The organism is Streptomyces sp. S465, assembly GCF_026898115.1.
GTDB classification, from domain to species: domain Bacteria; phylum Actinomycetota; class Actinomycetes; order Streptomycetales; family Streptomycetaceae; genus Streptomyces; species Streptomyces luomodiensis.
Map to the genome: position 1 here is coordinate 5,397,480 of NZ_CP114036.1, position 115,343 is coordinate 5,512,822.

Sequence of the window (115,343 nt, forward strand, 5' to 3'; positions counted from 1 at the left end):
GGTGGGCCTTGTCCACGCCCAGGAGGTCGCGGATGGACTTGGGGCGTTCGCCCAGCGCGTCGGCGCCCTTCTTCAGGGTCACATCGGCGACCACACCGGAGAACGCGGTCTTGGTGCCGGGGAAGGCCACGCCCAGCCGTTTGCGTACGGCGCTGCGGCCGCCGTCGCAGCCGACCAGATAGCGGGAGCGCAGCCGGACGGCACCGTCCGGGGTGGCCACCGTGGCGGTGACCCCGTCGGCGTCCTGTACGAGGTCGACCAGTTCGTGGGAGCGGCGCACCTCGATGCCGTAACGGGCGGCCAGCGCCTCCTCCAGCACGCCTTCCACCCGGTCCTGCGGGATGATCACGCCGTAGGGGTGGCGGCTGCCCCAGCCGCGGTAGTTCATCACCACCGGCAGCCCGGCGAAGTGGGCGTCGGGCACCTGGGCCAGCGAGCGCTCCAGCACGGCGTCGAGCAGCCCGCGCATGGCGAGCACCTCGACCGTGCGCGGCTGAAGACCCAGGGCCTTGGAGTGCTCGTTGGGGTCGGCCAGTTTGTCGATCACGATGACGCGCACACCGGCGAGGGCGAGTTCATGGGCCAGTGTGAGCCCGGTGGGGCCGCTGCCGACCACCACGACGTCCGTGGACTGTGCTGTGCTCATCATCGGCTCCTCGACGCGTTCGCTGCGAATAACGCCAATACTGCCGAGCACTATATTTCTCCACCGGTGCGAAACGGCAAGCCAATGTCCTGCAACTCGCCCCGGTGATCGGATAGTTAGGGGTGATAAGGGCAACGGTAGGGGGTTGAACGCGGCACCGCCGGGTCCATAGCGTAAGGGCCGCTCGAAGCGTCTCTCATTCCCCCGTGAATTGTCTGACCTGGGCAGTGGAATTCACGTTGCGCGATTGATTCACCGGGGCGCCGATTCGCGGACATGCCGACTCACGAGCAGCAAGGAAGCGTATGGACACCGATGTGATCGTGGTGGGGGCGGGTGCCACCGGGCTGATGCTGGCGGCGGAACTCGCGCTGGCCGGCGTCCGCCCCGTGATCCTGGAGACCCTCGGCGCTCGCAGCACCCAGTCCCGGGCCCTCAACCTCCACCCCCGCACCTCGGAGATCCTTCAGGCCCGCGGACTCCTGGACGACCTGCTGGCACACCAGATCGTGCTCGGCACCCCGGCCCACAGCTTCTTCGGGGCGCTGCCCGTACCGCTGGACTGCCATCCGTGGCGCACCCGGCACCCGTACCAGATCGGGGTCCTCCAGACCCGGGTCGAGGAGCGGCTGGAGCGGCGCCTGGCCGAGCTGGGCGTCACGGTCTCCCGCGGCCACGAGGTGACCGCCGTGGCGCAGGACCCCGACGGCGTCACCGCCACCGTGCGGACGGCCACGGGCGAGCACCGCCTGCGCGCCCGCTACCTGGTGGGCTGCGACGGCGGCCGGAGCCGGGTGCGGAAGGCGCTGGGCGCGGCGTTCCCCGGCACGGACGGCAGCCAGCTGTTCGTCGCCGCCGATGTGGTGCTGGCCCGTCCGCCCGAGCGGTGGCACGCCGAGCTGGACCCCGAACGGCAGCGGTATCTGAGGCTGCTGCCGGGCAACAGCATGGCCGGGGTGGTGCCGGTGCCCGGCGGCCGGCTGATGTTCTCCCTGCGGGCGCTGGAGGACGGCGTCCACCGGCTGAGCTTCTCCGGCCCTGCCGTGCAGCGGGTGCCCCGTACGGAGCCGGTCGCCGAGGCGGAGATCCGGGAGGCGATCCGTACCGCCTGCGGACTGGACAGTGAGCTGAAGGAGGTCCGCTGGGCGTCCCGGTTCAGCGACGCCTGCCGTCAGGTGGAGCAGTACCGGCACGGCCGGGTGCTGCTGGCCGGCGACGCGGCGCACATCATCGTGCCGCTGGGCGGCCAGGGGCTGAACCTCGGCCTCCAGGACGCGTTCAACCTGGGCTGGAAGCTGGCCGCCGAGGTGGCCGGGTGGGCCCCGCCCGGACTGCTGGACACCTACCACACCGAACGGCACCCCGCCGCGGCCGTCCTGCTCAGGGAGGCGCGGGCCCAGTTCTCGCTGCTGGACGGCGGGCCGGAGCTGACGCCGCTGCGGGAGGTGCTGATCGAACTGCTGGGCCTGCCCGAGACCAACCGGCACCTGGCCGGTGTCGTCTCCGGCCTCGGGCTGCGCCACCCCGCGCCCGCCGGCGCGCACCCCCTCGTCGGCCGCCGGCTGCCGGACCTGGATCTGCGCACCGCGGACGGGCCGCTCCCCGTCCACCGGCTGCTGGGCGGCGGCCGCGGGGTCTTCCTCGACCTCTCGGGCGGCGCGGCGGACGAGGAGGTCGTCGGCGCGTGGGCGCACCGGGTGGACATCCGGGCGGCGACGACGGACGACGACCTCGGCGTCCGGCAGGTGCTGGTGCGGCCGGACGGCCATGTGTGCTGGGCCGACGACCGCGACCGGCTGGCCGACGCGCTGGGCGAGTGGTTCGGCGCACCGCGGTGAGCCGGTGGTTCGGCGCACCGCGGTGAGTCATGGCCAGTGGTCGGCAGGCGACGGAATTCCCGACTGCGATTCCCGTTCCTCGTTCCCGTTCTTCGACCCCCGTCCCCGTTCCGTTCCCGATTCCCCATACCCGACCACGATTCCACCGTATCCGATCACCGTATTCCATCAGCAATTCCCGACTTCCGAAGGGACATGGAAAATGACGTCCACGGTTTCCACCGAAGGGCCGGTCTACCGCGAGTACAAGGGTTTCCGGGTCAACGACAACATCGTCGCGGATTTCATCGGCGTACCGGCGGTGATCACGCCGGGTGAGACGATCGAATTCTCGGTCTTCTATACGAACCGGGGCCGTTACCACTACCCGGACACCGGGCTCAACCTGGTCATCTGGTTCTCGGACCGGGACGATCTGCGCCGGGAGGACTTCAAGCTCTTCTACAAGGTCAGCCGGGCCGAGTGGCAGGAGCAGGACCCCGAGAAGTGCTGGGACCCGCAGTTCCCCGCCGAGGGCGGCGTCCACATCGCCTGCCAGCTGAGCGGGCCCGACGGCGGCATCCTCAGCAAGCCCGACGGCACGGTCCCGCTGCCCGAGGTCGAGTCGGTCACCGCGCATGTGCGGCTGGCCTTCCGCGAAGGGATCACCTCCGAGCACGCGGGCATCTTCGCCCTGCCGGGCATGCTGGACTCCCCCGGCGACAAGTCGATCATCCCCGGTCTGTTCGGCAATGTCTTCGGCCGGCTCCAGCAGGCCAGCTTCCGGCTGGGCGAGGGCCCGACCTCCCTCTACTGATCCGGTCCGCTGGTCCGGCTCTGCTGATCCGGTCCGCTGATCCGGTCCGCGCCTTCCACTGACCTTCGGCTCGGGAGTGCCTCATGGCGGCAATCAACACCTGGCGAACGCTCAAGGAGGGGGCCGACGGCCTCGTCCTGGCCATCGACTACCCCTTCACCGGCCGTCCGGAGGCCGGTTTCCCGGAGCTGGCCCCGCAGCTCGACATCGACTACGCCCTCTGGGAGTCCGTGCCCCCGAGCATGGGGAGCGAGACGGGGATGACCGCGGACGGCTATCTGGACCGGTGGCACGCGGACGTCCGCACGGGCGGCCTGCCCGTGCGGGCCGTGCTCGGCTTCTGTGCGGGCAGCGTCTACGCGGCCGCCCTCGCCGACCGGATCGCCGCCGAACAGCCACAGGCCCCGCGGGTCGTCCTGTTCGACCCCGAGGCGCCGAACGCGGTCACCGTCTACTGGCAGTTCCACAAGGTCATCGAGGGGCTGGGGGTGGTGCTGCGGCCTGAGGAGGTGACCGAGGCGCAGCAGGCCGGCCAGCGCGTCAGCGACGGCGCCACCGACCTGGACCGGCTCCGGGACCAGCTGTTGGGCGTGTTCGGCGAGTGGGCCCAGGTCGCCTTCGACCGGGCGGGGCTCGACGAGGTCCGCCGGGCGGAGTTCACCGCGACGGTCACCGCGTTCATGACCTATCTGGTGGCCGCCGCCGGGATCGACACCCGGGACGGCTGGCCCGGTGCCACGGCGATCAGCTCGGTCACCACCACCAACGGGCTGAACCTGCTGCCCGAGGCCGAGCGGCCGGCGAAGGTGGCGCGCGAGATCCGCTTCGACCTGGCCCACGCCGATCTGCTGCGGTCCGCCGACGTGGCGAAGACCGTGGCGGATCTGCTCCGTTGAGAGGACACACCTGATGCGCACACGGACGGACCCCGGCCCCAGCGGCACCGGAAGGGTGCCGCGGCCGGAACCGGTCGGCCGGAAGGAGGAGGCGCTGTGGCTGCTGGAACGGCTGGTCCCCGGCGCCGCCGTGAACAACCTGTCCTTCACCTTCCGGGTGCGCGGCAGCGTGGACCGGTCCCTCCTGCGGGAGTCCGTGACGCTGCTCGTACGACGCCACGAGACGCTGCGCACCGTGTTCCACGCCGACGACGCCGGGCTGGCCAAGGCCGTCCTGGACGCCGACGAGGCCGGTGTGGAGGTGCTGACCGTACCGGCCGCGCACCCCACCGGGCAGGCGCTGACCTCGTTCGTGGCCACGCCGTTCACCTTCGACGGCCGGTCGCTGCTGCGCGTCGGGCACCTGCCGGGCGACGGCGAGGACATCGTCTGCCTGGTCCTGCACCACCTCGTCTTCGACACCATCTCCGCGGGCATCCTCCTGGGCGAGCTGGTCGAGGTGTACACCGCGCTCGCCGCGAACCGGCCGCCGGACCCCCATCTGCTGGAACCCGTGCCGGCGTTGCGGGAGGAGGAGCCGAGCGCCGACAGCCTCGCCTACTGGCACCAGCAGCTCCAGGGCTTCGACCCCGGAGGGCTCGAGCTGGCCTACGGCAGGCAGGAGGCCGCCGGCGCGACCCTGGGCGGTGACCAGCTGACCGTCACCGTGCCCCGGGAGGTCCGGGCCGCGGTGGACCGGCTGCGCACCGGACTGAACACCTCCGAGGCCGTCGTCCTGCTCGCCGCCTACGGCCTGCTGCTCGCCCAGCACGGGGCAGGCCCGGACCTGGCCGTGGGCACCATGGTGAACGTACGGGGCCGCTCCGCACCCAGCGCGATCGGCTACCACGTCAACGTGGTGCCCCTGCGGCTCACAGTGGACCCCGGCGACAGCTTCCGGGAGCTGGCCCTGCGGGCCGGGAGGGTCTTCCTCGACGGCATCGCGCACGCCGATGTGCCGGTGGACAGCCTCTACAACGAGGTGACCCGGGAGGGCGGCGCCTGGCGCAACAGCCTCTTCCGGCACGTCTTCAACTACGTACCGGGCCTGGGCCTGCCCGACTTCTCCATCGGCGGCCTCGCCGCGAGCCCCCTGGTCGTCGAGGTTCCGTACAGCAAGTTCGACCTGGAGTTCTTCGTCATGTCGACGGACGAGGAACTGCGGCTGCGCATCGTCTACAGCGACGACGTGTTCACCCGCGACGAGGTCGCCGCGCTGCTGCGCCGCTACGAGGTGCTGCTGTCGTCCCTGGCCGAGGACCCCGGACTGCCCCTCGGCGGGGCCGTGGCCTGGAGCGAGCACGACCACGCCGTGATTGACGCCGCCGGCCGGCCCGCGCCGGACAAGCCCCCGCTCTCCGTGCTCGCCGAAGTGCGGCGGACGGTGGCGAGGACCCCGGACGCGGTGGCCGTCGAGGACGCGGAGGGCCCGCGGACCTACCGGCAGCTGTGGGACTCGGCCCGCGCCATCGCGGGCGCGCTGCGCGACCACGGCATCGGCGACGGCGATGTGGTCGCGCTGCTCGCACCGCGCTCGGCCGCACTGGCCGCGGCCGTGCTCGGCGTATGGCTCACCGGTGCGGTGTACCTCCCCCTGGACCCCGACCACCCCGCGCACCGCCTCGCGTACCAGCTTGCGGACTCCGGGGCCAAGGCGGTGCTGGCCGGGGACGGGGCCGTGCCCGCGCGGGAGGGGGTGCCGGTGCTGCGCCTGGCCGACGTGGCCGACGTGGCCGGCCTGGCCGACGTGGCCGACGTGGCCGACGTGGCCGCACGGTCGGTTGCGGACGCACGGTCGGTTCCGGTGGTTCCCGACGCGGGTACCGGTGACGCTTCCGATCCCGGTGCCGCCCCCGGTGCCGGTCCCGACCCCGATCCGGCCGGGGCCGCCTACCTGATCTACACCTCCGGGTCGACCGGGCGGCCGAAGGGGACCCTGGTCTCCCACGGCAACCTCGCCAATGTGGTGGGGCACTTCGCCGATGAACTCCGGGCCCGGCCGGGGGAGACCACGCTGTGGCTGACCACCTTCAGCTTCGACATCTCCGCCCTGGAACTGTTCCTGCCGCTGGTCACCGGCGGACGTCTGGTGGCCGCGCCGGACGCCGCGCGGTCCGACGGCCGTGTCCTGGCCGCTCTGCTGAGGGACCACCGGGTCGACATCGTCCAGGCCACCCCGACCACCTGGCGGCTGGTGACCGACGACTGCCGGGAGCAGCTGAACGGGCGGCGCGTGCTGTGCGGCGGCGAACCGCTCCCGTCGGCGCTGGCCGGGGAACTGGCCGCGGCCGGCTGTGAGCTGCGCAATGTCTACGGGCCGACGGAGACCACCATCTGGTCGACGTCCGGCCTGGTCGAGCCGGGTTCCGGGGGCCCGGTGCACGTCGGCCGGCCGATCCGCGACACCCGGGTGTTCATCGCCGCCCCCGACGGTGCCGAACTGCCGGTGGGGGTGCGGGGCGAGTTGTGCATCGCCGGTGGCGGAGTGGCCATCGGCTACCACGGCCGCCCGGAGCTGACCGCCGACCGGTTCCGGGACCACCCCCGCCACGGGCGCCACTACCGCACCGGCGACCTCGCCCGGTGGCGGGGAGACGGCACGCTGGAGGTGCTCGGCCGCGTCGACCGGCAGGTGAAGCTGCGGGGCAACCGGATCGAGCTGGGCGAGGTGGAGAGCGTCCTCCTGGGCCATCCCGCCGTCCGGGCGGCGGCCGCACTGGTCGTCACGGGCGAGGCGGACGACGCCCGGCTGGTGGCGTTCCTCGTCGCCGAGGACGCCCCCGGCCTGGTCAACCAGGTCTGGGAGCATGCCCGCGGCAGCCTCCCGGCCCCCGCGGTCCCCGGGGAGTTCCTCGTCGTCGACGCCCTGCCCACCACCGGAAACCACAAGGTCGACTATCTGGCGCTGGCCCGTCGGATACGGGACCGCGACCACGAACGGGCCGCGCCCTCCACGGCCGGGCCCGAGGACGAACTCGTAGGAAAACTCATCGCGCTGTGGCAGGACGTGCTCGGCCGCACCGATCTGCACGCCCATTCCAATTTCTTCACCAGTGGCGGCCATTCCCTGCTGGCGGCGAAGCTCGCCCAGTCCGTCGAGGAACGGCTCGGCGTACGCCTTCAGCTCGCCGAAATCTTCACCAGGCCCAGCCCGGCCCAATTGGCGGAATTCCTCCGATCCGGCGGCGAATGATCCGGCCGGACGTCTCAGCCGGACGTCTCAGCCGCGGTCCGGAATTCGCCCGCACGACGCGCCGATTCTTCTCCCCGACGTCAGGACACCATGATGAGCGAGACCGCAACGGCAGCCACCGAAGAGGAAACCTTCTCCTTTCCCCAGCCCCGCACCTGTCCCCACCGGCCGCCCGCCGGCTACGCGGCGCTGCACGCCCACGGGCCCCTGGCCGAGGTGACCCTGTACGACGGCAGCACCGCCTTGCTGGTCACCCGGCACGCGGACGCCCGCCGCCTGCTCACCGATCCCCGGGTGTCCTCGGAACGGGCCAGCGACGGATTCCCGATCATCACACCCCGGCTGCTGGGCGCCCGGTGGTTCCGCACCCTGGTCACCATGGACGGCGAGGAACACAGCATGTACCGCCGCATGCTGATCCCCGACTTCACGGCCAAACGGACCAAGGCCATGCAACCCGACGTCGAACGGATCGTCGACGACTGCGTCGACCGGCTGCTGGCGGCCACCCCGCCCGTCGACCTCATCAAGGACTTCGCCTCCGAGCTGTCCTCCCGGGTGATCTTCCATCTGCTCGGCGTCCCCACCGAGGACCAGGCCACCTTCCAGGAGCGCAGCGTCCGGCTGCTGACCGCCGCCGACTCCGACGAGGCCGAGGGCCCGCTGGCCGAACTCGTCGCTTATATGGACCGGCTGGTCTCCTCCAGGGACTCCGGAACCGGCACCTGGCTGCTGGACCGGCTCTCCGGTGAGGAGGTAGCCAAGGGCGAACTGGACCGCGGCGACCTCATCCGGATGGCCGTACAGCTCCTGGTCACCGGGCAGGGCACCACCGCGCAGATGATCGCCCTCGGCATGGCGACCCTGCTGGAACACCCCGACCAGCTCGCCTCGGTGCGCGCCGACCCGGACCGGATTCCCGCCGCGGTCGACGAACTGCTGCGCTATCTGACCATCGCGGACATGGCGGGCCTGCGCGTCGTCACCGAGGACATCGAGCTCCACGGGCAGGTCATCCCGGCCGGCAGCGGACTGATCATGCCCTACGCCCTGCTCAACCACGACCCCGAGACCTATCCCGAACCCGACCGCTTCGATGTGCACCGCGCGCCCCGCCAGCACTTCGCCTTCGGCTTCGGACCGCACAACTGCCTGGCGCAGGGCCTGGCCCGTATGGAGCTGGAAGTGACCTTCCGGGCCCTGCTGCGCCGGATTCCGTCCCTGCGCCTGGAGAAGCCGCTGAAGGAGCTGCGGCCGCGCGAGGCGGCCGATATGCAGGGGGTCTACGAGCTGCCGGTCACCTGGTGACGCTGTCGGTCATTTGGTGACGCTGTCGGTCACCTGGTGACCTCGACGCTGCTACGGGGGCTCCCGCCGGGGTTTTGGCGGGGGCTCCCACGAGGTGGCCCCTGCCGGTCGTCGCCGGCAGGGGCCATCCGCGTACCCAGGCGCTCATTCCCCGCTGAGCGCCTCGATCACCGGGGCGAAGGTCTCCAGCCACGGCTCGTGCACGGTGAGGTAGCGGAAACCGAACCGGTCACGCCAGGAGCACACCTGGGCGGCGATCTCGTCCACGCTGCCCAGCAGCACGGCCGGCGCGGTGAGGAACTCCTCCAGGGACAGATCCGGCGTCTGTTCATGCCAGCGGCGGGCCTCGCCGTCCCGGTCGTCGGTGATCACGACATCCCGGACCAGGATGTTCAGCTCCACCTCGGCCGCCCGCGCACCGGCCGCCGAACGGAAGAAGGCGACCCGCTCGTCCATGACCTCGGCGCTGAGAATCCGGAACCCCTGCGGCGCGGGGCCCTTCGTCAGCGCGGAGAACCCCACGATGTCCGCGTGGCGCGCGGCCAGCCCGAGCAGCCGGTCGCTGTTGCCGCCGAGGAACAGCGGCGGACCGGGGCGCTGGATCAGCGTGTCGGCCCGTATCGCCTCCTCGTACGCGCCGGACAGGTGGTCGATCGTCCGCTCGAGGTGGTCGATCCGCTCGGCCAGCGGCCGCCAGGGGAAGCCCGTCGCCTCGAACTCCTCCTTCCGGTGGCCCGCGCCGAGCCCGACCTCCAGCCGCCCGTCGGTGAGCTGATCAGCGGTCACGACGTCCCGCGCCAGCAGCGTCGGATTCCAGAACGAGGTGTTGAGGACGAACGAGCCGATCCGCGGCCGCTCCGTCACCCCGGCCGCCGCGACCATCGCGGAGAACGGCGCGGGCAATCCGAGGTGATCCGGCACGAGAATCACGTCGTACCCGAAGCGCTCCGCCTGGCGGCATTTCTTGTTCCATTCCTCCCGTCCGCCCACCGAGTGCATCGCGACACCGAAACGAAAAGATCCCATGCATTCCTCCCAGGGCGGCCAACGGGCAATCGTTTTAACGGTCAGCGTGGAGGAAAGCGGCCCGCCCAGGAAGCGCACGAAAAAGATCTAGGGGTGAATAGGGGGCGACCTTGGGGTTGGAGCGTTTCCCGCGGCTCACTAATTTCCGATGAGGTGGCGAAGAAGGCAAGTGGCCCGGCAGGAGTGGCCCGGCAGTGATGAGTGGGGCCACACGCGTCGGCATTCGGCATCAGCCACGAAGGCAGCCGTGGACGAAAGGGGCCGTGAGGCGTGAACAGCGAGCACGCGTCGGTTGAGGACGCCGTACCCGACGCCATAGCCGTGGTCGGCCTCTCCTGCCGCCTGCCGCAGGCCCCGAATCCCTCGGCCTTCTGGCGGCTGTTGTGCGAGGGAACCGACGCGATCACCGAGACGCCCCCGGAACGCCGCTCCCCGACGGCGCCGGCCGGCTCCGTACCGCGCGGAGGCTTCCTCGACCACCCCGACCGGTTCGACGCGGGCTTCTTCCGGATCTCCCCCCGCGAGGCCACCGCGATGGACCCCCAGCAGCGGCTGATGCTGGAGCTGGGCTGGGAGGCGCTGGAGGACGCCGGAATCGTGCCGGACCTGGCCGCCGCGGGCCGGACCGGCGTCTACCTCGGCGCCTTCGCGGACGACTACGCGACCCTGTTCCACCGGAGCCCCGTCGAGGCCGGGGAACACACCCTCACCGGACTCAGCCGGGGGATCGTCGCCAACCGGATCTCCTACGCCCTCGGCCTCAGCGGCCCCAGTCTGGTGGTCGACACCGGGCAGTCCTCGTCGCTGGTCGCCGTCCATCTGGCCTGCCAGAGCCTGCGCCGAGGCGAATCGGACCTGGCCCTGGCGGGCGGGGTCAACCTCATCCTCGCCCCGGAAAACACGGACGCCACCGAGAAGTTCGGGGCCCTGTCGCCGGACGGCCGGTGCTTCACCTTCGACCACCGGGCCAATGGCTATGTGCGCGGCGAGGGCGGCGGCCTGGTGGTGCTCAAGCCGTTCGCGGCCGCCCGAGCCGACGGCGACCACATCTACTGCCTCATCCGCGGCAGCGCGGTGAACAACGACGGCCCCGGCGCCGGACTGACCACCCCCACCACGCGCGGTCAGCAGGACGCCCTGCGCCGGGCCTGCGCCGAGGCCGGTGTGCACCCCTCGGACCTGAGCTACGTCGAACTGCACGGCACCGGCACCAAGGTCGGCGATCCGATCGAGGCCCGTTCCCTGGGCGCGGTCCTCGGCGCCGCCCGCCCGGCCACCTCCCCGCTGGCCGTCGGCTCGGCGAAGACGAACGTGGGACACCTGGAGGCGGCGGCGGGGATCGTCGGCCTGATCAAGACCACCCTGGCCATCGAACACGGTGTGCTGCCCCCCACCCTCAACTTCGAACGCCCGCACCCCGACATCCCGCTGGACGCCCTGAACCTCCGCGTCCAGACCGCCCTGGGCCCCTGGCCGGACGGGGGCCGGCCGCGGGTCGCGGGGGTCAACTCCTTCGGCATGGGCGGCACCAACTGCCATGTCGTCCTGGCCGAGCCCCCCGGCGGACCGACCGCCGAGCAGCCGGCCCAGTTGGCGGAGGAGCCGAGGGACATATCGGTCCCCGTCCTGCCCTGGCTCCTGTCCGGCCGCACCGCACCCGCCTTGCGCGCCCAGGCCGAGCGGCTGCGCACCCACCTGGCCGAGCACCCGGCACTGCGGCCGGTGGACGTGGCCTATTCGCTGGCCACATCGCGGGCCGCGCTGGAGCACCGCGCGGTGGTGGTCACCCCGGGGGCAGCCGAGGCTGGGGCAGCCGCTGCCCACGGGCTGGGGGCGCTCGCGGCGGACGAGCCCGCCGCGGAGGTCGTCCGGGGTGTGGTGGCGGAGGGCACGTGTGCGTTCTTGTTCGCGGGTCAGGGGTCGCAGCGGGTGGGGATGGGGCGTGAGCTGTATGAGTCCTATCCGGTGTTCGCGGAGGCGTTCGACGCGGTGTGTGAGGGGTTCGCGCCGTTGCTGGTGAGGGATGTGGTGTTCGGAGCTGACCAGGGGGTTTTGGATCGTACGGAGTTTGCTCAGCCTGCGTTGTTCGCGGTTGAGGTGGCGTTGTTCCGGTTGGTGGAGTCGTGGGGTGTGGTCCCGAATTTTGTGCTGGGGCATTCGGTGGGTGAGTTGGCTGCCGCGCATGTGGCGGGGGTGTTCTCGCTGGGGGATGCGTGTCGGTTGGTGGGGGCGCGGGGTCGGTTGATGCAGGGGTTGCCGTCGGGTGGGGCGATGGTGGCGGTGGAGGCGTCCGAGGCTGAGGTGTTGGAGGGCCTGGCGGGGCGCGAGGGTGTGGATGTTGCTGCGGTGAATGGTCCGTCGTCGACGGTGGTGTCGGGTGTGGCGTCGGTGGTGGAGGTGGTTGCGGCGGAGTGGGAGGCGCGGGGTCGTCGGGTGCGTCGGCTGCGGGTCTCGCATGCGTTCCATTCGTCCCTGATGGAGGGGATGCTGGAGGAGTTCCGGCGGGTGGCGGAGTCGGTGGAGTACCAGACGCCGAGGATTCCGCTGGTGCTGAATGTCTCCGGCCAGGTGGGTGTGCCGGATGGTGCGGAGTACTGGGTGCGTCACGTGCGGGAGGCGGTCCGTTTCCACGATGGTGTCCGTGTCCTGGAGGCCGAGGGCGTGGCCACGTTCGTGGAGCTGGGCCCGGACGGGACGTTGTCGGGGATGGCTCAGGACAGCGTGGCCGGGGTGAGTGTTCCGGTCCTGCGTCGTGATCGTCCGGAGGCCGAGTCGTTGTGGCGGGCGGTGGCGACCGTCCATGTGCGTGGTGTGGGCGTGGACTGGCACGCGGTCTTCGCCGGTAGCGGGGCGCGTCGTGTTCCCCTGCCCACCTACGCCTTCCAGCGGAAGCGCTACTGGCTGGGCGATCCCACCGAGGGCCCCACCGAGGGCCCCACCGAGGGCGAGGCCCCCGCCGAGGCATCCGTCGAGCCCGCCTCACTCGCCCGGCGGCTCCACGGCCGGCCCGAGGACGAGCAGGAACGGATCGTCCTGGACGTGGTGCGCGCCCATGCCGCCGCGGTGCTCGGGCACAGCACACCCCAGGACATCGACCCGGGACTGTCCTTCAAGGACCACGGCTTCACCTCGGGGACCTCCGTCGAGCTGCGCAACGCCCTCAACGAGGCCACCGCTCTCACCCTGCCGAGCAGCCTGCTCTTCGACCAGCCCACCCCGCTCGTCCTGGCCCGGCACATCCGTGACCAGCTCCTCGGTTCGCGGGAGGGTGCGCAGTCTCCCCGACCGACCGTGGCCCCGGCGGACCGGGACCCTGTGGTGATCACCGCGATGGGCTGCCGGTTCCCGGGCGGGGTCACCTCTCCGGAACGGCTGTGGCGACTGGTCGCCGACGAGGTCGACGCCATCACCGGCCTTCCGGCCGATCGCGGGTGGAGTCCCGATGAGCTGTACGACCCCGAGGGCGCCGGGCTGGGCACGTCGTATGTGCGGGAAGGCGGTTTTCTGACCGGCCTCGGCGACTTCGACGCGGAGTTCTTCGGCATCAGCCCGCGTGAGGCGCTGGCGATGGATCCACAGCAGCGGTTGCTGCTGGAGGTGACCTGGGAGACGTTCGAACGGGCCGGGATCGACCCGGCCACGCTCCGGGGCAGCCGCACGGGCGTGTTCATGGGCGCCACCGCCCAGGAGTACGGCCCGCGTCTGTACGAGTCCGACGAGGACGCCGCCGGGTATCTGCTGACCGGGACCACCGCCAGCGTGGTGTCCGGGCGGGTGGCGTACACCTTCGGCCTGGAGGGTCCGGCGCTGACGGTGGACACGGCGTGCTCGTCGTCGCTGGTGGCCCTGCATCTGGCCACCCGGGCACTGGCGAGCGGCGAATGCGATCTGGCGCTGGCCGGCGGAGTCACCGCCATGGCGGCGCCGGGCATGTTCGTGGAGTTCAGCAGGCAGCGGGGGCTGGCGCCGGACGGTCGGTGCAAGGCGTTCGCGGCGTCCGCTGACGGTACGGGGTGGGCGGAAGGCGTGGGCGTGCTGCTGGTGGCCCGGCTGTCGGAGGCGCGGCGGCGTGGGCTTCCGGTGCTGGCGGTGGTGCGGGGCAGTGCGGTCAACCAGGACGGTGCGAGCAATGGGCTGACGGCGCCGAACGGCCCGTCCCAGCAGCGGGTGATCCGCGACGCCCTGGCGGGGGCCCGGTTGGGGCCGGGCGATGTCGATGCGGTGGAGGCGCACGGTACGGGGACGAAGCTGGGCGATCCGATCGAGGCGCAGGCGCTGCTGGCGACGTACGGGCGGGGGCGTGCGGTGGACCGGCCCCTGTGGCTGGGGTCGTTGAAGTCGAACATCGGGCATGCGCAGGCGGCGGCCGGTGTGGGTGGCGTCATCAAGATGGTGATGGCGATGCGGCATGGTGTGCTGCCGAGGACGTTGCATGTGGATGAGCCGTCGCCGCATGTGGACTGGTCGTCGGGTGGGGTGTCGCTGCTGACGGAGGCGCGGGAGTGGCCGGAGACGGACGGCCGGCCGAGGCGCGCGGGTGTCTCGTCGTTCGGGGTCAGCGGCACCAACGCGCATGTGGTTCTCGAACACGTTCACGTTCCGGCCGACGACATCGGGGCCGTGGACGCCGTGGAGGGGGCGGTTGAGGGCGGCCCGGTGGTCTGGGCCCTCTCGGCGAGGAGCGCTGAGGCGCTGCGTGCCCAGGCCGCGCGGCTGGCCGCCTTCGTGGACGGTGCGCCGGAGCTTCGTCCCCTCGACGTGGGATGGTCGCTGGCCACCACGCGAGCGGCGCTGGACCGCCGCGCCGTGGTGGTCGGACGGAGCCGGGCGGATTTCCTCGATCAGCTGCGTGACCTTTCGCCGTCCGCGGCTCCGGGCGGGGTACTGCGGACCGCCGGGCGAACGGTGTTGGTGTTTCCGGGGCAGGGGTCGCAGTGGGTGGGGATGGCGGTGGATCTGCTGGGGGCTTCGCCGGTGTTCGCGGGGCGGATGGCGGAGTGTGAGCGGGCGTTGTCGGCTTATGTGGATTGGTCGTTGACGGGGGTGTTGGGTGATGGGTCTGCGTTGGGGCGGGTGGATGTGGTGCAGCCGGTGTTGTGGGCGGTGATGGTGTCGTTGGCGGCGTTGTGGGAGTCCTTCGGTGTGGTGCCGGGTGCGGTGGTGGGGCATTCGCAGGGTGAGATTGCGGCGGCGTGTGTGGCGGGTGGGTTGTCGTTGGAGGACGGGGCGCGGGTGGTGGCGCTGCGCAGCCGGGCGCTGACCGCACTCGCTGGTGGCGGCGGGATGGTGTCGGTGGCGGTCTCGGCGGACGACGCGGTTGCGCTGCTGGAGCCGTGGGACGGCCGGGTCGGAGTGGCAGCGGTGAACGGTCCGTCGTCGGTGGTGGTGTCCGGGGACGCGGCGGCGCTGGACGAGTTCGTCGCGGCCTGTGAGGCGGACGGTGTGCGGGCGCGTCGGGTCGAGGTGGATTACGCCTCGCATTCGGCGCATGTGGAGGTGTTGCGGGAGCGGTTGCTGGAGGAGCTGAGCGGGATCGCTCCAGCGCGCTCGCGGGTGCCGTTCTTCTCCACGGTGACGGGTGAGTGGCTGGATACCGAGCAGTTGGATGCCGGGTATTGGTATCGGAATCTGCGGGAGACGGTGCGGTTCGGCGCGGCGACCGAGGCGTTGCTGGCGCGGGGTTTCGGGGTGTTCATCGAGGCCAGCGCCCATCCGGTGCTGACCTACGGCGTGCAGGAGAGCATCGAGGCGGCGGGTGCGGAGGCGGTGGCGTTGGGTTCGCTGCGCCGGGACGAGGGTGGCCTGGATCGGTTCCTGCGGTCCGTGGGCGAGGCGTACGTCCATGGTGTGGACGTGGACTGGTCGTCGTTGTTCGAGGGCGCGCGGCGCGTCGATCTGCCGACGTACGCCTTCCAGCGGCAGCGCTACTGGCTCGACGCGCAGGGCGGCCGCCAGGACGTCGGCAGCCTGGGGCTCGCGCGGGCGGACCATCCGCTCCTGGGGGCCGCCGTCGAGCTGCCCGGTGACGGTGGTCTCGTCCTGACCGGGCGGCTGTCGCTGTCGTCCCATCCGTGGCTGGCCGACCATACGGTGCTCGGCAGCGCGCTGTTCCCGGGCACCGCCTTCCTGGAGCTCGCCGCGCACGCCGGGCGGGAAGCCGGATGCGCCCTGCTGGAGGAGCTGACGCTCCAGGCGCCCCTCGTGCTCTCCGCGACCGGCGGTGTGTCGCTGCACGTACGGGTGTCGGCGCCGGACGACGAGGGCCGCCGGTCGCTGGAGATCCACAGCAGGTCGCAGGACGCCCCGGCCGAGGCGCCCTGGACCCGGCACGCGGCCGGTGCGCTGGCGGTCTCCGCTGACCCGGCGGCCACCACGGCCCGGTCGGCGGCCGCCTGGCCGTCGCCCGCCGACCGCGCGTCGGTGGACGTGGCGGGCCTGTACGACACCCTCAGCGAGACCGGCTACCACTACGGGCCCGCCTTCCAGGGGCTGAGCGCGGTGTGGCAGGCCGACGGCGAGGTGTTCGCCGAGACACGGCTGCCCCAGGGCCTGGAGCCCGCCTCCTTCGGCCTCCACCCCGCGCTTCTGGACGCCGCGCTGCACGCGGTCCTCCTCGATCCCGCGGACCGGACACCGGATGTCCGGCTGCCCTTCGCCTGGACCGGTGTGCTGCTGCGGCCCACGGCCGCGACCGCCCTGCGGGTACGGATGTCACCGGCCGGCCCGGAAGCGGTCAAGCTGGTCGTCACCGACGAGGCGGGCGAGCACATCGCCACCGTCGACTCGCTGGCGCTGCGCCCGGTCTCGTCCGAGGAGCTGCGCGCCGACCGGAGGAATCCGGCCGAGTCGCTGTACGGGGTGGAGTGGTCGGCGGCGCCCCTGCCCACCGGGCCGTTCGACGACGCCCCGTACCGGGTGCCCGACGGCGGCGAGCTGCCCGCCGCGGCGCGGACGCCGTCCGTGGTGACCGTCGCGCTGGGCCCGGCCGGCGCCGGCCAGGGTGGCCCGCACGCCGCGCACGACGTGGCCGAGCGGGCGTTGACGCTGATACGGCAGTGGCTCGAGGACGAGGAACGGCCCGCCGCCGCGCGGCTGGTGATCGTCACCCGCCGGGTGGTGGGCGTCCGCGCGGACGAGGAGATCGCGGACCTGGCCGGGGCCGTCGTATGGGGGCTGGTCCGCTCGGCGCAGTCCGAGCACCCCGGCCGCTTCGTCCTGATCGATGTGGACGGCACCGAGGAGTCCGAGTCCGCCTTGGCCGCCGCCGTCGCCTCCGGCGAGCCGCAGCTGGCCCTGCGCTCGGGCGTGGCGTACGTACCCCGGCTGACCAGGGTCGCATCGGCGGGCGCGGGCGCGGGCGCGGGCGCGGGCGCGGGCGCGGGTGCGGGCGCGGGTGCGGGTGTTGGTGTGGATGCCGGTGCTGCTGCCGGTGTCGGTGCGGCCGAACCGTTGGACCCGGACGGCACGGTCCTGGTCACCGGCGGCACCGGCGCCCTCGGCGCGCTGATCGCCCGCCATCTGGTCACCCGCCACGGGGTGCGCCGACTGCTGCTGACCGGCCGCCGCGGCGCCCAGGCCCCCGGCGCGGCGGAGCTGGTGGCCGAGCTCGCCGAACTGGGCGCCGACGCACGAGCCGTGGCCTGCGATGTGGCCGAGCGGGACGCCTTGGCCGCCGTGCTGGCCGATGTTCCGCGGTCCCATCCGCTGACCGCAGTCGTGCACGCCGCGGGCGTACTCGACGACGGACTCGTCACCGCGCTCACCCCCGAACGGCTGCACGCCGTGCTGCGCCCCAAGGTGGACGCGGCCTGGCATCTGCACGAGCTGACGGCCAGGCAGAACCTCGCCGCCTTCGTCCTGTTCTCCTCCGTCGTCGGCACGCTCGGCGGCGCCGGGCAGGGCAACTACGCGGCGGCCAACACCTTCCTGGACGCGCTCGCGCACCATCGGCGCGCCACCGGGCTGGCCGGACAGTCCCTGGCCTGGGGGCTGTGGGAGGAGGTCGGCGGGATGACCGGACACCTGGACGAGGCCGACCGGCGTCGGATCGAACGCCACGGCATGACCCCGTTGTCCCGCCGCGACGGCCTGGAGCTGTTCGACCTGGCACGGGCGTCCGGCCGTGCCCTGGCCGTACCGGCGCACCTGGTGGTCGGGGCCCTGCGCACCCATCCGTCGCCGCTGGTGGCGGGGCTGGTGCCGGGCGCGACGGGGGCCGCCCGGCCCGGACCGGCCGAGTCGCCGGCCCAGTCGCTCGCCGGGCGGGTGGCCGGTCTGGCGCCGGAGGAGCGGGAGCGCGCGGTCCTGGAGTTCGTACGCGCCCAGACCGCCGCCGTGCTGGGGCATGACACGCCGGAGGCGGTCGACGAGGAGCAGGCGTTCAAGAAGCTGGGGTTCGACTCGCTGACCGCGGTCGACCTGCGGAACCGCGTCACCGCGGCGAGCGGTCTCGCGCTGCCGGTCACCGTGGTCTTCAACCATCCCACGCCCGCGGCGCTCGCCCGCCACCTGCTCGAGGAACTGGGCGCGGGGGAGCGGACCGGGACCGACCTGGTGCTGGCCGAACTCGACCGGGCGGAGGAGGCGTTCGCCGGGGTGCCGTCCGACGACGGCCGGCGCGGAGCGGTCACCGCGCGGCTGCGGGCGATGCTGCGGAAGTGGGACGAAGCCGTCGGCCGCCGCATCGACGGGCCGGGCCCGTCCCCGGCCCCGTCCTCGCCCCTGCCCTCGGACCGGGCCGGGGACGGGGGCCTCGACGAGGACGTGGACCTCGGCACGGCCACCGACGAGGCCATGTTCGAGCTGATCGACAAGGAACTGGGACGCCCGTGATCCGCGAGCTGGGACCTCCATGATCCGCGAGCTGGGGTTTCCCGTGATCCGCGAGTTGGGACTCCCGTGATCCGCCACGTGCCCGCCGCCCGGCCACTTCAGGGGTGAGGTCAGATGTCCAACGAAGAGAAACTGCGCGACTATCTCCGGCGGGTGACCGCCGATCTGAAGAAGGCCAACCGCCGCCTGCGCCAGTACGAGGCGCGGGAGCACGAGCCCGTCGCGGTCATCGGGATCGGCTGCCGGTTCCCCGGCGGGGTGCGGTCGCCGGAGGCCCTGTGGGCGCTGGTGCGCGATGGCGTGGACGCCGTATCGGACTTCCCGTCGGACCGGGGCTGGGACGTGGCGGCGCTGTACGACCCGGACCCGGACCACCCGGGGACGTCGTACGTCCGCCACGGCGGTTTCCTGTACGACGCCGCCGACTTCGACCCGGCCTTCTTCGGGATCTCGCCCCGGGAGGCCCTGGCGATCGATCCGCAGCAGCGGCTGCTGCTGGAAACCTCCTGGGAGGCGTTCGAACGCGCGGGGATCGACCCTGCGCGGCTGCGGGGCAGCGACACCGGAGTGTTCACCGGGGTCATGTACAACGACTACGCGTCCCGCCTGCGGGTGATTCCGGAGGGGTTCGAGGCGTATCTGGGCAACGGCAGCGCGGCGAGTGTCGCCTCCGGCCGGCTGGCCTACACCTTCGGACTCGTGGGCCCGGCCATCACGGTGGACACGGCGTGCTCGTCCTCACTGGTGGCCCTGCACCTGGCCTGCCAGGCGCTGCGGCGCGGGGAGTGCTCGATGGCGCTGGCCGGCGGGGTGACGGTGATGTCCACACCGGCCGGTTTCGTGGAGTTCAGCCGCCAGCGGGCGCTGTCCCCGGACGGCCGGTGCCGGGCGTTCGCGGCCGGTGCCAACGGCACCGGCTGGGCCGAGGGGGCCGGGGTACTCCTCGTCGAGCGGCTGTCGGACGCCCGTCGGCTCGGGCACCCCGTGCTGGCGGTGGTGCGGGGCAGCGCGGTCAACCAGGACGGTGCCAGCAACGGACTCACGGCGCCCAACGCCCCCTCCCAGGAGCGGGTGATCCTACGGGCCCTGGAAGGCGCCGGGCTGTCGCCGGATGAGGTGGACGCGGTGGAGGCGCACGGCACGGGGACGGTGCTGGGCGATCCGATCGAGGCGCAGGCGCTGCTGGCGACGTACGGGCGGGGGCGTGCGGTGGACCGGCCCTTGTGGCTGGGGTCGTTGAAGTCGAACATCGGGCATGCGCAGGCGGCGGCCGGTGTGGGTGGCGTCATCAAGATGGTGATGGCGATGCGGCACGGTGTGTTGCCGAGGACGTTGCATGTGGATGAGCCGTCGCCGCATGTGGACTGGTCGTCGGGTGGGGTGTCGCTGCTGACGGAGGCGCGGGAGTGGGCCGTGGAGGATGGCCGGCCGCGCCGGGCCGCCGTGTCGTCCTTCGGCATCAGCGGCACGAACGCCCACGTCATCGTGGAGGCCCCCGACCCCCCGGCCGACCCCTCGTCCGGCCTCCCGGCCGACCCGGCCGACCTGTCGATCGCCGTGGCCGGAGAACCGTCGGCCGCTCTCGCGGTGGTGCCCTGGGTGCTCTCCGGTGACACTCCCGACGCCCTGCGGGCACAGGCCCGGAGCCTGCTGACCGCGACCGCCGGGGATGCCGTGCCGACTGCCGGGGACGTTGCGTCCACTGCCGGGGATGCCGCGCCCACCGTCGAGGGCCGCGCGTCCACCGCCGGGGACGTTGCGTCCACTGCCGGGGATGCCGTGCCGGCCGTCGAGAACCCCGTGCCGGTCGCCGGGGGCTCTGTGCCGGCCGTCGAGAACCCTGTGTCGAGCGCCGGGGATGCCGCGCCCACCATCGAGGGCCGTGCGTCCACCGCCGGGGACGCCGCGTCTACCGGCGGGGGTGCCGCGTCTACCGCTGGGGGTGCCGCGTCTACGGCCGGGGACGCCGCGTCCACCGCCGGGGGCCCTGTGCTCCGTCCGCTCGACGTGGCGTTCTCGTTGGCCACCACGCGCGCCGTCCGGGAACACCGGGCCGTCGTCACGGGCACGACCGCCGACGAGTTGCGCGAGGGGCTCGCCGCCCTGGCCGACGACCGGCCCGCGCCTCAGCTCGTCCAGGGCACGAAGGCCCCCGGCGACCTCGCCTTCCTCCTGCCCGGCCAGGGGTCCCAGCGGCTGGGGATGGGCCGGGGGCTGTACCGGGACGACCCGGCCTTCGCCGCCGCCTTCGACGAGGTGAGCGGGCACTTCGCCGGGCATCTCGAACGCCCCCTCGCGGAGGTGGTGTTCGGGGACGACCCGGAGCCGCTGAACCACACCGCGTACACCCAGGCGGCGCTGTTCGCGCTGGAAGTGGCGTTGTTCCGGGGCCTGGAACGGCGCGGGGTGCGCCCCACCCGGCTGCTCGGGCACTCGGTGGGCGAGCTGGCGGCGGCGCATCTGGCCGGGGTGTTCTCGCTGGCGGACGCGTGCCGCCTGGTGGCCGCCCGTGGCCGGCTGATGGGGGAGTTGCCCCCCGGCGGGGCCATGGTCGCGTTGCGGGCCGGGGAAGCCGAGGTGCGTGCTTCGCTGAACGGACTGGCCGGGCGGGTGGACATCGCCGCCGTCAACAGCCCGTCGTCCACGGTGGTCTCCGGGGACGAGGACGCGGTCGAGGAACTCGCCCAGTCCTGGGCCGCCGAAGGCCGGAAGGCGACGCGGCTGCGGGTGGACCGGGCCTTCCACTCGCCGCATATGGACGCCGTGCTGGACCGGTTCCGGGCGGTGGCGGAGGAGGTGGCCTTCCACCCGCCGCGCATCCCCGTCGTCTCCAACCTCACCGGCACGGCCGCCGACGCCGAGGAGATCGCCTCTCCCGACTACTGGGTGCGGCACGTCCGGGGGACCGTACGGTTCGCCGACGGCGTCCGGTGGCTGGTGGACCAGGGTGTCCGGACCTTCCTGGAGCTGGGCCCGGACGGCACCCTGGGCGCCCTGGGAGACCAGTGCCTGACCGGTGGCGCGGACATCGCGTTCATACCGGCGCTCCGCACGAACCGGCCGGACGCCGAGGCGCTGACGACGGCGCTCGGCCGGCTGCACATCAGGGGCGCCGGCCCCGACTGGGAAGCGGTGTTCCACGGCACCGGGGCCCGGCGGGTGGACCTGCCGACCTACGCCTTCCAGCGCACCCGCTACTGGCTGGACGCCGAGACGACCATGCCCGAGGTGGTGCCCGCCGCCCAGCCCGCAGCCCTCGCGCCGGGCGCCGCCACGGGGGAGTCACCGCTGCGGGAGCGGCTCGCGGGGCGGCCGGCGGCCGACCAGGAGCGTGAGCTGCTGGACCTGGTGCGGCTCCAGGTGGCCACCGTGCTGGGGCACGGGTCCCCGGCCGCCGTCGGCGCCGAACGCGCCTTCAGGGACCTGGGCTTCGACTCCGTCACGGCCGTCGAGCTGCGGAACCGGCTGAACGCGGCGACCGGCCTGGAGCTGTCGTCCACCCTCGCGTTCGACCACCCCACCCCGTCCGCGCTCGCCCGGCACCTGAGGACCGAGGCCCTGGGCGGGGCGGACGAGGCTTTCGATGGCACGGGGGTCGGGGTGCGGTCGGACGAGCCCCTCGCCATCGTCGGCATGGCGTGCCGGCTGCCCGGCGGGGTGCGGTCGCCGGAGGACCTGTGGGAGCTGGTGGAGCGCGGCGGCGACGCCGTCGCCCCGTTCCCCGCCGACCGGGGGTGGGACCTGGAGAGGCTGTACGACCCCGATCCGGACCAGCCGGGGACGTCGTACGTCCGGCACGGCGGATTCCTGGACGACGCCACCCGGTTCGACGCGGACTTCTTCGGGATCTCGCCCCGCGAGGCGCTGGCCATGGACCCGCAGCAGCGGCAGTTGCTGGAGGTCTCCTGGGAAGCCGTCGAACGGGCCGGTGTGGACCCCACCTCCCTGCGGGACCGGGCGACGGGCGTGTTCATCGGCACCAGCGGACAGGACTACCTCTCCCTGGGCGGGCCCGCTGTGCGGCAGCTGGAAGGGCATCTGCTCACCGGCAACGCGGCGGGCGTGCTCGCCGGACGCATCGCCTACACCCTGGGCCTGGAGGGCCCGGCGCTGACGGTGGACACCGCCTGCTCGTCGTCGCTGGTGGCCCTGCACCTGGCGGCGAAGGCCCTCGCCACGGGCGAATGCGCCCAGGCGCTGGTCGGCGGCGTCGCCGTGATGTCCACGCCCGGCGGCTTCGTGGAGTTCAGCAGGCAGCGAGGGCTGGCGCCGGACGGTCGGTGCAAGGCGTTCGCGGCGTCCGCGGACGGTACGGGGTGGGCGGAGGGGGTGGGCGTGCTGCTGCTGACCCGGTTGTCGGAGGCGCGTCGGCGTGGGCTTCCGGTGCTGGCGGTGGTGCGGGGCAGTGCGGTCAACCAGGACGGTGCGAGCAATGGGCTGACGGCGCCCAACGGTCCGTCGCAGCAGCGGGTGATCCGGCAGGCGCTGGCGGGTGCCGGGCTGTCGCCGGATGAGGTGGACACGGTGGAGGGGCACGGCACGGGGACGAAGCTGGGCGATCCGATCGAGGCGCAGGCGCTGCTGGCGACGTACGGGCGGGGGCGTGCGGTGGACCGTCCGTTGTGGCTGGGGTCGTTGAAGTCGAACATCGGGCATGCGCAGGCGGCGGCCGGTGTGGCCGGTGTGATCAAGATGGTGATGGCGATGCGGCACGGCGTCCTGCCGCGGACGCTGCACGTGGATCAGCCGTCGCCGCATGTGGATTGGTCGTCGGGTGGGGTGTCGCTGCTGACGGAGGCGCGGGAGTGGCCGGAGACGGACGGCCGGCCGAGGCGCGCGGGTGTCTCGTCGTTCGGCATGAGCGGCACCAACGCCCATGTGATCCTCGAACACGCCCCGGATCCCGCCCCGGCCGCCCCGGCCGCCGCCGTCCCTGGGACCCCCGGGACCCCCGGGGCCCTCGGGGCCGCCGGGGCCCCCGCCACCCCTGAGGCCGCCGGGACTCCCGCCACCCCCGAGGTCCCCGCCGTCCCCGGGACCCCCAGGACCCCCGGGACCCCCGCCACCCCCGAGGCCGCCGGGACTCCCGCCGCCCCCGAGGCCGCCGGGACTCCCGCCGCCCCCGAGGTCCCTGGGGCCTCCGGGACTTCCGACGTCCCTGGGACCCCCGGGGCCGCCGGGGTCCCCGCCGTCCCCGAGGCCCCTGGCGCCTCCGGGACCCGCTCCCGGGGGGTGGTTCCCTGGCTTCTCTCCGCTCCTGGGCGGGATGCGCTGCGCGCTCAGGTCCGTACGCTCCGGGCTCACCTCCAGGGGGCGGGGCGGCACGACCACCCCCGCGACGTGGCGTTCTCGCTGGCCACCTCGCGTGCCGCGCTCGCCCACCGGGCCGTCATCGTCGGGGCCGACCGTACGGAACTGCTGCGTGGCCTGGAGACGTTGCTGGACGGGACCCCCTCTCCGGGCGTTGTCGAGGGCGCGGCCAAGGACGGGAAGGTGGCCTTCCTGTTCACCGGACAAGGTGCGCAGCGCACCGGGATGGGACGGGAACTCTACGAGGCGCACCCGGTGTTCGCGGAGGCGTTCGACGCGGTGTGCGCGCGGATCGACCTGCCCTTGCGGGCCGCGGTGTTCGGCGACGACGCGGCTGCGCTGGACCGGACCGAGGTCGCCCAGCCCGCCCTGTTCGCGGTGGAGGTGGCGCTGTTCCGGCTGCTGGAGCGGTGGGGCGTACGGCCCGACGCACTGCTGGGGCATTCGCTGGGCGAGCTGGCCGCCGCGCATGTGGCGGGCGTGTTCTCCCTGGAGGACGCGTGCCGGCTGGTGGCGGCGCGCGGCCGGCTGATGCAGGCGCTCCCCGCCGGTGGGTCGATGGTGGCGGTGCGGGCCTCGGAGGCCGAGGTCCTGGAGTCGGCGTATCTGCCGGATGGTGTCGGCCTGCCGGACGGTGTCGGCATCGCGGCCGTGAACGGGCCGTCGGCCGTGGTGCTCTCCGGCGCGGAGGAGGACATCGCACGGCTCGCCGCCCACTGGGAGGACCGGGGCCGGAAGGTGAAGCGGCTGCGGACCGGGCACGCCTTCCACTCACCGCTCATGGACCCCGTGCTCGACGACTTCCGGCGGGTGGCGGAGACCGTGAGGTACGAAACCCCCGCGATACCCGTGGTGTCCGACCTCACCGGCCGCCCCGCCGACCCGGAGGAGATCGGCACCCCGGAGTACTGGGTGCGGCATGTCCGCCATACCGTGCGCTTCCTGGACGGTATGCGGTACCTGGCCGACCAGGGCGTCCGTACCTTCCTCGAACTCGGCCCGGACGGCGTGCTCAGCGCCATGGGCCAGGACTGCCTGCCCGAGGGTTCCGACGTGGCGCTGGTGCCCGCCCTGCGCGCCGGCCGCCCCGAGGCCGAGAGCCTGTGCGCGGCGCTCGGTACCGCCCACGTCAGAGGGGCCCAGGTCGCCTGGCCGGCGGTGTTCGAGGACACCGGCGCCCGGCGGGTGGACCTCCCGGCGTACGCCTTCCAGGGCCGCCGCTACTGGCTGGACCCGGAACCGGACGCGGACGCGGAGGCGGACTCGGGCCCGGCCGCGAACACGGGCCCGTCCGCGGGCTCGGAACGGGCGCCCGACGACACCGTGGACGCGCCCTTCTGGGACGCCGTGGAGCGCGCCGACCACCAGGCGCTGAGCACCATGCTGGAGGTGGGCGACGAACAGCCGTGGAGCGCCGTGCTGCCCGCCCTCTCGGCCTGGCGGCGCGGCCGGCGGGAACGGTCCGCGGCGGACCGCCGCCGCTACCGCGTCACCTGGAAGCCCCTCGACCTCCCGCCCGCCGCCGCGCCCGCCGGCACCTGGCTGGTCCTCGTGCCCGCCGCGCTCGCGTCCCACCCGTCGGCCGAAGGAGCCGAGCGGGCGCTGAGCGACCACGGCGCCCGCACCCGGACCGTCCTGGTGACCGATGAGGCGAGCCTCGCCGAGGGGCTGGCCGCCGCGCCGCCCGGGGTGACCGGTGTGCTGTCGCTGCTCGCCCTGGACGACACCCCGGGCGAGGAGGAACCGGCGGTACCCAGAGGTCTCCGGCACACCCTCGCCCTGCTGGGGACGGTGGACGGCCGGAACATCACCGCACCCCTGTGGTGTGCGACCCGCGGCGCGGTGTCGACCGGCCCCGGCGATCCGCTCACCAGCGCCTCGCAGGGCCAACTGTGGGGCCTGGGCCGGGCGATGGCCCTGGAACACCCCGACGCCTGGGGTGGGCTCGTCGACCTGCCCGAAACCTGGGACCCCCGCGCCCGGGAGCGGTTCGCCACGGCGCTGACGGGCGGACGACAGGGCGAGGACCAGCTGGCGGTGCGGGCCGCCGGGGTGTTCGGCCGCAGGCTGGTCCGGGGCGGAAGGGTCCATGGCGGCGGAAAGGTCCATGGCGGCGGGAAGGTCCATGGCGGCGGGAAGGTCGATGACTGCGGGGAGATCCGTGGCGGCGGGAAGGACCGTGGCGGGAAGGACCGTGCCGGAAAGGGCCGTGCCGGGAAGGACCCCCGGACCCCTCGGTGGCGGCCGCGAGGCACCGTACTGATCACCGGTGGCACGGGCGTCCTGGGCGCACACGTCGCCCGTGCCCTGGCCCGTGAGGGCGCCGAACACCTGGTGCTCCTCAGCCGCCGGGGCCCGTCGGCGCCGGGCGCCGCCGCCCTGGAGGCCGAACTGACCGGCCTGGGCGCCGCCGTCACCGTGGTCGCCTGCGATGTCGCCGACCGGGACGCCCTGGCCGCCCTCGTCGACCGGGTGCGCGCGGCCGGCCCACCGGTCACCGCCGTCGTCCACGCCGCCGGAGCGGCCGAGATGCCGGACGTCCGCACGGACCTCGGCGACTACGCCGCGGTGGTGTCCGCCAAGGTCACCGGTGCGCTGCACCTGGACGAGCTGTTCGCCGACGACCCCCTCGACGCGTTCGTCCTGTTCTCCTCCATCGCCGCCGTCTGGGGCAGCGGCGGCCAGGGCGCCTACGCGGCCGCCAACGCCTTCCTAGACGCTCTGGCCGAACAGCGCCGGGCCCGCGGCCGGTCCGCCACCTCGGTGGCCTGGGGGCCCTGGGCCGAGGGCGGAATGGCCACCGACGCCGAGGACCACCTGCGCCGGCGCGGCCTGCGGCCCCTTGAGCCCCGGCAGGCGGTCGAGGCCCTGTGGGAGCTGCCGGGCGGCCCGGCCTGCGCGGTGGTGGCCGACGTGGACTGGGAGCGGTTCGCCCCGGGCTTCACCGCACTGCGGCCGAGCCCGCTGCTCGGCGACCTGGCGGAGGTGCGGCGGGCCACGGCGGACACCACGGCCACCGACTCCACCGCCCCTGACTCCTCCGGGCGCACGCTGGCCGAGCGGCTGGCCGGCGCGCCGGAGCCGGAGCGGGACCAGCTGGTGCTGGAACTCGTGCGCGAGCACGCCGCGGCGGCTCTGGGCCACCCCTCGGCCCGGACCATCGAGCCGGACCGGGCCTTCCGCGACCTGGGCTTCGACTCGCTGACCGCCGTCGACTTCCGCAACCGGCTGGCCACGGCCACCGGGCTGCCGCTGCCCGCCGCGCTCGCCTTCGACCACCCCACACCGGAGAGCGTCGCCCACCACCTGCGGACCGAAGCCCTCGACTCCGGCCCTGGCCCTGGCCCTGGTTCCGGGGCCGGCTCGGGTGAGCGGGCGCTGCGCACGCTGGAGGAGCTGGAATCCGTACTGGCGGCGCTCCCGGCCGACGACCCCGCGCACGCCACCGTCCGGGCACGCCTGCCCCGGCTGCTCGCGTCCGGCGGCGCGGACTCCTTGGCCGTACGGAGCCAACCGGCGCGGAACACGGCCGAGGGCCAAGCCCGGGACAAGGACCAGACCCAGAACCAGGACCTGGACGAGGCCACCGCGGACGACCTGTTCGACCTCATCCACCAGGAGTTCGGCAAAGCCTGACCCGGCCGGGGAAACCACGGCCGACGGCTCGATCCGAGGAGTTGCGTACCGAATGACGAACGAAGAGAAGCTCCTGGACCACCTCAAGTGGATGACCGCCGAGCTGCGGAAGACCCGGCAGCGGTTGCAGGAGGTCGAATCCGCCGAGGCCGAGCCGGTCGCCATCGTGGCCATGGCGTGCCGATACCCCGGCGGGGTCAGCTCCCCGGAGGACCTGTGGCGGCTCGTCCACGATCAGGTTGACGCGATCTCGGACTTCCCGGCCGATCGCGGCTGGGACCTCGACGCCCTCCGCTCCACCGACCCGGACGAGCCGGGCACGTCCTACGCCACCCAGGGCGGATTCGTCCACGACGCGGCAGAGTTCGACGCCGGGTTCTTCGGGATCAGTCCGCACGAGGCGCTCGCGATGGACCCGCAGCAGCGGCTGCTGCTGGAGGCGACCTGGGAGGTCTTCGAACGCGCCGGGATCGCCCCCACCTCGGTACGCGGTGCCGCGATCGGCGTGTACACCGGTACGAACGGCCAGGACTACAGCCCCCGCGCCGGCTCCGCGCCCGGAGAGCTGGAAGGACATCTGCTGACCGGCACCGCCGCGAGCGTCGCCTCCGGGCGGGTGGCCTACGCCCTCGGCCTGGAGGGCCCGGCGGTGACCGTGGACACGGCGTGCTCCTCGTCCCTGGTCGCCCTGCACCTCGCCTGCCACAGCCTGCGCAAGGGCGAGTGCTCGATGGCGCTCGCGGGCGGTGCGACGATCCTGTCCGGCCCCGGACCGTTCATCGAATTCAGCAGGCAGCGGGGGCTGTCCGCCGATGGGCGGTGCAAGGCGTACGCGGCGGGCGCGGACGGTACGGGGTGGGCCGAGGGGGTCGGTGTGCTGCTGCTGACCCGGTTGTCGGAGGCGCGTCGGCGCGGGCTTCCGGTGCTGGCGGTGGTGCGGGGCAGTGCGGTCAACCAGGACGGTGCGAGCAATGGGCTGACGGCGCCCAATGGCCCGTCGCAGCAGCGGGTGATCCGGCAAGCGCTGGCGGGTGCCGGGCTGTCGCCGGACGAGGTGGACGCGGTGGAGGGGCACGGCACCGGGACGGTGCTGGGCGACCCCATCGAGGTGGAGGCGCTACAGGCGGTCTACGGCCGGGACCGGGCGGCGGACCGGCCCTTGTGGCTGGGGTCGTTGAAGTCGAACATCGGGCACAGTGCGGCCGCCGCGGGTGTGGGTGGCGTCATCAAGATGGTGATGGCGATGCGGCACGGTGTGTTGCCGAGGACGTTGCATGTGGATGAGCCGTCGCCGCATGTGGATTGGTCGTCGGGTGGGGTGTCGCTGCTGACGGAGGCGCGGGAGTGGCCGGAGACGGACGGTCGGCCGAGGCGCGCGGGTGTCTCGTCGTTCGGCATGAGCGGCACCAACGCCCATGTGATCCTCGAACAGCCGCCGGCGCCGGCCGAGGAGCCCACGGCCGAACCCGCGGAAGGGCCGGTCGTCTGGGTGCTGTCGGCCCGAGGCGAACGGGCCCTGGCGGAGCAGGCGCGGCGGCTGCTGTCGTTCACGGAGGGCCGCTCGGACGGCCGTACGGATCCGCACCCGGCCGATGTGGGGCTGTCCTTGGCGGCTTCGCGGGCGGCGTTGCCGCATCGGGCGGCGGTGGTGGCGGACGGTATGGCGGAGCTACGCGCCGGTCTGGCGGCACTGGCGGAGGGCGGTTCGGCTCCGGGGCTGATCACGGGTGGGGCGCCCGGTGGCGGCAAGTCGGTGTTGGTGTTTCCGGGGCAGGGGTCGCAGTGGGTGGGGATGGCGGTGGATCTGCTGGGGGCTTCGCCGGTGTTCGCGGGGCGGATGGCGGAGTGTGAGCGGGTGTTGTCGGCTTATGTGGACTGGTCGCTGACCGGGGTCTTGGGGGATGAGGTTGCGTTGGGGCGGGTGGATGTGGTGCAGCCGGTGTTGTGGGCGGTGATGGTGTCGTTGGCGGCGTTGTGGGAGTCCTTCGGTGTGGTGCCGGGTGCGGTGGTGGGGCATTCGCAGGGCGAGATCGCGGCGGCGTGTGTGGCGGGTGGGTTGTCGTTGGAGGACGGGGCGCGGGTGGTGGCGCTGCGGAGCCGGGCGCTGACGGCGTTGGCTGGTGGCGGGGGGATGGTGTCGGTGGCGGTCTCGGCGGACGACGCGGTTGCGCTGCTGGGGCCGTGGGGTGGTCGGGTGGGCGTGGCGGCGGTGAACGGTCCGTCGTCGGTGGTGGTGTCCGGGGACGCGGCGGCGCTGGACGAGTTTGTCGCGGCCTGTGAGGTGGACGGTGTGCGGGCGCGCCGTATCGAGGTGGATTACGCCTCGCATTCGGCGCATGTGGAGGTGTTGCGGGAGCGGTTGCTGGAGGAGCTGAGCGGGATCGCTCCGGTGCGTTCCCGGGTGCCGTTCTTCTCCACGGTGACGGGTGACTGGCTGGATACCGAGCAGTTGGATGCCGGGTATTGGTATCGGAATCTGCGGGAGACGGTGCGGTTCGGCGCGGCGACCGAGGCGTTGCTGGCGCGGGGTTTCGGGGTGTTCATCGAGGCTAGCGCCCATCCGGTGCTTGCGGTCGGTGTGCAGGAGAGCATTGACGCGGCGGGTGCGGAGGCGGTGGCGCTGGGTTCGCTGCGCCGGGACGACGGCGGTCTGGAGCGTTTCCTGGCCTCGGTGGCGGAGGCGTACGTCAACGGCGTGGACGTGGACTGGTCGTCGCTGTTCGAAGGCGCGCGGCGGGTAGATCTGCCGACGTATGCCTTCCAGCGGCAGCGCTACTGGCTCGACAGCCACACGTCCACCGACGTGACCGAGCCCGTACGGGCCGATGAGGCCGAGACGCGCTTCTGGGACGCGGTCGAACGAGCCGACGCGACCGAGCTGGCGATGACCCTCGACGCGGACGGTGAACTGGTCGGGCAGCTGCTGCCCGCCCTGGCCACCTGGCGCCGTACCGCACGAGACCGGTCGCTCATCGACTCCTGGCGGTACCGCATCACCTGGCAGCCGCTCTCGGTCCCGTCCACCGGCCGGCTCTCCGGCAGCTGGCTGCTCGCCGTCCCGGACTCGCACCTCGACGACCCGCTGGTGGGCTCCGTGTCCTCCGCCCTGGCCGAGTCCGGCGCCCTCGTCGTGCCCCTCCCCGTGTGCTGCGCGGACGCCGACCGCGCCACGCTGGAGGGCGCCATGGCGGACGTCGTGGCGGATGCCGTGGACCAGCAGTCGGCGCCCCTGTCGGGCGTACTGTCGCTGCTGGCCCTGGACGAGGCACCGCACCCCGAACACCCGGCGGTGCCGCGCGGTCTCGCCGCTTCCCTCGCGCTGGTCCAGGCGCTCGACGGGCACCCCACGCCACTATGGCTCGCCACCCGGGGCGCGGTCGCGGCACAGCGCTCCGACCGGCTGCTCAGCCCCGTACAGGCGCAGGTCTGGGGGCTCGGCAGGGTGGCCGGTCTGGAGCACCCCGAGCGCTGGGGCGGGCTGCTGGACCTGCCCGCCGAGCCACTGGACGCCGGGGCTCGACAGCGGCTCTGCGACGTCCTCGCCGCGGCGGGTGACGAGGACCAGATCGCCGTACGCCCCTCGGGGACGTACGTCTGCAGGATGGTGCGCGCGGCGTCGGCCTCCGCCCCGGCTCCCTCGCCCTGGCGCCCGCGCGGCACCGTCCTGGTGACCGGCGGCACCGGTGCGCTCGGCGGCCACGTGGCGCGGTGGCTGGCCCGGAAGGGCGCGGACCACCTGGTCCTGACGGGGCGGCGCGGCCCCGACGCGCCCGGCGCCGACCACCTGAGGGACGAACTGACGGCGCTCGGCGCCGAGGTGACGATCGTCGCGTGCGACGTCACCGACCGGGACGCGCTGACCGCGCTCCTGGCCGAGCATCCGCCGAACGCCGTCTTCCACACCGCCGGGGTGGGCCAGCTCACACCGCTCCTCGACACCACACCGGGGGAGTGCGCCGAGGTGCTCGGCGCCAAAGCGGTCGGCGCCGCCCTCCTCGACGAGCTGCTCGCCCCGGGCGCTCCGGGCACCCCGGAGGCCGCGGAGTCCCCGGAGTCCCCGGAGTCCACGGGGGCCCCGGAGCAGCTCGACGCCTTCGTCCTCTTCTCGTCCAACGCGGGGGTGTGGGGCAGCGGTAACCAGGGCGCCTACGGCGCGGCGAACGCCTTCCTCGACGCCCTCGCCCAGCGGCGGCGCGACCGGGGCGCCACCGCCACCTCGGTCGCCTGGGGTTCCTGGGGCGGCTCCGGCATGGCGGCCGACGACGCCGCCGACGCCTATCTGCGGCTGCGCGGTCTGCGTCCGATGGACCCCGACCTGGCGATCACCGCCCTGGGACAGGCGCTGGACCACGACGAGACGACCGTGACCGTGGCGGACGTGGACTGGGCCCGGTTCGTGCCGCTCTTCACCTCGGCCCGCCCCCGCCCCCTCATCGGAGAACTCCCCGAGGTGCGGCGGCTGCTCGAAGAATCCACGTCCACAGCCACAGCCACGTCCACGGCCACGTTCACGGCCGCCGACGGCGACACGCAACCGGAGCTGCGCCGCCGGCTGGCCGCGCTCTCGGCGTCCGGCCGGACCGAGCTGCTGGTCACGCTCGTACGCGAACAGGCCGCAGCCGTCCTGGGCTACGCCGAACCCGGTGCGATACCAGTCGGACGCGCCTTCCGGGAGCTGGGCTTCGACTCGTTGACCGCCGTGCGGCTGCGCAACCGGCTGAGCGACGCCAGCGGTCTGCGGCTGCCCGCGACCCTGGTCTACGACCATCCCACGGTGGCCGCGCTGGCGGACTTCCTCCGCCACGAGATCCTGGGCGACGACGCCGCCGCCGACGCCGGGCCGGGGCCGGCCGGGCCGACGGGTCCGGTGGCGGCGGACGACCCCATCGCGATCGTGGCGATGAGCTGCCGCTACCCCGGCGGCGCCGAGTCACCGGAGGAACTGTGGCGGGTGGTGGCCGACGGGGTCGACGCCGTCTCGCCCTTCCCCACGGACCGGGGCTGGGACCTCGACGCGCTGTACGACCCCGACCCGGACCGGCCCGGCACGTCCTACGTCCGCGAGGGCGCCTTCATCCCGGACATCGGGGACTTCGACCCCGCCCTGTTCGGGATCTCCCCGCGTGAGGCGCTCGCGATGGACCCGCAGCAGCGGCTGATGCTGGAGGCGTCCTGGGAGGTGTTCGAGCGGGCGGGCATCGATCCCACCTCGCTGCGGACCACCCCGACCGGTGTGTTCGTCGGAGCGTCCGCGCAGGGTTACGGGGCCGGTGCACGGCAGGCCGCCGAGGGCGCCGAGGGCTACTACCTGACCGGGGGCGCCACCGCTGTCGTCTCCGGACGGGTGGCCTACGCGCTGGGTCTCGAAGGGCCGGCGGTCACGGTGGACACGGCCTGCTCGTCGTCCCTGGTGGCGCTCCACCTGGCCTGCCAGTCGCTGCGGCAGGGCGAGAGCTCGCTGGCCGTCGTCGGCGGGGTCGCGGTGGTGGTCAACCCCGTCGCCTTCGTGGAGTTCAGCCGCCAGCGCGGGCTGGCGCCCGACGGCCGCTGCAAGTCGTTCGCCGCCGCGGCCGACGGCACGGCCTGGGGCGAAGGCGTCGGCGTCCTGCTCCTGGAGCGGCTGTCCGACGCGCGCCGCAACGGCCACCGGGTGCTGGCGGTGGTGCGCGGCACGGCGGTCAACCAGGACGGCGCCAGCAACGGCCTGAGCGCGCCCAACGGCCCCTCACAGCAGCGGGTGATCCGGCAGGCGCTGGCCGCCGCGGGCGTGTCGCCGGACGAGGTGGACGCGGTGGAAGCGCATGGCACGGGGACGGTGCTGGGCGATCCGATCGAGGCGCAGGCGCTGCTGGCGACGTACGGGCAGGGCCGCGCGGGCGACCGGCCCCTGTGGATCGGGTCGCTGAAGTCCAACATCGGGCACACCGCGGCGGCCGCCGGCGTGGCCGGTGTGATCAAGATGGTGATGGCCATGCGGCACGGCGTACTGCCGCGAACGCTGCACGTGGACGAGCCGACGCCACACGTCGACTGGTCCTCCGGCGCGGTGTCCTTGCTCACCGACCCCGTGGACTGGCCCCACTCGGCCGGACGCCCACGCCGCGCGGGGGTGTCCTCGTTCGGCGTCAGCGGCACCAACGCCCACGTCATCCTGGAGGACGCGGCTCCGGAGGAGGCCACCGACCCCGACCCGGATTCCGCACCGCTGCTGCCGCCGCCGGTCGTTCCATGGGTTCTGTCGGCGGTCGGCGAGCAGGCGCTGCGCGCACAAGCCGAACGGCTGGGGTCGTTCGCCGCGGAACATCCCGAGACACACCCGGTGGAGACGGCCGCGTCCCTGGTGGCCTCGCGGGCTGCGTTGGAGCGGCGGGCGGTGGTGCTGGGCCGGGACCGGGAGTCGTTGTTGGACGGGCTTGGGGTGTTGGCTCGTGGGGAGTCGTCGTCTGGGGTGGTCGAGGGTGTGGTGGCGGAGGGCAAGTGCGCTTTCTTGTTCGCGGGTCAGGGGTCGCAGCGGGTGGGGATGGGGCGTGAGCTGTATGAGTCCTATCCGGTGTTCGCGGAGGCGTTTGACGCGGTGTGTGAGGGGCTGGAGCTGGAGCGGCCGCTGAAGGACGTGGTGTTCGGTGCCGACCAGGGGGTTTTGGATCGTACGGAGTTTGCTCAGCCTGCGTTGTTCGCGGTTGAGGTGGCGTTGTTCCGGTTGGTGGAGTCCTGGGGTGTGGTCCCGGATTTCGTGCTGGGGCATTCGGTGGGTGAGTTGGCTGCCGCGCATGTGGCGGGGATGTTTTCGCTGGGGGATGCCTGCCGGTTGGTGGGGGCGCGGGGTCGGTTGATGCAGGCGTTGCCGTCGGGTGGGGCGATGGTGGCGGTGGAGGCGTCCGAGGCGGAGGTGCTGGAGGGCCTGGCGGAGCGCGACGGCGTTGACGTCGCGGCGGTCAATGGTCCGTCGTCCACGGTGGTGTCGGGTGTGGCGTCGGTGGTGGAGGTGGTTGCGGCGGAGTGGGAGGCGCGGGGTCGTCGGGTGCGTCGGCTGCGGGTGTCGCATGCGTTCCATTCGTCTCTGATGGAGGGGATGCTGGAGGAGTTCCGGCGGGTGGCGGAGTCGGTGGAGTATGCCGAGCCGAGGATTCCGCTGGTGCTGAACGTTTCCGGCCAGGTGGGTGTGCCGGATGGTGCGGAGTACTGGGTGCGTCACGTGCGGGAGGCGGTCCGTTTCCACGATGGTGTCCGTGCCCTGGACGCCGAGGGCGTGGCCATGTTCGTGGAGCTGGGTCCGGATGGCACGTTGTCGGGGATGGCTCAGGACAGTGTGGCCGGGGTGAGCGTCCCGGTCCTGCGGCGTGACCGTCCCGAGCCCGAGACGCTGATGGCCGCCGTGGCCCACGCCTACGTACGCGGTGTCCCCGTCGATTGGCCTGCGGTGCTGGGAGGGCCCCGGGTGCGTCCGGTGGACCTGCCGACGTACCCGTTCCAGCGGAGCCGGTTCTGGCTGGAGCCGTCCTCCGGAGCCGATGCCGCGTCGGCCGGGCTCACCCCGGCCGGCCACCCCCTGCTGGCCGCCGCGGTCCCGTTGGCCGACAGCTCCTCGGTGGTGCTGACCGGCCGGGTGTCCCGGCACGCACAGCCGTGGGTCGCCGATCACGTGGTGCTGGGCCAGGTCTTGTTGCCGGGGGCGGCGTGTGTGGAGTTGGCGTTGCGTGCGGGGGATGAGGTGGGGTGTGACCGGGTGGAGGAGTTGACGTTGGAGGCGCCGTTGGTGGTGCCTGATGGTGGTGCGGTGCGGTTGCAGGTGGTGGTGGGTGGTGCGGATGAGGTGGGGGCGCGGTCGGTGGAGGTGTTCTCGTGCGGGGAGGGTGGTGCGTCGGGGGCGCCGTGGGTGCGTCATGCGTCGGGTGTGCTGACGGTCGCGGAGGCGGCGGTCGGCGAGGTGGCGGGGTTGGCGTGTGGGGGGCAGTGGCCGCCGGAGGGTGCGGAGCCGGTGGCGGTTGATGGGTTGTATGAGCGGTTGGCGGATCTGGGGTATGGCTATGGGCCGGCGTTCCGGGGGCTTCGGGCGGCCTGGCGGCTGGGGGAGGACGTCTTCGCCGAGGTCGAACTGCCCCCGGGCACCGATGTCGCGTCCTTCGGTCTGCACCCCGCTCTGCTCGACGCCGCCCTGCATTCGATGGGCCTGACCGCGCTTGCGGATGACGACACCACCCGCCTGCCCTTCTCATGGCGCGGAGTGTCGCTCCACGCGACCGGCGCCACCTCGGTACGGGTGCGCCTGGCGCAGACCGGGCCGGACACGGTGTCGGTGGAGATCGCGGACGCGGGCGGTCAACTCGTCGCGCGAATCGCATCGTTGGTGTTGCGCGCGGTCTCGGCGGAAAGCCTCCGGGCGCCGGGCAACGTCGGCTCCGACTCCCTGCTGCGGCTCGATTGGACCCCGTGGCCCGAGCCGAGCACCGCGTCGGCGATGTCCTTGGCCACCGTCGGCGACCTCTTCTTCGAGGTGCCGGGAACCGTCGCCTATCCGGACATCCCCGCCTTCGGTGCCGCGATCGCCTCGGGCGCGACGGCGCCGGACGCCGTACTGGTGACGCCGCCGGCGGAGGCGGAGGGCGAGCCCACGGAACAGGTGCGGGCCGCCACCGCCTGGGCGCTGGCGACGTTGCGGGCGTGGCTCGCCGACGAGCGATGCGCGACGTCCACATTGGCGATCGTGACCCGGGAAGGCATGGTCGGGGCGGCCGTCCAGGGCCTGGTCCGGTCCGCCCAGTCCGAGCACCCCGGCCGGTTCGTGCTCGTGGAGGTCGACGGGAGCGAGGAGTCCTGGCACGCGATCCCGAAGGCCATCGGGTCGGGAGAGCCGCAGCTTGCCGTTCGCCTCGGTGAGGTGGCCGTTCCACGGCTGGTCCCGGCTCAGGCCGACAACACGCTCACCGTCCCCGCGGAGGAGCCGTCCTGGCGGCTGGAGGTGGCCGCCGCGGGCACCTTGGACGGTGTGGCGCTGGTCGGCTCTCCGGCCGCAGATGAGCCGTTGGGGCCCGGTCAGGTGCGGGTCGGGGTGCGTGCTGCCGGGCTGAACTTCCGGGACGTACTGCTCACGCTCGGTGTGGTGGACCAGGAGGGGTTGGGCAGCGAGGGCGCCGGGGTCGTGCTGGAGACGGGGCCGGGGGTCGTGGGGCTGGCCCCGGGCGATCGGGTGTTCGGCCTGTTCCCGGCGTCGATCGGGTCGGTGGCGGTGGCGGACCAGCGGATGCTGGCGCGGGTGCCGGAGGGGTGGTCGTTCGCGCGGGCGGCGTCGGTGCCGGTGGTGTTCTTGACCGCGTATTACGGGCTGGTGGATCTGGCGGGGTTGGGGTCCGGTGAGTCGGTGTTGGTGCATGCGGCCGCTGGTGGGGTGGGGATGGCGGCGGTGCAGTTGGCGCGGCATGTGGGTGCGGAGGTGTGGGCGACGGCGAGTCCGGCCAAGTGGGGTGTGCTGAGGGAGCTGGGACTGGACGACGATCACATCGCCTCGTCCCGGGATCTGGAGTTCGAGGGGCGGTTCCTTGCGGCCACGGGTGGCCGGGGTGTGGATGTGGTGCTGAACTCGCTCGCGGGTGAGTTCGTGGACGCCTCGCTGCGGGTGCTGGCGGACGGCGGCCGGTTCCTGGAGCTGGGGAAGACGGATGTGCGGGAGGCGGTCGACGGGTACCGGGCGTATGACCTGGTCGAGGCCGGTCCGGAGCGGATCGGGGAGATGCTGTCCGCGTTGATGTCCCTGTTCCGGGAGGGTGTGCTGCGGCCGCTTCCGGTGACGGTGTGGGACGTACGCCAGGCGGTGGACGCGCTGCGTTTCATGAGTCAGGCGCGGCATGTGGGCAAGGTGGTGCTGACGGTTCCGGCGCCGCTCGATGGCCGGGGTGCGGTGCTGGTCACGGGTGGTACGGGTGTGCTGGGTGCGTTGGTGGCGCGGCATTTGGTGGCGGTGCGGGGTGTGCGTCGGTTGGTGTTGACCAGTCGGCGGGGTATGGCGGCGCCGGGTGCGGAGGAGCTGTGTGCCGAGTTGTCGGCCTTGGGTGCCGAGGTGTCGGTGGTGGCGTGTGATGTGGCGGACCGTGCGGCGCTGGCGGAGGCCATCGCGACCGTAGGAGACCTGTCCGGGGTGGTGCATGCGGCGGGTGTGCTGGATGACGCGGTGGTGGAGTCGCTGACGCCCGAGCGGCTGGATGCGGTGTTGCGTCCCAAGGTGGACGCCGCGTGGCATCTGCATGAGCTGACCCGTGACATGGATCTGTCGGCGTTCGTGTTGTTCTCCTCGGCGGCCGGGACCTTGGGCGGTCCGGGGCAGGCGAATTACGCGGCGGCGAACAGTTATCTGGATGCGCTTGCCCAGTACCGCAGGGCCCTGGGTCTGCCTGCCCAGTCCTTGGCTTGGGGGCCGTGGGAGCAGGTGGGTGGGGGGATGGTGGGTGGTCTGGGGGATGCCGATGTGCGGCGGATGGCTCGGTCGGGGCTGGTGGCGTTGTCGGCTGAGGAGGGTCTGGCGCTGTTCGACGCGGCGGATCGGTGCGCGTCGGCGGTGGTGATGCCGGTGCGGCTGGACCGTGCGGCGCTGCGCGAACGGGCGGACTCCGTGCCCGCCCTGCTCAAGGGACTCGCCGGCACTCCGAACCGGCGCGTGGCCGCATCGCGTCAGGACACCGACGACCTCACCCGGCGGCTTGCCGCCCTGCCCGCTGTCGAGCGTCACCGGGCTTTGGCGGATTTCCTTCGCGCGGAAGTGGCAGCCGTGCTCAATATCCCGGACAGTGCGCTCATCGATGCCGGGCGGGCGCTCAAGGATCTCGGATTCGACTCGCTCACCGCCGTGGAACTCCGCAACCGGCTGAACGCCGCCACGGGACTTCGGCTGCCCTCCACCCTGGTATTCGACCACCCCACCGTCGAGGCGCTCACCCAGCGGATCGCCGGGGAAATGTTCCCGGATAGGGAATCCGCTGAACGGTCACTCTTCGATGAGCTGGACAGTGTGGACAACGCTCTTTCCCGAGCCGCCCTGGACAATATGACCCGCGCGAAGGTGGTGGTCCGCCTCCAGGCGCTGCTCGCCAAGTGGTCCGATCCGGGCCGCGCTACTGCCGAGAGGGCCGCCGATAACGGTGTGGACGTCCTCGAGTCGGGGACGGACGAGGAAATCTTCGCCCTGATCAACGACGAACTCGGCCGGTCGTAGGGCCTGCCCCCGGCCTGTCCCCGGGCCCTGGCCGTCAGGCCCCTCGCCGCAGGTGAAGGCCGCTTCGGCTTGGGGCCCTAGGGGCCCGGCTAGGGGTTGTTCCCCCTCTGGCCATCCCATAGTTTTCACTCGGATCTGGTGACGTGCCCAACGATTTGCCCCGGCATTCCTTCACCCGGGGATGCGTTGGCCTGCCCTGAATAGGTGGCGTCGAATGGCTAATGAAGATACTCTTCGCGACTACCTCAAGCTGGTAACGGCCGATCTGCGCCAGACGCGGCAGCGCATCCGGGAAATGGAAGAGGCCGACAAGGAACCCATCGCTATTGTCGCGATGAGCTGCCGGCTTCCTGGTGGGGTCCATTCCCCGGAGGCCCTTTGGCAGCTGGTATCGACGGGCACCGACGCCATATCCGACGTCCCCACCGACCGTGGCTGGGACCTTTCCTCGCTTCAGGGCCCTGACGGCGGCGCCGACGGCGACGGCACCCCCGTCGTCCCGCCCGGCGGCTTCCTGCACGACGCCGCCGCCTTCGATCCGGCCTTCTTCGGGATCTCCCCGCGCGAGGCGCTGGCCATGGACCCGCAGCAACGGCTGCTGCTGGAGATCTCGTGGGAGGCGTTCGAACGGGCCGGCATCGACCCCGCCACCCTGCGCGGCAGCCGGACCGGCGTGTTCGTGGGCATGACCGGACAGGATTACGGCCCACGCCCCCATGAGGCGGCGGAGAACCTCGTGGGCCATTTGATGACGGGCAACACCGCCAGCGTCGCCTCCGGGCGGCTGGCCTACACCTTCGGTCTTGAGGGCCCGGCGGTCACCGTGGACACGGCCTGCTCGTCGTCCCTCGTGGCCCTGCACCTGGCCATCCGGGCGCTGCGCCAGGAGGAGTGCTCGTACGCGCTGGCCGGAGGCGTCACCGTCATGTGCAGCCCCGGTGCGTTCATCGAGTTCAGCCGTCAGGGCGGGCTGTCCCCGGACGGCCGGTGCAAATCCTTCGCCTCGGCCGCCGACGGCACGGGCTGGGCGGAGGGCGCCGGTCTGCTGCTGCTGGAGCGGCTGTCCGACGCCCGGCGCAACGGCCACCAGGTGCTGGCCGTGGTGCGGGGCTCCGCCGTCAACCAGGACGGCGCCAGCAACGGGCTGACCGCCCCCAGCGGCCCGGCGCAGCAGCGCGTCATCCTGGAGGCCCTCGCCAATGCGCGGGTCGCACCGGACGAGGTGGACGCCGTCGAGGCGCACGGCACGGGGACGAAGCTCGGCGATCCGATCGAGGCGCACGCGCTGCTGGCGACCTACGGACAGGGGCGCCCGGTCGAGCATCCGCTGCGGCTGGGGTCGTTGAAGTCGAACATCGGCCATGCGCAGGGTGCCGCGGGCGTGGCCGGTGTCATCAAGATGGTGATGGCGCTGCGGCAGGGGGTCCTGCCGCGGACCTTGCACGCGGAGCAGCCGTCGCCGCATGTGGACTGGTCAGCGGGCGCGGTGTCGCTGCTCACGGAACCGGTGGATTGGCCGCGGACCCCCGACCGCCCCCGGCGTGCGGGGGTGTCCTCGTTCGGCATCAGCGGCACCAACGCCCACGTCATCGTGGAGGAGGCGGCGGCGGACGACGAACCGGCGGACGAGCGGCCGGAGCGGCCGGCCGACGGTGGGACCCTCCCCTGGCCGCTCCCCTGGCTGGTGTCCGGCCGAAGCGACCAGGCGCTGCGCGCCCAGGCGCGCGAACTGGCGACCCATGTGGCCCAGCGGCCTGCTCTCGACGCGCTGGACATCGGCTATTCGCTGGCCACCGCCCGAGCGCACCACGACCACCGCGCGGTCGTGCTCCCCACGCACCCCACGCTTCCCTCTGACGAGCCGGGGCCACACGCCGCCCTGACGGCCCTAGCGGACGGCAGGACCAGCCCCGATGTCGTCGAGGGTGTGGCGACGACGGGTCCGGTGGCCTTTCTCTTCGCGGGTCAGGGGTCGCAGCGGGTGGGGATGGGGCGTGAGCTGTATGAGTCCTATCCGGTGTTCGCGGAGGCGTTCGACGCGGTGTGTGAGGGGTTCGCGCCGCTGCCGGTGAGGGATGTGGTGTTCGGCGAGGATCAGGAGCTGCTGGACCGTACGGAATATGCCCAACCTGCACTGTTCGCCATTGAGGTGGCGTTGTTCCGGTTGGTGGAGTCGTGGGGTGTGGTCCCGGATTTTGTGCTGGGGCATTCGGTGGGTGAGTTGGCTGCCGCGCATGTGGCGGGGGTGTTCTCGCTGGGGGATGCGTGTCGGTTGGTGGGGGCTCGGGGTCGGTTGATGCAGGCTCTTCCTTCGGGTGGGGCGATGGTGGCGGTGGAGGCGTCCGAGGCTGAGGTGTTGGAGGGCCTGGCGGAGCGCGAGGGTGTGGATGTTGCTGCGGTGAATGGTCCGTCGTCGACGGTGGTGTCGGGTGTGGCGTCGGTGGTGGAGGTGGTTGCGGCGGAGTGGGAGGCGCGGGGTCGTCGGGTGCGTCGGCTGCGCGTGTCGCACGCGTTCCACTCCTCTCTGATGGAGGGGATGCTGGAGGAGTTCCGGCGGGTGGCGGAGTCGGTGGAGTACCAGACGCCGAGGATTCCGCTGGTGCTGAACGTCTCCGGCCAGGTGGGTGTGCCGGATGGTGCGGAGTACTGGGTGCGTCACGTGCGGGAGGCGGTCCGTTTCCACGATGGTGTCCGTGCCCTGGAGGCCGAGGGCGTGGCCACGTTCGTGGAGCTGGGCCCGGACGGGACGTTGTCGGGGATGGCTCAGGACAGTGTGGCCGGGGTGAGTGTGCCGGTCCTGCGGCGTGATCGTCCGGAGGCCGAGTCGTTGTGGCGGGCGGTGGCGACCGTCCATGTGGGTGGTGTGGGCGTGGACTGGCACGCGGTCTTCGCCGGTAGCGGGGCGCGTCGTGTTCCCCTGCCCACCTACGCCTTCCAGCGAGAGCGCTACTGGCTCGACACCCCCGTCGCTTCCGGCGATGCCGCATCGCTGGGACAGCGTTCGGCCGGTCACCCCCTGCTCGGGGCGGCGGTGGGCCTGGCGGACAACAACGCGCTCCTGTTCACCGGCAGGCTCTCGGTGCGGTCCCAGCCCTGGCTCGGGGACCACGCCGTGCTCGGCAGTGTGATCGTCCCTGGCACCGCCTTCGTCGAGCTCGCCCTGCACGCCGCCGATCAGGTCGGCTGCGACCGGGTGGACGAGCTGACGCTCGAAGCCCCCTTGCTGCTGCCCGAGCAGGGCGGTGTCCAGGTCCAGCTCGTGGTGGGCGACGCGGACGAGTCCGGGGTCCGGCCGTTCACCGTGTACGCACGGCCGGAGCACACGGCCATGCCGTACGAGCCCTCCGCCGAGCCGTCCTGGACCCGGCACGCGACCGGCGTCCTGCTCGCCGCCGACGCCGTGGAACCGGCCTCCGAGCTGTCCGTATGGCCGCCGGCCGGGGCCGAGCCGATGGACGTCGGTGACCTCTACGACGACCTGCGCGTGCTCGGCCTCGGCTACGGTCCGGCGTTCCAGGGGCTGCGGGCGGCGTGGCGGCTGGGCGACGCCCTGTATGCCGAGGTGGGGCTGCCCGACAGCGTGCCGACGGACCGGTTCGGCCTGCACCCGGCGCTGCTGGACGCGGCACTGCACACCATGGCGGTGGACGGCCCGGACCAGGGCGCCGAGGTGCGGCTGCCCTTCTCGTGGTCCGGCGTGACCCTGTACGCGTCGGGCGCGTCGGCCCTGCGCGTCCGGGTGACTCCTGCGGGCACGGACGCCGTCTCACTCCTGGTCGCTGACGACGACGGCCGGGCCGTGGCCTCCGTCGAGTCCTTGTCGCTGCGTCCGGTTTCGGCGGGCCAGCTCGCCGCCGACCGGTCGGCGGACCGGGACCACCTCTACGCCATCGAGTGGAGCGCGGCGACGCCCCTGACCGATTCCGAGGGCGAGGGCGTACGGCCGTATGCGGCGATCGGCCGGGTGCCGGTCGTACCGGAGAACTGTGTCCGGTACCCCGACGCCCAGGCGCTGGCGGACGCGCTCGACGCGGGCGCGCAGGTCCCGGCCGCGGTACTCGTGGCGTGCGGCGACGAAGATCCGGACAGCTCGGGCGGTCCGGGAGCCTACGGGGCCGGGGCCGAGGAGGGGGCCGAGGCCGAGGTGCGGGACGCCGTATCCGCCGCGCTGTCGGTGGTGCACCGGTGGCTGGGGGACGACCGACTGGGCTCGTCCCGGCTGGTGTTCATGTCGCGCGGCGCGGTGGCCACCAGCCCGGGTGAGCAGGTGGAAGACCTTGCCGCCGCCGCGGTGTGGGGGCTGATCCGGTCCGCGCAGTCGGAGCACCCCGACCGCTTTGTGCTGCTCGACACCGACGGGCACCCCGACTCGTGCGCTGTGCTGCGCGCGGCCGTTGACGCGGGAGTTCCGCACCTCGCCCTCCGCCATGGCGAGGCGCTCACCCCCGCCCTCCGGCATCCCGATGCCGACGAGTCGCTGACCCCGCCCGTCGAATCCAGGTCGGCCTGGCGCCTGGACACGACGAGCGGAGGCACCCTGGAGGATCTGTCCCTCCACCCCTCCACCACCGCCGACCGGCCGTTGGAGCCGGGGCAGGTGCGGGTGGCCGTCCGCGCCGCCGGCCTCAACTTCCGTGACGTGCTCAGCAGCCTGGGGATGTACCCGGGTGAGGCGGCGATCGGCGTCGAGGGCGCGGGGGTCGTCGTCGAGGTCGGCTCCGACGTCACCGGACTGGTGCCCGGCGACCGCGTATTCGGGCTGCTGCCGGACGCGTTCGGTACGCACTCGATCGCGGATCAGCGCATGGTGGCGCGGATTCCCGCCGACTGGTCCTTCACCGAGGCGGCGTCGATCCCCCTGGTGTTCCTCACCGCGTATTACGGGCTGGTGGATCTGGCGGGGTTGGGGTCCGGTGAGTCGGTGTTGGTGCATGCGGCCGCTGGTGGGGTGGGAATGGCGGCGGTGCAGTTGGCGCGGCATGTGGGTGCGGAGGTGTGGGCGACGGCGAGTCCGGCCAAGTGGGGTGTGCTGCGGGAGCTGGGACTGGACGACGATCACATCGCCTCGTCCCGGGATCTGGAGTTCGAGCAGCGCTTTCTCGGGGCCACGGGCGGCCGGGGTGTGGATGTGGTGCTGAACTCGCTCGCGGGCGAGTACGTGGACGCGTCGTTGCGGGTGCTGGCGGACGGCGGCCGGTTCCTGGAGATGGGGAAGACGGATATCCGGGCCGCCGAGGAAGTGGCGCACCAGTACCGGGGAGTGGTGTATCAGGCATTCGACCTGATCGAGGCCGGTCCGGAGCGGATCGGGGAGATGCTGTCCGCGTTGATGTCCCTGTTCCGGGAGGGTGTGCTGCGGCCGCTTCCGGTGACGGTGTGGGACGTACGGCGGGCGCGTGAGGCGTTCCGTTTCATGAGTCAGGCGCGGCATGTCGGCAAGGTGGTGCTGACGGTTCCGGCGCCGCTCGTTGGCCGGGGTGCGGTGCTGGTCACGGGTGGTACGGGGGTGCTGGGTGCGTTGGTGGCGCGGCATTTGGTGGCGGTGCGGGGTGTGCGTCGGTTGGTGCTGACCAGTCGGCGGGGTATGGCGGCGCCGGGTGCGGAGGAGCTGTGTGCCGAGCTGTCGGCCTTGGGGGCCGAGGTGTCGGTGGTGGCGTGTGATGTGGCGGACCGTGCGGCGCTGGCGGACGTCATCGCGACCGTAGGAGACCTGTCCGGGGTGGTGCATGCGGCGGGTGTGCTGGATGACGCGGTGGTGGAGTCGCTGACGCCCGAGCGGCTGGATGCGGTGTTGCGTCCCAAGGTGGACGCCGCGTGGCATCTGCATGAGCTGACGCGTGGCATGGATCTGTCGGCGTTCGTGTTGTTCTCCTCGGCGGCCGGGACCTTGGGCGGTCCGGGGCAGGCGAATTACGCGGCGGCGAACAGTTATCTGGATGCGCTTGCCCAGTACCGCAGGGCCCTGGGTCTGCCTGCCCAGTCCTTGGCTTGGGGGCCGTGGGAGCAGGTGGGTGGGGGGATGGTGGGTGGTCTGGGGGATGCCGATGTGCGGCGGATGGCTCGGTCGGGGCTGGTGGCGTTGTCGGCTGAGGAGGGTCTGGCGCTGTTCGACGCGGCGGAGCGGTGTGCGTCGGCGGTGGTGATGCCGGTGCGGCTGGACCGTGCGGCGCTGCGCGAACGGGCGGACTCCGTGCCCGCCCTGCTCAAGGGGCTCGTGACCAGCACGCCCACCCGACGCGGCGCCACCCGACGCGCCGTATCGTCCGCCGCGACGGCCCCCGGGGCGCGGTCCCTGGCGGAGCGTCTGGCCGGGATGTCCGTCGAGGAGCAGCGGAGGATCCTGCTGGATCTCGTCCGGACCGATGTGGCGACCGTGCTCGGCCACACCTCGGCGGAGAACCTCGACGACACCCAGACCTTCAAGGAGCTGGGTTTCGACTCGCTGACGGCCGTGGAGTTGCGCAACCGGCTCAACGCGGCCACGGCGCTGCGGCTCACCTCCACCCTTGTCTTCGACTACCCGACGCCGATCGCCCTGGTGGAGCATCTGCGGACCGCGCTCGTGGGGGACGACGCCGCACCGGCCGCTACGGCGACCGTGGCCGCCGCCGTCGACGACGAACCGATCGCGATCATCGCCATGAGCTGCCGCTACCCGGGTGAGGTACGGACTCCCGAGGACCTGTGGCAGCTGGTGGCCCAAGGCCGGGACGCGATTTCGGACTTCCCGGACGACCGTGGCTGGGACCTGGAGGCTCTCTACTCCGCCGATCCGGACGAGCCGGGCACCTCCTACGTCAGGCAGGGCGGCTTCCTCCATGACGCGGGGGAGTTCGACGCGGAGTTCTTCGGGATCAGCCCGCGTGAGGCCGCCGCGATGGACCCGCAGCAGCGGCTGCTGCTGGAAACCTCCTGGGAGGCGTTCGAACGGGCCGGGATCGACCCCGCCACGCTGCGGGGCAGCCGGACCGGAGTGTTCGCCGGTACGGACAGCCACGACTACTCGATCCTGGTGCACCGGGCCGCGGAACAGGCCGAGGGCTACTTGGTGACCGGTACTTCGGCGAGTGTGGTGTCCGGGCGGGTGGCGTACACCTTCGGCCTGGAGGGTCCGGCGCTGACGGTGGACACGGCGTGCTCGTCGTCGCTGGTGGCCCTGCATCTGGCCGCCCAGGCGCTACGGAAGGGCGAGTGCTCGATGGCGCTGGCCGGCGGGGTCGCGGTGATGGCCACTCCGTCCGGGTTCATCGAGTTCAGCCGTCAGCGGGGGCTGGCGATCGACGGCCGGTGCAAGGCGTTCGCGGCGGGCGCGGACGGTACGGCCTGGGGCGAAGGCGCGGGCGTGCTGCTGTTGGAACGGCTGTCGGACGCCCAGCGCCATGGACATCCGGTGCTGGCGGTGGTGCGGGGCAGTGCGGTCAACCAGGACGGTGCGAGCAATGGGCTGACGGCGCCCAACGGTCCGTCCCAGCAGCGAGTCATCCGCGACGCCCTGGCGGGTGCGCGGCTGGAGCCGGGCGATGTCGACGTGGTGGAGGCGCACGGTACGGGGACGACGCTGGGCGATCCGATCGAGGCGCAGGCGCTGCTGGCGACGTACGGGCAGGGGCGTGCGGCCGAGCGTCCGTTGTGGCTGGGCTCGCTGAAGTCGAACATCGGGCACAGTGCGGCCGCCGCGGGTGTGGGTGGCGTCATCAAGATGGTGATGGCGATGCGGCACGGTGTGCTGCCGAGGACGTTGCATGTGGATGAGCCGACGCCGCATGTGGACTGGTCGTCGGGTGCGGTGTCGCTGCTGACGGAGGCGCGGGAGTGGGCGGTGGAGGATGGCCGGCCGCGCCGGGCCGGGGTCTCGTCCTTCGGCGTCGGTGGGACCAATGCGCATGTGATTCTCGAGCAGGTCGCCGAGGCCGATGACTCCCAAGCGGTGGAGGGTTCGGCCGAGGGTGGCGGTCCGGTGGTCTGGGCGGTGTCGGCGGTGAACGCTGAGGCGTTGCGTGGGCAGGCGGAGCGTTTGGTGTCGTGGGTGGATGAGCGGCCTGGGTTGAGGGCGGGGGATGTGGGGTGGTCGCTGGTTTCCTCGCGGGCGGCGTTGGCTGAGCGGGCGGCGGTGGTGGGCCGCGATCGGGATGAGCTGCTGGCGGGGCTGCGGGTGTTGGCGTCTGGTGGTGGTGGGGCTGGTGTGGTGTCTGGTGTGGCGGGTGCGGGGAAGCCGGTGTTGGTGTTTCCGGGGCAGGGGTCGCAGTGGGTGGGGATGGCGGTGGATCTGCTGGGGGCTTCGCCGGTGTTCGCGGGGCGGATGGCGGAGTGTGAGCGGGCGTTGTCGGCTCATGTGGATTGGTCGTTGACCGGGGTGTTGGGCGATGAGGCTGCGTTGGGGCGGGTGGATGTGGTGCAGCCGGTGTTGTGGGCGGTGATGGTGTCGTTGGCGGCGTTGTGGGAGTCCTTCGGTGTGGTGCCGGGTGCGGTGGTGGGGCATTCGCAGGGTGAGATTGCGGCGGCGTGTGTGGCGGGTGGGTTGTCGTTGGAGGACGGGGCGCGGGTGGTGGCGCTGCGCAGCCGGGCGTTGACCGCACTCGCCGGTGGTGGGGGGATGGTGTCGGTGGCGGTCTCGGCGGACCAGGCCGGTGCGCTGCTGGAGCCCTGGGACGGCCGGGTCGGAGTGGCAGCGGTGAACGGTCCGTCGTCGGTGGTGGTGTCCGGGGACGCGGCGGCGCTGGACGAGTTCGTCGCGGCCTGTGAGGCGGACGGTGTGCGGGCGCGTCGGGTCGAGGTGGATTACGCCTCGCATTCGGCGCATGTGGAGGTGTTGCGGGAGCGGTTGCTGGAGGAGCTGAGCGGGATCGCTCCAGCGCGCTCGCGGGTGCCGTTCTTCTCCACGGTGACGGGTGACTGGCTTGATACCGAGCAGTTGGGCGCCGGGTATTGGTATCGGAATCTGCGGGAGACGGTGCGGTTCGGCGCGGCGACCGAGGCGTTGCTGGCGCGGGGTTTCGGGGTGTTCATCGAGGCCAGTGCGCATCCGGTGCTTGCGGTCGGTGTGCAGGAGAGCATTGACGCGGCGGGTGCGGAGGCGGTGGCGCTGGGCTCGCTGCGCCGGGACGACGGTGGCTTGGAGCGTTTCCTGGCCTCGGTGGCGGAGGCGTACGTCAACGGCGTGGACGTGGACTGGTCGTCGTTGTTCGAGGGCGCGCGGCGGGTCGATCTGCCGACGTATGCCTTCCAGCGGCGGCGGTACTGGCTTGATGTGCCTGTGGTGTCGGGTGATGTGTCGGCTGTGGGATTGGGTGTGGTGGAGCATCCGTTGCTGGGGGCCGTGGTGCGGTCGCCCGATGGCGGGGGTGTCGTGTTGACCGGGCGGTTGTCGTTGCGGTCGCATCCGTGGTTGGCGGATCACGTGGTCATGGGCCGGGTGCTGTTGCCGGGTACGGCCTTCGTGGAGCTGGCGGTGCGGGCCGGGGACGAGGTCGCCTGCGGCTGCCTCGAGGAGCTGACCTTGGAGGCCCCGCTGTTCGTCCCCCAGGACGGTGCCACCCATCTCCAGGTCACCGTGGCCGAGCCGGACGACAACGGCGTCCGGAGGATCGGCGTCTACTCCCGCGGCCAGGACGTTCCGCCGGACGCGCCGTGGACCCGGCACGCCGAGGGGCTGCTGTCGCCCAGTGCCGACACCGGCAGCGCAGACGACCTGGCGGCCTGGCCTCCGCACGGCGCGGTACCCATCGACATCACGGGCCTGTACGACGAGCTGGCCGAGGCCGGCCTGGAGTACGGTCCGCTGTTCCAGGGCCTGCAAGGGGCCTGGCAGTCGGGCGACGAGATCTTCGCCGAGGTACGGCTGCCCGAGGGCGCCGACGCCACCGGTTTCGCACTGCACCCCGCGCTGCTCGACGCCGCCTTGCACGGTGCGGGTCTCGGCCGGCCCGTGGGCCGCCACGGGCTGCCGTTCTCCTGGACACGTGTCGTACTGCACGCCGTCGGTGCCTCGGAGCTGCGCGTCAGGCTGTCCCCGACCGGTTCGGACGCGGTGTCCGTACGGGCCGTCGATGTGACCGGACGCGCGGTGGCCTCGGTCGAGTCGCTGGCACTGCGGTCGGCGTCAACGGAACAGCCGGCCGACGCGGTCCCCGCCGTGTCCCCCGGTTCGCTGTTCGACGTGGAGTGGGCCGAGGCCCCGCTGACCAGCGGTAACGAGCCGAACGACGCGGCGACGTGGGCTTGCGTGGGGGATATCGCGCTGGCCGCGGCCCTCGGGGTGCGCTTCCACGACGATCTCGAAACGCTGGCCCAGGCAGACGCCGAGGCCGTGGACACCGGTGCAGCGGCCACCGTGGTGGTGGCCCCGGCGCCGGGGCCGGACGACGACCCGGTGTCGGCGGTCCGTACGGTCGCCCACCAGGCATTGGCCCTGGTCCAGGCGTGGCTTGCCGACGAGCGGTATGCCGATGCGCGCCTGGTCTTCCTCACCCGGGGAGCGGTGTTCGTACCCGGCGATGCCGAGGTGAAGGACCTCGCCGCGGCATCCCTCTGGGGGCTGATCCGGTCGGCGCAGTCGGAGCACCCCGACCGCTTCACGCTGGTGGATGTCGACGGGGGCGTCGGCGAGGACGGCGCATCCTGGGCGGTGGTGCGGGCGGCCATCGCCTCCGGTACGTCCCAGTCGGCCGTACGCGCGGGCAAGGTGCTGGTGCCCCGGCTCACCCGCGTGCGTCACGAGAGCACGACGGTGACCCCTTGGGAGCCTGCGGGCACGGTGCTGGTCACGGGCGGTACGGGAGTGCTGGGCGCCTTGGTGGCGCGGCATTTGGTGGCGGTGCGGGGTGTGCGTCGGTTGGTGCTGACCAGTCGGCGGGGTATGGCGGCGCCGGGTGCGGAGGAGCTGTGCGCCGAGCTGTCGGCCTTGGGTGCCGAGGTGTCGGTGGTGGCGTGTGATGTGGCGGACCGTGCGGCCCTGGCGGACGTCATCGCCACCGTAGGAGACCTGACCGCAGTCGTGCACGCGGCGGGTGTCCTGGACGACGCGGTGGTGGAGTCGCTGACGCCCGAGCGGGTGGAGGCGGTGTTGCGTCCCAAGGTGGACGCCGCGTGGCATCTGCATGAGCTGACCCGTGACATGGATCTGTCGGCGTTCGTCCTCTTCTCCTCGGCGGCCGGGACCTTGGGCGGTCCGGGGCAGGCGAATTACGCGGCGGCGAACAGCTATCTGGACGCGCTCGCCCAGCACCGTAGGGCCCAGGGCCTGCCCGCCCAGTCCCTCGCCTGGGGCCTGTGGGAGCAGCCCAGCGGCATGACCGGGCAGCTCGACGACGCCGACCTCAGGCGCATCGCCCGCCTGGGCGTCCTTCCGCTGTCCGTGGCCGAAGGCATGGCCGGGTTCGACACCGCGCTGGACTCCGGCCGGACGTTCCTGATCCCCATGCGCCTGGACACCGCCGCGGTACGCGCACAGGCCGACGCGGTACCGGACATCCTGCGCGGCCTGGTCCGCGCCCGGCGGCGTACCGCCGAGTCGGCGCCCGCGCGGTCGCTGCTGCGGCGGCGCCTGCTGCCGCTCACCGAGGCCGAGCAGGAGCGGTTGCTGCTGGACCTCGTGCGGGAGGAGGTCGCCTCGTTGCTGGGGCACGCCGGCCCCGAGACGGTCGTCCCGAGCCGCGCGTTCAAGGATCTGGGGTTCGACTCGCTCACCGCCGTACGCCTGCGGAACCGGCTGGGCGCGGTCACCGGGCTGCGGCTCCCCGCGACCATGGTGTTCGACTACCCGAGCCCGCTCGCGCTGGTGGCCTACCTCCGGACGGAAATCCTCGGCGCGACCGGGGCGGGGAGCGCAGGCCCGGAGAGCGGCGGCGCGGGAAGCGGCGGCCCGGCGGCCGCCGCCGTGTCCGACGAGCCGCTGGCCATCATCGGCATGAGCTGCCGCTTCCCCGGTGATGTCCGGTCCCCGGAAGCGCTGTGGCAGCTGCTGGCCGACGGTGGCGACGCGGTGTCCGCCTTCCCCACCGACCGCGCCTGGGACCTGGACCAGCTCTACCACCCGGACCCGGACCACTCCGGTACGTTCTACGCCACCGGCGGCGGTTTCCTGCACGGCGCCGCGGACTTCGACGCCGCCCACTTCGGCATCAGCCCACGTGAGGCGCTCGCGATGGACCCGCAGCAGCGGCTGCTGCTGGAGGCGTCATGGGAGGCGTTCGAGCGCGCGGGCATCGACCCGGCCTCGGTACGGGGCAGCGAAACCGGTGTCTTCATCGGCGCCATGGCGCAGGACTACGGCCCCGCGCTGCACGAGGCGCCGCGCGACGTCGAGGGCTACCAGCTGACCGGGGTGGCGGCCAGCGTGGCCTCCGGGCGGCTGGCGTACACCTTCGGTCTCGAGGGCCCGGCGGTCACGGTGGACACGGCGTGCTCGTCGTCCCTGGTGGCGCTCCACCTGGCCGGGCAGGCGGTACGGCAGGGCGAGTGCTCGATGGCGCTGGTCGGCGGCGTGACGGTGATGTCCAGCCCGGCGGCCTTCATCGAGTTCAGCCGCCAGCGCGGATTGTCCCCCGATGGCCGCTGCAAGGCGTTCGCCGCCTCGGCGGACGGCACCGGATGGGCGGAGGGCGCGGGCGTCCTCGTGGTGGAACGGCTGTCCGACGCCCGCCGCAACGGCCACCGGGTGCTGGCGGTGGTGCGCGGCACGGCGGTCAACCAGGACGGCGCCAGCAACGGCCTGAGCGCGCCCAACGGCCCCTCACAGCAGCGGGTGATCCGCCAGGCGCTGGCGAAGGCAGGCGTCACCTCCGACCAGGTCGACGCGGTGGAGGCGCATGGCACGGGCACCGCGCTGGGCGACCCGATCGAGGCGCAGGCGCTGCTGGCCACGTACGGCCAGGACCGGCCGGCCGACCGGCCGCTGTGGCTCGGCACGGTCAAGTCGAACATCGGCCATGCGCAGGCGGCCGCGGGTGTGGCCGGTGTGATCAAGATGGTGATGGCCATGCGGCACGGTGTGCTGCCGAAGACCCTGCACGTGGACGAGGCCACACCGCATGTCGACTGGTCCGCGGGCAGCGTGTCCCTCCTGACCGAGCACACTCCCTGGCCGGAGAACGGGCGTCCGCGCCGGGCGGGGGTGTCCTCCTTCGGCATCAGCGGCACCAACGCCCACGTCATCCTCGAACAGGGCCCCTCGGCCGAGTCGCCCACGTCCACTGGCGGTGACGGGGGGACCGGCATCGTGCCGTGCGTCCTGTCCGGAAGCACCGACAGGGCGTTGACCGCCCAGGCCGCACAGCTCGCCGACCACCTGCGCGACGACCCCGGACTACGCCCGCAGGACATCGGCCTGTCCCTGGTGGCCTCGCGGGCTGCGTTGGAGCGGCGGGCGGTGGTGCTGGGTCGGGACCGGGAGTCGTTGTTGGACGGGCTTGGGGTGTTGGCTCGTGGGGAGTCGTCGTCTGGGGTGGTCGAGGGTGTGGTGGCGGAGGGCAAGTGCGCTTTCTTGTTCGCGGGTCAGGGGTCGCAGCGGGTGGGGATGGGGCGGGAGCTGTATGAGTCCTATCCGGTGTTCGCGGAGGCGTTCGACGCGGTGTGTGAGGGGTTCGCGCCGCTGCCGGTGAGGGATGTGGTGTTCGGCGGGGATCAGGAGCTGCTGGACCGTACGGAATATGCCCAACCTGCACTGTTCGCCATTGAGGTGGCGTTGTTCCGGTTGGTGGAGTCGTGGGGTGTGGTCCCGGATTTTGTGCTGGGGCATTCGGTGGGTGAGTTGGCTGCCGCGTATGTGGCGGGGGTGTTCTCGCTGGAGGATGCGTGTCGGTTGGTGGGGGCGCGGGGTCGGTTGATGCAGGCGTTGCCGTCGGGTGGGGCGATGGTGGCGGTGGAGGCGTCCGAGGCTGAGGTGTTGGAGGGCCTGGCGGGGCGCGAGGGTGTGGATGTTGCTGCGGTGAATGGTCCGTCGTCGACGGTGGTGTCGGGTGTGGCGTCGGTGGTGGAGGTGGTTGCGGCGGAGTGGGAGGCGCGGGGTCGTCGGGTGCGTCGGCTGCGGGTCTCGCATGCGTTCCATTCGTCCCTGATGGAGGGGATGCTGGAGGAGTTCCGGCGGGTGGCGGAGTCGGTGGAGTACCAGACGCCGAGGATTCCGCTGGTGCTGAACGTCTCCGGCCAGGTGGGTGTGCCGGATGGTGCGGAGTACTGGGTGCGTCACGTGCGGGAGGCGGTCCGTTTCCACGATGGTGTCCGTGCCCTGGAGGCCGAGGGCGTGGCCACGTTCGTGGAGCTGGGTCCGGATGGCACGTTGTCGGGGATGGCTCAGGACAGCGTGGCCGGGGTGAGCGTCCCGGTGCTCCGGCGTGACCGTCCCGAGCCCGAGACGCTGATGGCCGCCGTGGCCCACGCCTACGTACGTGGCGTCCCCGTGGACTGGACGGCGTCGCTTCCCGCCGGGGCCAGGCAGGTCGACCTGCCGACCTATCCCTTCCAACGGCAGCGGTACTGGTTGCGCTCCTCCTCCACCACCGGCATGGCGGCCGTCGGTCAGGCGTCGGTGGACCATCCGCTGCTCGGCGCCGTGGTGCGGCTCGCCGACGGGGAGGGGCTGCTGTTGACCGGGCGGCTCTCGGCCGCCACCCATCCGTGGCTGGCCGACCACACGGTGCTGGGCAGGCTGCTGCTGCCCGGAACGGCGTTCGTGGACATCGCGCTGCGCGCCGGGGAAGAGGTGGGCTGCGAGCAGGTGACCGAACTGACGCTGGAGGCACCCCTGGTGCTCCCCGACCGCGGTGCGGTGGAGCTCCAGGTCACCGTCGGAGCCGCCGACGAAGCCGGGAACCGTCCGATCAGTGTGTACGCACGCCCGGAAGCGGCGGCCGAGGAGTACCCGTGGACCCGGCACGCCACCGGAACACTGTCCGTCCGCGCGAGCGATGACGACGCGTTCGGCCTGGCCGCCCACCCGGCCGCCGACCTGACCGCGTGGCCGCCGGCCGGTGGTGTCGCGGTGGACACCGATGAGCTCTACGCACGCCTCGCGGACGCCGGAGTCACCTACGGTCCCGGGTTCCAGGGGCTGGTCGCCGCATGGCGGCTGGGGGACGAGCTGTTCGCCGAGGTACGGCTCCCCGACCATCTCGACGGCGATCGCTTCGGCATCCACCCGGCCCTGCTGGACTCCGTCCTGCACAGCCTGGCCGGTGCGGCACCCATCGGGCTGCGCCTTCCGTTCTCCTGGTCGGGTACGACGCTGTACGCGACCGGCGCGTCCGCGTTGCGGGCGAGGCTGACCCCCGACGGCGACGGCTCGGTGGCACTACGGCTCGCCGACCCCGCCGGGCGGCCGGTCGCCTCCGTACGCTCCCTGGCCACCCGCCCGGTGGCGCCCGAACAGCTCGACGTCGCCGGGGCGGTCCCGGCGAACAGCCTCTTCCGGGTCGCGTGGGTCCCGGCGCCGCCGGCCGCGCCCGACGAGCGGACGTCGTGGTCCGTCCTGACCGGTGACGATCCCGCACGGGCGCTCGCGGACCTCGCGGAGACCGTGAAGGGTGCCACGGTGCCCGATGTGGTGGTGTACGAGGTCCCGGCGGGGGCGGGCGACCTCCCGGATCTCCCGGACCTCTCGGCGGTCCGTACGGCCACCGAGGGTGCCCTGGCACTGGTGCAGTCCTGGCTCGCGGACAGCCGGTTCGCCGATGCCCGGCTGGTGTTCGTGACCTCCGGTGCGATCGGCACCGACGAGGGCGCGGAGGAGATCGGTGATCTCGCCGCCGCCGCCGTGCACGGCCTGGTCAGGTCGGCACAGTCGGAGCACCCCGGACGGTTTGTGCTGGTGGACCGCGACAGCCGGGACACGGACCCGGACCCGGACCTGCTGCGGCAGGCCGTCGGCACCGGGGAGCCGCAGGTGGCGCTCCGGGCGGGCGGGACGCTGGTCCCGAGGCTCACGCCTGTGGTGTCCCTGACCCCGGCTGCCGGTGACGACGTCGACGGCGACCGGGGTACGGCGTTGATCACGGGTGGTACGGGTGCGTTGGGTGCGGTGGTGGCGCGGTATCTGGTGGTGGGGCGTGGGGTGCGGCGGTTGGTGTTGGTGAGTCGGCGGGGGTTGGCTGCGCCGGGTGCGGTGGGGTTGCGGGATGAGTTGGTGGGGTTGGGTGCCCAGGTGTCGGTGGTGGCGTGTGATGTGGCGGATCGTGGGGCGTTGGCGGAGGTCGTCGCGGGTGTGGGGGATTTGGCGTGGGTGGTGCATGCGGCGGGTGTGCTGGATGACGGTGTGGTCGGGGCGCTGACGGGGGAGCGGCTGGGTGCGGTGTTGCGTCCGAAGGTGGATGCGGCGTGGCATTTGCATGAGCTGACGCGGGAGATGGATCTGTCGGGGTTCGTGTTGTTCTCGTCGGCGTCCGGCATTCTGGGTGGTCCTGGTCAGGCGAACTATGCGGCTGCCAATGCGTTTCTGGACGCTTTGGCGGGGTGGCGCCGGGCGCGGGGAATGCCCGCGCTCTCCCTCGCCTGGGGCTTGTGGGCGCAGGACAGCGGTATGGCCGGCGGCCTCGCCGATCCGGACCAGCAGCGGATGGCCCGTACGGGCATGACCGCGCTGTCGACGGACGACGCCCTGAAGGTGTTCGGTGCCGCCGTCGGCTCCGCACACGCGGTTCTGCTGCCCATGCGGCTGGACAGGGCCGTCCTGCGCGACCAGGCGGCGGACCTTCCCCCGCTGTTCTCCGGCCTCGTACGGACCCGTGGCCGCCGCACCGCCGCGGCAGGCGCCGGCAACCCGGCCTCGCTCCGCGAGCGCCTGGCCGGACTCGGGCCGGAAGAGCGGGCCGCGCACCTGTTGGAGCTGGTGCGGCACGAGGCCGCGATCGCGCTCGGCCACGGCTCCGAGGCGGCCGTGGACGCCGACAAGGCGTTCCGGGAGATCGGCTTCGACTCGCTGACCGCCGTCGAACTGCGGAACCGGCTGGATACGGCAACGGGCCTGAGGCTTCCGGCGACGCTGGTGTTCGACTACCCGACGCCCGCGGCTCTGGCGGCCCAGCTGGGTGCGGAGCTCTTCGGTGAGGATGTGGATGCCGTGGCGGCGTTGCCGCCGGGTGCGGTGGCGGCGAGTGATGAGCCGTTGGCGATCGTGGGGATGGCGTGCCGTTTCCCGGGCGGGGTGGAGTCTCCCGAGGGTCTGTGGGACCTGGTGGCCACCGGCGGCGACGGGGTGTCGGAATTCCCCTCGAACCGGGGCTGGGACCTGGACAAACTGTACGACCCCGACCCGGACCGGCCCGGAACGTCGTACGTACGCCACGGCGGCTTCTTGCACGGTGCCGCGGAGTTCGATGCGGAGTTCTTCGGTATTTCGCCGCGTGAGGCGGTGGCGATGGATCCGCAGCAGCGGTTGTTGCTGGAGGTGGTGTGGGAGGCGTTGGAGTCGGGTGGGTTGGTCCCGGGCGAGCTGCGCGGGCGTGATGTGGGCGTGTACGCGGGGGTGATGTATTACGACTACGCCTCCCGGCTGGGGGCCTTGCCCGAAGGCGTCGAGGGCTATGTGGGCACGGGGAATACGGCCAGTGTGCTGTCGGGGCGGGTCGCCTACGCGCTGGGATTCGAGGGTCCGGCGGTGACGGTGGACACGGCGTGCTCGTCGTCCCTGGTGGCGTTGCATATGGCCGGTCAGGCGCTGCGCGCGGGGGAGTGCTCGATGGCGGTGGTCGGTGGGGTGACGGTGATGTCGTCACCGGCGACCTTTGTGGAGTTCAGCAGGCAGCGGGGGCTGGCTGCCGATGGGCGGTGCAAGTCGTTCGCGGCGGGGGCGGACGGGACGGGGTGGTCGGAGGGTGTGGGCGTGTTGGTGGTGGAGCGGTTGTCCCAGGCCCGGCGCCATGGTCATCGGGTGCTGGCGGTGGTGCGGGGCAGCGCGGTCAATCAGGACGGCGCGTCCAATGGGTTGACGGCGCCGAATGGCCCGTCACAGCAGCGGGTGATCCGGCAGGCGTTGGGGCGTGCGGGGGTGGCGCCGGGTGAGGTGGATGTGGTGGAGGCGCATGGCACGGGGACGGTGTTGGGCGACCCGATCGAGGCGCAGGCGTTGCAGGCGGTGTACGGGCCGGAACGGCCGGGTGGTGAGCCGTTGTGGGTGGGCTCGGTGAAGTCGAACATCGGACACGCGCAGGCGGCTGCGGGTGTGGCGGGTGTGATCAAGATGGTGATGGCGATGCGGCACGGGGTCCTGCCGCGGACGCTGCACGTGGATCAGCCGTCCCCGCATGTGGACTGGTCGGCCGGTGGGGTGTCGCTGCTGACCGAGGCCCGGGAATGGCCGCGGGTGGGCGAGCGTCCGCGCCGGGCCGGGGTGTCCTCGTTCGGGATCAGCGGCACCAACGCCCACGTCATCCTCGAACAAGCCCCCGCGATCACCGAACCGCGGCGGGAAGCCGCTGCCCCCGGAGCACTGCCGTGGCTGGTCTCCGGCCGTACCGAGCAGGCCCTGCGCGCACAGTCCGCCCGTTTGCGGTCCTTCCTTCACCAGCACCCTGACATCGATCTGGCCGATATCGGCTTTTCCCTGGCGACGACGAGGGACTCCTTCCCCCACCGCGCCGTGGTGACCGCACATGACCAGGCCGGGTTCCTGGACGGCTTGGACGCGTTGACGCGCGGGGAGCCGTCGCCTCTGGTCGTCGAGGGCGTGGCGACGACGGGTCCGGTGGCCTTCCTCTTCGCGGGTCAGGGGTCGCAGCGGGTGGGGATGGGGCGTGAGCTGTATGAGTCGTATCCGGTGTTCGCGGAGGCGTTCGACGCGGTGTGCCAGGGATTCGCGCCGCTGCCGGTGAAGGACGTGGTGTTCGGAGCTGACCAGGAGCTGCTGGACCGTACGGAGTTTGCTCAGCCTGCGTTGTTCGCGGTTGAGGTGGCGTTGTTCCGGTTGGTGGAGTCCTGGGGTGCGGTCCCGGATTTCGTGCTGGGGCATTCGGTGGGTGAGTTGGCTGCCGCGCATGTGGCGGGGGTGTTTTCGCTGGGGGATGCGTGTCGGTTGGTGGGGGCGCGGGGTCGGTTGATGCAGGGGTTGCCGTCGGGTGGGGCGATGGTGGCGGTGGAGGCGTCCGAGGCTGAGGTGTTGGAGGGCCTGGCGGGGCGCGAGGGCGTTGATGTTGCTGCGGTCAATGGTCCGTCGTCGACGGTGGTGTCGGGTGTGGCGTCGGTAGTGGAGGTGGTTGCAGCGGAGTGGGAGGCGCGGGGTCGTCGGGTGCGTCGGCTGCGGGTCTCGCACGCGTTCCACTCCTCTCTGATGGAGGGGATGCTGGAGGAGTTCCGGCGGGTGGCGGAGTCGGTGGAGTACCAGACGCCGAGGATTCCGCTGGTGCTGAATGTCTCCGGCGAGGTGGGTGTGCCGGATGGTGCGGAGTACTGGGTGCGTCACGTACGTGAGGCGGTCCGTTTCCACGATGGTGTCCGTGTCCTGGAGGCCGAGGGCGTGGCCACGTTTGTGGAGCTGGGTCCGGACGGGACGTTGTCGGGGATGGCTCAGGACAGCGTGGCCGGGGTGAGCGTCCCGGTGCTCCGTCGCGACCGTCCCGAACCCGAGACGCTGTGGCGGGCACTGGCCACCGCCCATGTGCGCGGTGCCGCCGTCGACTGGCGCGCGGTCTTCGCCGGATCGCGCGCCGTCCCCCTGCCCACCTACGCCTTCCAGCGGCAGCGCTACTGGCTGGAGGAGGCCGCGGCGCCCACGGACATGTCCTCCGCCGGGCTCGACTCGACGGGGCATCCGCTGCTCGGGGCGGCTGTCGCGCTCTCCAGCGGTGACGAGTACGTCTTCACCGGGCGGCTCTCCGTGGCGGACCTTCCCTGGCTGGCCGACCACCAGGTCATGGAGACGGTCCTGTTGCCGGGGGCGGCGTGTGTGGAGTTGGCGTTGCGTGCGGGGGATGAGGTGGGGTGTGACCGGGTGGAGGAGTTGACGTTGGAGGCGCCGTTGGTGGTGCCCGATGGTGGTGCGGTGCGGTTGCAGGTGGTGGTGGGTGGTGCGGATGAGGTGGGGGCGCGGTCGGTGGAGGTGTTCTCGTGTGGGGAGGGTGGTGCGTCGGGGGCGCCGTGGGTGCGTCATGCGTCGGGTGTGCTGACGGTCGCGGAGGCGGCGGTCGGCGAGGTGGCGGGGTTGGCGTGTGGGGGGCAGTGGCCGCCGGAGGGTGCGGAGCCGGTGGCGGTTGATGGGTTGTATGAGCGGTTGGCGGATCTGGGGTATGGCTATGGGCCGGCGTTCCGGGGGCTTCGGGCGGCCTGGCGGCTGGGGGAGGACGTCTTCGCCGAGGTCGAGCTGGACCCGGGCACCGACAGCGCGTCGTTCGCCCTGCATCCCGCGCTGCTCGACGCCGCCCTCCATGCCGCTGCCCTCGACGCCGCCGACCGTACGCCGGACGACGCCGGCATCCGGCTGCCGTTCCAGTGGAACGGCGTCACCCTGCGTGCCAAGGGTGCGTCCGCCCTCCGCGTCCACGTGTCTCCCGCCGGCGACGAGGCCGCCGCCCTGTCCATCGCCGACAGCACCGGCGTGCCGGTGATCACGGTGGATTCCCTGGCCGTGCGGCCGGTGAAACCGGAGCAGCTGGCCGCCGTCGGCGGAGCGTCGCACCCCCGCGACGCGCTGTTCGGTGTGGACTGGGTCGAGCCGCGGCTCGAGCCCGCCCCGCCCGTGGCCGGATGGTGGGGGGTGCTCGGCGCGGACGAACTCCGGCTGACCGAGGCGCTGGCGGACGCTTCCGTGTCCGTACGTTCCTTCCCGGACCTGGGCGCGTTGGCCGAGGCGTCGGCCCCGGCCCCTGAGTCATCGGCCCCTGAGTCACCGGCACCTGAGTCATCGGCCCCGGAGACATCGGCCCTAGAACCACCGGCCCCCACCCCGGCCCCCGGCATGGTGGTGGTGTCCTGCGTCTCGCGCCCCGAGCCGTCCGGCCCCACACCCGCCACCGTCGACGCGGACACCGTGCGTGACACGGTCCACCGCACGCTGCGGCTGTTGCGGGACTGGCTGGCCCAGGAGCACTTCACGGACACCCGACTGGTCCTGGTGACGCGCGGGGCCGTGGCCGCCCGGTCCGGGGACGGTGTCGCGGATCTGGCCGCGTCGGCCCTGTGGGGTCTGGTACGGACGGCGCAGACGGAGCACCCCGACCGCTTCACCCTGCTGGACCTCGATGACGCGCACGCCTCGCGCCGCACCCTCCCGCAGCTCCTCATGTCGCTGGTCGCGGCGGGGGAACCGCAGGCGGCGGTGCGGGGCGGGGCGGCGTTCGTGCCCCGGCTGGCCCGGCCGGCCCCGCCGGCCAGGCCGCGGCCGCAGTCGCCGTCCCCGTGGGACACGCGGGGGACCGTACTGATCACCGGCGCCACCGGCACCCTGGGCGCGCTGACCGCCCGCCACCTCGTCACCGAACACGGCGTACGCCATCTGCTGCTGGTCAGCCGCCGGGGCCCGGCGGCCGAGGGGGCCGCCGAACTCGCGGCCGAACTCACCTCGCTGGGGGCTCAGGTCACCGTCGAGGCGTGCGATGTGGCGGACCGGGCGGCGCTCGCGGAGCTGCTGGCGCGGATTCCCGAGGAGACCCCGCTGACCGGTGTGGTGCACGCCGCCGGTGTGGTCGACGACGGGGTCATCCAGACCCTGGAGCCCGCACAGCTCGACCGGGTGCTGCGCCCGAAGGTGGACGCCGCGCTGAATCTGCACACGCTCACCGAAGACCTGCCCCTGCCCCTGTCCCAGTTCGTTCTCTTCTCCTCCGCCGTCGCCACGATGGGCGCGGCCGGACAGGCCAACTACGCCGCCGCCAACGCCTTCCTGGACGCCCTGGCCCAGCGGCGCCGGGCGGCCGGACAGGTTGCGACCTCGCTGGCCTGGGGGCTGTGGGAGTCGGAAAGCGGCATCACCGGCACGCTGGACGCGGCGGATCGGCGGCGGATGAGCAGGACCGGAGTGGTCCCGCTGTCGGATGCCGAAGGGCTGCGGCTGCTCGACGCCGTGTCGGCCACGTCCACCGACCGGGCGCTCGCGGTGCCGATCCGGCTGGACGTCGCTGCGCTGCGGGCCCGGCCCGCCGAGCTGCTCCCCCCGCTGTTCCACGGGCTCGTACCACCGGTTCCGGCGGGCGCGGCGGCGAACGGCTCGGCGCTCTCGCTCGCGCAGCGGCTGGCGGGTCTGTCCGAGGCCGAGCGGGAGCTCCAGCTGTCCGACTTCGTCCGTGAGCAGGTGGCCGCCGTCCTCGGGCATGCCTCGTCGGCCGCCGTCGATCCGCACCGCACCTTCGGCGAGCTGGGCTTCGATTCGCTGGCCGCGGTCGAGTTCCGCAACCGGCTGACCGCCGCCACCGGCCTCCAGCTGCCCGCCACGCTGATCTTCGACCAGCCCACCACGGCCGCGCTGGTGACCCATCTGGCCGAACGGATCGTGCCGGACGGCACCGCTTCCGTCCTGCCGCTGCTGGCGGAGCTGGACCGGATCGAGGACGACCTCGCGGCCCTGTCCCGGAACGACGTGGCCCGCGCGCGGCTCACGGTGCGGCTACAGGAACTGCTGTCCACGGTGGCCGGGGCGGACGGCGCCACCAGTGACATCACGGTGGCGGAGCGGATCGACTCGGCTACCGACGACGAGATCTTCGAGTTCATCGACACCGAACTCGGTCACTAGAAGCAGCGCGTAACAGCGCATACGTACCGAACAACAGGTACCGCACAACAGGTACCGCACCACACGTACGAACACCGACAGACGTTTCCCACCGCACAACCGACGGGTTTCCGTTCCCAGGCGAGGAGCTGAACGGCCGATGTCGAACGAGCAGAAGCTTCGGGACTATCTGAAGCGGGTGACCACCGATCTGCACCAGGCCAGGCAGCGCCTGCACGAGGTGGAGTCCAGGGAGCGGGAGCCGATCGCCATCGTCGCCATGGCCTGTCGGTTCCCCGGCGGGGTCCGGACACCGGAGGACCTGTGGCGGCTGGTGGCCGAGGAGCGGGACGGGATCGGTCCCTTCCCGGAGGGCCGTGGCTGGGACGCCGCCGCGCTCTTCGACCCCGACCCGGAGCGGCACGGGACGACGTACATCAGCGAGGGCGGCTTCCTCTACGACGCCGACCTGTTCGACGCGGACCTGTTCAACATCAGTCCGCGTGAGGCGCTGGCCATGGATCCGCAACAGCGTCTGCTGCTGGAGACCGCCTGGGAGACCTTCGAACGGGCGGGCATCGCCGCCGAGTCGCTGAAGGGCAGCCCGACCGGGGTGTTCGCGGGGGTGATGTACCACGACTACGCGGCCCGGCTGCACGCCATCCCCGAGGGGCTCGAAGGGTTCCTCGGCAACGGCAGCTCCGGCAGCGTCGCCTCCGGCCGGCTCGCCTACACCTTCGGCCTCGAAGGCCCGGCGGTCACCCTCGACACGGCGTGCTCGTCCTCACTGGTGGCACTGCACCTGGCCTGCGAGGCGCTGCGCCGGGGGGACTGCGAGCTGGCGCTCGCGGGCGGGGTCACGGTGATGTCCACGCCCGGGGCGTTCGTCGAGTTCAGCAGGTTGCGCGGGCTGGCACGTGACGGCCGCTGCAAGTCCTTCGCCGCCACGGCCGACGGCACCGGCTGGTCGGAAGGGGTCGGACTGCTGCTCGTGGAGCGGCTGTCCGACGCCCGGCGCAACGGTCACCCCGTGGTGGCCGTCGTACGGGGATCGGCACTGAACCAGGACGGCGCCAGCAACGGCCTCACCGCCCCCAACGGTCCCTCGCAGCAGCGCCTGATCCTGCGGGCACTGGCCGACGCCGGACTCTCCACCGAACATGTCGACGCCGTGGACGCCCATGGAACGGGGACCCCGCTCGGTGACCCCATCGAGGCCCAGGCGCTGCTGGCCACCTACGGCCGGGACCGGGCGGCGGACCGGCCCCTGTGGCTGGGCTCGCTGAAGTCGAACATCGGGCATACGCAGGCGGCGGCCGGTGTCGGCGGTGTCATCAAGATGGTGATGGCGATGCGGCACGGTGTGCTGCCGAAGACGTTGCATGTGGAGGAGCCGACGCCGCATGTGGACTGGTCGTCGGGTGCGGTCTCGCTGCTGACGGAGGCCCGGGAGTGGCCGGAGACGGACGGCCGGCCGCGCCGGGCCGCCGTGTCGTCCTTCGGCATCAGCGGCACCAACGCCCACGTCATCCTCGAACAGCCGCCGGCTCCGGCCGAGGAACAGCCGGTGGTGAGCCGGGCCACGGCCCCGGCCACCGCGCTGCCCTGGGTGATCTCCGGCGGGAGTGCCGACGCCCTGCGCGAACAGGCCGCCCGGCTGGCGTCGTTCCTCGACGAGGTGGAGCGCGGAGAGGCGGACGGCACCGTTGACCTCGCGTATTCGCTCGCCACCTCCCGCAGCGCCCTCAGCCACCGCGCCGTGCTGTTCGGACGCGAGGCGGCCGACATCCGCGAAGCCCTGGAGGCGTTGGCGTCCGGTGGTGGTGGGGTTGGTGTGGTGTCTGGTGTGGCGGGTGCGGGGAAGCCGGTGTTGGTGTTTCCGGGGCAGGGGTCGCAGTGGGTGGGGATGGCGGTGGATCTGTTGGGGGCTTCGCCGGTGTTCGCGGGGCGGATGGCGGAGTGTGAGCGGGCGTTGTCGGCTCATGTGGACTGGTCGCTGACCGGGGTGTTGGGGGATGCGGTTGCGTTGGGGCGGGTGGATGTGGTGCAGCCGGTGTTGTGGGCGGTGATGGTGTCGTTGGCGGCGTTGTGGGAGTCCTTCGGTGTGGTGCCGGGTGCGGTGGTGGGGCATTCGCAGGGTGAGATTGCGGCGGCGTGTGTGGCGGGTGGGTTGTCGTTGGAGGACGGGGCGCGGGTGGTGGCCCTGCGGAGCCGGGCGCTGACCGCACTCGCTGGTGGCGGGGGGATGGTGTCGGTGGCGGTCTCGGCGGACGACGCGGTCGTGCTGCTGGGGCCGTGGGGTGGTCGGGTGGGCGTGGCGGCGGTCAATGGCCCGTCGTCGGTGGTGGTGTCCGGGGACGCGGCGGCGCTGGACGAGTTCGTCGCGGCCTGTGAGGCGGACGGTGTGCGGGCGCGCCGTATCGAGGTGGATTACGCCTCGCATTCGGCGCATGTGGAGGTGTTGCGGGAGCGGTTGCTGGAGGAGCTGAGCGGCATCGCTCCGGTGCGTTCCCGGGTGCCGTTCTTCTCCACGGTGACGGGTGACTGGCTTGATACCGAGCAGTTGGATGCCGGGTATTGGTATCGGAATCTGCGGGAGACGGTGCGGTTCGGCGCGGCGACCGAGGCGTTGCTGGCGCGGGGTTTCGGGGTGTTCATCGAGGCCAGCGCCCATCCGGTGCTTGCGGTCGGCGTGCAGGAGAGCATTGACGCGGCGGGTGCGGAGGCGGTGGCGCTGGGCTCGCTGCGCCGCGACGACGGCGGCTTGGACCGCTTCCTGGCCTCGGTGGCCGAGGCGTACGTCAACGGCGTGGACGTGGACTGGTCGTCGTTGTTCGAGGGCGCGCGGCGGGTCGATCTGCCGACGTATGCCTTCCAGCGGCAGCGCTACTGGCTCGACGCACCCGAGCTGTCGGGTGACGCCGGGAGCTTCGGCCTCGGCGGGGCCGGGCATCCGATGCTGGGCGCGGTGATGAGCATGCCCGGCGAGGACTCCGTGGTGTTCACGGGACGCCTGTCGTCACGGTCGCATCCGTGGCTGGCGGACCACGTGGTCATGGGCCGCGTACTGCTGCCGGGCACGGCCTTCGTCGAGTTGACCATGCGCGCCGGTGACGAGGTGGGCTGCCCCCGCATCGACGAGCTGACCCTCGAATCCCCCCTGGTCCTGCCGGACCACGGCGGCGTTCTCCTCAGCCTGACCGTGGCCGAGCCGGACGAGAACGGACGCCGTCACCTGGCCGTCTACTCGCGCGCGGAAGACGCGGGGCACAGCGGAACCGAACAGCCCTGGACCCGTCACGCGAGTGGAGTGCTGACCCCCGACGCCGCCGACGACGCGTTCGAGCTCACCTCCTGGCCGCCCGAAGGCGCCACGCCGGTGGATCTCGACGGCCTCTACGACGGTTTGTCCGAGCACGGCCTGGCCTATGGACCTGTGTTCCAGGGCCTCCACACGGCGTGGCGGCGCGGTGAGGAGGTCTTCGCCGAGGTCCGGCTGACTGGCGGCGGTGACGCTGGCAGTGGCAGTGGCAGTGGCAGTGGCAGTGGCAGTGGCAGTGGCAGTGGCAGTGGCGGTGACGGCAGCGGCGGCGACGCGACCGGGTTCGGCCTGCACCCCGCCCTGCTCGACGCGGCCCTGCACACGGCGGCCCTCGCGGACACCATGGCGGGCTCCGCGCAGGTGCGCCTTCCGTTCTCCTGGAGCGGTGTCGAACTGCATGCCGTGGGCGCGTCCGCACTCCGTGTCCGGCTCACGCCGACCGGCCCCGACACGGTGTCCCTACATGCGGCCGACAGCACCGGCAGGCCGGTGGCCTCGGTGGAGGCCCTCACGCTGCGGGCGGTCCGAGCGGACGCCCTCGGCGGCGGCCACCGGGCCGTCGAGGACTCCCTCTTCCGCGTCGACTGGACCCCGCTGCCGACCGCCGCCACGTCGACCGCCGCAGCATCCACTGCGGACACACCGGCCGTCGACGTACCGGCTTCCGAAGGACCCGCGGCCGGCGGTTACCTCACGGTGGGCTTCCCGGAGCGAGCCGACGAGGACTTCCCCTCCCTGCGCGCCCTCTCCGACGCGATCGCCGCCGGAACGACCGCCGCCCCCGATGTGGTGCTGGCCCGGTGCGACGGCGGGAGCCCGTACGACGCCACCTCCCGCGCCCTCGCCCTGCTCCAGACCTGGCTCGCGGATCCGAACTTCGCCGCCTCCCGGCTGGCCCTGGTGACACGGGGTGGCGTGACCGTCGACGAGCGGCGTTCCGTGGACGACCTGGGCGCGGCCGCCGTCTGGGGCCTGGTCCGGTCCGCCCAGTCGGAGAGCCCGGACCGCTTCCTCCTCGTGGACGTGGACGTGGACGAGGCTGACGCCCCCGCCCCCTTCTGGCCCGCCCTGCCGGCCGCGCTCGCCACCGGCGAACCGCAGCTGGCCCTGCGGGCGGGGAAGGTGTGGGTGCCCCGGCTGGTCCGGGCGTCCTCGGACGGCACGCTGACCCTGCCCGTGCGTACGGAGGCCGAGGGCGCCTGGCGGCTGGACACCATCAGCAAGGGCACCTTGGACAACGTGGCCTTCGTCGACTCCACCGCCGCCGAGCGGCCGCTGGAGCCTGGTCAGGTGCGGCTCGAGATTCGTGCCGCCGGTCTCAACTTCCGGGATGTGCTGCTCACCCTCGGCATGGTCGACCAGGACGGCCTGGGCGGTGAGGCCGCCGGGTACGTCCTGGAGGCCGGCCCCGGGGTGACCGGTTTTGCCCCCGGCGACCGGGTGTTCGGGATGTTCCCGGCGTCGATCGGGTCGGTGGCGGTGGCGGACCAGCGGATGCTGGCGCGGATTCCGGCCGGCTGGTCCTTCGCGGAGGCGGCGTCGGTGCCGGTGGTGTTCCTCACCGCGTATTACGGGCTGGTGGATCTGGCGGGGTTGGGGTCCGGTGAGTCGGTGCTGGTGCATGCGGCCGCTGGTGGGGTCGGGATGGCGGCGGTGCAGTTGGCACGGCACGTGGGTGCGGAGGTGTGGGCGACGGCGAGTCCGGCCAAGTGGGACGCGCTGCGGGAGATGGGACTGGACGACGATCACATCGCGTCCTCCCGGGACCTGGAGTTCGAGCAGCGGTTCCTCGATGCCACGGGCGGCCGGGGCGTGGATGTGGTGCTGAACTCGCTCGCGGGCGAGTACGTGGACGCCTCGCTCCGACTGCAACCACGCGGCGGCCGGTTCCTCGAGATGGGCAAGACCGACAAGCGGGATCCGGACGACGTGGCCGGCCGGCATCCAGGCGTCACGTACCGCGTCTACGACATCCAGGAAGCCGGTCCGGAGCGGATCGGGGAGATGCTGGCCGCGTTGATGTCCCTGTTCCGGGAGGGTGTGCTGCGGCCGCTTCCAGTGACGACGTGGGATGTACGCCAGGCGGTGGACGCGCTGCGTTTCATGAGTCAGGCGCGGCATGTGGGCAAGGTGGTGCTGACGGTTCCGGCGCCGCTCGGCGGCCGGGGCACGGTGCTGGTCACGGGTGGTACGGGTGTGCTGGGTGCGTTGGTGGCGCGGCATTTGGTGGCGGTGCGGGGTGTGCGTCGCTTGGTGCTGACCAGTCGGCGGGGTATGGCGGCGCCGGGTGCGGAGGAGCTGTGTGCCGAGCTGTCGGCCCTGGGGGCCGAGGTGTCGGTGGTGGCGTGTGATGTGGCGGACCGTGCGGCGCTGGCAGAGGCCATCGCCACCGTAGGAGACCTGTCCGGGGTGGTGCATGCGGCGGGTGTGCTGGATGACGCGGTGGTGGAGTCGCTGACGCCCGAGCGGGTGGAGGCGGTGTTGCGTCCCAAGGTGGACGCCGCGTGGCATCTGCATGAGCTGACGCGTGGCATGGATCTGTCGGCGTTCGTCCTCTTCTCCTCGGCGGCCGGGACCTTGGGCGGCCCCGGTCAGGCGAATTACGCGGCGGCGAACAGCTATCTGGACGCGCTCGCCCAGCACCGCAGGGCCCAGGGCCTGCCCGCCCAGTCCCTCGCCTGGGGCCTGTGGCAGGAGGCCAGCGGCATGACCGCGCACCTCGACGACGCCGACATCAGCCGGATGACGCGCGCCGGGATGGCCCCCCTGGCCACGAAGGACGCTCTGGACCTGTTCGAGGCCGCGCTGGCCCGCGGACACGCGGTCCTGCTCCCCCTCCACCTCGACGTGGCCGCGCTCCGCAGGACGGGTGCGCTCCCCGCGCTGTTCCAGGGGCTGGTACGCAAACCGTCCCGGCGCGTCGCCGCGTCCGGTGACGCCACCGGCGGCGGGGGCTCGGCGCTGCACCGCCGGCTGGCCGCCGCGTCCGAAGCCGAACGCCGGCGCATCCTGCTGGACCTGGTACGCGCCGACGTGGCCGCCGTGCTCGGGCACGCCTCGCAGGAAGCCGTGGACGCGACGAAGGCGTTCAAGGAGCTGGGCTTCGACTCGCTCACGGCCGTGGAACTCCGTAACCGGCTGAACGCCGCCACCGGGCTGCGGCTGCCCGCCACCCTCGTCTTCGACCACCCCTCGCCGAACGCGCTGGCCCAGCACCTGCGTGCCGAGTTGCTCGGTGCGGAGGACGTCACCGAGGCCACGGCGGTGGCCGTCGCCGATGACGACCCCATCGCGATCGTGGCGATGGCCTGCCGCCTCCCGGGCGATGTGGAGTCGCCCGAAGACCTGTGGCGGCTGGTGGCCGAGGGCCGTGACGGGATGACCGCGTTCCCCACCGACCGGGGCTGGGACATGGACGCCCTGTACCACCCGGACCCCGACCACCCCGGTACCTCGTACGTCCGCGAGGGCGGCTTCGTGAACGGCGCCGGAGACTTCGACGCGGAGTTCTTCGGGATCAGCCCGCGTGAAGCGCTCGCCATGGACCCGCAGCAGCGGCTGCTGCTGGAGGCGTCGTGGGAGGCGCTGGAGCGGGCCGGGATCGACCCCGCCTCGCTGCGCGGCAGCCACACCGGAGTGTTCGTGGGGGTCAGCGGTCAGGAGTACGCGGCACTGGTCCAGCAGGCCGCGGAGAGCACCGAGGGCTATCTGCTGACCGGTACTTCGGCGAGTGTGGTGTCCGGGCGGGTGGCGTACACCTTCGGCCTGGAGGGTCCGGCGCTGACGGTGGACACGGCGTGCTCGTCGTCGCTGGTGGCCCTGCATCTGGCAGCCCAGGCGCTACGGAAGGGCGAGTGCTCGATGGCGCTGGCCGGCGGGGTCGCGCTGATGGCCACACCGGGCGCCTTCGTGGAGTTCAGCAGGCAGCGCGGGCTCGCGGCGGACGGCCGGTGCAAGGCGTTCGCGGCCGCCACGGACGGCACCGGCTGGGGCGAGGGCGTCGGTGTCCTGCTCGTGGCCCGGTTGTCGGAGGCGCGGCGGCGCGGGCTTCCGGTGCTGGCGGTGGTGCGGGGCAGTGCGGTCAACCAGGACGGTGCGAGCAATGGGCTGACAGCGCCCAACGGTCCGTCGCAGCAGCGGGTGATCCGGCAGGCGCTGGCGGGCGCCGGGCTGTCGCCGGACGAGGTGGACGCGGTCGAAGCACATGGCACCGGGACGACGCTGGGCGATCCGATCGAGGCGCAGGCGCTGCTGGCCACCTATGGCCGGGACCGGGCGGCGGACCGGCCCCTGTGGCTGGGCTCGCTGAAGTCGAACATCGGGCATGCGCAGGCGGCGGCCGGCGTGGCCGGTGTGATCAAGATGGTGATGGCGATGCGGCACGGTGTGCTGCCGAGGACGTTGCATGTGGATGAGCCGACGCCGCATGTGGACTGGTCGTCGGGTGCGGTGTCGCTGCTGACGGAGGCGCGGGAGTGGGCCGTGGAGGATGGCCGGCCGCGCCGGGCCGGGGTCTCGTCCTTCGGGGTCAGTGGGACCAATGCGCATGTGATTCTCGAGCAGGTCGCCGAGGCCGATGACTCCCAAGTGGTGGAGGGTTCGGCCGAGGGTGGCGGTCCGGTGGTCTGGGCGGTGTCGGCGGTGAACGCTGAGGCGTTGCGTGGGCAGGCGGAGCGTTTGGTGTCGTGGGTGGATGAGCGGCCTGGGCTGAGGCCGGGGGATGTGGGGTGGTCGCTGGTTTCCTCGCGGGCGGCGTTGGCTGAGCGGGCGGCGGTGGTGGGCCGCGATCGGGATGAGCTGCTGGCGGGGCTGCGGGTGTTGGCGTCTGGTGGTGGTGGGGTTGGTGTGGTGTCTGGTGTGGCGGGTGCGGGGAAGCCGGTGTTGGTGTTTCCGGGGCAGGGGTCGCAGTGGGTGGGGATGGCGGTGGATCTGCTGGGGGCTTCGCCGGTGTTCGCGGGGCGGATGGCGGAGTGTGAGCGGGCGTTGTCGGCTCATGTGGATTGGTCGTTGACCGGGGTGTTGGGGGACGAGGTTGCGTTGGGGCGGGTGGATGTGGTGCAGCCGGTGTTGTGGGCGGTGATGGTGTCGTTGGCGGCGTTGTGGGAGTCCTTCGGTGTGGTGCCGGGTGCGGTGGTGGGGCATTCGCAGGGTGAGATCGCGGCGGCGTGTGTGGCGGGTGGGTTGTCGTTGGAGGACGGGGCGCGGGTGGTGGCCCTGCGCAGCCGGGCGCTGACGGCGTTGGCTGGTGGTGGGGGGATGGTGTCGGTGGCGGTCTCGGCGGACCAGGCCGGTGCGCTGCTGGAGCCCTGGGACGGCCGGGTGGGAGTGGCGGCGGTGAACGGCCCGTCGTCGGTGGTGGTGTCCGGGGACGCGGCGGCGCTGGACGAGTTCGTCGCGGCCTGTGAGTCGGACGGTGTGCGGGCACGCCGTATCGAGGTGGACTACGCCTCCCACTCGGCGCATGTGGACCAGCTTCACGAGGAATTGCTGGACCGGCTGCGGGGGCTGGAGCCTCGGCCGTCCCGGGTGCCGTTCTTCTCCACGGTCACGGGCGACTGGCTCGACACCGAGCAGCTGGACGCCGCGTACTGGTATCGGAATCTGCGGGAGACGGTGCGGTTCGCCACGGCGACCCAGGCGCTGCTCGACGACGGTTTCGGGGTGTTCATCGAGGCCAGCGCGCATCCGGTGCTCGCGGTCGGTGTGCAGGAGAGCATTGACGCGGCGGGTGCGGAGGCGGTGGCGCTGGGCTCGCTGCGCCGCGACGACGGCGGCTTGGATCGTTTCCTGGCCTCGGTGGCCGAGGCGTACGTCAACGGCGTGGACGTGGACTGGTCGTCGTTGTTCGAGGGCGCGCGGCGGGTCGATCTGCCGACGTATGCCTTCCAGCGGCGGCGGTACTGGCTTGATGTGCCTGTGGTGTCGGGTGATGTGTCGGCTGTGGGATTGGGTGTGGTGGAGCATCCGTTGCTGGGGGCCGTGGTGCGGTCGCCTGATGGTGGGGGTGTCGTGTTGACCGGGCGGTTGTCGTTGCGGTCGCATCCGTGGTTGGCGGATCACGTGGTCATGGGCCGGGTGCTGTTGCCGGGTACGGCCTTCGTGGAGCTGGCGGTGCGGGCCGGGGACGAGGTCGGTTGCGGCTGCCTCGAGGAGCTGACCTTGGAGGCCCCGCTGTTCGTCCCCCAGGACGGTGCCACCCATCTCCAGGTCACCGTGGCCGAGCCGGACGACAACGGCGTCCGGACGCTCACCGTGTACTCCCGTGCCGAGGACGCCCCGGACGATCAGCCGTGGCTGCGGCACGCCACCGGCCTCGTCGGCCCCGGCGCGGCCGCGTCCGAGAGCGCGAACGCCCCCTGGCCCCCCGCCGGGGCGGCCCCGGCGGATCTCGACGGCCTGTACGAGCGGTTCGCCGAAGCCGGGCTCGGCTACGGGCCCTCCTTCCGGGGGCTGTCGGCCGCCTGGCGGCAGGGCGCCGAGGTGCTGGCCGAGGTGCGGCTCCCGAGCGGCGCGGACGTCGAGGGGTTCGTGCTGCATCCCGCGCTGCTCGACGCCGCGTTGCACGCGATGAGTCTGACCGATCTCCCCCATACTCCCGGGCACGTCCTGCTGCCGTTCTCGTGGGAGGGGGTGACCGTCCACGCCGCCGGCGCTTCCGCCCTGCGCGTCCGGGTCACCCGCACCACGTCCGACGGCGTGACGCTGACGGCCACCGACGACACCGGACAGCCCGTGGTCTCGATCGACTCGCTGGTCCTCCGCTCCGTCTCCGCCGATCAGCTGCGCATGACGCGGCCCACGACGGGCAACGCGATGTTCCAGCTGGACTGGGTGGCCGCCCCGCCCGCGACGTCGGCCGGCTCCACCGACGGATGGGTGATGCTGGGCGACGCGGACCGAACCGGCGGCGCCCTCGCGCTCCCCACCCATGCGGACCTCGCGTCCCTCGCCGAGGCCATCGGCTCGGGCGCCGAGGCCCCGGACGTGGTCGTCGCCCCCTTCCCCACGGACTCCGATGGCACCCCGGGCATCCCGGGCGCCCCGGCCGCGACTCATGAGGCGGTCGGCCGGGCGCTGTCGATGGTGCGGTCGTGGCTGGGGGAGCGGCGCTTCGACTCGTCCCGGCTCCTGATCGTGACCCGTCGTGCGGTCGCCACCGGAGCACACGAGGACGTCGAGGATCCCGCGGCCGCCGCCGTGTGGGGCCTGGTGCGTTCGGCACAGTCGGAGAACCCGGGCCGGTTCGTCCTGGCCGACGTCGATGGCGGCGCACCCTCATGGGCCGCGCTGCCCACCGCCGTACGGACCGAAGAACCGCAAGTGGCCGTACGAGCCGGTGAGGTGGCCGTTCCCCGGCTGGCCCGGTGGGGCGGCGACGGCCCGCTGACCGTGCCCGTGGGGGAGCCGTCCTGGCGACTGGAGGTGGCCGAGAAGGGCACCTTGGACGGTCTGGCGCTGGTCCCCGGACCAGAGGCCGCCGAGGAGCCCCTGGGGCCTGGTCAGGTGCGGCTCGAGATCCGTGCCGCCGGTCTCAACTTCCGGGACGTACTGCTCACCCTCGGCATGGTCGACCAGGAAGGACTGGGCAGCGAGGGCGCGGGCGTGGTCCTCGAAACGGGCCCCGAGGTCGTGGGGCTCGCCCCCGGCGACCGGGTGTTCGGCCTGTTCCCGGCGTCGATCGGGTCGGTGGCGGTGGCGGATCAGCGGATGCTGGCGCGGATTCCGGCCGGCTGGTCGTTCGCGGAGGCGGCGTCGGTGCCGGTGGTGTTCCTCACCGCGTATTACGGGCTGGTGGATCTGGCGGGGTTGGGGTCCGGTGAGTCGGTGTTGGTGCATGCGGCCGCTGGTGGGGTGGGGATGGCGGCGGTGCAGCTGGCGCGGTATATGGGTGCGGAGGTGTGGGCGACGGCGAGTCCGGCCAAGTGGGACGCGCTGCGGGAGATGGGACTGGACGACGATCACATCGCGTCCTCCCGAAGCCTGGAGTTCGCGCAGCGGTTCCTCGATGCCACGGGCGGCCGGGGCGTGGATGTGGTGCTGAACTCGCTCGCGGGCGAGTACGTGGACGCCTCGCTGCGGACGCTGGCGGACGGTGGCCGGTTCCTGGAGCTGGGGAAGACGGATGTGCGCGAGGCGGCCGAGGGCTACCGGGCGTACGACCTGATCGAGGCCGGTCCGGAGCGGATCGGGGAGATGCTGGCCACGCTGATGTCCATGTTCCGGGAGGGTGCGCTGCGGCCACTCCCGATCACCACGTGGGATGTGCGGCGCTCGCGCGAGGCATTCCGTTTCATGAGCCAGGCGCGGCATGTGGGCAAGGTGGTCCTGACGGTTCCGGCGCCGCTCGACGGCCGGGGCACGGTGCTGGTCACGGGCGGTACGGGGGTGCTGGGCGCCTTGGTGGCCCGGCATCTGGTGGCGGCGCGGGGTGTGCGCCGCTTGGTGCTGACCAGCAGGCGGGGTATGGCGGCGCCGGGTGCCGAGGAGCTGTGTGCCGAGCTGTCGGCCCTGGGCGCCGAGGTGTCGGTGGTGGCCTGCGACGCGGCGGACCGCGCGGCGCTGGCGGAGGCCATCGCGACCGTAGGAGACCTGACCGCAGTCGTGCACGCGGCGGGTGTGCTGGACGACGCGGTAGTGGAGTCGCTGACCCCCGAGCGGCTGACCACAGTCCTGCGTCCCAAGGTGGACGCCGCCTGGCATCTGCATGAGCTGACCCGCGACATGGATCTGTCGGCGTTCGTCCTCTTCTCCTCGGCGGCCGGAACCCTGGGCGGCCCCGGTCAGGCGAATTACGCGGCGGCGAACAGCTACCTGGACGCGCTCGCCCAGCACCGCAGGGCCCAGGGCCTGCCCGCCCAGTCGCTCGCCTGGGGCCTATGGCAGGAGGCCAGCGGCATGACCGGCCACCTGGACCGCACCGACCTCCGGCGGATGGGCGGCTCGGGTGTGACCGGACTGTCCAACGACGAGGGCCTGGCCCTCTTCGACACCGCCCTGGCCGCCGAACGGGCGCAGCTGTTCCCGATCCGGCTGAACACCTCCGAGTTGCGTGCGGGGGCCGGACTGCTGCCCCCGTTGCTGCGCGGCCTGACCCGGGGGCCCGGGTCCGCGCGCAAGGTGCTCACGGGTGCCGAGGCGTCCGCCGACCGGTCCGCCCTGCCCCGCCGGCTGGCCGCGCTGTCGGCGGGGGAGCGGCACAGCCTGCTGATGGATCTGGTGCGGGACCAGGTGGCCGCCGTTCTCGGCCATGCCTCACCGGACACCGTCCAGGCCAACAAGGCGTTCAAGGACATCGGGTTCGACTCGCTCACCGCCGTCGAACTCCGTAACCGGCTGAACGCCGCCACCGGGCTGCGGCTGCCCGCCGCCCTCGTCTTCGACCACCCGACCCCCGCCGCGCTGGCCCGCCACCTGTTGGCGGAGCTGGTGACGGACACCGAGCCGCAGGACGATCCCGACGGGACGGAGGCCCGGGTCCGGCAGGCGCTGGCCGCCATTCCGCTGACCCGCCTCCGGGACGCCGGGCTGATGGACACCCTGCTGGAGCTCGCCGGACTGTACGGGGAGTCCCCGCTGTCCGGGAACGGGAACGGGAACGGCAACGAAACCGGGACCGGGACCGGTGCCGGTGTCGGAAACGGCAGCGAGGCCGGAAACGGCGACGAGGCCGGGAACGGCGGCGGGACCGGGGCCGGAGCGGCCGAGGACCAGGACGGCCGTATCGACACCATGGACACCCAGAGCCTCATCGCATTCGCCCTGCAACAGTCCGAGTCCTGAACGCGCTCGACCAGCGGAGACCGTGATGACCACACCGAACAACGAACTCGTCGAGGCGCTTCGGGCATCCGTCAAGGAAGTCGAGCGGCTTCGGCAGCGGAACCGCCACCTCACCGAGACCGCTCGTGAACCCCTGGCGATCGTGGGCATGAGCTGCCGTTTCCCCGGTGACGTCCGGTCCCCGGAGGACCTGTGGCGGCTCGTGGAAGCCGGCGGTGACGCGATGGGCCCGCTGCCGGACGACCGGGGCTGGGACCTGGACGCGCTCTACAGCCCGGACCCGGACCGGCCCGGGACGAGCTATGCCCGCGAGGGAGGATTCGTCCGCGACGTCGGCGACTTCGACGCCGCGTTCTTCGGGATCAACCCCCGCGAGGCGCTCGCCATGGACCCGCAGCAGCGGCTGCTGCTGGAGACGTCCTGGGAGGTGTTCGAGCGGGCCGGGATCGACGCCACGGCCTTGCGCGGCAGCCGTACGGGGGTGTTCGTCGGCGCCGCCCAGCTCGGGTACGGGTCCGGGGCGAACATGGTGGACGACGAGGTGGAGGGCTATCTGCTGACCGGGGGAGCGGCCAGCGTGGTCTCCGGCCGGGTGGCCTACACCCTGGGGCTGGAGGGCCCCGCGGTGAGCGTGGACACCGCGTGCTCGTCCTCCTTGGTGGCGCTCCATCTGGCCTGCCAGTCGCTGCGGCAGAACGAGTGCTCGATGGCGCTGGTCGCCGGGGTGTCGGTGATGTCGGTGCCGACGATGTTCGTGGAGTTCAGCAGGCAGCGGGGGCTGGCCGCCGACGGGCGGTGCAAGGCGTTCTCGGCCGCCGCGGACGGTACGGCCTGGGGCGAGGGAGTGGGCGTGCTGCTGCTGGAGCGGCTGTCCGACGCGCGCCGGAACGGCCACCGGGTGCTGGCGGTGGTGCGGGGTACGGCCGTCAACCAGGACGGCGCCAGCAACGGGCTCACGGCCCCCAACGGGCTGGCGCAGCAGCGGGTGATCCGGCAGGCGCTGGCCGCCGCCCAGGTGTCCGCCGACTCCGTCGACCTGCTGGAGGCGCATGGCACGGGCACCGCGCTGGGCGATCCCATCGAAGCGCAGGCGCTGCTCGCCACGTACGGCCAGGACCGGCCGGCCGACCAGCCGCTGTGGCTCGGCACGGTCAAGTCGAACATCGGCCACACGCAGACCGCCGCCGGTGTGGCCGGGGTCATCAAGGCGGTGATGGCCATCCGTCACCGTACGCTGCCGAGGACGTTGCACGCCCAGGAGCCGACCCCGCATGTGGACTGGTCGGCCGGCGCGGTGTCGCTGCTGACCGAGCCGCTGCCGTGGCCGGACACGGGACGCCCCCGGCGGGCCGGTGTCTCGTCCTTCGGCATCAGCGGCACCAACGCCCACGTGATCGTCGAACAGGCGCCGGACGCACCGCCTCGGGAGGAGACGGGCCCGGCCGTCGGCCACGACCGCGCCGAGGGCACGGTGCCGACGCCGCTGCCCTGGGTTCTGTCGGCCAGGAGCGACCAGGCCCTCCGGGCCCAGGCGGAGCGGCTGCGCGCCGTACTCGACGACCACCCCGAGGCCCGTCCGGCCGACATCGGCGTGGCGCTGGCCACGCTCCGGGCCGGGCTGGAGCGGCGGGCCGTGCTCTTCGCGACGGACGAGGAGGGGTTCCGGCGGGCGCTGGACACCTTCGCGGCGGGCGAGCCGGACCCGGACACCGTGACGGGCACGGTCGTGGAGGGCGAGTGTGCTTTCCTCTTCCCTGGTCAGGGGGCCCAACGCGTTGGCATGGGGCGTGAGCTGTACGCGACGTACCCCGTGTTCGCCGAGGCGTTCGACGCGGTCTGCGAGCGGCTGGAGCTGGAGCGGCCGCTGAAGGACGTGGTGTTCGGCGCCGACCAGGGGCTGCTGGACCGTACCGAGTACGCGCAGCCCGCCCTGTTCGCCGTCGAGGTGGCGCTGTTCCGGCTGCTGGAGTCCTGGGGTGTGCGCCCCGACTATCTGCTGGGGCATTCGGTCGGCGAACTCGCGGCCGCTCATGTCTCCGGCGTCCTCTCCCTCCCCGACGCCTGCCGGCTCGTCGCGGCGCGCGGGCGGCTGATGCAGGCGCTGCCGCCGGGCGGGGCGATGGTGTCGGTGCGGGCCGGCGAGGCCGAGGTGCGCGCGTCGCTGACCGGCTCTGACCTGGCCGCCATCGACCGGGTCGCCATCGCGGCCGTCAACGGCCCGCACGCCACGGTGATATCGGGCGCCGAGGCGGAGGTCGCCGCTGTCGCCGCGCACTGGGAGGCGGCCGGCCGCCGGGTGAAGCGCCTGCGGGTCAGCCACGCCTTCCACTCGCCGCTCATGGACGCGATGCTCGAGCCGTTCCGCCGGGTCGCCGAAAGCGTGTCGTACGAGCCCCCGCGGATCGCGATCGTCTCCGACCTGACCGGCCGCGTCGTCGGCGCGGCCGAGATCGGCACGGCCGACTACTGGGTGCGGCACGTCCGCGAGTGCGTACGGTTCCACGACGGTCTGAGCCGACTGGACGGCCAGGGCGTCGCCACCTTCCTGGAGCTCGGGCCGGCCGGAGTCCTGTCCGCCATGGGCCAGGAGTCCGTCTCCGCGTCCTGTGCGCTGATTCCGCTGCTGCGCGAGGGCCGGCCGGAGGCCGACTCCGTGCGCTCGGCCGTCGCCGCCGGCCATGTGCGCGGTGTCGCGGTGGACTGGACGGCGCTGCTGCCCGCCGCGGCCCGGCGGGTGGACCTGCCGACCTATCCCTTCCAGCGGCAGCGCTACTGGCTGGACGGCGGAGCCCCGGCAGGCGACGCCACCGCGCTCGGCCTGAGTTCGGCCGGACATCCGCTGCTGGGCGCGGCCGTGACACCCGCCGACCACGACGGGCTCGTGCTCACCAGCCGGTTGTCCTTGGCGGGGCAGCCGTGGCTCGGCGGCCATGTGGTCGGCGACACCGTCCTGCTGCCGGGGACCGCCTTCGCCGAACTCGCGCTCCGGGCGGCCCAGCTGACCGGTTGCGACCGCCTGGACGAACTCGCCCTGGAGACCCCGCTCGTCCTGCCCCGCGAGGGATCGGTCCAGCTCCAGCTGACGGTCGGTGCGCCCGACGACCGGGGGCGGCGGCCGCTGGAGGTCTACTCCCGCCCCGGCGCCGCGACGGTCGGCCAGGAGGCGGGCGGCCAGGAGGCGGGCGGCTGGACGCGGCACGCGCGCGGAGCCGTCAGTCGCGAGGCGGCCACGGACACCCCGGACGCGTCCGCCTGGGCCTCGGCCTGGCCACCGCCGCACGCGGAACCGCTCGACGTGACCGCTCTCTACCCGAGGCTCGCCGAGGCGGGCTTCCACTACGGCCCCGCGTTCCGCGGGGTACGGGCCGCCTGGGCGGCCGGTGACGACATCTACGCCGAGGTGGCCGTTCCGGAGGAGCACCGGACCGAGGCCGGGCGGTACGGCCTCCACCCCGCCCTGCTCGACGCCGCGCTGCACCCGGTCTCGCTGCTCGCCGAACCCGGCCGGGCGGCGCGCCTGCCGTTCCTGTGGACCAAGGTACGGCTGCACGCGGCCGGCGCCGACACCGTCCGCGTCCGGCTGTCCCCCTCGGCCGAGGACGCCCTGTCGCTGGAGGTGGCGGACGAGACGGGAGCGCCGCTGCTCTCGGTGGGGGCACTGCTGTTCCGGGAGGTGTCCGAGGAGCAGCTGGCCGGTGCGGCGCGGGCCGGACGCCACGGTGCGCTGTTCCGGAATTCGCTTTTCCGGACGGTGTGGTCCCCGGTCGAGGTGGCCACCGGGGACGTGGCCGCCGGAAATCTGGCCACCGGGGACGTGGTCACCGTCCCGGACATGCGGATGTGGGACGACGAGGTGGCCTCGGCCGGACCGCCGCCGGACGTGGTGGTGGTCCCCGGCCTCGTCTCCGGCCCCGGCGATCCGGCCACCGCCGCGCACACCGTCACCGGACAGGTGCTGGCGGCGCTCAGGTCCTGGCTGTCCGACGAACGGTTCGCCGGCACCCGGCTCGCCGTGGTGACCAGCGGTGCGGTCGCGGTGTCGGAGGAGGAGACCGCCGACCCGGCGGGGGCGGCGGTCTGGGGGCTGGTGCGGTCGGCGCAGTCCGAGCACCCGGGCCGGATCGTCCTCGTGGACCTGGCCGGACGCGAGGACGTGCACGGCACGCGACTTCCGGACACCCTGGCGGCCGTACTGGCCTCCGGCGAGCCGCAGATGGCCGTACGCGGCGACACGCACCTGGTCCCACGCCTGCACCGGGCGCCGGCGCCGGAAGGCGAGGACACGTTCGATCCCCGGGGTACGGCGTTGATCACGGGTGGTACGGGTGCGTTGGGTGCGGTGGTGGCGCGGCATTTGGTGGTGGGGCGTGGGGTGCGGCGGTTGGTGTTGGTGAGTCGGCGGGGGTTGGCTGCGCCGGGTGCGGTGGGGTTGCGGGATGAGTTGGTGGGGTTGGGTGCCCAGGTGTCGGTGCTGGCGTGTGATGTGGCGGATCGTGGGGCGTTGGCGGAGGTCGTCGCGGGTGTGGGGGATTTGGCGTGGGTGGTGCATGCGGCGGGTGTGCTGGATGACGGTGTGGTCGGTGCGCTGACGGGGGAGCGGCTGGGTGCGGTGTTGCGTCCGAAGGTGGATGCGGCGTGGCATTTGCATGAGCTGACGCGGGAGATGGAGCTGTCGGGGTTCGTGTTGTTCTCGTCGGCGTCCGGCATTCTGGGTGGTCCTGGTCAGGCGAACTATGCGGCTGCCAATGCGTTTCTGGACGCTTTGGCGGGCTGGCGTCGGGCGCGGGGCCTGCCCGCGCTCTCCCTCGCCTGGGGCCCCTGGGAACAGGGCAGCGGTATGGCCGGGGAGCTCTCGCGGGCGGACACCGAGAGGATGCGGCGCGCCGGGCTCGGCGCGCTGTCCGCCGACGAGGGCCTCGCCCTCTTCGACGCCGCCCTCCCCGCGCAGATCTCCGTACCGGGCTCCCTACCGGGATCAGCGCAGGACTCCGTACTGCTGCCGATGCGGCTGGACACCGCCTCGTTGCGCCGGCACACGGACGCCGTCCCGCCGCTGCTGGCCGACCTCGCCCCCGCGCCGATGCGGCGTGCGGGCCGGGCCGCCTCCGGCAGCGCGCTACGGGACCGGCTGCTCGCCCTCCCCGCCGACCAGCGGGAACCGGCCCTGCTCGACGTCGTCCGCCAACAGGCCGCCGGGGCGCTGGGACACCGCTCCGCCGACGGCATCGACCCCCTGCGTCCGTTCGGCGAGCTGGGTTTCGACTCGCTGACCGGCGTGGACCTGCGCAACCGGCTCAACGAGGCCACCGGACTCCTCCTACCGGCGACGCTGGTGTTCGACTACCCGACGCCCGCGGCGCTGGCGGCCCAGCTGGGTGCGGAGCTCTTCGGTGAGGATGTGGATGCCGTGGCGGCGTTGCCGCCGGGCGCGGTGGCGGCGAGTGATGAGCCGTTGGCGATCGTGGGGATGGCGTGCCGTTTCCCGGGCGGGGTGGAGTCTCCCGAGGGTCTGTGGGACCTGGTGGCCACCGGCGGCGACGGGATCTCCGTGTTCCCGGTGGACCGGGGCTGGGACACCGAGGCGCTCTACGACCGGGACCCGGGGCGCTGGGGCAAGAGCTATGTGCGCGAGGGCGGCTTTCTCTACGGTGCCGCGGAGTTCGATGCGGAGTTCTTCGGTATTTCGCCGCGTGAGGCGGTGGCGATGGATCCGCAGCAGCGGTTGTTGCTGGAGGTGGTGTGGGAGGCGTTGGAGTCGGGTGGGTTGGTCCCGGGTGAGCTGCGCGGGCGTGATGTGGGCGTGTACGCGGGGGTGATGTATTACGACTACGCCTCCCGGCTGGGGGCCTTGCCCGAAGGCGTCGAGGGCTATGTGGGCACGGGGAATACGGCCAGTGTGCTGTCGGGGCGGGTCGCCTACGCGCTGGGATTCGAGGGCCCGGCGGTGACGGTGGACACGGCGTGCTCGTCGTCCCTGGTGGCGTTGCATATGGCCGGTCAGGCGCTGCGCGCGGGGGAGTGCTCGATGGCGGTGGTGGGTGGCGTGACGGTGATGTCGTCGCCTGCGACGTTCGTGGAGTTCAGCAGGCAGCGTGGGTTGGCGGTTGATGGGCGGTGCAAGTCGTTTGGGGCGGGGGCGGACGGGACGGGGTGGTCGGAGGGGGTGGGCGTGTTGGTGGTGGAGCGGTTGTCCGATGCGCGTCGGAAGGGGCATCGGGTGTTGGCGGTGGTGCGGGGTAGTGCGGTCAATCAGGACGGTGCGAGTAATGGGTTGACGGCGCCGAATGGTCCGTCGCAGCAGCGGGTGATTGGGCAGGCGTTGGTGAGGGCGGGTGTGGCTCCGGATGGGGTGGATGTGGTGGAGGGGCATGGGACGGGGACGGTGTTGGGTGATCCGATCGAGGCGCAGGCGTTGTTGGCGACGTATGGGCGGGGGCGGTCGGTCGATCGGCCGCTGTGGTTGGGGTCGGTGAAGTCGAACATCGGGCATGCGCAGGCGGCTGCGGGTGTGGCGGGTGTGATCAAGATGGTGATGGCGATGCGGCATGGTGTGTTGCCGCGGACGTTGCATGTGGAGGAGCCGTCGCCGCATGTGGATTGGTCGTCGGGTGGGGTGTCGTTGCTGTCGGAGGCGCGGGAGTGGCCGGAGGTGGAGGGCCGGCCGCGTCGGGCGGGTGTTTCGTCCTTCGGGATCAGTGGCACCAACGCCCACGTCATCCTCGAACAAGCTCCCGAAACGGAACCCGTACCCGCACCCGAAACCAAAACTGAACCCGAACCCGAACCCGAACCCGGAACCGGAACCGAAGCCGAAGCTGTTGAGCCACCGGACCGGAACGGCACCCGGCCGGTCGTCCCCCTCCTGCTCTCCGCACGCTCCCCCCAGGCCCTCCGCCGACAGGCGCTCCGACTGCGCGACCACCTCATCGCCCGCCCGGAGCTGCGGCCGGTCGACGTCGGGTGGTCGCTGGTGTCCACGCGGAGCCGCTTCCCCTTCCGGGCGGCGGTGGTGGCCGCCGAGCGCGCCGAAGTCCTCCAGGGCCTGTTGGCGCTGCACGACGACCTGCCCGCCGCGAACACCTTCCACGCGACCGCGACCGCGACCGCGGCCGGCGCCGGCGGCGGGACGGCCTTCGTCTTCACCGGCCAGGGCGCACAACGCCTCGGCATGGGGCGGGAGTTGTACGCGACGTACCCCGCCTTCGCCGAGGCGTTCGACGCCGTGTGCGACCGGATTCCGCTTCCCCTCAAGGACGTGGTGTTCGGAGCCGACCAGGAACTGCTGGACCGCACGGAGTACGCCCAGCCCGCCCTGTTCGCCGTCGAGACCGCCCTGCTCCGGCTGCTGGAGTCCTGGGGCGTCCACCCCGACTGCGTCATGGGCCACTCCCTGGGCGAGCTGACCGCCGCCCACGCCGCCGGGGTCCTCGACCTGGACGACGCCTGCGCCCTGGTGGCCGCCCGTGCCCGGCTGATGCAGGCCGCGCCGGACGGCGGCGCCATGGTGGCGATCCGGGCGAGCGAGGAGGAGGTGACGGAGACGCTGGTGGGGCTGGAGAGCTTCGTGAGCATCGCGGCCGTCAACGGCCCGGCCGCCACGGTCGTCTCCGGCGACCTCGACGCCGTACTGGACATCGCCGACCAATGGGTTGCCGAGGGGCGGCGCACCCGGCGGCTGAGGGTCAGCCACGCGTTCCACTCGCCGCACATGGACGGCATGCTGGACGACTTCCGCGCCGTCGCGGCCGGGCTGACCTACCGGCCGCCGCGCATCCCCCTGGTGTCCAACCTCACCGGGGCGCCGGTGTCCGCCGAGGAGGTGTGCTCGGCCGACTACTGGACCCGGCACGTCCGGGAGACCGTACGGTTCCACGAGGGCGTGCGGTCGCTGTACGACGGCCTGGGCGTACGGACCTGTCTCGAACTGGGCCCGGACGGGGTGCTGTCGGCGATGGCCCAGGACTGCCTCGCCGACGCGACGGACGACACCCTGCTGGTGCCCGTCCTGCGAAGCGGCCGCTCCGAGGCCGAGGCCCTGGTGGCCGCGGTGGCCCAGGCGTCCGCGCACGGCGTCGGCGTGGACTGGTCCGGGCTGTTCCCGGGGGCACGCACGGTGGAGCTGCCGACCTACGCGTTCGCCCGTGACCGCTACTGGATGCGAGAGGGCCGGGCGGCCCGGCCGACACCCCCGGAGCGGGAGAACCGCTTCTGGGCGGCCGTGGAGGGCGGCGACCTCGAGGCGCTGGCCGAGGCGCTGGGCGTCACGGACCCGGACGGACGCGCCGCACTCGACACGGCGCTCCCCGCACTGTCGGCCTGGCGCACCCAGGACCGTGCCCAGGCCCTCCGCGGCGGCCTGCGGTACCGAACCGGCTGGCAGCCACTCCCCGGCCTCGACACCTACGGCCCGCCCGCCCTCGACGGAACCTGGCTCCTCGTGGTGCCTGAAGACCGACGAGTGAATGCCGTCCCGGGCGTGGACGTCGCCTCGGGTGCGGGTGCCGCGATGGCCACTCCTGGTGCGGGTACCGCGCCGAGCACGGATGCCACCCCTGGCGCGGGCGCTGCTCCGGACGAGAGCACCGCCCTCGGAGCAGGTGCTGCCCTGGGCGCGGATGCTGTCCCGGGTGCGGGTGCTGCCCGGGACGAGAGCACCGCCCTAGGTGCCGTCCCGGGTGTGGGTGTCGCCTCGGGTGCGGGTGCCGCGCCGCGTACCGATGCCACCCCTGGCGCGGGCGCTGCTCCGGGCGAGAGCACCGCCCCGAGTGCGGGCGCTGTCCCCGGCGCGGATGCCGCTCCGGCCGGGGACGGCGCTCCGGCCGGGGGCGATGTCCTGGACGTGGACGACATGGTCCGGCGTCTGGTCCGGGGCCTGGAGCGGCACGGGGCGCAGGTGCGGCTGGTGACGGCGGACGGCGGCTCGCTCACCGAGTCCCTGAAGGCCGCCTCGGCCGACGCGGTCAGGGGGCTGGTGGCCCTGCCCGAGACCGGGGCCTGGGCCGTGGACCTGGTCCGGGCGGCGGACGAGCTGGGGCTGGAAGCCCCCCTGTGGTGGCTGACCCGCGGCGCCGTCCGGGTCGCCCCGTCCGAGCCCGCGCCCTCGGCCCCGGCGGCGCTGCTGTGGGGGCTCGGCCGGGTGGCCGCGCTGGAGCACCCCGAGCGGTGGGGCGGTCTCGTGGACCTCCCCGAGCGGCTCGACGGACGTGCGCTGACCCGGCTGTGCCGCGTCCTGACGGGCTCGACCGACGAGGATCAGGTGGCCATCCGCTCCGCCGGAGCCCTCGGCCGCCGTCTGGTGCGTGCGGACGCCGAGCCCACGGAGAGCGCGGAGAACAGCGCCGGCAACAGCACAGAGAACAACGCCGGGCACAACGCCGAGCGGCCGCCGTGGAATCCGGCCGGGACGACCGTGCTGGTGACCGGCGGGGCCGAGGGCGTGGGCGTGCACATCGCCCGCTGGCTGGCGGCCGAGGGCGCGCACCATCTCGTCCTGACCGGGGACGGCTCGGATCCGCACGGTCTCGCCGCGGAGCTCGGCGCCTCCGGTGTGCGTGTCACCGTCGCCTCCTGCCCGCTGGACGACCGCGACGCGCTGGCGCGTCTGCTGGCGGAGTACCCGCCGGACGCCATCGTCCACACCGAGGGGGTGGTCGAGGACCGCCCGGTCGCCGGGCTCCCCGGCGGACGGTACGACGACTGGGTGTCCGGCCCGCTGGCCGGTCTGACCCATCTGTACGAGCTGGCCGAAACCCTCGAACTGTCCGCCTTCGTCGTCTTCTCGTCCCTCACCGGCATGGTGGGCGGTGTCGGCCAGGCGGTACGGGCGATGACGGACGCGTACGGGGACGCCCTGGCCGGGCGGCGCGCGGCCCGCGGGCTGCCGGTCACGTCGGTGGCCTGGGGGCCGTGGAGCACCGACGCGCTGGCCGACCGGCTGCGGGAGCTGGGGCTCGGTTCCCTGGAACCGGCGGAGGGGATCGCGGTGCTGCGCCGGACGATCGGCGGCGGTGCGGAAGGGACCGTGCTCGCGGCCGCCATCGACTGGAAGCGGTTCGGCGAGGTGTTCACCACGGCCCGCCCCAGCCGGCTGTTCGACCTGCTGCCGGAGTTCGCGGACGCGCGGGAGCCCGGGGCCCTCGGTGCGCCGGCCGGTCCGCGGACGGTGGCACCGGAGCTGCGGGAGGCGTCCGGGCCGGAGCGCGAGCGGATGCTGCTCGATGTGGTGCGCGCACACGCGGCCGCCGTCCTGGGCCATGCCTCGGCGGAGGAGGTGGACGGCGAGCGGGGGTTCCTGGAGATGGGGTTCGCCTCGCTCGGGGCGATCGAGCTGCGGGACCGGCTGACGGCCGCCACCGGGCTGGCCCTGCCCGCGACGGTGGTCTACGACTGCCCGACCCCGGTCGCCCTGGCCGGGTATCTGAGCGCGGAGCTGACCGCCACCGCAGGACCGGGCGCCGGGGAGTGAACGACGGAGAGGGGCCCGTGGACACCATCGTCCACGGGCCCCTCTCCGTCGTTCCGCCGCCCGCCTCCAACGGCAGGACGGTCAGTCCCTGCCGACGGTCAGCCCCTGCCGATCCGCCGCAGGAAGTGGCCCAGCCGCTCGGGGTCGGGCTGCTGGGCCTCCCACTGGTCGGCGCCCTTGCCGGCGCCGAAGTCGACGGTCGGCAGAACGCGCGGGAAGAGCGGTCCGCCCATCGGCTGACCGGGCTCCAGACCCGGGTCCCACAGGATGGGCATGACGCCCTTCTTGGGCTGGAAGGTGACGCCGTCGCCGAGCCAGCGGGAGACGAAGGCCCGGCGGCCGTGGGCCGGCGCGGTGCCGGTGGACCCGTGCAGCGCGGCGGGGTGGAAGATGACCGCGTCGCCGGGGGCCAGATCCCAGGCGAGCAGGTCCCTCTCGTCCCAGGTGAGCACGTCCCGCCGGGTCTCGGACCGCGCTCCGGCCCCCGACTCCGGCGTGGTCTCCGACCGCGTCGTGGTCCCCGACTCCGGTGTGGTCCGCCCGGCCTGCATGGCCCGGTGCATCAGGCTGGAGGTGACCGGGGCCCGGTCCCGCTCCCAGCGGTGCGAGCCACGGACGACGGTCAGGGCGGCCGTTTCGGGACCGCAGTGGTCCAGGGCGATCCACATCGCGCACACCTGGTCCCCGTCGATGGGGAAGGACGTGGCGTCCTCGTGGAACGGAGTGGGCTTCGCGGTGCCCCGCGGCTTGGTGAACACCTGGTCGTAGAAGGCGGTGACGGTCTGTGAGCCGAAGAGCCGCTGGGCGACCCGGGAGGCCGGTGAGCGGAAGACGAAATCACGGAATGCCTCATGTGTCTTCCACATGAAAGCGTCGCCGTTCGCCTTTCCCTCGGAGAAGTCGGCGGTCGCCTGCGCCAGTACGGAGGGATTGGCCAGGACGTAGTCGACGGCCTCCGTTATCCGGGCCACCCACTCCTCCGAGAACAGTCCCGACGCTCGTATGGCGCCGTCCTCCCGGTAGGCGGCCACCTCCTCATTCGTGAGTTCGCGCAACGGTGCTTCGGGGGCTTGCACGGTCATGGCCACCTCGTCCCGTGGGAATTCGCCGATCGCAGTGTCGCGGTAACGCTACTGACGCGCGTTCACGACACCAACCCCTAATGCTGAAAATAGGGGCGGCAAAGGATGGAGTGATTGCTTCCGCGGGGCGTAGGGTCCGCCGACGTAAGGGTGGTGAAGTGTGGCCGCCGTCCAACTGGTCTGCGGAGGTACGGAGTTGAGTCCTCAAGGACACGTCCGGGAGGCGGACGTCATCGTGGCCGGAGCCGGGCCCACCGGGCTCATGCTGGCCCATGAGCTGGCCCTGGCGGGGGTACGGCCGACGGTGCTGGAAACCCTGGCGGAGCCCACCGGGCAGTCCAGAGCGCTGAATCTGCATCCACGTACGGCGGAAATCCTGGAGATGCGCGGCCTGTTGGCACGCCTCCAGGCACACCCCATTCAGCTGGGATTCCTGACGCGCAGCTTCTTCGCCGGAATTCCGGTGGCCCTCGACAATGAGCCGTTCGGCTCCCGGTTCCCGCAGCAGATCGGCGTCCTCCAGTCGCGGGTGGAAGCGATGCTCGAAGAACGGCTGGGAACCGTGCACGGAATCACCGTGGAGCGCGGCCGGGAACTCATCGGTTTCGAGCAGGACGAGCATGGCGTCACGGCCACCGTCCGGGGCCCGGAGGGCCGGGAGACGCTGCTGCGCGGCCGCTATCTCGTGGGGTGTGACGGTTCACGGAGCAGGGTGCGCAGGGTGCTGGGCCTGCCGTTCGACGGCACGGACGGCGGCCCGCAGACCCGGGTGGCGGCCGATGTGGTGCTGGTGCGGCCGCCCGAGAAGTGGTTCGACGGCCAGGCCCCGCAAGGGGTCGGCGAGGTGGACGGACGCGATGTCCGGATGCTGCCGGACGTGGGACTGACCGGGATGATCACCCTGAGCGAGGGCGGCCGCCAGACCCACTTCTCGCTGGTGGGGCTCGAGAACGGGGTCTACCGGCTGATGTTCTCCGACCCCGAGCAGGTGGGCGGGCGGGCGATCCGCAGGGACGCCCCGATCACCGAGCGGGAGATCCAGGAGGTCCTCCACGCCGTCGGCGGTCCGGCCGCCGAGCTGAAGGAGCTGCTCTGGGCCTCCCGGTTCGGCGACGCCTGCCGTCAGGTGGACCGGTACCGGGTGGAGCGCGTCCTGCTCGCCGGGGACGCCGCCCACATCGTCTTCCCGATCGGTGGCCAGGGCATGAACCTCGGTCTCCAGGACGCCTTCAACCTCGGCTGGAAGCTGGCCGCCGCGGTGAACGGCTGGGCACCGGACGGGCTCCTGGACACCTACCACCGCGAACGCCACCCGGTGGCCGCCGCGATCCTGGGCTCGGCCCGTGCGCAGTCCACTCTGCTGAGCCGGGAGCAGGACATGTCGGCGCTGCGCGACCTGCTGACCGCGCTCGTCGAGCTGCCGGAGACCAACCGGTACCTGGCGGGCCTCACCTCGGGCCTCACCATCCGCTACGGCGCACCCGAGGAAGCAGGCGGGACCGACGGAGCCGAGGGGGCCGACGGAAACGGCCATCCCCTGGTGGGCCGGCTGATGCCGGACCTGGATCTGACCGTCGGCGGCGAACCGGTGCGCTTCGGCGAGCTGATGCACACGGGCCGGGGCGTGCTGCTGGAGCTGCGGGAGGCGGACGGCCCCAGCCGGCTGGCGCCCGCCGTCCACGGCCGGGCCGACCGGCTCGGCCATGTGGTGGCCGATCCGGCCGCGGGGCAGGACGTCCACGTCCGGGCCGCGCTCATCAGGCCGGACGGCCATGTGTGCTGGGCGTCCCAGCACGACACCGGCCCGGACGACGCCGCCCTCCGAGCGGCCCTGACCCGCTGGTTCGGCTGACGACTCGGCCCACCCGCCCGGCGGTCCTCGGAACGGACCGCCGGGCGTCGCCGTGCCGGTCACCTCACCGATCGGCCGTAGCGGGCTCCGGTGTGCGCCCGGCCGGTTCGCGCTTCTTCACCTGGGGGAGGAGCAGGGCCGGCAGGAGGGTGAGGGCGGTGAAGCCGAGGACCCACCAGAAGGTGGTGTCGAACGCCTTGGTCAGCGCGTCGGGGTCGGACGGCGACTGTCCGCCCTCGGTGTGCCGGGTGATCTGGCGTTGCAGGATGACCGAGAGCACCGCGGTGCCGAACGAGCCGCCCAGCCGCTGGATCACCGAGATGGCGCTGGTGGCCCGGGGGATCGCGGCCGGCTCCAGCCCCTGGTAGGCCGCGCTCATGATGGGCACCATCGAGGCCGCGATGCCGATCCCCCAGATCAGCAGGGACCCGCTGAGTAGCCACACACTGGTGTCCGGCTGGACCTGGGTGTAGGCGAGGGTGCCGGCCACGCCGATGGCCACCCCGGTGAGCACGATGGGCCGGGAGCCGATCCGGTCGGTCAGTTTGCCGACGTAGGTCAGCGCGATGATGGTGCCGATGGACTGCGGGGCGAGCAGCAGTCCCGCGTCCAGCGCGCTCTTGTCGCGCACCTGCTGGTAGTAGAGCGGCATCAGCAGCATCGCGCCGAAGACGGACATGCCGCCCAGGAACATCAGCAACGTGGCCGCGGTGAACGAGCGGTGCCGGAACAGCCGCAGGTCCAGGACCGGGGTGATCCGGGTGCGCAGCGCGTGGGCCGCGAAGGCGGCCAGCAGGACGGCGCCCAGCGACAGGGAGACCACGACCGGGGTCGCCCCGAACCCCTCGGGCCTGCTGGTCTGTGACAGCCCGTAGATGATCGCCGCGAGACCGGGGGACAGCAGCGACAGCCCGAGCACGTCCAGCCGGGCGGCGGTGTCGCTCCTGGTGTCGCGGGGGACACCCCGCCAGGCCAGCAGCAGGGCGATCACGCAGATGGGCACGTTGACGTAGAAGATCCAGCGCCAGCTGACGGAGTCGATGATGGCGCCGCCGACCAACGGACCGACGATCGGGGAGAGATGGCCGGGCACCGCCACGATGCTCATGATGCGGCCGATCCGCCGCGGACCGGCCGCGCGGACCAGGATGGTCTGCATCACCGGGGTGATCAGGCCGCCGCCGATGCCCTGGAGGACCCGGAAGGCGATCAGGCTGCCGACCGACCACGCGGCGCCGCAGAGCGCGGACCCGGCCAGGAAGGCGGTCAGCGAGAACAGCCACATCGTCCGGGCGCCGAAGCGTTCCACGGCCCAGCCGGTGAGCGGGATGACCGCCGACAGGGCCAGCAGATAGCCGGTGCTGGTCCATTGGATGGTGGAGATATCGGTGTCGAACTCGTGCGACAGGCCGTCGATCGCGACGCTGACGATCGTGGTGTCCAGCATCGACGCGATCGCGCCGATCACCAGGATCACGCCCAGTCGGATGAGTGCGGGGTCCAGCCGGTCGGATGCGGATTGCTCGGGGGCGGAAGAAGGGTCCCCCGTGGACGGGCTAGTCATGCGAGGGACTCTACACCGTGTGGTGTAGTTGCTGTATCCTCCTGTTCTGTGGTTACCAATGCACGGACTTCCGCCGTTGCCGGCGCGCGCACTCCCGCCGGCAACGGCGCCGGCAAGCGGCTGCGCCAGGGGTCCCCGAAGAAGCGCGCGGCGATCGCACGGGCGGCGTTCGAGCTGTTCGTGGCCCAAGGCGTCGCCGGCACCAGCGTCGATGCCATCGCCGCCGAAGCGGGCGTCTCCAAGCGCACCGTCTACGACTACTACGGCAGCAAGGAGCGGCTCTTCCTCTCCGTCATCGAGGACGCCGAGGCGGCGTACGCGGAACAGTTCACGGAAATCCTGGACCGCACCCTCGGCGAGGTCGACGGCACCGACGGCACCGATGGCATCGGCGGCACCGACGACCTCGAGGCGGCCCTGGTCCGCTTCGGCCGCGAACTGGGCACCACCGTGGCGCGCTCGGTGGGCCGCGCCGCGGCGATCCGGCTGGTGATCACCGAGGCGGCCCACTTCCCCGTCCTGCTCGACCGCTGGCGGGGGCCGGGCATCGAGCAGCGGGCCCTGGCCGAGCGGCTGGGGGCGCTGGCCGAGCGCGGCGTCCTCGCCGTGCCCGACCCGGTGGAGGCCGCCGCCCACTTCGGGGCACTGGTGACCAGCAGCGTGAACCACCGGTCCCTCTTCGGAGTCGTGCCCGTGGGCGACGCCGAGATCGAGCGGATCGTCGTCAGCGGTGTCCGCGCGTTCCTCCTCGCCTACGGCCCCCACCGGCCCGCCCCCTGATGGCGGGCGCGATGCCCTTACAACGTCGCCTACAGCGAAGCCGTTTACGTCGTCGCCCCGCTCGGTTGCAGCCAGACCGGCAGATCCACCCGGCTGCGCACGTCGAGCTTGCGATACGCCCTGGTCAGATGCTGCTCCACCGTGCTGACCGTGATGTAGAGCTTGCGCGCGATCTCCCGGTTGGTGTGTCCCTTGGCCGCGAGGGCGGCCACCCGCCGTTCGGCGTCGCTCAGCGCGGTCACCCCCGCCGTGTCGATCAGCGGCTCGGTGTCCTCCTCCGCCAGGCACACCGACAGCCGCTGCCGCAGCGCGTCCGTACGGCACTCGGTGGCCACGTGCCATGCCCTGCGCGCCATCATCCGGGCCCGGTCGGACTCCCCCAGCGCGTAGTGGGCCTCGCTGAGATCGGTGAGGGTTTCCGCCAGCTCCAGTCGGTCGCCCTGCTCCTGGAGCTCCTCGGCGGCCTTGCGCAGCAGGTGGGGCCGTTGTTTGAGTTCGCTACAGGCCGCCAGCGTGCGCAGGGCGATGCCATGGGTGCGGGAGCCCGTGGTGAGGGGCCGGGCCAGCTGCTCCTCGGCCAGCCGCCGGGCCTGCCGCACATTCCCCAGCCGCAGATGGATCCGCGCGGCGTCGGCGCGCCAGGGGATGAAGCCCGGCAGGTCCATGTCCCAGGCGGTCATGAGCTCACCGCAGGTGGTGAGGTCGCTCAGCCCGGCCTGGAGCCGGTTGGCCGCCAGGTGGTACCGGCCCCGGGCGTACAGGTACAGCAGCCCCCAGCGGGTCTGGAACAGCTCCGGCGGCGCCGCCCGGGTCAGTTCCTCGGCCTCGGCATGGCGTCCCAGGGAGGTCATGGCCTGGAGCAGGATGCCCAGCGGCGCGCCGAGGGCCACGCCCCAGCTGCGGTCGGATATCGCGCCGAGGGCGGCGCGCGCGTGCCGCTCGGCGGCCTCCGGATCGCCCTGGCGCAACGCGATGTCGGCGCGGACCGCGGCCAGCATCGCCTGCCAGGCGGGGGCGTGCCGGGAGCGGGCCTCGGCCAGCAGGGCGTCGCACCAGGGCGCCGCCTTGTCCAGCCGGTCCGCGTAGGTCAGGGCCAGCAGTGCGGGGATCACCGGGTCCATCACGGCATGGCCGAGGTGGCAGCTCTGGAGCACCTGTTCGGCGGCGGTGACGGCCTCGGCGTGGCTGTCCTGCCGCAGCACGGCGGTGAACGCGGTCAGGGCGCGCAGCCGCATGTCCGTCGTGGCGGCCTCGCTCAGCGAGTCGTCGGGGTGGGGGAAGCCGGGCGGCTCGGGAGCGCGGTGCGGCAGTACCGGGTAGGAGCAGTCCGCCCACAGCCGCAGGATGTGCAGTTCGGTCACGGCTCGGGCGTCCGAGGGGTCGATCGTCCGGTAGAGCTGGTTGAGCGCGTCGGCGGCGTGCCCGAGTTCGCCGTTCCACAGCAGCAGGGCGATGGGAGACGTGACGTCGGTCTCCAGCAGCCCGTCGCGGGCGGCCGTGATCAGTTCGGGCATCAGCCGGGCGGCGGCGGAGGGGTTGAGCCGCCATTCGACCTCGGCGAGCAGGGTGGTGACGGCGGCCTGTTGGCGGTCGTCGGCGCAGTTCCGCTGGGCCAGTTTGAGCAGCTTGATCGCCTGTTCGACCCGGTCCTCGGCCAGCGCCTGATCGGCCGCCTCGCGCAGCACCGGCACCGTCCAGGGCGCGTCGGTCTGGTTGGAGGTGATCAGGTGGGCGGCGACGGTCGTCGCCTGGGCGCCCTCCTGGTACAGCAGTTCGGCGGCCCGCCGGTGCAGACGTGTGCGGTCCTTCCCGGCGATGTTGTCCAGAACGGCGGTGCGGGCGGCCGGATGCCGGAAGTGGCCGTGCGCCAGCAGCCCGGCCATGGTCAGCACTTCCACGATGTGGTCGGCCTGGTGGGGTTCGATGTCGAGCAGCCGGGCCAGCAGCGCGGGGGTGCCGGCGTCGTCGAGCACCGCGAGCCCCTGGGCGCCCGCCAGCACATCGGGTCCACAGCGGTGGACACAGACCAGCACGGCCTCCCGGAACGCGTCGGCGACTACGGGCCCGGCGATGACCTCCGCCGAGACCCGCCCGGCGACGGTCGCATGGTCCTCCATCAGCGCGCGGATCAGCAGCGGGTTGCCGCCGCTGATCGCCGCGCAGGCGGCGGGCAGTGGGCTGGACGGCCAGGTCTTGGTGTGTTCCGTGACCAGTTCGGCGACACCGGCGGGGGAGAGGGGGCCCAGCCGGATGCGGCGGCAGTGGGAGTGGCTGAGCAGTTCGGCGCGGAAGGAATCGAGGGCGGGCTCCAGCACCGCCCATTCGTTCAGCACGAGGAGAATCGGCTCCGAGGAGAGGCGCCTGGTCAGATAGGACAGGAACTGCAAGGACAGCCGGTCGGCATACTGGACGTCATCGATACCCACCACGACGGGGCCCTGGGCGGTCAGCTCCAGAAGCAGCGTGCAGAACTCGTGGATGACGCGGGCATGCTGCTGTTCAAGGGTTTCCGAGTCCTGGTCGGGGCGATCCGCCATGCATTCGGCGCTCAGTCGGGCCCCACGCCGCGACTGGTCCGGCGACAGCGGGGCGGTTCGCAGTAATTGGGTCACGACTCCGAGCGGCAGGAGCTGTTCGGCGCGGGATGCGCTCGCGTGCAGGAACAGTGCTCCCGAGTCCCGTACATTCCGGGCGAAGGTGTTCAGCAGACTGGTTTTTCCACAGGCGACCGCCCCCGTCACCAGAGCGACGCCTCCCTCGCCGGCCATGCAGGTCGACAGCATGGATCGTAGCCGAGTGAGTTCGCTCATCCGTTCGGCCAGCTCCACAAATCCCCCTTTGTGAGTCTCGGTCGGTGCGGCGAATGGCATGCGCGATTGCACTGTCTGCGCCGCTCTCGATGGTGTGGCCTGGTCACAGAACGGTCAAGCGAAAAAAGAGCGCCTTACTGATCCATTACTAATTGGGGTGGCAGTATGTGCCGCCATCTCACCATTTATTTCCGGACGGCGCGGACATGTCGTACGGAAAACGTGACGTTCATCGCACCGCGGGCCTGAAGTGGGCATTCATCCGGTTGGCGCGCCGCGCCGGAGCGGTCGCCGACCGCCGCGGACCTGGTCGGGGTTCCCTGGGGGAATCCGTGCTGACCTGCGATGACGTCATCAGGTTGGAGCCCGGAGCGGCCGCTGTCAACACGTGGTGTCTCATCATCTGGAGCCCTAGGGGTTGGTCTAGGGGTTTACCGGGTGAATAGCGTCCGTAGGATGGCTAAATGCTGGCGGCGCGCTCCTCGGTAATTCCTTTGTGGGGGCGCTTATCGAACCCTGGAGCGGGGAGAGTCAATGCTGACCTATACCGGTCATTCCGGTTCGTTCGACGGCGACGGCAAGCAGGATATTCTCGTCCGGCATGGCAGTGAATTATTTGTCTATCCGGGTTCCGGTGCGCTCAATGGATTGAAGACGTATGGCGAACCCGTGAAGATCGGCGCCGATATCCGGCCCGACCACTATCTCTGGGTGGGCGCGGGTGACTTCACGGGCGACGGCAGGGCCGATGTGTTCGCGCTCACCGTGGAGGAGCAGGGCTACATCTTCGTCAATCGCGGCGGTCTGGCCGGGCTGGACACCCTGGCGGAACCGGTCCACATCGGCGGAAAACTGCCGGAGGTCGCCTACGACACGATCGCCCTCGCCGATATGAACGCCGACGGCAAGACCGACATCATCGGCCGGCAGGGCGGCACCAGCAAGATCGACATCATTCCCTTCGCGGGCGAGGTCGACGGCACCAACAGCTTCAACGCGCCCGAGCGGCTGGCCACCCTCGGCGCGACGGACATCCCCCTGGGCGCCGCCGACATCACCGGCTCCGGCCGGCCCGAGCTGCTCGTCCTCCACGACAACGGCGACCTCGCCGTCTACCTCACGCCGGACGAGGGCCGGGACGCCGACGGCGAGCCGGTGGGCGAGGGCGACTGGCACACGATCGGCCACGGCTGGGACGCGATGGACATCATCGACGTCACGGACATCAACGGCGACGGCCGGCCGGACCTGCTCGGCCTGCGCCAGGACGGCACCCTGGTGGCCTACGCCCACAGAGGCACCTTCGACCCGGCGAACCCCACCGCCGTCTTCCGGGAGCCGGTGGTGGTGGCGAAGGGCTGGCACGACGTCAACGCCATCAGCTGACGCCCGGCTCAGGGCCGGTATCGCCCGCAGGGCGGTCACCCCCCCCGGTGGGTGACCGCCCTGCGGCGTATCCGGGCCGGTCAGGCGAGGGGCCCGAGGTGGGGTTGCAGGCGTTGCAGCCGGGCGGGGTAGTCGGGGTGGGAGTGGAGCAGCCGGGCCAGCGCCCTCTCCCGTTTCACCGGCCGCCCCCGCGCTGCCGCGAGCGCCTCCGCCTGCTGCTCGGCCGCGTGTAGCAACCCCAGGACCTCGGCGAGCATCGGCGCGAAACCGAGCGCCGCCGCCTGCTGATCGGCGTGGAACTCCGCCCGGCGGCCGACGGCGGCGAGCAGATACGGGGTGATCAGCACCAGGAGCGGCAGCCCGTAGAGAAAACTGATGGTCACGACGGCGACCATGCCGAAGACCAGCATCACGAGGACAGGCCCGGCCCAGGAGAAGAGCCCGGACACCCGGATGGCCACATACGTCGTGAGCAGCATCAACCGCCAGGCGATCCGTCCGGGCAGGGCGTACCAGTAGCCCAGCAGGCTGGACCAGGTGTGGCCGCCGACATGGTGGCCGAGCTCATGGGCGAGCACGGCGGCGAGCTGGCCGGAGGGCAGCCGCTCGATCGAGAAACGGGTCACGCCGACGATATGGCCGGCGGCGGCGACCGCGTTGAGCCGGTCGCTGTCCTCGACCCACAGCTCGTAGGTGTGCGCCTCGATCCCGGCCCGTGCGAGGACCTCCTGCCACACCGGGGTGATCCTGGCCAGCTCCTGGGGGGTTGGGTGGCGGAGCTTGAGCAGACGCCGGGCGATGAACCGCTCGGTGGGGCGGTGGAAGACGAGGGCGCCGCTCGCCAGCCAGGCCACCACGATGACGATGCCGAGGGGACCGAAGAACACCGACAGCAGGCTCACGACCAGCAGGCTGCACAGGAAATTCGGCACGTGGAGCAGAAGCCCGCTGACGGCGGTGCCATCGGCGCCCCGCTGGTGCTCGGCGATGTGCACGCGGCGCTGTGCGAACCGCAGCTCATGAGGGTGAGGCGCGGGCGGCGGGGGCGGTGCGGGCGGGAGCGCGGGCGGCCGGGGCGCGGCTGTCTGCGGGTGCGGGGGCGCCTGCGGAGGTGGCGGGGCCTGTGGGTACGAAGGCGCCTGCGCAGGTGGCGGCGTCTGCGGGTAGGTCGGCGGCGGGGCCTGCGGGTAGGTGGGCGGCGGCGCCTGCGGGTACTGGGGTTCTGCTGGCTCGGTCATCGCTTTCCTCTGCAACGAAGTAACGGTCAGCCCGCCAGGAGCGCCCCGGGAAGCAGCACGGCGCCGCAGCAGAAGGCGATCAGCCCGGTGCGGATCCACTGGTGCTTGACCGAGGCGATACGGCTGGTCTCGGTGAGCGCGGCGAGCAGCCCGGAGACCGGGGCGCCGGCGGTGTCGGTGAGTGCGGTCGCCAGTCGGCCCAGCCGGGCGGCGCGCCGGATGTCGCTGAAGTAGGCGAGCGGCTGCCCCGGCGTCCAGGCTTTGCCGCCGTAGCGCGGCAGTACGGTCATGAGCAGGGCGAACAGGGCCAGCGCGAGGGCGAGCGTCCCGGTCCACCAGGCGAGGGAGCCGACGGTGGAGAGCTTGTCGGGGGTCCAGCTGCTGTTGGCGAGCAGAGCGGTCACGATCCCCGCCGTCATACCGAGCGCCGCGACCAGGACCGCCGCCTTGCCGTCGGCGCGGGCGATCTCGGCGTGCAGATCGGCCAGCAGCCGCTCGGCGGCCTCGATGTCCGCCGTGGCGGAGGCGCTGCCGCCGGAGGTCATGAGGGCCGCTCCTCCCCGTCGTACGGTTCGGCCGGGGCCGCGGGCGCCGACTCCACCGGTTGTCCGGCGGGAGCCGGGGGCACGGGCGGCATCGGCGGTACGGCGGGGGGCGCCGGCGGGACCGGCGGCGGCAGCGCGGAGCCCTCGTCCCCCGGCGGCGGACCGTACGCCGACGGCTCGGACACTCCCGGGAGCCGCTGGTTGAGGATGTCGTTGACCACTTGGAGCGCGAGCCGCCGGGGCTCCTCCTTCTGGTAGTCCTCGACGTCCTCTCCCTTGAGGAGTTCGGTGGCCACCCCCAGCTGGCTTTTGATCAGCGCGAGCTGGTCCGCCCGCATGCTCTCCATCACCAGCCGTGAGTCCTCCGGATGCTGCGCCAGATGGAGCGCCCAGGCGGCGACGCCTCCCTGCTGGAGGTGGTACTGGTAGAAATTGATCTTCGCTGCGTTCAGCTCCTGCTGCTGCTGGACCCGCAACACCTCGAGCTGGTGCTGCTGGTACTGCCGCCGCATCTCCAGCTCATGCTGCGGGTCCAGGAGCTCGCCCGCGTACCGGATCTCGCGCAGCTGCTTGCGGTGGGCGATCGCCGCGTCGTCCAGCCGCAGCCGCACCACACAGGTGATGTCCAGGCCGATGCCCGTCGCGAAGGCGCCGCTGTCGACGGCTCGCTGTACCGCCTGTTCGGCCATGGAGCTGTTCTCGATGGCGAAGCCGCGGCTGACCGGACGGGTGAGGTGCTGGAACTCCCGGCTCAGCCGGGTCGGCACATCGCGCTCGCCGCTGGCCACGAAGCGTGCCGGATCGGCGACCCGCCAGGTGAGTTCCGCGGTGACGCCGAAGGCGAACGCGTCGTCGTCACTGGGTAGTTCGAGGTCGAGCGTCACCGGGTGGGTACCCATGTCCACCTCGTACACCGCGGTGTACCGCCGACTCGCGGCGTCGGACCGGCTCGGCCGGTGCGGCGGGAGGTAGGTGTCGTACGCCCCCTTGGCCGTGACGAAGACAAGTGCGTGGTCGATCGCGACCGCCGGCCGTCGGGCCGCGTATTCGAAGCGCGCCATCGGCCGGACGGTCAGTACCGGGTCGATCAGCTGGGTGTGGCGGTCGGCTTGTTGCTGCCATTCGGGCTGACGGCGGAAGTCCGCCATGAGGTCATCTCCTCGGAGGGATCAGGGGACGGATCAGAGAAGGATCAGAGAGGGGGATCAGCGGGACGGGAGCGCGGACAGCAGCCGGGCCGCGACCCGCGGCGGTGGCCCGCCGTGTTCGCCGGGGATGGTGCGCAGCAGATGGCTCAGGCGGGCGATGTCCTCCGCGCTGACGGCCAGGGCCGGGAGCAGAGCGGTGACGGCCTCTTCGGCGGACGGGTGCCGATCGGCCTCGTACACCCATGCGCGCAGCGCCGTCAGCGCGGCCTTGGTGTGCGTGGGGTCGGCGAGTGCGGCGCGCCACGGGTCGGCCAGCGCGCGGATGCCGGCCGGGGTCCGTTCGTCGTCCTCGATGAACCACGCGAGCAGCCCGTCCTCCTCGGTGTGGCACGCGGTCAGGAAGGCGGAGAGGAGGAGGGCGCGCACCGGCGCGGTGTCCCGCTCCAGGAAGTGGACCAACGCGGTGAGGGTCGCCCTCCGGTCGCCCGCGGACAACAGCAGCGCCGTGGATTCGGTGAGGTGGTTCCGTTCCTGTTCGTCGCTCTCGTCCAGCCGGGCGCGGGCGGCGATCGTCTCCAGGGCCTCTCCGGTCTGCTCCGGCCGCAGCGGCACGAGCAGCGCATAGGCCCGCACCGCCGTCCAGCGCCGGGCCGGATGCGGATCGAGGCACCACTGGCTGAGGACGCGGGGGACCGCCGGCGCACCCAGCAGGTGGCTGAGGGTGAGGGTGTTGGCCGCGATCAGCCGAGGGGCGTAACCACGGGCGGTGGCCCAGCCGTCGATGAGCAGCGCCATGGCCGACGGCAGATCGGCGGCGGTGAGCATCGCGGCGGTGGCGGCGGCCCGGGTGCGCACCACGGGGCGGCCGTCGCGGGCGAGCCGCTGGATCCAGCGGATCAGCGCCGGGCGCGCGGACGGGTGACCGGTCCACACCTCCTCCAGCAGGGTGGGGGCGATCCGCTCGTCCTGGTACCGGGCGACGAACTGGGGGACCTGACCCCATTCGGTGCTCTCGTACTCCTCGTAGCCGTGCGCTCGGGCGAGCTGGAGCCGGTCGGCGATGGCGGGGCCGAAGACCGGGATCTCCGGTGTCCGCTCGGGATTCTCGGTTTCCTGAAGAAGGACGTACAGCTGGTCGGCGAGCTCCGCGGCCAGCGGATACGGGGCCTGGTCGAAGACGGCGAGCGAGATCAGGAAGGATTTGTCGCGCAGCGAGAGTTCCTCGTCCGCGAACCACTGCCGGACCTGTTCCGCCACGGTGGCGTGGCTGAAGGAGGCCAGCTCGGCCAGGCTGACGGACCCGCTCTCGTACGCGGCGACCTGCTCGGCGAAGTCGCGGACCTCCCTCAGCTGATGGGCATGGGCGAGGAAGTCGTGCACCGGGCCGAGGCTCAGCAGCCTGTCGACCACGGGGCCGTCGCCGAGGTGATGGTGGAGATGGGCGCGCAGGACGGCCGTGGCGGAGGGCGGCTCCCAGGGAACGGGGCTGATGTCGGTCAGGGCGGCGGTGGATTCGAGGGTGATCACCATATGGCCGTTCCGTTTGCGCAGTTCGTCCTGGACGGCCAGCAGGTGGGTGTACTTCAGCGGTTTGCCCCGGCTCAGTCCCAGGTCGCACAGCACATGACCGGGCGCGTTCCCCAGCTGGTCGCGGAGGGCGGCGGGGGGTGTCCCGGCGTCGAGCGCGCGGACGGTGGTGATGCCCAGGCGGTGCAGCAGCATCAGCGCGGCGGCGCGGCGGCCGGTGGAGTGGGCACCGGTGAGGACCACGACCCGTTCGCCGCGGAGACGTTCCAGGGCCGTGGCGAAGGAGTCGCTCTCCTGGAACACCGCGGCGAGGCTCTCGATCTCGGAGGCGGGGATCTCACCGGAGGCGTGCACGGGTCCGGCCGAGCCGTAGTAGTGGTGGCTCTCGGTCTTGCCGCCCATGAACACATCGCCGTGGACCCGGCCGCCGGACACCCCGTGCTGGCTGCCGCCGACCAGTGAACCGCCGAAGGAGGCGGCGGCCTTGAACATGAACTCCGGGGCGTGCTCGTACAGTTCGCGGCGGGCGGCACGGGCTTCCTGCGGCCGCTCCTCGGGCTCGGCCTCCTCCGCGCCGGGGTCCCGCGTCGCGGAGGTGTCGGGCGGGGCCGGTTCCCCGGAGTGCTCGGGCGCCGGGGCCTCACCCGCGCTCATCGCCTACCGCCCTGGTCCGCGCCGCCGAGGTGCACATCGCCGTGGACGGTGCCGCCGGACACGCCGTGCTGGTCGCCCGCGACAAGGCTGCCGCCGAAGGACGGGGCGCCTCCGGAGAAGTGGAACGTGGCCCCGGGCCCCTGGGACGCCGGACCCGCGGCCGGCGCCGGGGCGGACTCCGGTGCCGCGTCCGGCGATGCCGTGCCCCCCGGCAGCGGACCGTGCAGCCACGCGCCCAGCGGGCCGTTCTTGCTCTCCAGGGTGACCGGGTGGAATTCCTCGGGGGCGATCCCGGGATGCCCGTGCCGGACGATGCCCTGATGGATGGATTCGGAGACGCAGAGCGCGAAGTCGTTCGTCCGCTCGCGCAGCGCGGCGCGCAGCAGCTTCGCGTCCAGCAGCCGGCACGCGTGGTTGAGGTCGGAGCCGACCCAGCCACCCTGGTCGTCGACGGCCACGAAGCCCGTGGCGAGGACCGACCTCAGCCGGATCTGCGCACTGCTGGAGGCCATCCGGTTGATGGTGCGCAGCTGCGCCGGAGCCTCGGTGAGCAGGGATCGCAGCAGCGCGATGGGGGAGGCGTCGGCGTCGATGAGCTCCATGACGGAGTCCCCGCGGTCGGCCCGGAGGCGCCTGGTCTCCTCGACCCCGGCCGCCGCCAGGGTGCGGTCGGCGATGTCGTAGAGCATGCGGCGCAGATAAGCCTGCTCGACGTCATCGCGGTCGCTGTACCGCTCGATGTCGAAGAGCAGGATCGTGCGGTTGACGGGATGAGTCATGATCGCCTCTCGCTCGGTCGCCTGGTCCGACGGCAGCGTCGCGCGGTCGGCGGGGCGGGAGTGAGGGCGGATGACGCAGTCGAAGTGTGACCGCGTACACATAAGGGCGCGGCGTACGCGCAAGGACGCCGCGGGCCACGAGGCGCTACGAGCCACGAGGCGCTACGAGCCACGAGGCGCTACGAGCCACGAGGCGCTACGAGCCACGAGGCGCTACGCGCCACGAGGCGCTACGCGCCGGAAGGCGTCGCGGGTCAGTCCGAGCGGGCGACCCTGCGCAGGATGTCGGGCCGGAGGATCACCAGGGCCTTGCGTCCCGTCGCCACGACCTGGCGCTCACGCAGCTCCTTGAGGAGACGCTGCACCATTTCGCGGGAGGCGCCGATGGACCCCGCCAGCTCCTGCTTGCTGAGCGGGACGGCCAGTTCGATGCCCTGGGCAGTGCGACGTCCATGAGACCTGGCGAGCTCGAGCAGCAGGACCGCGAAGCGCTCGCGCACGGTCAGCGAGGCGAAGTCGAGGCGGCGGCGGTCGGCGGCGCGCATCCGGTCGCTGGTCAGGGTGAGCAACGTCAGTGAGGCATCGGGGGAGCCTTCGAGGAAGAGCCGGAAGCGGTCGTGTTCGACCGCCACGGCCTCGACCGGTTCCAGGGCGGTGACCGTCGCGGCGCGTGGACGGCCGGTGAGGGCGGACGACTCGCCGATGATGTCGCCGGGGCCGCGTAACGCGAGAAGCGCCTCGTAGCCGTTGGGGGCGGAGGCGGTGACTTTCGTCCAGCCGTGCAGTATCAGCAGGATGTGGGAGGAGGGCTCGTTCTGGTGAATGATGGGTGCACGCGGGGAGAAGTCGAGCACCCTGCCGAGGGCGAGCAGAGCGGACCGCTCCTCGCGCTCCAGCCGGGCCAGGAAGGGCACGCGGTCGTCGAGTCCACTGTCTTCGGGAATACTCGTCCGGGTCATGGCTCCCCCCAAGTGTCATGAATAGATCAACGTACCGAATTCATCGCCTGTCCAGGGAGTGAGCCGGCTTGGTTCACCCGTACTGAGGATGGGGTGAGGACGGGGTGGGGGCGGGCTGAGGGCGGGCATCCAGCGGGACAATTCCGGCGTGTCGGGGTCCGCTGCATTTGTTTTGACCGAAGTCGGTGAGGTAGGTACGCTCAGACCTTGTGCCTGGGGTGTGCCCGGGTCCTCGCGCGTGCATTCGTCCGCGTGAGGGGCTGGAGTGTCGACACCAACAATCTGCACTCTCTGAGCTTTCGCGGAGAGCTGCGGCGCGCGACACACCCGACCGCGTGGGTCGGACAAACCCCAGGTTAGCTTTACCGAGACTGGCACACAGAAACCGGAGAAACGGTGCCTACGATCCAGCAGCTGGTCCGCAAGGGCCGCCAGGACAAGGTCGAGAAGAACAAGACCCCCGCCCTCGCGGGGTCGCCGCAGCGCCGTGGCACGTGCACCCGCGTGTTCACCACGACGCCGAAGAAGCCGAACTCGGCGCTCCGCAAGGTCGCGCGTGTCCGGCTGAGCAGTGGGATCGAGGTCACCGCCTACGTCCCGGGTGAGGGGCACAACCTCCAGGAGCACTCCATCGTGCTCGTGCGTGGCGGTCGTGTGAAGGACCTGCCGGGTGTTCGTTACAAGATCATCCGCGGCTCCCTCGACACGCAGGGCGTCAAGAACCGCAAGCAGGCTCGCAGCCGCTACGGCGCCAAGAAGGAGAAGTAAGAATGCCTCGTAAGGGCCCTGCCCCGAAGCGCCCGGTCATCATCGACCCGGTCTACAACTCTCCTCTGGTGACCTCCCTCATCAACAAGGTGCTGCTGAACGGCAAGCGCTCCACCGCCGAGCGCATCGTCTACGGCGCCATGGAGGGCCTGCGGGAGAAGACCGGCAACGACCCGGTCATCACCCTCAAGCGCGCGCTGGAGAACGTGAAGCCGACCCTCGAGGTCCGCTCCCGCCGTGTGGGTGGCGCCACCTACCAGGTGCCGGTCGAGGTCCGTCCCGGCCGTTCCTCCACCCTCGCCCTGCGCTGGCTCGTGGGCTACTCGCGCGCGCGTCGTGAGAAGACCATGACCGAGCGGCTCATGAACGAGCTGCTGGACGCCAGCAACGGTCTGGGTGCCTCCGTCAAGCGGCGTGAGGACACCCACAAGATGGCCGAGTCCAACAAGGCCTTCGCGCACTACCGCTGGTAGTCGCTACCCCATCGAGAACCGAGAGAAGACTGAGCCATATGGCCACCACTTCACTTGACCTGGCCAAGGTCCGCAACATTGGGATCATGGCCCACATCGACGCGGGCAAGACGACCACCACCGAGCGGATCCTGTTCTACACCGGTGTGAGCTACAAGATCGGTGAAGTCCACGACGGCGCTGCCACCATGGACTGGATGGAGCAGGAGCAGGAGCGCGGCATCACGATCACGTCGGCCGCGACGACCTGTCACTGGCCGCTTGAGAACGTCGATCACACCATCAACATCATCGACACCCCGGGTCACGTCGACTTCACGGTCGAGGTGGAGCGTTCGCTGCGCGTCCTCGACGGTGCCGTGACGGTGTTCGATGGCGTCGCCGGTGTGGAGCCGCAGTCCGAGACGGTGTGGCGTCAGGCGGACCGCTACGGCGTTCCGCGTATCTGCTTCGTCAACAAGCTCGACCGCACCGGTGCGGAGTTCCACCGCTGCGTCGACATGATCGTGGACCGCCTGGGCGCGACTCCGCTGGTCATGCAGCTGCCGATCGGCACCGAGGCCGACTTCAAGGGCGTGGTCGACCTCGTCCGGATGAAGGCGCTGGTCTGGTCCGCCGAGGCGACCAAGGGCGAGATGTACGACACCGTCGACATCCCGGACACCCACAAGGAAGCGGCCGACGAGTGGCGCGGCAAGCTGCTCGAGGCCGTCGCCGAGAACGACGAAGAGATGATGGAGCTGTACCTCGAGGGCGAGGAGCCCAGCGAGGAGCAGCTGTACGCGGCGATCCGCCGTATCACCATCGCCTCCGGCAAGGGCGGCGGCACCACCGTCACCCCCGTGTTCTGCGGTACCGCGTTCAAGAACAAGGGCGTCCAGCCCCTGCTCGACGCGGTCGTCCGGTACCTCCCCTCGCCGATCGACATCGAGGCGATCGAGGGCCACGCGGTCAGCGACCCCGACGAGGTCGTCAAGCGCAAGCCGTCCGAGGACGAGCCGCTGTCCGTCCTGGCGTTCAAGATCGCGAGCGACCCGCACCTCGGCAAGCTCACCTTCATCCGGGTGTACTCCGGCCGCCTGGAGTCCGGCTCCCAGGTGCTGAACTCGGTGAAGGGCAAGAAGGAGCGCATCGGCAAGATCTACCGGATGCACGCGAACAAGCGTGAGGAGATCGACTCGGTGGGTGCCGGCGACATCGTCGCCGTCATGGGTCTGAAGCAGACCACCACCGGTGAGACCCTCTGCGACGCGTCGAACCCGGTGATCCTGGAGTCGATGGACTTCCCGGCCCCGGTCATCGAGGTGGCCATCGAGCCCAAGTCCAAGGGCGACCAGGAGAAGCTGGCCGTCGCGATCCAGCGGCTTGCCGAGGAGGACCCGTCCTTCCGCGTCAAGACCGACGAGGAGACCGGCCAGACCATCATCTCCGGCATGGGTGAGCTCCACCTCGACGTGCTGGTCGACCGCATGAAGCGCGAGTTCAAGGTCGAGGCCAACGTCGGCAAGCCGCAGGTGGCCTACCGCGAGACGCTGCGCAAGCCGGTCGAGCGGTACGACTACACGCACAAGAAGCAGACTGGTGGTTCCGGCCAGTTCGCCAAGGTGCAGATCGCGCTGGAGCCGCTCGAGGGCGATGGCTACGAGTTCGAGAACAAGGTCACCGGTGGCCGCATCCCGCGGGAGTACATCCCGTCCGTGGACGCGGGCTGCCAGGAGGCCATGGAGTTCGGCGTGCTCGCGGGCTACCCGCTGACCGGTGTGAAGGTCACCCTGATCGACGGTGGCTACCACGAGGTCGACTCGTCCGAGATGGCGTTCAAGATCGCCGGTTCGATGGCCTTCAAGGAGGCCGCCCGCAAGGCCAGCCCGGCCCTGCTCGAGCCGATGATGAAGGTCGAGGTCACCACGCCCGAGGACTACATGGGCGACGTGATCGGCGACATCAACTCCCGTCGCGGGCAGATCCAGTCCATGGAGGACCGGAGCGGCGCCAAGCTGGTCACCGGCCTGGTTCCGCTGTCGGAGATGTTCGGCTACGTGGGCGACCTGCGCAGCAAGACGTCCGGCCGCGCCAGCTACTCCATGCAGTTCGACTCCTACGCCGAGGTTCCGCGGAACGTCGCCGAGGAGATCATCGCGAAGGCCAAGGGCGAGTAGGGCGGGTTCATCCGCATTCCTCACCCTTTAGGCTGGAAGCACAAGGCATCGGGGCCTTCCGTCGTGGAGCGCGGTCAGCGCGTTCCATGACGGGCCCCGGGCGCCGGCCCCCCATACGAATACGGCGAAGGGCATCCCCCTCGGGGTCCTGGCCGGTTCGGTAAGACCACCTGAACCCATCCGCAAAGCGTGGATGCGTACAGAACCACTCCACAGGAGGACCCCAGTGGCGAAGGCGAAGTTCGAGCGGACTAAGCCGCACGTCAACATCGGCACCATCGGTCACATCGACCACGGTAAGACCACGCTTACCGCTGCGATCACCAAGGTGCTGCACGACGCGTACCCGGACCTGAACGAGGCCTCGGCCTTCGACCAGATCGACAAGGCTCCTGAGGAGCGCCAGCGCGGTATCACCATCTCCATCGCGCACGTCGAGTACCAGACCGAGTCGCGTCACTACGCGCACGTCGACTGCCCCGGTCACGCGGACTACATCAAGAACATGATCACCGGTGCGGCGCAGATGGACGGCGCCATCCTGGTGGTCGCCGCCACCGACGGCCCGATGCCGCAGACCAAGGAGCACGTGCTTCTCGCTCGCCAGGTCGGCGTGCCGTACATCGTTGTCGCCCTGAACAAGGCCGACATGGTGGACGACGAGGAGATCCTGGAGCTCGTCGAGCTCGAGGTCCGTGAGCTGCTCTCCGAGTACGAGTTCCCGGGCGACGAGGTTCCGGTCGTCAAGGTCTCGGCGCTCAAGGCGCTCGAGGGCGACGCCGAGTGGGGCAAGTCCGTCCTCGACCTGATGAAGGCCGTCGACGAGTCGATCCCGCAGCCGGAGCGCGACGTCGACAAGCCGTTCCTGATGCCGATCGAGGACGTCTTCACCATCACCGGTCGCGGTACGGTCGTCACCGGCCGTATCGAGCGCGGTGTGCTGAAGGTCAACGAGAACGTCGACATCATCGGCATCAAGCAGGAGAAGACCTCGACCACCGTCACCGGTATCGAGATGTTCCGCAAGCTGCTCGACGAGGGCCAGGCCGGTGAGAACGTCGGTCTGCTGCTCCGCGGCATCAAGCGTGAGGACGTCGAGCGCGGCCAGGTCATCATCAAGCCGGGTTCGGTCACTCCGCACACCGAGTTCGAGGCCCAGGCGTACATCCTGTCCAAGGATGAGGGTGGCCGCCACACGCCGTTCTTCAACAACTACCGTCCGCAGTTCTACTTCCGTACCACGGACGTGACGGGCGTTGTGACCCTCCCCGAGGGCACCGAGATGGTCATGCCGGGCGACAACACCGAGATGTCCGTCCAGCTGATCCAGCCGGTCGCCATGGAGGAGGGCCTGAAGTTCGCCATCCGTGAGGGTGGCCGGACCGTCGGCGCCGGCCAGGTCACCAAGATCGTCAAGTGACCTGACGCTCCGCGGAGCACAAAAGCCCCACTCGTCTTTTGACGAGTGGGGCTTTTCCGTATGTGGGTACCCGGCCGTCCACATCGAAGCCGCGTTCGACTTCGGGAGCGAATTGATGATGACAAACGGCAAGATCGCGGTCGCGATCACGGGAGGCTATCTCCTTGGGCGCACGAAGAAGGTGAAACTCGCCTTCGGGCTGGGCATGTTGCTGGCCGGGAAGAAAATCACGCTGGATCCGCAGCAGCTGAAGAAGTCCCTCGCCGACACCCCGCTGCTGAGCGGCCTCAACGGACAGGTGCGCAAGGAACTCCTCGACGCGACGCGGAAGGCCGCGACCACGGCCGTGTCCGAGCGGGTGAACGGCCTGGCCGACTCGTTGCACGAGCGCACGGCGGCGCTGCGCGGCGGAGGCGAGGAGGAGGGGGCGGAGGCCGACGCGGAATCCGAACCCGAGGCGAAACCCAAGCCGCCGAAGCCTCCCCGCAAGGCGGCGGCCAAGGCCCCGGCCCGCCCGGCGAAGAAGACGGCCGCGTCCGGGGCCGGCAAGGCGAAGAAGACCGCGAAGACCGCCAAGACCGCCGGGGGCCGTAATGGCTGACACCCTGGGCAAGCTCAAGGACGACCTCGTCAAGAACCCGGCCACCGACCGTCTCAAGGACGAGCTGCGCGCGTACGCCCAGGCGCGGGCGACGCAGGCGATCTCCGGTCTCGGCACCGGCCTCGCCAAGGCCGGCTCGTCCCACCTCAAGGAGTCCCTGAAGGAGTCCCTGAAGGATTCGCTGAAGGAGAAGGTCAAAGGGGCGTTCGGCAAGGGCCGGAACAAGAGCGGCGGCGGCAAGTCGAAGAGCGTGACGGTCGTCGAGGACATCGACGTCGGGGTGCCGGTCCGCGAGGCGTACGACCAGTGGACCCAGTTCCAGGAGTTCAGCACCTTCGCGAAGGGTGTCGTCAGCGTCGAGAAGGCCGACGACACCAGCAGCAACTGGAAGGTGAAGGTCGCCAAGTCCACCCGCAGTTGGCGGGCGAACGTCACCGAGCAGGTGCCCGACGAGCGGATCAGCTGGACCACGGAAGGCGCGAAGGGCACCGTCAAGGGCGTCGTCACCTTCCATCCGCTCGGTGACAATCTCACCCGGGTGCTGCTGGTCCTGGAGTACTTCCCCAAGGGCCTCTTCGAGAAGACCGGCAACATCTGGCGCGCCCAGGGCCGCCGCGCCCGGCTCGACCTGAAGCTCTACCGGAAGTTCCTCATGATGCGCGGCGAGGCCACGGACGGCTGGCGCGGCGAGATCAGGGACGGCGAGGTCGTGGTGGACCACGAGACGGCCGTGGAGGAGGAAGAGCGCGAGGGAGCCGGGGGAGACGCCGAGGGTGACGGTGCGCCGGAGGACGAGCTCGAGGAGGAGCCCGACTTCGAGGAGGAGCCGGAGGCCGACCGGGAGCCGGACGAGGCTGAGGAGCCCGAGGCGTACGAGGAGGAGCCGGAGCCGTACGAGGACGAGGAGCTCGAGGAGGCCGACGAGCCCGGCGCAGCCCGCCCCCGGCGGCGCGCCGCCACGGCCCAGCGCTGATCGCACCCCGGACCGCGCCCGGCTCCCCCGGCCGACGCAGATGGCGCGTTGGCGCGCGCCGATGACGCGGCGCCGGGCAGCGGGCCGGACCCGTACCGGGCACCGCGCACCGGACGCGTGCCGGGGCGGCGCCCAGGGGAACCGCTGGCCCGGTACGTATGGGTGACACGGCCGAGGGGAGCGCTGGACCCTGCCGGGGACGGCGCCCCCGGGGCCGCGCCGGACTCGTGCCGGGGACGGCGCCCCCGGGGCCGCGCCGGACTCGTGCCGGGGACGGCGCCCCCGGCGCGCTGGCCCCCTCTCGGGGATGGCACCCCCGGGGGCCGCGTCGGCCCCGGGCCGGATGTGTATCGGGGGCGCGGCGCCGCCACTGGCCCCAGGGGCGGGGGTCAGGCGCGTGACGTGGGGCGCGGTCGCCAGATCCAGGGGGTGGCGTCCGGGGCGACGCCGACCACGTGCACGCCCTGGCCGTCCTCCGCCAGCAGCGCCGGGGCGCCGACCGGGATCAGGTGGCCGGGGGAGCGCAGCGGTCTGGCGTCCGGGCCGGTGCCGTACTGGACCTGGACCTCCCCGCCCAGGTCCCGGCCGAGCAGCAGCAGTGTCCGCGCCTCGCGGCGGCCGGTCGGCTGGGCCACGGTGTGCGCGGCGATCGCCCCGTAACCCTCGAAGTGCCGCACCGTGCGGGCGGTGCGGGTGGTGTCGCCGTGGACGGCGGGCACCGTGGCGGCCGGGGCGCGGTAGACCAGCGCGAGGGTGCCGTCGGGGGTCACCGCGGCGCCCAGCGGGTCGCCGCCGGGGCGCGGCAGACCGGTCGGCGGGCGCAGGGCGACCGGGCCGCCGGTCCGTTCCTGGGCCCAGTGGTGGACGGTGTCGCGGCCGGGGGCGAGGACATGGACCCGCCCCTCGGCGTCGAGCAGCGTGGTCAGCCCGTCCTGGATCTCGGCGCCGCCGAGCCGCTGCCAGGGGCCCCAGTGACCGTCGGCGTCCCGTATCCGGGTGGCGAGTCCCTTGTCCGCGGTCCGTACGAACAGATGGACCCGGCCGTCGGGGGTGGCCACGGCCGCCGGGCAGCCGACCCGGCGGCCGTGCTCGGTGCTGGTCTCGGGGGTGCCGAGTCCGGTCCAGGCGCGGAACGGGCCGTCCGGGCTGCGCTGTTCCAGCGCCACGATCTCGCGCAGGTCGGCCGCCCCCTGCCCGGCCAGCGCCGCGAACCGCAGGGCGATCAGCACCTGCCGCCCCGCGCTGTCCCGTACCGCGGTGAGTGCCGGGGCGAGCGGTCCGCCGCCGAGCCCCAGCGGCGCCCCGAACCGTCCGCTGCCGGGCGCCGTCTCGCGCCACCGCACGGCCTGGGTGCCGAGCACGCCGTATGCCACGAGCCGGCCCTGGGCGTCGGTGGTGGGGGCGGGCAGGGCGGTGGGGTAGCGGTAGTAGGTGGAGCGGATCCAGCCCTTGCGGTTCTTCAGCGCGTGCGATCCGCCCTGGCTGTAGTCGCCGCAGCCGGCCGGGTCGCCGCAGTCCCAGTCCGGCGCACCGCCGTAGGACTCGACCGCCTGTGCCTTCCGGGCGAGTACCGCGGGCGGCAGATTGTGCGGCCAGCGCTGGTTGTAGTAGCCGCGGAACGCGGTGGTGGTGAAGCGCGGGGCGTGCTTGTCCCGCCGGGTGGACACGGCCACCCACCGCGCGATCGCCTTCCAGGTGAACAGCGCGACCGGGGTGTGGTCGCGGTGGTCCGAGCAGCCCGGCTGATCGTTGTCCTTGGGGTGCTGGGCGTCGTGCACCTGGAAGTCGGGGTCCGGGTCCAGGGTGTGGATCAGCGTGGGCCGGCAGCGGTCCATGATCTCGGCGAGCACGTCGACCAGCGTCTGGTGGCCGTACGTACTCGGGTGGGTCACGGGGGAGCCGGTGGCCGGAAGGGTGCGCATCACGGTGCCCGGGGTGGTCCACAGCGCGGGGACGCGTACGCCGCCCTCCGACAGCATCGCGATGTTGAGGAAGATCAGCTGGGCACTGCGGGCGCCGTTCGTCAGGGTGTTGGTCTCCGCGGTGACCCCGCCGGGCAGCCGCAGCACCGACCGCTGCCAGGGCGCGAACCGGTCCAGCCCCATCATCCGCGCGTACGCCTGGCGCAGCCCCTGGTGGCGGGAGGCGGAGTACGCGGCCTTGTCGGCGCGCGGGACCGGCGTGCCCGGTGCGCGGTTGATGCCCAGCGCCTCGCCCGCCGTGACGTACACGCACACCACCGGGACGCCGGCGCGCAGTACGTGTTCGGCGTCCGGGTTCATGAAGTACAGATCGTCGTCGGGGTGCGCCATCACCTGGAGCAGCAGCGCCTGCTTGTCGCCCACCGGTGAGGTGAAGGGAGCCGCCGCCCCGGGCACGGTGGCCCGCGCGGGCCCGGCGGGCGCGGATGCCGTGGCGCGGGAGGTGCCGGCGCTGCATCCGGCGGCCCCGGCGGCGGTGAGTGCCGCCAGCGCGGCCAGTGTCTGCCTGCGGGTGGTGCCCGGCAGCGTCCATCGACTGTTCAATTCGGTGACCCTGTCACTTCGGCAGCGCGTAGTTTCCGGCTGCTCCGAGTGAGAGGACGGTTGGCGATCATGGCGGGTTGTCCGATGGCCGGGAGGTATCGGTCACAGACCTCACAGGCCGGACACAGCGGGGGAGCGGATTCCGAACGTCACATTCCGCCCGGCGTCTCACCAGGACACAAGTCCCAACGGGTCACATGTCCCGTCGGGACACAACTGCGATAGGATGAAGCACATGACGGCGATGAAGCCCCACCCCGGCACCGCGGACGGCGTGGCCCCGCCCGAGGACCGCAGGCAGCGCAAGGCCCGGCAGACCCGGGAGGCGATGGCCGCCGCGGCCGTCACCCTGATCCTCGAGCGCGGTCTGGCCGCCGTGACCGTCGAGGAGATCGCCGACCGCGCCGATGTCACGCGCCGCACCTTCAGCCGCCACTTCAGCGGAAAGGAAGACGCGGCGCTGGACTTCACCCGGGCCGACGGGGCGCGCATCAACGCCGCGCTGCGGGCCCGCCCGATCGACGAGCCGCCGCTTCTCGCCTACCGCGAGGCCGTCGGGGAGTGGCTCGCCGCCCGGCAGGCGCTGGGCGAGGCCGCCTACGCGCGGTGGCGGAGCCTGCTGCGGCTCGTGGACCGCGAACCGACGCTGTTCGCCGCGTACGAGCGGATCCGGGTCGACGCCCAGGACGAGTCCGTGGCGATCATCGCCGACCGGCTCGGCACCGACCCCGCCCGGGACCCGCGCCCGGCCGTCGTCATCGGCGCCGCCGCCGGCGTACTCACCGCGGCCCTGCGCACCTGGGCGCGCGAGGAGCGCGACGACGCCGAAGCCCTTCCGGGCCATGTGAACCGGGCCTACGACGTGCTCATCGAGGAGGCACGCCGGACAGATCAACGGCGGACCGGCTGACGGCCGGTCCTCCCCCGCACCACCCGAGAGTGAGCAGAACCATGAGCACCACAGAGAAGACCCCCGAGAACACTTCTGAGAGCGCTTCCGAGAACCCCGCCGAATTCGCCGGGAAGACCGCCCTCGTCACCGGCTCCGCCTCGGGGATCGGTCTGGCCGTGGCCCGCCGCCTGGGCCAGGGCGGCGCCGCCGTCGTCGTGGCCGACTACAACCTGGAAGGCGCGGAAGCCGCCGCCGAGCAGCTGAGGTCGGAGAAGCTCACGGCGGCCGCCGTGCGGGTCGACGTCACCGACGCCGCCTCGGTCGAGGCCGCCGTGAACTTCGCCGTCGACACCTTCGGCGCCCTGCACCTGGCGGTGAACAACGCGGGCGTGGGCGCCGACGGCACGCCGGTCGGCGAGTACGACATCGACGTCTGGAACCGCGTCGTCCGCACCGACCTGGACGGCGTCTTCCACTCGATGCGCTACGAGATCCCCGCCATGCAGGCCGCGGGCTCGGGGGCCATCGTCAACGTCGGTTCCATCCTCGGCACCGTCGGCTGGGCGGGCTCCTCCGCCTACGTCGCCGCCAAGCACGGCGTCATCGGCCTGACCAAGACCGCTGCCCTGGAGTACGCGGACCAGGGCATCCGCATCAACGCGGTCGGCCCCGGCTTCATCGAGACCCCGGCGCTGAAGGGCATGGACCAGGACGCCTACCGCGGCCTGGCCGCCCTGCACGCCACCGGCCGCCTCGGTCTGCCCGAGGAGGTCGCCGAACTGGTCGCCTTCCTCCTCTCCGACCGCGCCTCCTTCATCCACGGCAGCTACCACCTGGTCGACGGCGCCTACACCGCCCGCTGACCCCCGTCCGGCGGCTGTCACGCGACCGCCGGACCTACCGGTAGCGCGGCAGGTTCTCCGTCGAGATGGTCCACTCGCCGATCGTGATGTCCTCCCCGTAGACGAAGTCCTTACGGGTCGCGTACCGGGGGCCGTGCGGAGTGGGATGGATGTCGGACAATACGGCGCCCTCACCCGTACGGGGATCGAAGATCACGTAAACGGGGACACCCAGCTGTGGGTAATCCCGTGTCTTGCCCACCCAGTCATTGTCCGGATTGGACCGGGACACCACCTCGATGGCGGCGAGGAGCGTCCGCGGATCGATCGCTCCCTCGACGTCCAGGTCCGCTTCGGCGATCACGATCACATCTGGATGGCGCAGCACGCCCGTGTGCGGGTCCTCCACATCCGGCGTGCCGGTATGGGCCAGCAGATCGTCCGGCATGACCTTCTCCAGCCGACGGCTGATGCGTGCCGCTGTCAGCTCGTGCGGCCCCCCCGGCGACATCATGTCGTGAACGATCCCTTCCCTCGTGATCTCCAGCTTTCCGGGAACGCTCTCCTGCATGCGCTCGACGATGTCCCGCATGGACTGATAGCGGAGTGCGTCACGGTCGGCGTGACCCGGGGCGATCGTCATGGCGCACGCTCCTCTCTCGGGCAGCGGCCGCGTCGGGCGACGGGAAGACCTCGCAGCCATGCTAGCGAGCCGGGCGGTTCGGGCCGTGGGCGAACGGGACGGGCCGGGGTGCGGGCCGCGCCGCCGGCCGCCGGGCCGATGGGAGCGGGCGCCGGTGGCGGCATCCGCGCTCGGCGGCCGGGACTGTCGCCGGACTGCCGGACCCGTTCCCGGGGGGTGGGGTACCCCTCCGGAGGCTGCTTGACAAATTAGTTGCGTCAGATCAAGCGTTCTGGTGAGGGGTACCCGGAGGGGCCGCCCGGGACCCACCGGCCCGTACTCCGGACCGGACCGCGCCCCTCGCGTCGCCGAGCCGCCACGGCCGCAACACCCCACCGGCCCGGCGCCCGGCGGCGGCGCCTCGCCTCCACCTCCACCTCCGCTGCTCAATGGCGCCGAAGGCGCGAGACGGCGCCGCACCCGACCGGGCCGGGCAGACACGGCCGTTCGATGGCATGACGTTGGGGGAGTGGGCGCGCCATGGAATATGAGTTCTTGTTCGTCGTGGAAGGCATCTCTGTCGATGACGACCAAGCGATCGGCATCGTTTTCGACCAGTTCGACGGCCTGCTGACGCGGCACCGCGACCGGTACCTGCTGGATGTGGCGGAGACCGGGGCGGATGCCATCGAGGCCGCACACCGCGTCGTCGCCCGCCTGCGCCGGGCCCTGCCCACCCTGCGGATCATCCGGCTGGACCCGGAGCTGGTGGGAGTGGGCGACATCGCCGAGCGGACCGGACGCAGCAGGCAGAACGTATTGCAGTGGGTCGGCGGCGAGCGCCGGGGTGACCAGCCGTTTCCCGAGCCCGAAGGTTCGGTGGGGCGGTCGCGGGTATGGCGCTGGGCCGAGGTGAATCAGTGGCTCAACCTGATCGGCGTGGGCGACGGAGCGAGTGCCCCGGTCCGCGAGGAGGCGCTGCTGATCGACCTGATGCTGCCCCAGTGGCAGCGAGACCTGGATGAGGGTCTGCCACTGGTGAAGATCTTCTGCGTCCAGGACGAATGGCTGGCCGAGCGAACCTCGGTGATGCAGACCTTGGAGCACGCGCTCGGACAGCCGGAGACCATGCGGACGCTGTGCGCGCTGCCGCGGAGTGAGCCCGACCGGCTGGCCGTGGTGTGCGCGGTGGTCCCAGACCGGTTGAGCGCGGTGCTCGACCAGATCGCTCCGGACGACGCGTCGGCGCTGCTCGCGGTGCGCGGCGAGGACGCCACTCTCCACCTGCTGGGCGTCGCCTCCCGGGCTTTGCCCGGTACGGTCCCGGTTTCGGACCTGGGGCTCGGCAACGGGGCCACCGTGGGCGATCTGCTGCTGGAGCTCTCCAGCCGCTCCGTCGCCCCGACGACACCCCTCGCGCTGGCCTGACCGCCTGTCAGGCGGCGGTCGGTGCGAGGGCCCACGCGTCCGCGCGCTGATCCGCCGATGCGGAGCTCCCGGTGCCCTTCGGGCCGGGAGCTCTCGCGCCTGTCGCGCAGCAGCCACGGCGCGGATCGCCGGAGCGAGGAACCCCTGCGGGCGACGGGTCGCGACGTGCCAGTCTGGTGTGTTGGTACGACGTCCGGCCATCGCCCTAGCGAGCCTCTATAGTGACGCTATGGCGACGACGACGATCCAGGTCTCCCGGGACACCCGTGACCATCTGGCCCAGCTCGCGAAGGAACGAGGTCTGAGCCTCGGGCAGTACGTCGCGCAGCTTGCCGAGCAACAGCCCACCGAGGCGCAGAGGGCCGAGCGGCTGGCCGCCGACCGTGCGGCCCTGCGGGCACTGACCGGCTGCGACATCAGCGATGACGAGTTCGACCAGGCTCCTGATGTGCTGGGCAACATCTACCGCATCGCCGCTGAGAAGGTCCGCGCCGCACGAGGCGACGCTGCGTGATCATTCTTGACACCGGCGCGGTGTCCGCCCTGGCCGGTGGACACAAGGCCCTGAACCTTCTCGCGGGCAACATGGCCCGTACCCCGGGTGACCGCCTGCGCGTTCCCGCTCTGTGCCTCATGCAGGCCGAGACACGGGATGAGCAGGCGTCCCGCATCGTGCTCGGTCTCTCCGGGGTGGTCGTGGATGACCTTGACACGATCGCGGCAGTAAGCGTCGGTGCGATGATCCGCGATGGCTATGGCGGTGCTGACACCTGCCACGCTCTCTACTGTGCGCTTCCTCGCGCCGAGTTCACGGGTATGTCGATTCTGTTGACGGGCAACGAGGACGCCTATCCGCCCGGGGTGCTCACCGTCGATATCGACTCGCCCGGAATGCTGGGCTTTCACTGAGCCTGTCTGCGCGGCGGCCAGTGGGTCGGTCGGCCGTCAACCTCGCGCCGTTCAGTTCCTCCCTATGTGCGACATTGCCGCACATAGGGACGCTACCGTGGATGCACGGTCGAAGATCTCACACCGGCATCTACCACGAGCGGCTGAAGCTGACCGTCCCGTTCACGATCGACATCGACCTCACCGCGATCGATCACCTGTAGAGCGGACGCCCGCCGAGTTTGAACCGCCCCCCGCAGGGGGTACGCTTCCGGGCCCCCTGATTGGCATCCGGCAAGTCCCGTATGGCACACTAGCCAGGTTGCTCGGTTGAGTGCCGATGCTGCGCGCCTCCCGCCGGGAGGACCGGAAGCGAGTCCCACAGTACTCGTCGTCCCTGATCAGGGGCGGAAGTACGGGAATCTTCCGGGAAGTGTCAGCGGGGCCCCAGCCAGGCGCCCGGTGGGTGACTTTCTCCCCCAGCAACCCCTTCAGCAGGGAACTCCCT

The 115,343-nt window shown here is 72.2% G+C and carries 37 protein-coding genes and 1 pseudogene (1 of these 38 only partly in view); 25 read left to right on the forward strand and 13 right to left on the reverse strand.

The features are described from left to right. Positions 1-646, reverse strand: the beginning of a protein-coding gene (locus N6H00_RS22900; protein WP_268973699.1) for an FAD-dependent oxidoreductase. The gene continues 938 nt to the left of window position 1, outside the view; the window shows 646 of its 1,584 coding nt (coding positions 1-646); it begins with the start codon at positions 644-646; its stop codon lies off the left edge, out of view. 305 nt (positions 647-951) lie between these two features. Between N6H00_RS22900 and N6H00_RS22905 the strand changes: the two genes are divergently transcribed. The 5 genes from N6H00_RS22905 (at position 952) to N6H00_RS22925 (ending at position 8,716) form a co-directional block, all read left to right on the forward strand. Next, positions 952-2,484 carry an FAD-dependent monooxygenase gene (locus N6H00_RS22905; protein WP_268973700.1) on the forward strand — a complete coding sequence of 511 codons (1,533 nt, stop codon included), beginning with the start codon at positions 952-954 and terminating at the stop codon, positions 2,482-2,484. A gap of 202 nt (positions 2,485-2,686) precedes the next feature. After that, positions 2,687-3,280 carry a hypothetical protein gene (locus tag N6H00_RS22910; protein WP_268973701.1) on the forward strand — a complete coding sequence of 198 codons (594 nt, stop codon included), beginning with the start codon at positions 2,687-2,689 and terminating at the stop codon, positions 3,278-3,280. Between the two features lie 83 nt (positions 3,281-3,363). Continuing rightward, complete coding sequence (locus N6H00_RS22915) at positions 3,364-4,176, forward strand: hypothetical protein (protein WP_268973702.1); 813 nt, start codon at positions 3,364-3,366, stop codon at positions 4,174-4,176. 13 nt (positions 4,177-4,189) lie between these two features. Further along, positions 4,190-7,408 (forward strand): non-ribosomal peptide synthetase, encoded by a 3,219-nt coding sequence (locus N6H00_RS22920; protein WP_268973703.1) that lies wholly within the window; start codon positions 4,190-4,192, stop codon positions 7,406-7,408. 93 nt (positions 7,409-7,501) lie between these two features. Continuing rightward, complete coding sequence (locus tag N6H00_RS22925; RefSeq protein ID WP_268973704.1) at positions 7,502-8,716, forward strand: cytochrome P450; 1,215 nt, start codon at positions 7,502-7,504, stop codon at positions 8,714-8,716. A 144-nt stretch (positions 8,717-8,860) separates the two neighbouring features. Here the strand turns inward: N6H00_RS22925 and N6H00_RS22930 are convergent, their stop codons facing one another. Further along, the gene (locus N6H00_RS22930) at positions 8,861-9,742 is read right to left on the reverse strand and encodes a TIGR03621 family F420-dependent LLM class oxidoreductase (RefSeq protein ID WP_268973705.1); all 882 of its coding nucleotides are present in this window, start codon (positions 9,740-9,742) and stop codon (positions 8,861-8,863) included. Positions 9,743-10,012: 270 nt separating this feature from the next. On the opposite strand from N6H00_RS22930, the gene N6H00_RS22935 reads away from it, so the two are divergent. The 6 genes and pseudogenes from N6H00_RS22935 to N6H00_RS22960 all read left to right on the forward strand — a co-directional run. Then, complete coding sequence (locus N6H00_RS22935; protein ID WP_268973706.1) at positions 10,013-18,574, forward strand: type I polyketide synthase; 8,562 nt, start codon at positions 10,013-10,015, stop codon at positions 18,572-18,574. 114 nt (positions 18,575-18,688) lie between these two features. After that, on the forward strand, positions 18,689-27,520 hold the full coding sequence (locus N6H00_RS22940; protein ID WP_268973707.1) for a type I polyketide synthase: 8,832 nt from the start codon (positions 18,689-18,691) through the stop codon (positions 27,518-27,520). A 52-nt stretch (positions 27,521-27,572) separates the two neighbouring features. Further along, on the forward strand, positions 27,573-38,723 hold the full coding sequence (locus tag N6H00_RS22945) for a type I polyketide synthase (RefSeq protein WP_268973708.1): 11,151 nt from the start codon (positions 27,573-27,575) through the stop codon (positions 38,721-38,723). Between the two features lie 214 nt (positions 38,724-38,937). Beyond that, positions 38,938-61,374, forward strand: a complete 22,437-nt coding sequence (locus tag N6H00_RS22950; RefSeq protein ID WP_268973709.1) for a type I polyketide synthase — start codon at positions 38,938-38,940, stop codon at positions 61,372-61,374. Positions 61,375-61,552: 178 nt separating this feature from the next. Further along, the gene (locus tag N6H00_RS22955; RefSeq protein WP_443073233.1) at positions 61,553-74,455 is read left to right on the forward strand and encodes a type I polyketide synthase; all 12,903 of its coding nucleotides are present in this window, start codon (positions 61,553-61,555) and stop codon (positions 74,453-74,455) included. Between the two features lie 25 nt (positions 74,456-74,480). Continuing rightward, positions 74,481-84,863 (forward strand): annotated as a pseudogene (locus N6H00_RS22960) (SDR family NAD(P)-dependent oxidoreductase); the annotation flags it as partial. Positions 84,864-85,018: 155 nt separating this feature from the next. On the opposite strand, the gene N6H00_RS22965 reads toward N6H00_RS22960, so the two are convergent. Continuing rightward, positions 85,019-86,002 (reverse strand): phytanoyl-CoA dioxygenase family protein, encoded by a 984-nt coding sequence (locus tag N6H00_RS22965; RefSeq protein WP_268973713.1) that lies wholly within the window; start codon positions 86,000-86,002, stop codon positions 85,019-85,021. A 160-nt stretch (positions 86,003-86,162) separates the two neighbouring features. On the opposite strand from N6H00_RS22965, the gene N6H00_RS22970 reads away from it, so the two are divergent. Further along, a complete protein-coding gene (locus N6H00_RS22970; protein WP_268973714.1) occupies positions 86,163-87,854 on the forward strand; it encodes an FAD-dependent monooxygenase in 1,692 nt (563 codons plus the stop codon). A 64-nt stretch (positions 87,855-87,918) separates the two neighbouring features. Here the strand turns inward: N6H00_RS22970 and N6H00_RS22975 are convergent, their stop codons facing one another. Then, a complete protein-coding gene (locus tag N6H00_RS22975) occupies positions 87,919-89,418 on the reverse strand; it encodes an MDR family MFS transporter (RefSeq protein WP_268973715.1) in 1,500 nt (499 codons plus the stop codon). 48 nt (positions 89,419-89,466) lie between these two features. Between N6H00_RS22975 and N6H00_RS22980 the strand changes: the two genes are divergently transcribed. After that, the gene (locus N6H00_RS22980) at positions 89,467-90,198 is read left to right on the forward strand and encodes a TetR/AcrR family transcriptional regulator (protein WP_268973716.1); all 732 of its coding nucleotides are present in this window, start codon (positions 89,467-89,469) and stop codon (positions 90,196-90,198) included. Positions 90,199-90,242: 44 nt separating this feature from the next. Here N6H00_RS22980 and N6H00_RS22985 read toward each other — a convergent pair whose 3' ends face one another. Next, the gene (locus N6H00_RS22985; RefSeq protein ID WP_268973717.1) at positions 90,243-93,008 is read right to left on the reverse strand and encodes a helix-turn-helix transcriptional regulator; all 2,766 of its coding nucleotides are present in this window, start codon (positions 93,006-93,008) and stop codon (positions 90,243-90,245) included. A gap of 534 nt (positions 93,009-93,542) precedes the next feature. Here N6H00_RS22985 and N6H00_RS22990 point away from each other — a divergent pair. Then, positions 93,543-94,394, forward strand: a complete 852-nt coding sequence (locus N6H00_RS22990; RefSeq protein WP_268973718.1) for an FG-GAP repeat domain-containing protein — start codon at positions 93,543-93,545, stop codon at positions 94,392-94,394. Between the two features lie 80 nt (positions 94,395-94,474). Here N6H00_RS22990 and N6H00_RS22995 read toward each other — a convergent pair whose 3' ends face one another. The 6 genes from N6H00_RS22995 to N6H00_RS23020 all read right to left on the reverse strand — a co-directional run bounded on the left by N6H00_RS22995 (position 94,475) and on the right by N6H00_RS23020 (position 101,244). Next, the gene (locus tag N6H00_RS22995; protein WP_268973719.1) at positions 94,475-95,632 is read right to left on the reverse strand and encodes a M48 family metalloprotease; all 1,158 of its coding nucleotides are present in this window, start codon (positions 95,630-95,632) and stop codon (positions 94,475-94,477) included. A 26-nt stretch (positions 95,633-95,658) separates the two neighbouring features. Continuing rightward, complete coding sequence (locus tag N6H00_RS23000) at positions 95,659-96,177, reverse strand: Pycsar system effector family protein (RefSeq protein WP_268973720.1); 519 nt, start codon at positions 96,175-96,177, stop codon at positions 95,659-95,661. Continuing rightward, complete coding sequence (locus N6H00_RS23005; protein WP_268973721.1) at positions 96,174-97,325, reverse strand: PE-PGRS family protein; 1,152 nt, start codon at positions 97,323-97,325, stop codon at positions 96,174-96,176. The genes N6H00_RS23000 and N6H00_RS23005 overlap by 4 nt, the downstream gene beginning before the upstream one ends. Before the next feature lie 57 nt (positions 97,326-97,382). Then, a complete protein-coding gene (locus N6H00_RS23010) occupies positions 97,383-99,506 on the reverse strand; it encodes a hypothetical protein (RefSeq protein WP_268973722.1) in 2,124 nt (707 codons plus the stop codon). Next, positions 99,503-100,285 (reverse strand): hypothetical protein, encoded by a 783-nt coding sequence (locus N6H00_RS23015; protein ID WP_268973723.1) that lies wholly within the window; start codon positions 100,283-100,285, stop codon positions 99,503-99,505. Before N6H00_RS23015 ends, N6H00_RS23010 begins: the two co-directional genes overlap by 4 nt. Before the next feature lie 254 nt (positions 100,286-100,539). Then, a complete protein-coding gene (locus N6H00_RS23020; protein ID WP_268973724.1) occupies positions 100,540-101,244 on the reverse strand; it encodes a Crp/Fnr family transcriptional regulator in 705 nt (234 codons plus the stop codon). Between the two features lie 396 nt (positions 101,245-101,640). On the opposite strand from N6H00_RS23020, the gene rpsL reads away from it, so the two are divergent. The 6 genes from rpsL (at position 101,641) to N6H00_RS23050 (ending at position 107,638) form a co-directional block, all read left to right on the forward strand. Then, a complete protein-coding gene (gene rpsL, locus N6H00_RS23025) occupies positions 101,641-102,012 on the forward strand; it encodes a 30S ribosomal protein S12 (protein WP_014054153.1) in 372 nt (123 codons plus the stop codon). A gap of 2 nt (positions 102,013-102,014) precedes the next feature. Beyond that, positions 102,015-102,485: a 30S ribosomal protein S7 gene (gene rpsG, locus N6H00_RS23030; protein ID WP_030835073.1), complete on the forward strand. Its 471-nt coding sequence runs from the start codon at positions 102,015-102,017 to the stop codon at positions 102,483-102,485. A 38-nt stretch (positions 102,486-102,523) separates the two neighbouring features. After that, positions 102,524-104,644, forward strand: coding sequence for an elongation factor G (fusA, locus tag N6H00_RS23035; protein WP_268973726.1), 2,121 nt, complete (start codon positions 102,524-102,526; stop codon positions 104,642-104,644). A 226-nt stretch (positions 104,645-104,870) separates the two neighbouring features. Then, positions 104,871-106,064, forward strand: coding sequence for an elongation factor Tu (gene tuf, locus N6H00_RS23040; RefSeq protein WP_030835078.1), 1,194 nt, complete (start codon positions 104,871-104,873; stop codon positions 106,062-106,064). 118 nt (positions 106,065-106,182) lie between these two features. After that, complete coding sequence (locus N6H00_RS23045) at positions 106,183-106,665, forward strand: hypothetical protein (protein WP_268973728.1); 483 nt, start codon at positions 106,183-106,185, stop codon at positions 106,663-106,665. Then, positions 106,658-107,638 (forward strand): SRPBCC family protein, encoded by a 981-nt coding sequence (locus tag N6H00_RS23050; RefSeq protein WP_268973729.1) that lies wholly within the window; start codon positions 106,658-106,660, stop codon positions 107,636-107,638. Before N6H00_RS23045 ends, N6H00_RS23050 begins: the two co-directional genes overlap by 8 nt. Positions 107,639-108,027: 389 nt before the next feature. On the opposite strand, the gene N6H00_RS23055 is transcribed toward N6H00_RS23050, so the two are convergent. Continuing rightward, complete coding sequence (locus N6H00_RS23055) at positions 108,028-110,163, reverse strand: PIG-L family deacetylase (RefSeq protein ID WP_268973730.1); 2,136 nt, start codon at positions 110,161-110,163, stop codon at positions 108,028-108,030. A gap of 235 nt (positions 110,164-110,398) precedes the next feature. On the opposite strand from N6H00_RS23055, the gene N6H00_RS23060 reads away from it, so the two are divergent. Continuing rightward, complete coding sequence (locus N6H00_RS23060) at positions 110,399-111,073, forward strand: TetR/AcrR family transcriptional regulator (RefSeq protein WP_268973731.1); 675 nt, start codon at positions 110,399-110,401, stop codon at positions 111,071-111,073. A 41-nt stretch (positions 111,074-111,114) separates the two neighbouring features. Then, complete coding sequence (locus N6H00_RS23065) at positions 111,115-111,918, forward strand: SDR family NAD(P)-dependent oxidoreductase (protein ID WP_268973732.1); 804 nt, start codon at positions 111,115-111,117, stop codon at positions 111,916-111,918. 34 nt (positions 111,919-111,952) lie between these two features. Here the strand turns inward: N6H00_RS23065 and N6H00_RS23070 are convergent, their stop codons facing one another. Continuing rightward, positions 111,953-112,540, reverse strand: a complete 588-nt coding sequence (locus N6H00_RS23070) for a Uma2 family endonuclease (protein WP_268973733.1) — start codon at positions 112,538-112,540, stop codon at positions 111,953-111,955. Between the two features lie 519 nt (positions 112,541-113,059). Here N6H00_RS23070 and N6H00_RS23075 point away from each other — a divergent pair. From N6H00_RS23075 to N6H00_RS23085, 3 genes are all read left to right on the forward strand, one after another. Then, entirely contained in the window at positions 113,060-113,947 is an 888-nt protein-coding gene (locus N6H00_RS23075) for a helix-turn-helix transcriptional regulator (RefSeq protein WP_268973734.1), read from the forward strand. A 229-nt stretch (positions 113,948-114,176) separates the two neighbouring features. Further along, positions 114,177-114,461, forward strand: a complete 285-nt coding sequence (locus N6H00_RS23080) for a hypothetical protein (protein WP_268973735.1) — start codon at positions 114,177-114,179, stop codon at positions 114,459-114,461. Next, positions 114,458-114,856 (forward strand): hypothetical protein, encoded by a 399-nt coding sequence (locus tag N6H00_RS23085; RefSeq protein ID WP_268973736.1) that lies wholly within the window; start codon positions 114,458-114,460, stop codon positions 114,854-114,856. The genes N6H00_RS23080 and N6H00_RS23085 overlap by 4 nt, the downstream gene beginning before the upstream one ends. Positions 114,857-115,343: the final 487 nt, after the last annotated feature.

Excerpts from the sequence above, each read along its gene's own strand:
- N6H00_RS22905 (WP_268973700.1), top strand. The coding sequence starts at position 952 with ATGGACACCGATGTGATCGTGGTGGGGGCGGGTGCCACCGGGCTGATG.
- N6H00_RS22910 (WP_268973701.1), top strand. The coding sequence starts at position 2,687 with ATGACGTCCACGGTTTCCACCGAAGGGCCGGTCTACCGCGAGTACAAG.
- N6H00_RS22915 (WP_268973702.1), top strand. The coding sequence starts at position 3,364 with ATGGCGGCAATCAACACCTGGCGAACGCTCAAGGAGGGGGCCGACGGC.
- N6H00_RS22920 (WP_268973703.1), top strand. The coding sequence starts at position 4,190 with ATGCGCACACGGACGGACCCCGGCCCCAGCGGCACCGGAAGGGTGCCG.
- N6H00_RS22925 (WP_268973704.1), top strand. The coding sequence starts at position 7,502 with ATGAGCGAGACCGCAACGGCAGCCACCGAAGAGGAAACCTTCTCCTTT.
- N6H00_RS22930 (WP_268973705.1), bottom strand. The coding sequence starts at position 9,742 with ATGGGATCTTTTCGTTTCGGTGTCGCGATGCACTCGGTGGGCGGACGG.
- N6H00_RS22940 (WP_268973707.1), top strand. The coding sequence starts at position 18,689 with ATGTCCAACGAAGAGAAACTGCGCGACTATCTCCGGCGGGTGACCGCC.
- N6H00_RS22945 (WP_268973708.1), top strand. The coding sequence starts at position 27,573 with ATGACGAACGAAGAGAAGCTCCTGGACCACCTCAAGTGGATGACCGCC.
- N6H00_RS22950 (WP_268973709.1), top strand. The coding sequence starts at position 38,938 with ATGGCTAATGAAGATACTCTTCGCGACTACCTCAAGCTGGTAACGGCC.
- N6H00_RS22965 (WP_268973713.1), bottom strand. The coding sequence starts at position 86,002 with ATGACCGTGCAAGCCCCCGAAGCACCGTTGCGCGAACTCACGAATGAG.
- N6H00_RS22975 (WP_268973715.1), bottom strand. The coding sequence starts at position 89,418 with ATGACTAGCCCGTCCACGGGGGACCCTTCTTCCGCCCCCGAGCAATCC.
- N6H00_RS22985 (WP_268973717.1), bottom strand. The coding sequence starts at position 93,008 with ATGAGCGAACTCACTCGGCTACGATCCATGCTGTCGACCTGCATGGCC.
- N6H00_RS22990 (WP_268973718.1), top strand. The coding sequence starts at position 93,543 with ATGCTGACCTATACCGGTCATTCCGGTTCGTTCGACGGCGACGGCAAG.
- N6H00_RS22995 (WP_268973719.1), bottom strand. The coding sequence starts at position 95,632 with ATGACCGAGCCAGCAGAACCCCAGTACCCGCAGGCGCCGCCGCCCACC.
- N6H00_RS23000 (WP_268973720.1), bottom strand. The coding sequence starts at position 96,177 with ATGACCTCCGGCGGCAGCGCCTCCGCCACGGCGGACATCGAGGCCGCC.
- N6H00_RS23005 (WP_268973721.1), bottom strand. The coding sequence starts at position 97,325 with ATGGCGGACTTCCGCCGTCAGCCCGAATGGCAGCAACAAGCCGACCGC.
- N6H00_RS23010 (WP_268973722.1), bottom strand. The coding sequence starts at position 99,506 with ATGAGCGCGGGTGAGGCCCCGGCGCCCGAGCACTCCGGGGAACCGGCC.
- N6H00_RS23015 (WP_268973723.1), bottom strand. The coding sequence starts at position 100,285 with ATGACTCATCCCGTCAACCGCACGATCCTGCTCTTCGACATCGAGCGG.
- N6H00_RS23020 (WP_268973724.1), bottom strand. The coding sequence starts at position 101,244 with ATGACCCGGACGAGTATTCCCGAAGACAGTGGACTCGACGACCGCGTG.
- rpsG (WP_030835073.1), top strand. The coding sequence starts at position 102,015 with ATGCCTCGTAAGGGCCCTGCCCCGAAGCGCCCGGTCATCATCGACCCG.
- fusA (WP_268973726.1), top strand. The coding sequence starts at position 102,524 with ATGGCCACCACTTCACTTGACCTGGCCAAGGTCCGCAACATTGGGATC.
- N6H00_RS23045 (WP_268973728.1), top strand. The coding sequence starts at position 106,183 with ATGACAAACGGCAAGATCGCGGTCGCGATCACGGGAGGCTATCTCCTT.
- N6H00_RS23050 (WP_268973729.1), top strand. The coding sequence starts at position 106,658 with ATGGCTGACACCCTGGGCAAGCTCAAGGACGACCTCGTCAAGAACCCG.
- N6H00_RS23060 (WP_268973731.1), top strand. The coding sequence starts at position 110,399 with ATGACGGCGATGAAGCCCCACCCCGGCACCGCGGACGGCGTGGCCCCG.
- N6H00_RS23065 (WP_268973732.1), top strand. The coding sequence starts at position 111,115 with ATGAGCACCACAGAGAAGACCCCCGAGAACACTTCTGAGAGCGCTTCC.
- N6H00_RS23070 (WP_268973733.1), bottom strand. The coding sequence starts at position 112,540 with ATGACGATCGCCCCGGGTCACGCCGACCGTGACGCACTCCGCTATCAG.
- N6H00_RS23075 (WP_268973734.1), top strand. The coding sequence starts at position 113,060 with ATGGAATATGAGTTCTTGTTCGTCGTGGAAGGCATCTCTGTCGATGAC.
- N6H00_RS23080 (WP_268973735.1), top strand. The coding sequence starts at position 114,177 with ATGGCGACGACGACGATCCAGGTCTCCCGGGACACCCGTGACCATCTG.